Annotated in this window: 100 protein-coding genes, 3 pseudogenes and 1 riboswitch (1 of these 104 only partly in view); of the genes and pseudogenes, 36 read left to right on the top strand and 67 right to left on the bottom strand. The window is 62.7% G+C overall.

Going from position 1 to position 114,615, the window contains the following annotated elements; genetic code table 11:
• Both WF331_RS18380 and WF331_RS18375 read right to left on the bottom strand, forming a co-directional pair.
• Window positions 1-527 carry the 5' portion of an NAD-dependent epimerase/dehydratase family protein gene (locus WF331_RS18380; RefSeq protein WP_284399312.1) on the bottom strand. The gene continues 448 nt to the left of window position 1, outside the view, so 527 of the gene's 975 nt are visible here — the first part of the coding sequence; its start codon is at window positions 525-527; the stop codon falls past the left edge of the window.
• On the bottom strand, window positions 515-1,852 hold the full coding sequence (locus tag WF331_RS18375; RefSeq protein WP_016499949.1) for a UDP-glucose dehydrogenase family protein: 1,338 nt from the start codon (window positions 1,850-1,852) through the stop codon (window positions 515-517). Before WF331_RS18375 ends, WF331_RS18380 begins: the two co-directional genes overlap by 13 nt.
• A 244-nt stretch (window positions 1,853-2,096) precedes the next feature.
• On the opposite strand from WF331_RS18375, the gene WF331_RS18370 reads away from it, so the two are divergent.
• A complete protein-coding gene (locus tag WF331_RS18370) occupies window positions 2,097-3,143 on the top strand; it encodes a class I SAM-dependent methyltransferase (RefSeq protein WP_016499948.1) in 1,047 nt (348 codons plus the stop codon).
• A gap of 156 nt (window positions 3,144-3,299) precedes the next feature.
• On the opposite strand, the gene WF331_RS18365 is transcribed toward WF331_RS18370, so the two are convergent.
• The 6 genes from WF331_RS18365 to yghU form a co-directional block, all read right to left on the bottom strand.
• Window positions 3,300-4,544: a saccharopine dehydrogenase family protein gene (locus tag WF331_RS18365; RefSeq protein WP_340623189.1), complete on the bottom strand. Its 1,245-nt coding sequence runs from the start codon at window positions 4,542-4,544 to the stop codon at window positions 3,300-3,302.
• Window positions 4,545-4,577: 33 nt separating this feature from the next.
• The gene (gene nspC, locus WF331_RS18360) at window positions 4,578-5,675 is read right to left on the bottom strand and encodes a carboxynorspermidine decarboxylase (RefSeq protein ID WP_340623188.1); all 1,098 of its coding nucleotides are present in this window, start codon (window positions 5,673-5,675) and stop codon (window positions 4,578-4,580) included.
• A gap of 187 nt (window positions 5,676-5,862) precedes the next feature.
• A complete protein-coding gene (locus tag WF331_RS18355; protein ID WP_016499946.1) occupies window positions 5,863-6,780 on the bottom strand; it encodes a pyridoxal-phosphate dependent enzyme in 918 nt (305 codons plus the stop codon).
• On the bottom strand, window positions 6,777-7,451 hold the full coding sequence (locus WF331_RS18350) for a helix-turn-helix transcriptional regulator (protein WP_016499945.1): 675 nt from the start codon (window positions 7,449-7,451) through the stop codon (window positions 6,777-6,779). Before WF331_RS18350 ends, WF331_RS18355 begins: the two co-directional genes overlap by 4 nt.
• 185 nt (window positions 7,452-7,636) lie before the next feature.
• Window positions 7,637-9,340 carry an amidase gene (locus WF331_RS18345; protein ID WP_049275129.1) on the bottom strand — a complete coding sequence of 568 codons (1,704 nt, stop codon included), beginning with the start codon at window positions 9,338-9,340 and terminating at the stop codon, window positions 7,637-7,639.
• Between the two features lie 141 nt (window positions 9,341-9,481).
• Window positions 9,482-10,321 carry a glutathione-dependent disulfide-bond oxidoreductase gene (gene yghU, locus WF331_RS18340; RefSeq protein ID WP_016499943.1) on the bottom strand — a complete coding sequence of 280 codons (840 nt, stop codon included), beginning with the start codon at window positions 10,319-10,321 and terminating at the stop codon, window positions 9,482-9,484.
• Between the two features lie 200 nt (window positions 10,322-10,521).
• On the opposite strand from yghU, the gene WF331_RS18335 reads away from it, so the two are divergent.
• On the top strand, window positions 10,522-11,568 hold the full coding sequence (locus tag WF331_RS18335) for an alpha/beta hydrolase family protein (RefSeq protein WP_340623187.1): 1,047 nt from the start codon (window positions 10,522-10,524) through the stop codon (window positions 11,566-11,568).
• On the opposite strand, the gene WF331_RS18330 is transcribed toward WF331_RS18335, so the two are convergent.
• The 4 genes from WF331_RS18330 to WF331_RS18315 all read right to left on the bottom strand — a co-directional run bounded on the left by WF331_RS18330 (window position 11,530) and on the right by WF331_RS18315 (window position 15,710).
• Window positions 11,530-12,723, bottom strand: a complete 1,194-nt coding sequence (locus tag WF331_RS18330; protein WP_340623186.1) for an MFS transporter — start codon at window positions 12,721-12,723, stop codon at window positions 11,530-11,532. The two genes, WF331_RS18335 and WF331_RS18330, sit on opposite strands and share 39 nt — an antisense overlap.
• Before the next feature lie 181 nt (window positions 12,724-12,904).
• The gene (locus WF331_RS18325; RefSeq protein WP_012272468.1) at window positions 12,905-14,491 is read right to left on the bottom strand and encodes an ABC-F family ATPase; all 1,587 of its coding nucleotides are present in this window, start codon (window positions 14,489-14,491) and stop codon (window positions 12,905-12,907) included.
• Window positions 14,492-14,523: 32 nt separating this feature from the next.
• Window positions 14,524-14,874: an integrase gene (locus tag WF331_RS18320; protein ID WP_016499940.1), complete on the bottom strand. Its 351-nt coding sequence runs from the start codon at window positions 14,872-14,874 to the stop codon at window positions 14,524-14,526.
• 272 nt (window positions 14,875-15,146) lie between these two features.
• A complete protein-coding gene (locus WF331_RS18315; RefSeq protein WP_016499939.1) occupies window positions 15,147-15,710 on the bottom strand; it encodes a DUF1003 domain-containing protein in 564 nt (187 codons plus the stop codon).
• Between the two features lie 271 nt (window positions 15,711-15,981).
• On the opposite strand from WF331_RS18315, the gene WF331_RS18310 reads away from it, so the two are divergent.
• Both WF331_RS18310 and WF331_RS18305 read left to right on the top strand, forming a co-directional pair.
• Window positions 15,982-16,410, top strand: a complete 429-nt coding sequence (locus WF331_RS18310) for a LexA family protein (RefSeq protein ID WP_340623185.1) — start codon at window positions 15,982-15,984, stop codon at window positions 16,408-16,410.
• Window positions 16,400-17,674, top strand: coding sequence for a Y-family DNA polymerase (locus tag WF331_RS18305; RefSeq protein WP_284399319.1), 1,275 nt, complete (start codon window positions 16,400-16,402; stop codon window positions 17,672-17,674). Before WF331_RS18310 ends, WF331_RS18305 begins: the two co-directional genes overlap by 11 nt.
• A 50-nt stretch (window positions 17,675-17,724) precedes the next feature.
• Here WF331_RS18305 and WF331_RS18300 read toward each other — a convergent pair whose 3' ends face one another.
• The gene (locus WF331_RS18300; protein ID WP_016499936.1) at window positions 17,725-18,129 is read right to left on the bottom strand and encodes a MerR family transcriptional regulator; all 405 of its coding nucleotides are present in this window, start codon (window positions 18,127-18,129) and stop codon (window positions 17,725-17,727) included.
• A gap of 73 nt (window positions 18,130-18,202) precedes the next feature.
• Between WF331_RS18300 and WF331_RS18295 the strand changes: the two genes are divergently transcribed.
• From WF331_RS18295 to WF331_RS18270, 6 genes are all read left to right on the top strand, one after another.
• Window positions 18,203-19,267 carry an SDR family oxidoreductase gene (locus WF331_RS18295; RefSeq protein WP_340623184.1) on the top strand — a complete coding sequence of 355 codons (1,065 nt, stop codon included), beginning with the start codon at window positions 18,203-18,205 and terminating at the stop codon, window positions 19,265-19,267.
• 239 nt (window positions 19,268-19,506) lie between these two features.
• Window positions 19,507-20,196, top strand: coding sequence for a hypothetical protein (locus tag WF331_RS18290; RefSeq protein WP_041167750.1), 690 nt, complete (start codon window positions 19,507-19,509; stop codon window positions 20,194-20,196).
• A gap of 266 nt (window positions 20,197-20,462) precedes the next feature.
• A complete protein-coding gene (locus WF331_RS18285) occupies window positions 20,463-20,753 on the top strand; it encodes a hypothetical protein (RefSeq protein WP_016499933.1) in 291 nt (96 codons plus the stop codon).
• A 507-nt stretch (window positions 20,754-21,260) separates the two neighbouring features.
• Window positions 21,261-21,629 (top strand): hypothetical protein, encoded by a 369-nt coding sequence (locus WF331_RS18280; protein WP_041167749.1) that lies wholly within the window; start codon window positions 21,261-21,263, stop codon window positions 21,627-21,629.
• A 161-nt stretch (window positions 21,630-21,790) separates the two neighbouring features.
• Complete coding sequence (locus tag WF331_RS18275; RefSeq protein ID WP_229609833.1) at window positions 21,791-22,312, top strand: DapH/DapD/GlmU-related protein; 522 nt, start codon at window positions 21,791-21,793, stop codon at window positions 22,310-22,312.
• 94 nt (window positions 22,313-22,406) lie between these two features.
• Complete coding sequence (locus tag WF331_RS18270; RefSeq protein WP_041167748.1) at window positions 22,407-22,715, top strand: hypothetical protein; 309 nt, start codon at window positions 22,407-22,409, stop codon at window positions 22,713-22,715.
• Between the two features lie 49 nt (window positions 22,716-22,764).
• Here WF331_RS18270 and WF331_RS18265 read toward each other — a convergent pair whose 3' ends face one another.
• From WF331_RS18265 to WF331_RS18255, 3 genes are all read right to left on the bottom strand, one after another.
• The gene (locus tag WF331_RS18265; RefSeq protein WP_016499929.1) at window positions 22,765-22,977 is read right to left on the bottom strand and encodes a hypothetical protein; all 213 of its coding nucleotides are present in this window, start codon (window positions 22,975-22,977) and stop codon (window positions 22,765-22,767) included.
• Between the two features lie 146 nt (window positions 22,978-23,123).
• Complete coding sequence (locus WF331_RS18260) at window positions 23,124-23,324, bottom strand: hypothetical protein (RefSeq protein WP_016499928.1); 201 nt, start codon at window positions 23,322-23,324, stop codon at window positions 23,124-23,126.
• 115 nt (window positions 23,325-23,439) lie between these two features.
• Window positions 23,440-23,754 (bottom strand): hypothetical protein, encoded by a 315-nt coding sequence (locus tag WF331_RS18255; protein ID WP_016499927.1) that lies wholly within the window; start codon window positions 23,752-23,754, stop codon window positions 23,440-23,442.
• A gap of 226 nt (window positions 23,755-23,980) precedes the next feature.
• On the opposite strand from WF331_RS18255, the gene WF331_RS18250 reads away from it, so the two are divergent.
• The gene (locus WF331_RS18250) at window positions 23,981-24,340 is read left to right on the top strand and encodes a hypothetical protein (RefSeq protein WP_016499926.1); all 360 of its coding nucleotides are present in this window, start codon (window positions 23,981-23,983) and stop codon (window positions 24,338-24,340) included.
• 45 nt (window positions 24,341-24,385) lie between these two features.
• On the opposite strand, the gene WF331_RS18245 is transcribed toward WF331_RS18250, so the two are convergent.
• The 3 genes from WF331_RS18245 to WF331_RS18235 all read right to left on the bottom strand — a co-directional run bounded on the left by WF331_RS18245 (window position 24,386) and on the right by WF331_RS18235 (window position 27,828).
• Window positions 24,386-25,567: a hypothetical protein gene (locus WF331_RS18245; protein ID WP_340623183.1), complete on the bottom strand. Its 1,182-nt coding sequence runs from the start codon at window positions 25,565-25,567 to the stop codon at window positions 24,386-24,388.
• Window positions 25,568-25,618: 51 nt separating this feature from the next.
• On the bottom strand, window positions 25,619-26,098 hold the full coding sequence (locus WF331_RS18240; protein WP_016499924.1) for a VOC family protein: 480 nt from the start codon (window positions 26,096-26,098) through the stop codon (window positions 25,619-25,621).
• A gap of 110 nt (window positions 26,099-26,208) precedes the next feature.
• Window positions 26,209-27,828 carry an NADP-dependent glyceraldehyde-3-phosphate dehydrogenase gene (locus WF331_RS18235; protein ID WP_340623182.1) on the bottom strand — a complete coding sequence of 540 codons (1,620 nt, stop codon included), beginning with the start codon at window positions 27,826-27,828 and terminating at the stop codon, window positions 26,209-26,211.
• Between the two features lie 480 nt (window positions 27,829-28,308).
• Here WF331_RS18235 and WF331_RS18230 point away from each other — a divergent pair, with 480 nt between their 5' ends.
• The 3 genes from WF331_RS18230 to WF331_RS18220 all read left to right on the top strand — a co-directional run bounded on the left by WF331_RS18230 (window position 28,309) and on the right by WF331_RS18220 (window position 31,487).
• A complete protein-coding gene (locus tag WF331_RS18230) occupies window positions 28,309-29,463 on the top strand; it encodes a hypothetical protein (protein WP_340623181.1) in 1,155 nt (384 codons plus the stop codon).
• 73 nt (window positions 29,464-29,536) lie between these two features.
• A complete protein-coding gene (locus WF331_RS18225; RefSeq protein WP_016499921.1) occupies window positions 29,537-30,664 on the top strand; it encodes a glycosyltransferase 61 family protein in 1,128 nt (375 codons plus the stop codon).
• Window positions 30,665-30,698: 34 nt separating this feature from the next.
• Entirely contained in the window at window positions 30,699-31,487 is a 789-nt protein-coding gene (locus WF331_RS18220) for a helix-turn-helix transcriptional regulator (protein WP_041168046.1), read from the top strand.
• Here the strand turns inward: WF331_RS18220 and WF331_RS18215 are convergent.
• A complete protein-coding gene (locus WF331_RS18215) occupies window positions 31,480-32,061 on the bottom strand; it encodes a LysE family translocator (RefSeq protein WP_016499919.1) in 582 nt (193 codons plus the stop codon). The two genes, WF331_RS18220 and WF331_RS18215, sit on opposite strands and share 8 nt — an antisense overlap.
• Before the next feature lie 268 nt (window positions 32,062-32,329).
• Between WF331_RS18215 and WF331_RS18210 the strand changes: the two genes are divergently transcribed.
• A complete protein-coding gene (locus WF331_RS18210; RefSeq protein WP_016499918.1) occupies window positions 32,330-33,901 on the top strand; it encodes a TerC family protein in 1,572 nt (523 codons plus the stop codon).
• On the opposite strand, the gene rarD is transcribed toward WF331_RS18210, so the two are convergent.
• Together rarD and WF331_RS18200 are read right to left on the bottom strand one after the other, a co-directional pair.
• Window positions 33,864-34,751 carry an EamA family transporter RarD gene (gene rarD / locus WF331_RS18205; protein WP_024717647.1) on the bottom strand — a complete coding sequence of 296 codons (888 nt, stop codon included), beginning with the start codon at window positions 34,749-34,751 and terminating at the stop codon, window positions 33,864-33,866. The two genes, WF331_RS18210 and rarD, sit on opposite strands and share 38 nt — an antisense overlap.
• 32 nt (window positions 34,752-34,783) lie before the next feature.
• On the bottom strand, window positions 34,784-36,370 hold the full coding sequence (locus tag WF331_RS18200; protein ID WP_016499916.1) for an EAL domain-containing protein: 1,587 nt from the start codon (window positions 36,368-36,370) through the stop codon (window positions 34,784-34,786).
• A 299-nt stretch (window positions 36,371-36,669) separates the two neighbouring features.
• On the opposite strand from WF331_RS18200, the gene hppD reads away from it, so the two are divergent.
• Window positions 36,670-37,746, top strand: a complete 1,077-nt coding sequence (gene hppD / locus WF331_RS18195) for a 4-hydroxyphenylpyruvate dioxygenase (protein WP_016486696.1) — start codon at window positions 36,670-36,672, stop codon at window positions 37,744-37,746.
• A gap of 22 nt (window positions 37,747-37,768) precedes the next feature.
• Here hppD and WF331_RS18190 read toward each other — a convergent pair whose 3' ends face one another.
• Window positions 37,769-38,575 carry a CSS-motif domain-containing protein gene (locus WF331_RS18190; RefSeq protein ID WP_174370729.1) on the bottom strand — a complete coding sequence of 269 codons (807 nt, stop codon included), beginning with the start codon at window positions 38,573-38,575 and terminating at the stop codon, window positions 37,769-37,771.
• 133 nt (window positions 38,576-38,708) lie between these two features.
• Window positions 38,709-39,395, bottom strand: coding sequence for a type 1 glutamine amidotransferase domain-containing protein (locus tag WF331_RS18185; RefSeq protein ID WP_197897781.1), 687 nt, complete (start codon window positions 39,393-39,395; stop codon window positions 38,709-38,711).
• Between the two features lie 406 nt (window positions 39,396-39,801).
• On the opposite strand from WF331_RS18185, the gene WF331_RS18180 reads away from it, so the two are divergent.
• Window positions 39,802-41,649, top strand: a complete 1,848-nt coding sequence (locus tag WF331_RS18180) for a hybrid sensor histidine kinase/response regulator (protein WP_431357525.1) — start codon at window positions 39,802-39,804, stop codon at window positions 41,647-41,649.
• A 3-nt stretch (window positions 41,650-41,652) separates the two neighbouring features.
• On the opposite strand, the gene WF331_RS18175 is transcribed toward WF331_RS18180, so the two are convergent.
• From WF331_RS18175 to WF331_RS18130, 10 genes are all read right to left on the bottom strand, one after another.
• Window positions 41,653-43,266 carry a response regulator gene (locus tag WF331_RS18175; RefSeq protein WP_340623180.1) on the bottom strand — a complete coding sequence of 538 codons (1,614 nt, stop codon included), beginning with the start codon at window positions 43,264-43,266 and terminating at the stop codon, window positions 41,653-41,655.
• 79 nt (window positions 43,267-43,345) lie between these two features.
• Window positions 43,346-44,401: a tetratricopeptide repeat protein gene (locus WF331_RS18170; RefSeq protein ID WP_284360263.1), complete on the bottom strand. Its 1,056-nt coding sequence runs from the start codon at window positions 44,399-44,401 to the stop codon at window positions 43,346-43,348.
• A 276-nt stretch (window positions 44,402-44,677) separates the two neighbouring features.
• Window positions 44,678-46,093, bottom strand: coding sequence for a TolC family protein (locus WF331_RS18165; protein ID WP_340623179.1), 1,416 nt, complete (start codon window positions 46,091-46,093; stop codon window positions 44,678-44,680).
• The gene (locus WF331_RS18160; protein WP_016499908.1) at window positions 46,090-49,269 is read right to left on the bottom strand and encodes an efflux RND transporter permease subunit; all 3,180 of its coding nucleotides are present in this window, start codon (window positions 49,267-49,269) and stop codon (window positions 46,090-46,092) included. Before WF331_RS18160 ends, WF331_RS18165 begins: the two co-directional genes overlap by 4 nt.
• A gap of 12 nt (window positions 49,270-49,281) precedes the next feature.
• The gene (mexE, locus tag WF331_RS18155; RefSeq protein ID WP_016499907.1) at window positions 49,282-50,523 is read right to left on the bottom strand and encodes a multidrug efflux RND transporter periplasmic adaptor subunit MexE; all 1,242 of its coding nucleotides are present in this window, start codon (window positions 50,521-50,523) and stop codon (window positions 49,282-49,284) included.
• Between the two features lie 167 nt (window positions 50,524-50,690).
• The gene (locus WF331_RS18150) at window positions 50,691-53,117 is read right to left on the bottom strand and encodes a TonB-dependent siderophore receptor (RefSeq protein WP_340623178.1); all 2,427 of its coding nucleotides are present in this window, start codon (window positions 53,115-53,117) and stop codon (window positions 50,691-50,693) included.
• An 87-nt stretch (window positions 53,118-53,204) separates the two neighbouring features.
• Entirely contained in the window at window positions 53,205-54,167 is a 963-nt protein-coding gene (locus WF331_RS18145) for a FecR domain-containing protein (protein WP_016499905.1), read from the bottom strand.
• Window positions 54,164-54,694: a sigma-70 family RNA polymerase sigma factor gene (locus WF331_RS18140; RefSeq protein ID WP_016499904.1), complete on the bottom strand. Its 531-nt coding sequence runs from the start codon at window positions 54,692-54,694 to the stop codon at window positions 54,164-54,166. The genes WF331_RS18145 and WF331_RS18140 overlap by 4 nt, the downstream gene beginning before the upstream one ends.
• 158 nt (window positions 54,695-54,852) lie before the next feature.
• A complete protein-coding gene (locus tag WF331_RS18135; RefSeq protein ID WP_016499903.1) occupies window positions 54,853-56,439 on the bottom strand; it encodes a rhodanese-related sulfurtransferase in 1,587 nt (528 codons plus the stop codon).
• Complete coding sequence (locus WF331_RS18130) at window positions 56,436-57,044, bottom strand: cysteine dioxygenase family protein (protein WP_016499902.1); 609 nt, start codon at window positions 57,042-57,044, stop codon at window positions 56,436-56,438. Before WF331_RS18130 ends, WF331_RS18135 begins: the two co-directional genes overlap by 4 nt.
• Window positions 57,045-57,347: 303 nt before the next feature.
• Between WF331_RS18130 and WF331_RS18125 the strand changes: the two genes are divergently transcribed.
• Both WF331_RS18125 and WF331_RS18120 read left to right on the top strand, forming a co-directional pair.
• Window positions 57,348-58,283 (top strand): ABC transporter substrate-binding protein, encoded by a 936-nt coding sequence (locus WF331_RS18125; protein WP_016499901.1) that lies wholly within the window; start codon window positions 57,348-57,350, stop codon window positions 58,281-58,283.
• Window positions 58,284-58,420: 137 nt separating this feature from the next.
• A complete protein-coding gene (locus WF331_RS18120) occupies window positions 58,421-59,728 on the top strand; it encodes an LLM class flavin-dependent oxidoreductase (protein WP_340623177.1) in 1,308 nt (435 codons plus the stop codon).
• Here the strand turns inward: WF331_RS18120 and WF331_RS18115 are convergent.
• Complete coding sequence (locus WF331_RS18115; protein WP_340623176.1) at window positions 59,722-60,912, bottom strand: type II secretion system F family protein; 1,191 nt, start codon at window positions 60,910-60,912, stop codon at window positions 59,722-59,724. The two genes, WF331_RS18120 and WF331_RS18115, sit on opposite strands and share 7 nt — an antisense overlap.
• Window positions 60,913-60,923: 11 nt before the next feature.
• Complete coding sequence (gene gspG, locus WF331_RS18110) at window positions 60,924-61,349, bottom strand: type II secretion system major pseudopilin GspG (protein WP_041168041.1); 426 nt, start codon at window positions 61,347-61,349, stop codon at window positions 60,924-60,926.
• Between the two features lie 185 nt (window positions 61,350-61,534).
• Here gspG and WF331_RS18105 point away from each other — a divergent pair, with 185 nt between their 5' ends.
• From WF331_RS18105 to WF331_RS18090, 4 genes are all read left to right on the top strand, one after another.
• Complete coding sequence (locus tag WF331_RS18105; RefSeq protein ID WP_016499897.1) at window positions 61,535-62,128, top strand: lytic transglycosylase domain-containing protein; 594 nt, start codon at window positions 61,535-61,537, stop codon at window positions 62,126-62,128.
• 118 nt (window positions 62,129-62,246) lie between these two features.
• Window positions 62,247-63,707 carry a sensor histidine kinase gene (locus WF331_RS18100; RefSeq protein ID WP_041167747.1) on the top strand — a complete coding sequence of 487 codons (1,461 nt, stop codon included), beginning with the start codon at window positions 62,247-62,249 and terminating at the stop codon, window positions 63,705-63,707.
• Between the two features lie 298 nt (window positions 63,708-64,005).
• Window positions 64,006-65,499 (top strand): sensor histidine kinase, encoded by a 1,494-nt coding sequence (locus WF331_RS18095; protein ID WP_284399363.1) that lies wholly within the window; start codon window positions 64,006-64,008, stop codon window positions 65,497-65,499.
• Window positions 65,468-66,895, top strand: coding sequence for a sigma-54-dependent transcriptional regulator (locus tag WF331_RS18090; RefSeq protein ID WP_016499894.1), 1,428 nt, complete (start codon window positions 65,468-65,470; stop codon window positions 66,893-66,895). Before WF331_RS18095 ends, WF331_RS18090 begins: the two co-directional genes overlap by 32 nt.
• A gap of 114 nt (window positions 66,896-67,009) precedes the next feature.
• Here WF331_RS18090 and WF331_RS18085 read toward each other — a convergent pair whose 3' ends face one another.
• From WF331_RS18085 to WF331_RS18075, 3 genes are all read right to left on the bottom strand, one after another.
• Window positions 67,010-67,312 (bottom strand): hypothetical protein, encoded by a 303-nt coding sequence (locus WF331_RS18085; protein WP_016499893.1) that lies wholly within the window; start codon window positions 67,310-67,312, stop codon window positions 67,010-67,012.
• 84 nt (window positions 67,313-67,396) lie between these two features.
• Entirely contained in the window at window positions 67,397-68,749 is a 1,353-nt protein-coding gene (locus tag WF331_RS18080) for a GntP family permease (protein ID WP_016499892.1), read from the bottom strand.
• Window positions 68,750-68,860: 111 nt separating this feature from the next.
• Window positions 68,861-69,400, bottom strand: coding sequence for a gluconokinase (locus tag WF331_RS18075; RefSeq protein ID WP_016499891.1), 540 nt, complete (start codon window positions 69,398-69,400; stop codon window positions 68,861-68,863).
• Between the two features lie 207 nt (window positions 69,401-69,607).
• Between WF331_RS18075 and WF331_RS18070 the strand changes: the two genes are divergently transcribed.
• The 3 genes and pseudogenes from WF331_RS18070 to WF331_RS29355 all read left to right on the top strand — a co-directional run bounded on the left by WF331_RS18070 (window position 69,608) and on the right by WF331_RS29355 (window position 72,077).
• Window positions 69,608-70,627, top strand: a complete 1,020-nt coding sequence (locus tag WF331_RS18070) for a LacI family DNA-binding transcriptional regulator (protein ID WP_049274495.1) — start codon at window positions 69,608-69,610, stop codon at window positions 70,625-70,627.
• A 253-nt stretch (window positions 70,628-70,880) separates the two neighbouring features.
• A pseudogene (locus WF331_RS29360) lies at window positions 70,881-71,492 on the top strand (PAS domain-containing protein); the annotation flags it as partial.
• A gap of 90 nt (window positions 71,493-71,582) precedes the next feature.
• A complete protein-coding gene (locus WF331_RS29355; protein WP_445324921.1) occupies window positions 71,583-72,077 on the top strand; it encodes a methyl-accepting chemotaxis protein in 495 nt (164 codons plus the stop codon).
• On the opposite strand, the gene WF331_RS18060 is transcribed toward WF331_RS29355, so the two are convergent.
• From WF331_RS18060 to WF331_RS17965, 20 genes are all read right to left on the bottom strand, one after another.
• Window positions 72,052-75,321, bottom strand: a complete 3,270-nt coding sequence (locus tag WF331_RS18060) for a transporter substrate-binding domain-containing protein (RefSeq protein WP_340623175.1) — start codon at window positions 75,319-75,321, stop codon at window positions 72,052-72,054. The genes WF331_RS29355 and WF331_RS18060 overlap by 26 nt on opposite strands.
• A 13-nt stretch (window positions 75,322-75,334) precedes the next feature.
• On the bottom strand, window positions 75,335-75,949 hold the full coding sequence (locus tag WF331_RS18055) for a response regulator transcription factor (RefSeq protein ID WP_016499887.1): 615 nt from the start codon (window positions 75,947-75,949) through the stop codon (window positions 75,335-75,337).
• A 222-nt stretch (window positions 75,950-76,171) separates the two neighbouring features.
• On the bottom strand, window positions 76,172-76,414 hold the full coding sequence (locus WF331_RS18050) for a DUF1272 domain-containing protein (protein ID WP_063423465.1): 243 nt from the start codon (window positions 76,412-76,414) through the stop codon (window positions 76,172-76,174).
• 66 nt (window positions 76,415-76,480) lie between these two features.
• The gene (cobM, locus tag WF331_RS18045) at window positions 76,481-77,233 is read right to left on the bottom strand and encodes a precorrin-4 C(11)-methyltransferase (protein WP_016499885.1); all 753 of its coding nucleotides are present in this window, start codon (window positions 77,231-77,233) and stop codon (window positions 76,481-76,483) included.
• 33 nt (window positions 77,234-77,266) lie between these two features.
• Window positions 77,267-77,656 (bottom strand): cobalamin biosynthesis protein, encoded by a 390-nt coding sequence (locus tag WF331_RS18040; RefSeq protein WP_284360289.1) that lies wholly within the window; start codon window positions 77,654-77,656, stop codon window positions 77,267-77,269.
• Complete coding sequence (locus tag WF331_RS18035) at window positions 77,656-78,342, bottom strand: CbtA family protein (RefSeq protein WP_016499883.1); 687 nt, start codon at window positions 78,340-78,342, stop codon at window positions 77,656-77,658. The genes WF331_RS18040 and WF331_RS18035 overlap by 1 nt, the downstream gene beginning before the upstream one ends.
• A gap of 9 nt (window positions 78,343-78,351) precedes the next feature.
• Window positions 78,352-78,540, bottom strand: a complete 189-nt coding sequence (locus WF331_RS18030) for a CbtB domain-containing protein (RefSeq protein ID WP_016499882.1) — start codon at window positions 78,538-78,540, stop codon at window positions 78,352-78,354.
• Between the two features lie 94 nt (window positions 78,541-78,634).
• Window positions 78,635-78,858: riboswitch (cobalamin riboswitch) on the bottom strand.
• Window positions 78,859-79,025: 167 nt separating this feature from the next.
• Window positions 79,026-81,500, bottom strand: coding sequence for a TonB-dependent receptor plug domain-containing protein (locus WF331_RS18025; protein WP_340623174.1), 2,475 nt, complete (start codon window positions 81,498-81,500; stop codon window positions 79,026-79,028).
• A gap of 157 nt (window positions 81,501-81,657) precedes the next feature.
• On the bottom strand, window positions 81,658-82,758 hold the full coding sequence (locus WF331_RS18020) for an LLM class flavin-dependent oxidoreductase (RefSeq protein ID WP_174370712.1): 1,101 nt from the start codon (window positions 82,756-82,758) through the stop codon (window positions 81,658-81,660).
• A gap of 27 nt (window positions 82,759-82,785) precedes the next feature.
• Window positions 82,786-84,120 (bottom strand): LLM class flavin-dependent oxidoreductase, encoded by a 1,335-nt coding sequence (locus WF331_RS18015; RefSeq protein WP_241800977.1) that lies wholly within the window; start codon window positions 84,118-84,120, stop codon window positions 82,786-82,788.
• Between the two features lie 333 nt (window positions 84,121-84,453).
• Complete coding sequence (locus WF331_RS18010; protein ID WP_049824894.1) at window positions 84,454-85,386, bottom strand: RHS repeat-associated core domain-containing protein; 933 nt, start codon at window positions 85,384-85,386, stop codon at window positions 84,454-84,456.
• 88 nt (window positions 85,387-85,474) lie between these two features.
• Window positions 85,475-87,097: a dipeptide ABC transporter ATP-binding protein gene (locus tag WF331_RS18005; RefSeq protein WP_016499877.1), complete on the bottom strand. Its 1,623-nt coding sequence runs from the start codon at window positions 87,095-87,097 to the stop codon at window positions 85,475-85,477.
• Complete coding sequence (locus tag WF331_RS18000) at window positions 87,094-87,984, bottom strand: ABC transporter permease (RefSeq protein ID WP_016499876.1); 891 nt, start codon at window positions 87,982-87,984, stop codon at window positions 87,094-87,096. The genes WF331_RS18005 and WF331_RS18000 overlap by 4 nt, the downstream gene beginning before the upstream one ends.
• Before the next feature lie 2 nt (window positions 87,985-87,986).
• Window positions 87,987-88,937 carry an ABC transporter permease gene (locus WF331_RS17995; protein WP_340623173.1) on the bottom strand — a complete coding sequence of 317 codons (951 nt, stop codon included), beginning with the start codon at window positions 88,935-88,937 and terminating at the stop codon, window positions 87,987-87,989.
• Complete coding sequence (locus tag WF331_RS17990; RefSeq protein WP_340623172.1) at window positions 88,934-90,562, bottom strand: ABC transporter substrate-binding protein; 1,629 nt, start codon at window positions 90,560-90,562, stop codon at window positions 88,934-88,936. The genes WF331_RS17995 and WF331_RS17990 overlap by 4 nt, the downstream gene beginning before the upstream one ends.
• A 152-nt stretch (window positions 90,563-90,714) precedes the next feature.
• Window positions 90,715-91,509 carry a class II aldolase/adducin family protein gene (locus tag WF331_RS17985; protein ID WP_016499873.1) on the bottom strand — a complete coding sequence of 265 codons (795 nt, stop codon included), beginning with the start codon at window positions 91,507-91,509 and terminating at the stop codon, window positions 90,715-90,717.
• A 23-nt stretch (window positions 91,510-91,532) separates the two neighbouring features.
• Window positions 91,533-92,477, bottom strand: coding sequence for a D-isomer specific 2-hydroxyacid dehydrogenase family protein (locus tag WF331_RS17980; RefSeq protein ID WP_016499872.1), 945 nt, complete (start codon window positions 92,475-92,477; stop codon window positions 91,533-91,535).
• A complete protein-coding gene (locus WF331_RS17975; RefSeq protein WP_016499871.1) occupies window positions 92,474-93,610 on the bottom strand; it encodes an acyl-CoA dehydrogenase family protein in 1,137 nt (378 codons plus the stop codon). The genes WF331_RS17980 and WF331_RS17975 overlap by 4 nt, the downstream gene beginning before the upstream one ends.
• A 263-nt stretch (window positions 93,611-93,873) precedes the next feature.
• Window positions 93,874-94,764: a LysR family transcriptional regulator gene (locus WF331_RS17970; protein ID WP_016499870.1), complete on the bottom strand. Its 891-nt coding sequence runs from the start codon at window positions 94,762-94,764 to the stop codon at window positions 93,874-93,876.
• Between the two features lie 84 nt (window positions 94,765-94,848).
• Complete coding sequence (locus WF331_RS17965; RefSeq protein WP_016499869.1) at window positions 94,849-95,895, bottom strand: LacI family DNA-binding transcriptional regulator; 1,047 nt, start codon at window positions 95,893-95,895, stop codon at window positions 94,849-94,851.
• A 260-nt stretch (window positions 95,896-96,155) separates the two neighbouring features.
• Here WF331_RS17965 and WF331_RS17960 point away from each other — a divergent pair, with 260 nt between their 5' ends.
• The 4 genes from WF331_RS17960 (at window position 96,156) to WF331_RS17945 (ending at window position 101,832) form a co-directional block, all read left to right on the top strand.
• Window positions 96,156-98,372: a TonB-dependent receptor gene (locus WF331_RS17960; RefSeq protein ID WP_016499868.1), complete on the top strand. Its 2,217-nt coding sequence runs from the start codon at window positions 96,156-96,158 to the stop codon at window positions 98,370-98,372.
• A gap of 152 nt (window positions 98,373-98,524) precedes the next feature.
• The gene (locus WF331_RS17955; protein WP_340623171.1) at window positions 98,525-99,859 is read left to right on the top strand and encodes an LLM class flavin-dependent oxidoreductase; all 1,335 of its coding nucleotides are present in this window, start codon (window positions 98,525-98,527) and stop codon (window positions 99,857-99,859) included.
• Window positions 99,856-100,899 (top strand): L-glyceraldehyde 3-phosphate reductase, encoded by a 1,044-nt coding sequence (gene mgrA / locus WF331_RS17950; protein ID WP_340623170.1) that lies wholly within the window; start codon window positions 99,856-99,858, stop codon window positions 100,897-100,899. Before WF331_RS17955 ends, mgrA begins: the two co-directional genes overlap by 4 nt.
• 3 nt (window positions 100,900-100,902) lie before the next feature.
• Complete coding sequence (locus tag WF331_RS17945; protein WP_340623169.1) at window positions 100,903-101,832, top strand: aliphatic sulfonate ABC transporter substrate-binding protein; 930 nt, start codon at window positions 100,903-100,905, stop codon at window positions 101,830-101,832.
• Between the two features lie 165 nt (window positions 101,833-101,997).
• On the opposite strand, the gene WF331_RS17940 is transcribed toward WF331_RS17945, so the two are convergent.
• Window positions 101,998-102,477: a GNAT family N-acetyltransferase gene (locus WF331_RS17940; protein ID WP_016499864.1), complete on the bottom strand. Its 480-nt coding sequence runs from the start codon at window positions 102,475-102,477 to the stop codon at window positions 101,998-102,000.
• 227 nt (window positions 102,478-102,704) lie between these two features.
• Between WF331_RS17940 and WF331_RS17935 the strand changes: the two are divergent.
• From WF331_RS17935 to WF331_RS17915, 5 genes and pseudogenes are all read left to right on the top strand, one after another.
• Window positions 102,705-103,037: pseudogene (locus tag WF331_RS17935) on the top strand (LysE family translocator); the annotation flags it as partial.
• A gap of 21 nt (window positions 103,038-103,058) precedes the next feature.
• Complete coding sequence (locus tag WF331_RS17930; protein ID WP_016499862.1) at window positions 103,059-103,931, top strand: alpha/beta fold hydrolase; 873 nt, start codon at window positions 103,059-103,061, stop codon at window positions 103,929-103,931.
• A 96-nt stretch (window positions 103,932-104,027) separates the two neighbouring features.
• Window positions 104,028-104,915, top strand: coding sequence for a pirin family protein (locus WF331_RS17925; protein ID WP_284360316.1), 888 nt, complete (start codon window positions 104,028-104,030; stop codon window positions 104,913-104,915).
• Window positions 104,916-105,001: 86 nt separating this feature from the next.
• Complete coding sequence (locus WF331_RS17920; RefSeq protein ID WP_340623168.1) at window positions 105,002-105,928, top strand: DNA-3-methyladenine glycosylase family protein; 927 nt, start codon at window positions 105,002-105,004, stop codon at window positions 105,926-105,928.
• Between the two features lie 186 nt (window positions 105,929-106,114).
• Window positions 106,115-106,375 carry a DUF1652 domain-containing protein gene (locus WF331_RS17915; protein WP_041167745.1) on the top strand — a complete coding sequence of 87 codons (261 nt, stop codon included), beginning with the start codon at window positions 106,115-106,117 and terminating at the stop codon, window positions 106,373-106,375.
• Window positions 106,376-106,395: 20 nt separating this feature from the next.
• Here WF331_RS17915 and WF331_RS17910 read toward each other — a convergent pair whose 3' ends face one another.
• From WF331_RS17910 to WF331_RS17880, 7 genes are all read right to left on the bottom strand, one after another.
• Complete coding sequence (locus WF331_RS17910; protein ID WP_016499858.1) at window positions 106,396-107,010, bottom strand: Yip1 family protein; 615 nt, start codon at window positions 107,008-107,010, stop codon at window positions 106,396-106,398.
• A gap of 86 nt (window positions 107,011-107,096) precedes the next feature.
• A complete protein-coding gene (locus WF331_RS17905; RefSeq protein ID WP_016499857.1) occupies window positions 107,097-107,384 on the bottom strand; it encodes a hypothetical protein in 288 nt (95 codons plus the stop codon).
• Window positions 107,385-107,551: 167 nt separating this feature from the next.
• A complete protein-coding gene (gene alkB / locus WF331_RS17900) occupies window positions 107,552-108,199 on the bottom strand; it encodes a DNA oxidative demethylase AlkB (RefSeq protein ID WP_041168038.1) in 648 nt (215 codons plus the stop codon).
• Window positions 108,200-108,449: 250 nt separating this feature from the next.
• Entirely contained in the window at window positions 108,450-109,895 is a 1,446-nt protein-coding gene (locus tag WF331_RS17895; protein ID WP_016499855.1) for a curlin-associated protein, read from the bottom strand.
• A gap of 16 nt (window positions 109,896-109,911) precedes the next feature.
• Window positions 109,912-110,385 (bottom strand): curlin minor subunit, encoded by a 474-nt coding sequence (locus WF331_RS17890; RefSeq protein ID WP_016499854.1) that lies wholly within the window; start codon window positions 110,383-110,385, stop codon window positions 109,912-109,914.
• A gap of 15 nt (window positions 110,386-110,400) precedes the next feature.
• Window positions 110,401-112,632, bottom strand: a complete 2,232-nt coding sequence (locus WF331_RS17885; RefSeq protein WP_340623167.1) for an Ig-like domain-containing protein — start codon at window positions 112,630-112,632, stop codon at window positions 110,401-110,403.
• Window positions 112,633-112,664: 32 nt separating this feature from the next.
• Window positions 112,665-113,993, bottom strand: coding sequence for a hypothetical protein (locus WF331_RS17880; RefSeq protein ID WP_016499852.1), 1,329 nt, complete (start codon window positions 113,991-113,993; stop codon window positions 112,665-112,667).
• A 268-nt stretch (window positions 113,994-114,261) separates the two neighbouring features.
• Between WF331_RS17880 and WF331_RS17875 the strand changes: the two are divergent.
• A pseudogene (locus WF331_RS17875) lies at window positions 114,262-114,477 on the top strand (LysR family transcriptional regulator); the annotation flags it as partial.
• Window positions 114,478-114,615 lie beyond the last annotated feature (138 nt).

Here is a 114,615-nt window from a genome sequence, read left to right as displayed (position 1 = left end):
CCCGTGGTCGGTAGGCGATACAGGTGCGCATAGCTGTGCGCCATCAGTTCATTGGCGCGCTTGCTGGCGGCATAGAGCGACACCGGCTGCTCGACCGGGTCGTCGACGCTGAACGGCAGCTTGGCGTTGGCGCCGTACACCGAGCTGCTGGAGGCGTAGATCAAGTGGCGCGGCGGATGCTGGCGGCAGGCTTCGAGCATATTGAGGAAACCGACCAGGTTGGCTTGGCCATAGGCCCCGGGGTTGTCCAGCGAATAGCGCACCCCGGCCTGGGCCGCCAGGTGGATCACTTCACTGAACGCCTGCCCGGTGAACAGCTGTTGCAGGTCGGCGCTGTTGGCGATGTCCAGGGGCTGAAAGCGGAAATTGGCGAAGCCGGACAGTTGTTGCAGGCGCGCCCGTTTCAGCTCGACGCTGTAGTAGGCATTGAGGTTGTCGATGCCGAGCACCTCGATGCCAGCCTCGCACAGGCGGCGCGCGACGTGGAAGCCGATAAAGCCGGCCACGCCGGTAATCAGTACGGGCATGCTGGCTGCACCTGGCCGCGGCCGATACCGTAGTAAGTCAGGCCGGCAGCGGCCATGTGCTCGGGTTCGAACAGGTTGCGGCCGTCGAACACCACTCGATCGGCCAACAGATCCGGCACTTTGTCCAGATTCAGCACACGGTAGTCCTGCCACTCTGTGACGATGACCAGCGCATCGGCGCCCTCCAGCGCATCGTCCTTGCACGGCACCAGCTGCAAATCGGTGCGCGGGCCGTAATGCCGCAGGATTTCGTCCATCGCCTGCGGGTCGTGAGCCTGCACTCGCGCGCCAGCAGCCCACAGCGCTTCCAGCAAGATTCGGCTGGAGGCTTCGCGGATATCATTGGTGTTGGGCTTGAACGACAACCCCCACAGGGCGAATACCTTGCCGCGCAGGCCATCGGGATAATGCCGCTGGATCTTGCTGAACAGCCGACCCTTCTGATGTTCGTTGACCGACTCCACCGCACGCAGCAACTGCGGCTCGAAGCCTTCAGCTTCGGCGCTGCGGCGCAGGGCTTGCAGGTCCTTGGGGAAGCATGAGCCGCCAAAGCCGCAGCCGGCGTAGATGAAGTCGTAACCGATGCGCGGGTCGGAGCCGATGCCGCGGCGCACCATTTCGATATCGGCCCCCAGGTGCTCGGCCAGGTTGGCGATTTCGTTGATGAAGGAAATTTTGGTCGCCAGCATGCAGTTGGCCGCGTACTTGGTCAGCTCGGCGCTGCGTGCATCCATGACCATGAGTTTTTCGCGGTTGCGGCTGAACGGCAGGTACAGCTCGCGCAGCAACTCCACTTCGGCCGGTTCGGCGCCGCCGATGATGATGCGGTCCGGCCGCATGCAGTCGTCCACGGCCGAGCCTTCCTTGAGAAACTCCGGGTTGCTGATTACCTGGAAGCGAGCGGGGTCGGCGACGGCCTGGGCTATGCGCGACTTGATGCGGTGCACCGTGCCGACCGGGGCGGTGGACTTGTTGACGATCACCTTGGCGCCGTCAGCATGTTCGAGAATGCTGTCGACCACGGCAAAAACCTGCTTCAGGTCAGCGCTGCCATCGGCTTGCGGCGGTGTGCCGACTGCAATGAACTGCAGCCTGGCGTAATTGGCTGCTGCCCTGGCGTCGGTGGTGAAGCGCAGGCGGCCACAGGCCAGGTTTTTCTCCAGCATCGGCGCAAGGCCGGGCTCGAAGATCGGGCAATGGCCTGCATTAAGGGTGGCAACCCGCTCGGCGTCGACATCCATGCACAACACCGAGTGCCCCACCTGGGCCAGGCACACTGCCTGGGTGAGGCCGACATAGCCGGTACCAAAAACCGTGACTTTCATCTTTCCGCTCCTTGATAAGAAAGCTGAAAAAAAATGTCACAGTCTTGTTTAGGAATTGTTACCTGAAGGAGGAATTCCGCCGCTATTTAGACGGGATCTCGTCGCGTATGTGCAGAAGATCTAGACTTACCGAGTGCTCGCGATAACGCGCTGTAGGGCGAGCACAAACCCTTGAACCGACCACCGCCTCCCCGGATCGGAGTTCCCTCGCTGGCGATGGCCTTCTTGCAGAGGAGGGCAGGTCATGGACGAGGCAAGGCTTCACGATTTCATGGGCAAGCTGGTGGGCGACATGGGTGCAGCGGCGACCCTGGCCAATGTCATCCTGGGCGATGAACTGGGGTTGTATCGAGCGATGGCCGATAGCCAGCCAACTACCCCCGAAGCACTGGCGGAAAAAACCGGCTGCCATCCGCGGCTGGTGCGCGAATGGCTGAACGCCCAGGCCGCTTCGGGTTACATGGCACACGACAAGGGCTCTTTTGTGCTGCCCGAAGAGCAGGCCATGGCCTTGGCGCTGGAGGACTCCCCGGCTTACATGGCCGGTGGGGCCGCAGTGATCGCTGCGCTGTTCCATGACAAGGACAAGCTGGTCGCGGCCATGCGCGGCGATGGCGGGCTGGCCTGGGGGGACCACCACCCGTGCATGTTCAGCGGTACCGAGCGGTTTTTCCGGCCGGGCTACCGTACGTTTCTGGTCGCTGAGTGGTTGCCAGCGCTCGAGGGGGTAGTGGCCAAGCTACAGGCGGGCGCCAAGGTCGCGGATGTAGGCTGCGGGCATGGCGCCTCGACGCTGGTCATGGCCCAGGCGTTTCCAGCGTCTACCTTCGTCGGCTACGACTACCACGGGCCTTCCATCACCACCGCCAACGATCGTGCGCGTGAGGCGGGGCTAGCCGAGCGGGTGAGTTTTCAGCAGGCCAGTGCGAAGGATTACCCGGGGCATGACCATGACCTGGTGTGTTTCTTCGATTGCCTGCACGACATGGGCGACCCGGTGGGGGCGGCCAAGCATGCCTATCGGGCGTTGAAGGCCGACGGCACGGTCATGCTGGTCGAACCTTTTGCCGAGGATTCGCTGGACGGCAACCTGACGCCGGTAGGGCGCTTGTTCTACGCAGCGTCTACCTTCATCTGCACGCCGAATTCGCTGTCGCAGGAGGTGGGCTTGGGGCTGGGCGCGCAAGCCGGGGAGGCGCGGTTGCGGGCGGTGTTCGAGGAGGCGGGGTTCAGCCGGTTCCGGCGTGCGACGCAGACGCCGTTCAACCTCATTCTTGAGGCGCGGAAGTAGGGTGTAGTCCTGCACGGGCCTCTTCGCGGGCTTGCCCCCCCACAGGATAACTTGAGGCCTGAGAAGCACGTTACCTGTGGGAGCGGGCGAGCCCGCGAAGAGGCCAGGCCTGGAAACGCAGAAGGGGCGCCATGTGGCGCCCCTTCTGTTTGTTACTTAGGCTTCAGCGTCCCAAGGACGATCGCCTTTTTCATCCTTGACGCGGGTTGGCAGGCCCATCACGTCCAGCGCCTTGAGGAACGGCTCGGCTGGCAGCTCCTCGACGTTGACCATGCGCTTGGCATCCCATTCGCCACGGGCAACCAGCAGGGCAGCAGCCACTGGCGGTACACCGGCGGTGTAGGAAATGCCCTGGCTGTCGGTCTCGGCGTAGGCTTCTTCGTGGTCAGCCACGTTGTAGATGAACACTTCGCGCGGCTGGCCATCCTTGGTGCCCTTGACCAGGTCACCGATGCAGGTCTTGCCGGTGTAGCCAGGGGCCAGGGAGGCCGGGTCTGGCAGTACGGCCTTGACCACTTTCAGCGGTACCACTTCCAGGCCTTCGGCGGTTTTCACCGGTTGCTCGCTGAGCAGGCCCAGGTTTTTCAGCACGGTGAACACATTGATGTAGTGCTCGCCGAAGCTCATCCAGAAACGCACGTTCGGTACGTTGAGGTTCTTCGAAATCGAGTGAACTTCGTCGTGGCCGGTCAGGTACAGGTTTTGCGAACCTACCACGGGCAGGTCGTCGGTACGCTTGACCTCGAACATGGTGTTGCTGGTCCACTGGCTGTTCTGCCAGCTCCACACTTGCCCGGTGAACTCGCGGAAGTTGATTTCCGGGTCGAAGTTGGTGGCAAAGTACTTGCCATGCGAACCGGCATTGACGTCGAGAATGTCGATCGAATCAATGCTGTCGAAATACTGCTGCTGCGCCAGTTTGGCGTAGCTGTTTACCACACCCGGGTCGAAACCGACGCCGAGAATGGCTGTAATGTTCTTTGCCTGGCACTCTTCGAGGTGTTTCCACTCGTAGTTGCCGTACCACGGCGGGGTCTCGCAAATCTTGCCCGGCTCTTCGTGGATGGCGGTGTCCAGATAGGCGACACCCGTATCGATGCAGGCACGCAGCACCGACATGTTGAGGAAGGCGGAACCTACGTTGATCACGATCTGCGATTCGGTCTCGCGGATCAGCGCCTTGGTTGCCTCGACATCGAGGGCATTGAGCGAGAAGGCCTGGATGTCGGCGGGTATCTTGAGGCTACCCTTGGCCTTGACGCTGTCGATGATGGCCTGGCATTTGGAGATGTTCCGTGACGCGATAGCGATACGACCCAGTTCGTCGTTATGCTGTGCGCACTTGTGGGCCACCACCTTGGCGACACCTCCTGCACCAATGATAAGAACGTTCTTCTTCAATTTACCTTTTGCTCCTTACTTGGAAAGCCGGCCTTACGACAGGCTGGAAACGTAGTCTTCAAAACCGAACTCGCGGACGACTTCGACGCTGCCGTCGAGTTGCTTGACCACGATGGATGGCATTTTCAGACCGTTGAACCAGTTTTTCTTGACCATGGTGTAACCCGCCGTGTCGATGAACGACAGGCGATCGCCAATGGCCAACGGGCGATCGAATTGGTACTCGCCGAAGATGTCACCGGCCAGGCACGACTTGCCGCAGACCATGTAGGTGTGCTCGCCGTCGTTGGGGGCCATCTTGGCGTTGAGGCGGTAGATCAGCAGGTCGAGCAGGTGCGCTTCAATCGAGCTGTCGACCACGGCCAGGTGCTTGCCGTTGTACAGGGTGTCGAGCACGGTCACTTCCAGCGAGGCGCTGTTGGTGATGGCCGCTTCGCCCGGCTCCAGGTACACCTGCACGCCGTACTTCTCCGAGAAGGCTTTGAGGCATGCGCAGAAGGCGTCTACCGCATAGTCTTCACCGGTGAAGTGGATGCCGCCACCGAGGCTGACCCACTCGACCTTGTGCAGCAGGTGACCGAAGCGCTCTTCGATGTGCGTGAGCATCTTGTCGAACAGGCCGAAGTCGCCGTTCTCGCAGTTGTTGTGGAACATGAAGCCGGAGATCTGTTCGATCACCTGCTCGATCTTGGCAGGGTCCCATTCGCCCAGGCGGCTGAACGGACGTGCCGGGTCGGCCAGCAGGTAGTCAGAGCTGCTGACCTGCGGGTTGACGCGCAGGCCGCGCACCTTGCCTTCGGACTGTTCGGCAAAGCGCTGCAGCTGGCCGATCGAGTTGAAGATGATCTTGTCGCAGTTCTCGAGCATTTCCTCGACCTCGTCGTCGGCCCAGGCCACGCTGTAGGCGTGGGTCTCGCCGGCGAACTTCTGGCGGCCGAGCTTGAGCTCGAAGAGGGAGGACGAGGTGGTGCCGTCCATGTACTGCTGCATCAAGTCGAAGACCGACCAGGTGGCGAAGCACTTGAGGGCAAGCAGCGCCTTGGCACCGGAGTGTTCACGCACGTAGGCGATCTTCTCCATGTTGCTGAGCAGCTTGGTTTTATCGATGAGGTAATACGGCGTCTTGATCATTTAAAGGCCCCCGGCCAGGCCGGCCAAAAAAAGGACACGCATTGTGCCTTCACTTGCCGCAGACCGAAAGGGTGCGATACGCATTTCGTCAGGGTTGACGCCGTTGCGAGGGCATTTTTCCGGTTGCGGCGGGCTCAGTAGAACAGGCGCATGTGACTAACGTAATCACCACCGACAGGTGGCAGCCTCAATCGGCTTGCTGCAGCCACGCCCGAATTTGCTCAAGCGTTGCCGTAGCACCACCACAAACCACCACCAGCACATTCTGGTATTGCGCCAAGGCGCCCGGCGCATACGCCAATGCCAGCGCCGCTCCACACGCTGGCTCGACCAGCACGCGATGGTCCAGCAGGAACCGCTCACAGGCTTCCAGCGCTGCACGATCGCTGACCAGGTGGCTGTGCACCGGGTGTTGCTGCGCGCAGGCCAGCGCCTGATCGGCTACCCGCTTTGCCCCCAGCGAGGTCGCCACCGAGGCGATGCGCTCCAGCTCGACCGAATGCCCCGCCTGCATGGCCGCATGCAGCGACGCGGCGCCGTGGGTTTCCACCGCCAGCACCGGGACATCACCCCAGCCATTGCGCTGCAGCCCCTGGACCACGCCGCTGAGCAAGCCGCCACCGCCCACCGACAGCACCACGGCGTCCGGTTTGACGCCTGCTTCGGCGACTTCATCGATCAGGCTGGCATGCCCGGCCCACAGCAGCGGATCGTCAAACGGGTGGATGAACGCATCATCCGGCCCCACCAAGGTCTGCGCCAGGGCGTTGGCCTCTTGCCAGGAGCTGCCATGCACCACCACGTTGGCGTCTTCCAGGCGCAGCAGCTCTTTGGCCCGCTCGGTGGTGGTCTCGGGGACTACCACGGTCACCGGCACACCCAGTTTGCGCCCTGCATAAGCCACCGCCAGGCCGGCGTTGCCGCCCGACGATGAGATGAACTGCCGGGCGCCACGGGCCTGATGCACTTCGCAGGCGTGGCCCACCCCGCGCAGTTTGAATGAGCCGCAAGGTTGCAGGGCATCGAGCTTGAGCCAGACGTTTCGGCCCGCAGCCAACGACAGGGAGCGGGATTCGATCAGGGGGGTATGGATATGCAAGGTCATTGGCTGGTTCCGCGTAATTGTTCAAGGTAGTTGTAAATGGTGTAGCGGGTTACGCCGAGGGCACTGGCCGCCTTTTCCACGCCGCCCTTGACGATGAACAGGCCGCGCTCCTGCATGACCCGCACGGCTTCAACCTTGGCCTGTTTGTTCATCCGCCCTTGGCCGCTGCGTTGCAGGGAAGCCTGGATGATCTCGCTCATCAGCAGTTCCATGTCGGCGGGTTCGTTGACGGCAGGCGTGGCCCCCAGCGGTTGGAACTGCTGGAGAAAGTTCATGGCGGCGTCCAGGCCGGTGACGTCGGTGTTGACGCAGAGGCTGGCGAAGGGGTGGCCGGTGCTGTCGCGAAAGATCGCGGTGGCGCTGCGCAGGGTGCGGCCCTTCAGCGTGGTGGGGTAGTCGGGCAGTACCACCGGCTCGCTGCCGTGCTGGTCCGCTGAGGCCTGCATCAGTGCCTTGAAGCCTTGGTCCTGCTCTGGGGCGGCGAGGATCGGGCTGCCGACGCTGCGGCCGGAGAGGTGACCGTTGACGATCGCCACCACGGAATGCTCCGGGTGATCCAGGTCGTGCAGGAGGATTTCCATGTTGCGTGCGGCAACGCTGCCCAAGGCCTGGATGGCGGCCTTGAGCACCGTGAGTGTGAGGTGGCGTTCTTCGCTGGGGGGGATAGGCATGGCAGATCGCAAAATCAACATTTTGTGTAGTTTTACACATTGAGTTGAATTAAGCGATCTGCGGTGGTTCTGCTGGCCCTATCGCCGGCAAGCCAGCTCCCACAGGTCTGCACAACCCTTGAGGTTTGCAGTACCTGTGGGAGCTGGCTTGTCGGCGATGGGCCGCAAAGCGGCCCTTGTAAAAGTCAGCCCAGAGCCGGGGTGCGCGGCGGGATCATCCGGCGCGAGCCGGTCGCCTCGAAGGCGGCACCAAAGCTCAACAGCGCATTGTCGCTATAGGCACGCCCGGCAAAGGTCAGCCCCACCGGCATGCCGATGTCGGCCATCACGCCCATTGGCACGGTGACGGTCGGTACACCCAGGTGACGGATCGCCAGGTTGCCGTTGGCCACCCAGATACCGTTGCTCCAGGCGATGTCCGCCGATGCCGGGTTGACGTCGGCATCGGCCGGGCCTACATCGGCCACGGTCGGGAACAGCACCGCATCCAGGCCCAGGTTGTCCATCCAGTCTTCCAGGTCCAGTTTGCGGGTGTGCTCCAGGCCGCGCAGGCCATCGGGCACGGTCTCGATCTGGTCCCAGGTCTTCAGCCCGCGCTTGGCCATGTTGACGTACTCGTCCATGCCCGCAGCCAGGTCGTCCTCGCGGTTGGGCAGAGTGCCCGGGTCGTGCGGGAATATCTGTGGGCCATCGACATCGGCCAAGCGGTTGAGCTTGGGGTCGCCGTTGGCTTGCAGGAAGTCGTCGAACGCCCAGCCCGACAGCTCCCACAGCTCGTCATGCAGGAACTCCTTGCTGACGATGCCGCGGTTGTAAACGGTCGGTGCGCCCGGGCGGTCGCCCTCGCAGTTGGACACCAGCGGAAAGTCCACTTCCAGCACTTCGGCACCAGCCGCTTCCAGGGCCTGGCGTGCCTGTTGCCACAAGTCGATTACAGTAGCGCGGGTGTTGATGCGTTGGCCGGTCGGGCCACCGATGCCTGGTTTTTCGGAGGTGCCTGCTTCGGCATCGGCATTGATGTACATGCGCGGTACGCCAAAGCGTTTGCCCTTGAGTGCGCTGGCATCCACTGCCAGGTCCAGGTAAGAGGCAGGGCGCACAGTCGATGCCGCCGGGATCGGCACCCAGGGCTGCAGGCGCCACAGGTCGCCGCGCTTGTCAGCGTCATCGGCGACCACCACGTCGAGGATTTCCAGCAGGTCGGCCATGGTGCGGGCGTAAGGCACCACCACGTCCATGGTCGGGGTCAGCGGCCAGTTGCCGCGCACCGAAATCACGCCGCGCGATGGGGTGTAGGCGCACAAGCCATTGTTGGACGCCGGGCCACGGCCGCTGGACCAGGTTTCCTCGGCCAGGCCGAAGGCGCTGAAACTGGCGGCGGTGGCGGTGCCGGCACCGTTGGACGACCCCGAGGCGAAGGGCGCAGTCAGGAAGTTGGCGTTATACGGGCTTTCGGCGCGGCCATACACGCCGCGCTGCATGCCACCGTTGGCCATGGGCGGCATGTTGGTCTTGCCCAGGCACACGGCACCGGCGGCGCGCAGACGCTCGATGGTGAAGGCGTCGCGTTGGGCTACCAGGTCCTTGAACGCAGGGCTGCCGGAAGCGGCGGTCAGGCCTTTGACCAGGTAGCTGTCCTTGGCGGTGTAGGGGATGCCATCCAGCGGGCTCAGAACCTGGCCTTGGGCGCGGCGGGCGTCGGAGGCCTCGGCTTCTTTGAGCGCCTCCGGGTTGCGTACCACGACAGCATTCAGGGCGGTGGCGGTGTCGGCGCCATCATAGGCGTCGATACGCGCCAGGTAAGCCTTGACCAGCTCGACCGCCGTCGTGCGGCCCGACTCGAGCGCGTCGCGCAGCTCGGCAATGGAAACCTCGGTTACCTCGATCATGCGTTCACCAAAAAATTTGTGCAGGTGGGGGCTAGTGCGAGGAGTGTACAAGAAGGGCTTGGCGGACGCAGGTTTGCGCGGGGGCAAATGGTTTTATGCAAGCGGGCATTGTCGGGGTCGCCCAGCGACCCCGGCCAACCCTCAATCCAGGTCCTGCGCCGTATGCCGCTCGGGCACCTGGCTGGCCTCATCCCCCCACGTCCGGTTTACCCGAGTTCCGCGCTGCACCGCCGGGCGCAGGGCAATTTCCGCGGCCCAGCGCTGTACGTTGGGATACTCATCCACCGCCAGGAATTCTGCCGCGTCATACAGGTTGCCGCGCACCAGCTGGCCATACCACGGCCACACGGCAATATCGGCAATGCTGTACTCATCACCGCCCAGGTAACGGCTCTCGGCCAGGCGGCGGTCAAGCACGTCCAGTTGACGCTTGGCCTCCATGGTGAAGCGGTTGATCGCGTATTCGAATTTTTCCGGGGCGTACACGTAGAAGTGACCGAAGCCACCGCCCAGGTAAGGCGCCGCGCCCATCTGCCAGAACAGCCAATTCAGGCTCTCTGTGCGTGTAGCGGGCGATTTTGGCAGCAGTGCGCCGAACTTGTCTGCCAGGTACAGCAGGATCGAACCCGATTCAAATACGCGCACAGCTGGTTCGACGCTGCGGTCGAGCAGGGCAGGGATCTTGGAATTGGGGTTGACCTGGACGAAGCCGCTGGAAAACTGGTCGCCCTCACCAATGCGGATCAACCAGGCATCGTACTCGGCTGCGGTATGGCCCAAGGCAAGCAGCTCTTCAAGGGCAATGGTGACCTTGACGCCATTGGGTGTTGCCAGGGAATACAGCTGCAGCGGGTGCTTGCCCAGCGGCAGGTCCTTGTCGTGCGTCGGGCCGGCAACCGGGCGGTTGATGCTGGCGAACTGGCCGCCGGAGGCTGCCTCGTTGCGCCAGACCTTGGGGGGTACATAGGCGGGCTTGCTCATGCATGAATCTCCTTCATTGGCGCGAAACGGTCACGTAAAGACGTGGACCTGTATCTATGCCACGGGTTCGACGCCATGCGCAAATGCATAGGGTGCGCGCGCAACTTGCATGACGATGGTTTCATCCAGTTTTCATCCGGCGCCAGCCAGGCCGGCTCTATGCTGGGCTATCTCTTCGCCCTGCAAGGAACCGCTGGCCGATGACTATCCCTCGCTGCCTGTTGGCGCTGGTCCTGCTCGGCGGCCTGCTGGCCCATGCCGAGGCTGCGCCACGGGTTGTCGGCCTGCACCCTATGACCTTGGCCGACCCGGTCGATAGCCGGCCGATGCAAGCACTGGCGTTCTACCCCGCTATTGGTATACCCCGTAGTAGCCGTATAGACGGCTATCCAGTCGAGGTGGCTGAGGAGGCACCCGTCGCCACGGGCCGATTCCCGTTACTGGTCCTGTCCCACGGCAATACCGGCAGCCCATTGGCGCTGCACTACCTGGCAACCGCGTTGGCGCGGCGAGGCTTCGTGGTGGTGGCGGTAGTGCACCCGGGGGACAACGCCCGCGACCACAGTCGTCTGGGCACCCTGAGCAACCTGTATGGTCGGCCGCTGCAAGTCAGCGCCGCAATCACCGCCGCCCGCGATGATGCATTGGTCGGGCCTTATCTGGACGAAGGCAAGGTGGGCGTGATCGGTTATTCGGCTGGTGGCGAAACCGCGTTGATCCTTTCCGGTGCGCGCCCGGACCTGGACCGCCTGCGCCAGTACTGCCTGGAGCGCCCGAACGACGCCGACGCCTGCAAGACCCACGGCATATTGATTGCCGACCGCAGCGAACTGGCGCCGCAGGCCGACCCGCGGGTAGGGGCGGTGATGCTGATGGCGCCGCTGAGCCTGCTGTTCGGGCGCCATGCCTTGGCCGGGGTTCAGGTGCCAGCCCTGATCTATAGCGGCGATAGCGACCAACTGGTGGCGGTGGACCGCAACGCCGAGGCTCTGGCCCGCAAGCTACCGGTCACCCCCGATTACCGCCTGTTGGCCGGCGCCGGCCACTTTGTGTTCATGGCCCACTGCGACGCCGAGCAGTATGCGCGGATGCCGGCGCTGTGCAAAGATGCCGAGGGCGTGGACCGCCGCCATATCCATCATTCGCTAGAGCGTGAAACGGCGGCGTTCTTCAGCCAGGCGCTGGGCACGCCGCAACTGGCCGAGCGGTCAGCTGCGGCGAGCGTGCCGCGACAGCAAGAGCGTTAGGCCCACCCCGGCCAGGGCGAGCAGGGCAGCCACGCAGAAGATCGAGGCATAGCCCAGGTGCACGGCTACTGCGCCCATCACCGGGCCGGCGATAGCCAAGGCCATATCGAAGAACACCGCATAGGCCCCCAGCCCCGCGCCGCGGCTGCTGCTGGGGACCTGCCGGATTGCCTCGACGCCCAGCGCCGGGTACACCAGCGACAGCCCGAACCCGGTAAGCCCTGCGCCAACCAGAGCCCAGGCCGGCGAAGGCGCGAGCCACAGCAGGCTCAGGCCGAGCACTTCAGTGGCCATGCAGGCGACCGCCACGTTGTAACCACCAAACCGGTTGACCGCGTTGACGAACAGCAGCCGCGAAATGATGAAGCACACACCAAACGCACTCAAACACCAGGCTGCGCCACCCCAGCCGCGCTCCAGATAGTACAAGGTGACGAAGGTGGTCAGGGTGCCATAGCCGATCGAGGCCAGGGTCAGGCCAAGGCCGCATGGCGCGACCCGGGCAAACGCCGACCAGAACGGCAGGCGTTCGCCGCGTACCACCACCACGTCGGGACGCTTGCGCAACACCAGCATGGCAAGGGTTGCCAGCACCAGCAAAGCTGGCCCCAGCACGCTGAAATGCAGCCCATCCACGGCCAACACTCCCAGGGGCGCGCCGATCGCAATCGCGCCGTAGGAGGCGATGCCGTTCCATGAGATCACCCGGGCGGTGTGTTCGGGGCCGACCTGGCTGATGCCCCAGCTCAAGGTGGCCACACCGATCAGCCCCTGGGCGATGCCGAGCAGCAAACGGCCCACAAGCAGCAGCGCCAGGCTCAGCAGGGGCAGCGTCAGGGTCCAGGCCGATAACAGGGTCAATACCCCGCAGCCGGCAATTCCCATCAGGCCGAAACGGATGGCTTGCTTGCCCCCGAGGGTATCTGCAACGCGCCCGGCAAACGGGCGGCTGAGCAGGGTGGCCAGGTATTGCAGGCCAATGGTTACCCCGGCGATCACTGCACCAAAGCCCAGTTGGTCGTGCACGTAGCTGGGTAGCACCGCAATCGGCAGGCCGATGCAGAGGAAGGCAATGAAGGTGTAGAAAACGATCGACAGGATCTGCTGAGTGATGTGCAGCGTGTTGCTGGCGGGGGCAGGTTGTTGCGCGGTCATGGGCTCTTTCGCGGGCGGGCGGTTGGGCGTGGTTCCATGATGGCTGTTACATGAAGGAAATGAAAGCAGGCTAACGAATTATTCGTCGGGTTGCGTCAGCTGTAGGGCTGGCGGTGGGATCTTCGCGGGCAAGCCCGCGAAGAGGCCCAGCCATACACAATGGCCAGGCCTTACCCATCAATCAGACCAGTACGCCCTGGCTGCGCAGGTAATCGTCGTAGGTGCCGCTGAAGTCCACCACGCCATCGGGCGACAGCTCGATGATGCGGGTGGCCAGCGACGACACGAACTCGCGGTCGTGGCTGACGAACAGCAGGGTGCCCGGGTAGTTTTCCAGCGCCAGGTTCAGCGCCTCGATCGATTCCATGTCCAGGTGGTTGGTAGGCTCGTCCATCACCAGCACGTTAGGCTTTTGCAGGATCAGCTTGCCGAACAGCATGCGGCCTTGCTCACCACCGGAAATCACCTTCACCGACTTGAGGATCTCGTCGTTGGAGAACAGCATGCGCCCCAGGGTGCCGCGAATCACCTGCTCGCCGGAGGTCCACTGGCCCATCCAGTCGAACAGGCTCAGGTCGTCTTCAAAGTCGTGAGCGTGGTCCTGGGCGTAGTAGCCCACTTCGGCGCTGTCGGTCCATTTCACCGATCCGGCATCCGGGGTCATTTCGCCGACCAAGGTACGCAGCAGGGTAGTCTTGCCAATACCGTTGGGGCCGATGATCGCAACGCGCTCGCCCGCTTCGACGGTAATGTCGAAGTTCTTGAACAGCACCTTGTCGTCGAAGGCTTTCGCCATCTTCTCGACCACTACCGCCTGACGGTGCAGCTTTTTGGTCTGCTCGAAGCGGATGAACGGGCTGACACGGCTGGAAGGCTTGACCTCGGCCAGCTGGATCTTGTCGATCTGCTTGGCGCGCGAAGTCGCCTGCTTGGCCTTGGAGGCGTTGGCCGAGAAGCGGCTGACGAAGGTCTGCAGCTCTGCGATCTGTGCCTTTTTCTTGGCGTTGTCCGACAGCAATTGCTCGCGCGACTGGGTAGCCGCAGTCATGTACTCGTCATAGTTGCCCGGGAACAGGCGCAGCTCGCCGTAGTCCAGGTCGGCCATGTGGGTGCAGACGCTGTTGAGGAAGTGGCGGTCGTGGGAAATGATGATCATGGTGCTGTTACGCGCCGTGAGGATCGTTTCCAGCCAGCGGATGGTGTTGATATCCAGGTGGTTGGTCGGTTCGTCGAGCAGCAGCACGTCCGGGTCCGAGAACAATGCCTGGGCCAGCAGCACACGCAGCTTCCAGCCTGGCGCCACTTCGCTCATCGGGCCGAAGTGTTGCTCCAGGGGGATACCCAGGCCGAGCAGCAGTTCACCGGCGCGGGATTCGGCGGTGTAGCCGTCCATTTCGGCGAATTCGGTTTCCAGCTCGGCGACGGCCATGCCGTCTTCCTCGGTCATTTCCGGCAGCGAGTAGATACGGTCGCGCTCGGCCTTGACTTTCCACAGCTGGCCGTGGCCCATGATCACGGTGTCGATCACGGTGAATTCTTCATAGGCGAACTGGTCCTGGCGCAGCTTGCCCAGGCGGGTGTTCGGCTCAAGCATGACCTGGCCACCGGACGGCTCCAGGTCGCCGCCGAGGATCTTCATGAAGGTCGACTTGCCGCAACCGTTAGCGCCGATCAGGCCGTAACGGTTGCCGTTGTTGAATTTTACGGAAACGTTTTCGAACAGCGGCTTGGAGCCGAACTGCATGGTGATGTTAGCGGTAGAAATCAAGTGCTTGTCCTGCGGGGGTTCCAGAGGTGTATTTAGGCCCTGTCGTCAGTCTTGGGCCAGTTTTGGGCCAATTCGACTCGGGGCGGCAGCTTCTCCAGCTCCCTCCAGTCCGAGGAGGAGCTGATCCATTTCGCGTAGGTAGAGAGCAACATCTCGACGCTGTGGCCAAGCTGGCTCGCGATGAACACGGGGTTCATCCCAGACATCAGGCACATGGTTGCGTAGGTGCGGCGGGTGTCGTACTGACGGCGTTCACGGATGTTCAGCGCCTTCAGCGCCGATTTGAATTGGCGGATTGTAACACTTGGTTCGTTGATCCACAGCCCACCTTTGCTCGGTTGGAACACGAAAGGGCTTTCGGGGTTAGCTGACTTGGAAGCCATGCGTCGAAGATTCGCAATCTGCCGCGGTCACGCTCATACCCACGGGCACCGGGTTCCTCATGGGCGGACTGCTGTCAGACCAGCCGGCATTCATCTAAAGCGGCCTGCGTTTGCCTTGTCATCAGACCTGACGGTGGGATCGGTCACTGTGGCGAAGACGGTCGCTAACCAGCCGCTCCCACTCGCGCACTCTGGCCACTTCTTCCGGCCACCTGGCGGCGCTCTCTCGCCGATCATCAGCGGCAAGAAGACGTCTTCGATGGTCGGGTTGCTTAGTTGCTGGATGTAGACGCTTTCTCTGATGAGGTAAGCAAGTGTGAGTGCATCTGCGAAGTGAGCATCTCGATTCTTTCACTCATTTGCTTTGTTACTTCCGTGAGCTGTGTATTTTGCTCCAATAACTGCAGTATCTGCTGGCTGTGAATCTCTGCGTCCCGCTGCCGTCGTTGATTGGCCATGGCAATTGCCTCTCGATGTCGTGCGTCTGCTTCAGAGGTAGCTTTGTCACGGTCGGCTTGGCGAGTTTGGGCAAGAAGAATTAGAGGGGCCGCATAGGCCGCCTGCAGACTAAACGCTAGGTTCAATAGAATGAAAGGGTAAGGGTCGAACGCTGACAGCCCCGATAAGCTGATACCCATCCAAATAAGAACCACTACTGATTGAGACCCTAAGAACAACGGTGTGCCAAAGAAACGGGCGAAAGCTTCGGCTCTGCGGGCAAATGCATCATTACCAAAGGGATGGTGCATATGCTCATGGGCGCGATGAAACCTGAGATGGTCGGCGTCTTCAGGAGTTTCATGAGGTTTCGACTGATCAGAGGTTAACGGGTCCATTTGCTGGCTCCGTGGTGGTTTCTCATGTCCAGTCTAGACTAGCCCCCCAGCTTTCCCGGTAGGCGCCACCTTCAGCGAGCAGGCTTTATCGTTGAACGGGGAAGCGCTGGCTGACGGCACGGCGCCACGTTATCAGTGCTGTTGCTGAGTGGATGCTGGGAGCGCACATACCTCACCTCTCGTCCGTCAGAATTTTTACCGGTCAGGATTGACCGGGCAGCCGATGCCAGATTTACTGTATATACATACAGTTCGCATCGGACCTGCCACCATGACCATCATATTTTTGGGTACGCCAACCGGCGGAACCGAACTGCTTCCGCTGTATTCGTTTCACGTTCCGGCTGGTTTCCCTTCGCCTGCCGCGGACCATCTGGAAGGCCATATTTCCCTTGATGAGCTATTCGACCTTCGCGCACCTCATGTGTATCTGGTGAAAGTGGAGGGCGACAGCATGCAAGGGGCAGGGATCTACTCGGGTGACATCGTCATCGTCGACCGCGGTCGTGAGGCGGAGCATGGGGACATTGTCATCGCTGCAGTCAACAGCGAGCCCGTTTGCAAGCGTCTGCATCGTCGCGATGGCGTGGTAATCCTGAAATCTGAAAATCCCGCCTACCCGGCACGGTACATCATGGAAGGCGACGAGCTCGTTGTCTGGGGCGTTGTGCGTTACAGCGTTCGCGACCATGCGCAGTGACCAGGTATTCGCGCTGATCGACTGCAACTCGTTCTACGCGAGCTGCGAGCGCGTGTTTCGGCCCGACCTGGCCAAAACCCCGATCGTCGTGTTGAGCAACAACGACGGCTGCGTGATCGCCAGGTCATACGACGCGAAGCCCTTCGTGAAGATGGGCGAGCCGTACTTTCAAGTGAAGGACAAGCTGCGTCGGCACGGCATCAAGGCTTTCAGCAGCAACTATGCGTTGTACGGCGACATGAGCGAGCGGGTCATGACCCTGATCGATTCGATGGTGCCGGCCACTGAGATCTACAGCATCGACGAGTGCTTCGCTGATCTGTCCGGAGTACAGGAAAACCTGACCCAGTTCGGACGCAAGATGCGGTCCAGGATCTTCCAGTGCACCGGTATCCCCGTGGGTGTCGGTATCGCCGGCACAAAGACGCTCGCCAAGCTGGCCAATCATACGGCGAAGTGCCTGCAGGCGCAGACCGGGGGTGTGGTCGACATTACCGATCCGTTCAAGCGCGATTGGGTGCTGCGCAACACCGAAGTTAAAGAGGTATGGGGCATCGGGCGGCGGATGACCGCCCACCTCGAGGCGATGGGCATTCACACGGCAATGGATCTGGCCAAGGCTGATGCCTGGACGCTGCGGCAGAAATTCAGTGTGGTGATGGAGAAGACTGCCCGCGAGCTCGCAGGCACGCCGTGCCTGGAACTGGACGACCCCGACCCCCCGAAGCAGGAAATCTGCTGCAGCCGGATGTTCGGCAAGCGGCTGACAGAGCTGGCGCCCATCAAGCAGGCAGTGGCCACTTACGTCGGCCGAGCAACGGAAAAACTCCGCGCCCAAGGCTCAGTGTGCAAGCGCATGCGTGTGAGCATTCGCACCGGCATGTTCAACCCGGATGAGGCGCACCACGCACAGGGCGCGTTGGTGGAGCTGCCATACCCCACCTGCGACACGCTGCTGATGACCCGACTGGCCACCGATGCGGTCGGGCGAATCTTCAGGCCAGGATTTCGCTACAGCAAGGCAGAAGTCCTGCTGATGGACCTGCGGCAACCAGGTGATTTTTCAGAGGACTTGTTTGCGCTCAAACAGTCAGTGGCATGTGATCGACTGATGCAGGTGATGGATGACATCAACGGGCGCTGGGGGAGGGGGACGATGCGAGCCGCCAGCGTGCCGGCATCCCCGGACTGGGGGATGAGGAGGGAGATGATGAGCCAATCCTATACGACGCGGATCGATCAGCTCTGGACGGTCAAATGTTAAGCCTGCCATCGGCGTGGCTGGACGAGCTGAGCGAATGGCCTTGCCGGAGGTTATGGCGTAGAGGCATGCAGATGGACAGCTAAGCCGGGAGTAACCAGACCGTTGGCAATGGCACTGGCTTCAAGCTTCGCATGCTCTGCGTTCAGAAAGACATACGCGGCTTGAAGCGTGGCGATCTTCGCTTGAATTTCGGTCATCTTGCTGGCGACCAAGGCTGCGCCTTGCGCGCAATCGATCTTGTTACCTCGCTTGGCTGCAAGAATTTCTCCAATCTCAGCGAGGGAAAAACCGCCACTCTGAGCGCTCTGAATAAAGGCCAGGTCAACAACCGTCTGATCGCTGTAACTGCGGTAATTGTTGGCTTGCCGTTGTGCCACGATAAGCCCGAGCTGTTCGTAATAGCGCAATGTATGCCGACCGACGCCACTGCGGCGCTCTAATTCTCCAACGTTCACACTAAAAACCCCTTGACTGTAGAGCGTGCTCTACACCTTAGCCTGCACCCATTATCCAGACAAGGAATCAGGCATGAGTGTGGAATGCTTCGTCACAGGCGGCAGTGGATTTGTGGGGCAACATCTACTGGCCCGTCTTACTGCTGCCGGGTACAAGGCCTGGGTGCTTATGCGCACCCCTGGCAATATTGAGCGTCTCAGAAAACAGGTAGGTCAACTGGGCGGTAATCCTGCGTATATCCATGCCGTTGAGGGCGATATCAGCAGAGAGGGGCTCGGGATCAGCGAAGCGGACAAGCAGTGCGTGTCTTCGGCCTCTGTGATCTTCCACCTCGCCGCGGAGTTTTCCTGGGGGCTGTCAATGGAGCGCGCCCAGGCAGTCAATGTGCTTGGGGCGCTGAGGGTCGCCAAGCTTGCGGCGAGCCAGCGCATCCGATTGCTGATGGTGGGCGGCTTCATGCTGCAGAACCTTGATCACCTTGCCAGTGTCGGTGTTGATAAAGAGTGCCCTGAGAACACAAATTGGCCCACAGTCTACGGCCGGGTAGGTGGCTACGAAGGCAGCAAGATCGAGTCACATTTTGCAGTCATCCGTTATATGCAGGATGCGGGCGCGGACTACACGATCGTTCATCCTGCTACGGTGTGCGGCCACAGCGAGAGCGGTCACATCCTGGAAGGGCAGCCTCTGGTCGCACTCGTTCGAAATCTGGCACAAGGTCGGTTCAAAGCGGTCCCCGGCTCCCCCCGGCACTGGCTGCCATTAGTCAGCGTTGACTACCTGGTGGCGATGATGACCTGTGTGGCGTTCGACCCCTCGATGGCCAACCGCCAGGCGCTGGCGCTCCATGAACACACATCGGGCCTGCAGGGGATGCTTGAGCAGATCGCAAAAACGCTGGAGGTCAAGGCGCCACGCCGGCATGTACCGATAAGGTTGCTCAGGTGGCTTTTGGCGATTCCCGGGCTGGAAGCACGGTTTGCGATCAGTGCCGAGTCATTGGACTTTATCCAGACGCAGCGCTTCGACATGAGTGATAGCGAGCAACTGGAGCGCAAGTATCAGTTAAGACATCCCGATATGGCGCGCACGTTGGACAAGACGGTGCAATACGTCAAGGATCACTTTCTCCACTGAGGCAGGCCAGTGGTAATGGCTTAAGCAATACGTGTGACAGCGAGCTCGCGTTCGACGCGCGTGGCCCCGTATCAGCAAGACGTCGCCATACTCTAAAGACCCCGTGACAAGGAATGTATTAAATAGCGGAATACTGGCGCGATGATGGTATTTTATCCACGCTGGAATGGGTCAGGTTAGAGATTCAGCTCTATTGAGACGCTGCGCAAGCGCCATAGCAGGCGGCCTGCCGCAGTAGTATGCGTAAGGTCCTCTATCGGAAAAGGGTGAGTGTGTTGAAGGGAGTTCAGATGGCATTTAGAGCGTTTGCGGTTGTCGGTCTCTGTTCGGCCATATTCCAGCCAGCCCTTGCGGGCGACGACAAAAACAGGGTGTTCGTCGCCAAACGATGGTACACGGAGTCCTACGTCAGGGAATACACCGAAAAAAATCATCCCTTGATATTCAGAGATATTTTTAGCAAGCAAATGTCCTATAACTTTGCCGCTGACGGGCCCCCGCCTGGTATGGAAGCTTACAACTATTACGCCAAGCCCAAGTCGATTCGAGAGGGAAATTTTTTAAAGTGGAAGGCTGCAGGCAGTGGCAGGAGCCTGGAGGCTGAGCTTGATAGGCTGTGTGTGCTTGAAGTGTCCGGGGCATTGGCAAGGTTGAAGGGGTGGATAAGGAATACTGTGCGGATGCGGGAGGTAAAACCTCAAAAGGGCGATCTGGATCATGTCATAGTCGCCGCCGTTCGGTCGGGCCAGCTCAGTCGCGCGCCCTTGAATCTGGATCAAAGCAACAAAAATTCAATCTCTCCGATTCCTCCTGAAGGCCCCGGGCGGCTTCTCTGCAATCTCTATGCAACGAGAAAAAGCAATGAGGTGATCTACCACGCATCTGTGGCGCTTACTGCAGAGGGTTTCTACTATGGCTCGGGGCGATAGGTGATGATGGGGGAAACACTGGAAAACTTCCGAGCGTGGTTCACACCACGTAAGCGCCTGTGGACAGGAATAGGTCTGTTCGCACTAACTATTGTTGTACCGGCTGTTAGCCCAGGCACGAGCGTCAGTTGGCTTATAGGGCCGGCGGGTGTTTTTTTCGCAGGTGGTTTTATGCCTGCATCGAGCGAAAAGCGCCAAGGCGATGGCGGCCAGCGCTGATCTGGGGTATTGCTTCGATCTCGGTCAATCCATTGGAGATGTGTGAGATGAAACGCTTATTGCTGGGTGCTTTGCTGGTAGCGTCGGGCGCTGCCCAGGCCGGGATTCCATTGTTGAACGCAACGTGCCCCGGCAACATCGAGGTCCATGCCGACAAGGGCGGGCCGATCTATATCAATGGCAAGGAAGGCAAGCTGAAGAAGTTCAACGATAACTACTTCGAAGCCAAAGGCAGCGGGGTGACGGTTTCACTCTCGATCAATCCCGACGGTTCGCCCGATGTCTCGTATACCGGCAAGAACAAAGCCAACGGGGTGTGCCAGGTCAAGGCGTCGTAGAAGGCCGCCACGCATGAGCGCAGTGGTAGCTGTTGGATGCGGTTCGATGCTGGAACGGTAATTGCTGTGACCCTGAGACATTGACCTCGCGGAGAGCGCCGAAATGACTCAGGATGACCGCTATTACATGGTTTTCGTTGTGGCTGCTGTGCTGGTACTGGATCTGGTGGCAACCCTGGTGTTTCTCAAGGCCATTGCCTGACCCCGAAAGTGGGCTCGGTAATACTCGGAGTTGGGGTCATTTGCCGTCGCTTATGCCCGTCCGACTGTGACATGCCCGAACCCCGCCGGAATCCTTGCGGCCAGGCTGGCCGGCCTGATGCTTGCGAGAAAAGCAGCAGGAGAAAAGCCTGGCTATAACTCAAATGAATCCTGAACCCATATAGCAAACAACCCTATGGCACGGTTGTGATTGAGCAGTAACATGGGTTCACGAAAACTAAAAAATGGGCGTACTACTTGGCAACACTTTTCCAGGTTCTCAATGGGGGAGCAGGAGTGTGTCGCGTGAAGCGTTCAACATCGGTAGCAGGCGCATTGCTTGTGTCCACCCTCGCTACAGTGTTCCTGGCAGGTTGCGCACAAAACCCTGACGTGCGTGACGGGCATGATTATACCTCTGGCACCACCGCGAAAAGCCCACCGGCGTATCTGGGGTGCGTGAAGGGCGAACTTCCAGGGAATGTGAAAACCTACGAGGTCGATGGCGATCACTCGGTCAGACTGTTCATCGAAAGCACCGACCCCAGCAAGGCAGAGGGCCTTGTGGAGTTGCGCAGCACAGCAGGCCAGCAGCGGTTCACCGCCTATCAACGCGATGCCTGGTACGACCACGGCAGGTTGCTGGATGCCGCGTTGATGTGTTCAAGAGCATGATCATCCAACACCAGACGCAAAATGCCCGCCGTCGAGAGCGGGCTTTTTGCCTGTGGGCCGGGTAAGCTTGCGTGCTCAAGAAACGGCAGCAGGCGCCGATAGCCTGCCCGCTAATGTCTCGATGACGCCGTCACTGCCCTCACCACCGTCGGACTTCTCGCTTGCTCTTATTCGTCGCAAAACTCAAAAAAACATTATCCCCTCGTCAGTTCATGCGCTTGCTGGATACCCATGACCTGGGCAAGAAGCAGGTGAATCGCCTCTTGGCCAAAACAGGTGCCAGCACCGAAAGCCATGTGGTCATTCGACCGCCGTTCTACTTCGAGCGCGGCAATCTTGAACTGGGGCAGGGCGCTTTTATCAACAGCGGATGCGTGTTTCTCGACGAAGCCACTATCCGGATCGGCCGCATGGCCATGCTCGGCCCACAAGTACGCCTGTGCACGACCAGTCACGATATCAACCCGCAGCGGCGCAAGGACAATGACTACATTGCCCCGATCACCGTGGGCGACAATGCCTGGATTGGTGCGGGCGCCGTGGTCTTGCCCGGTGTCAGTATCGGCCACAACAGTGTGGTCGCGGCGAACAGCGTGGTAACCCAGGATGTTCCGCCCAACGCGCTTTATGCAGGTTCACCGGCAAAGTTCAAGAAGTGGCTGGTAGAACCGGACAGGACTTGAGCAGCGCCTGTTTTGCATTTGCCTGCCTTGCCCGTGATAATTCACGCATTTGAATGGAGGACAGTGGGTGGAAGCAAGAAGCGTTGTCGCCGAAATGTTCATTGGGATCCCGACGCATTTCTGGGTGTTGCCCGTTGCCGGCCTGGTTGCATACTTCGGCCTGAAATGGTCCGCCAGATTCAGCAGCCGTAGCACCCTCCTGCAAGCCTCGACTTACCTGTTGTTGCTGGCCTTGGCGGTGTTACCCAACGGCTTTTATGCCCTGTTTCCACCGGCGCCCGACCCGGATGTGCTGTTGAATCACGCGCCATTGCCCAACTATGCGGGGCGCTTCTACCTGGATGCGTTCTACGTGTTCAGTGGTTGGGCGCTGAGCAAAGTGGCGAAGCTCAAGTTCAGCTGACTGGCTGCCCTGGCACCTGATGCGACCTGGTCACCCGCTTCGCTCATCATCAAGCGCCTTTGATGTCGTCGATTTTCGCAGCCACAGAGCGCAACTCGTCCGCAACCACATCGATGGAGCGGATGTGCGCCGTGACATCGATCTCGCGCTGTGAACCTCGCGCCTCCATGAACCGGGCGTGGCCGCTCATGGCCTGACTGAGTTTTTCCAGATGATCGGCTGTTCTGACCAGATCCGACTTGATGCTGTGAAGCGTCTCCATAGTGCTAAAGGCCTTCCTTGTCTATTGCTTCATCGGTCCCGTGAGCATCGCCTCAGGGCCGGGTGAAACGCAACAGATTTGTGGAAGGCCCATCCTTGACGGAGCTCTGAAAAGCTTGTGCGATCCCTGCTGTGGGGGCGGAGGTTTCAGCTTTTTTCCTGCACCTGCAGTACCGAACCCTTGTCGTCGGTCACCAGCAATCCGCTGGAGTGAGTGCCGTCTGATTGCTGCTCGGCAAGTGGCACGTCCGAGGAGCGAAAGATGCTGCGGCCCTGTTCACCGGTTTTAAGAGTGACCAGCTTGCCGTTCTGATAGAAGAATTGCGTGGTGTTGGCGTTCTTTTGCATGGTGTGTAATCCCTGGCCGAGTCGCGGTGTGATGCCCCATTGGCAGGTTCACTTTCCCAGCGTTCAGCCGGCCATGCTACTGGCAGAAATATCAGGTGCACTGTATGTCACCCGTTCACGCTTCGTCCGGCAACCGCCCTGGGCTGAAGAAAAACGAGGCCACCACCACCGCCGTGATCACGCCTGTAGCATCTGCAAGAAACAGCAGCAAAGCACGGGTATCACCCGGTGTCAGGTGTTTGCCTAGCGCGAAGTCCACACCGTGCGGGCATGCGGCGATCATGAGCAGCATGGCGGCCAGCAGGCCAGAAAGCAGCTTCATGTAGGCCCTGCCGAATGCCAGGCCATAAGCCCAGAACACGAAAATACAGAGCACGGCCAGGCCGGTGGAGGTTGCATATTGGGCGAGTAGGTCCAGCCACCAGAGCATGGGGTTCTCCTGAGCAAAGCCGGCCGTTGATGCCGTGATGTTAATCAGAAGCAGGGCAGAATGAATTCGTTCCTTGGGTCACAACAATTAATTGCTGCTCCCGGGCGCTAGTAAACAAGCTGCTATGTGTGTTTGTTGTTGCTGGCGCGTTGGTACTGTGTCAATTACGCGAAAATTCAGCTGCAAGACCTTGGTTGATTAGGAACTCGGCGCAACCCTCGCTAGAATGCAGCGTATCCCTGACGGCCAATTGCAAATGCCTACTTTTCGTATCTTTCTCGCCTCTGCGTTAGTTGCCACTCTTGTCGGCTGCGCAACGCCCGGCAAACCCACTGCCAGCAAGCTGACCAAAAAATCACCGCAGCAGTATGCTGCCTGTGTCCTGCCCAAATGGCAGGCCTTGGCACCCCAGGCCACACAGAAGTCGATTGCCCACGGTTACCGGCTGACGGCATCCAGTGCGGTGGCAAGTGACGATGTGCTGGACGTGGTCGACGCTCGCGAGGGCAGCCGCGCGACCTTCTACAAGGGCAGCTTCCTGTCTGGCGACAGATTGCGCCAGGCGGCCAAGGAATGCCTGGACTGAATCGGTACCCGCGAGCCTGGGGCGGGGGCATGTACTGTCCGGCGTTCAGCGCTCCCGCATGAAGAAACCGGCGACGAACTTGCGGAAGGTTTCCAGGCTCTTGAAGTCGGCGTAGCGCTTGAAGTTTTCGGTGTCCGGCTCTGGTCCGATGGGCTGTTCCAGCAGCGACACTGACAACACCCTGTCCTGGTCCGAGGTCAGCACCAGCTCATCCATCACCTGGCCGCCGATCACTGGCCGGCGCATCTGCACCTTGACGCCTTTGCTGGCCATCCAGTCGATCAACGACACCAGGGCCTTGAGCGGTTCGCGCTCTTCATCGCGATACACCGGGAACAGATGCGAACGGGACAGCACCGGCACGCTGGCCACGTGGATCAGCTCATAGAAATGGCTCCCGGCGCTGGTCGGCGAGTAGATCATCAGCGCCAGCAACGGCCCGGTGGTACGGCTACCGCCCCAGTACAGGTGGTGCCCCTGGAAGTCGAAGCCGTCTTCACTGCGGTTGTTGAACAGCTTGCGCCCTTTGATCTGGTCGACGCAGTCCAGCATCAGCCCATGGCGGCGATGGTTGCCGAACACGGTGGCTTCGCGCAGACGGGACTTGAGCATCATCATGTGCTTCATGTCCAGCCGGGTTTCCAGGTAGTTGCTGGCAGGTACCCGTTCCAGCAGCGGGTAGCGGCTGGCCACGCTGCGCAATTCGGCAAACTGCGTGGTCAGGTCTTTTTTCAAGTGGGTGGCGTAGAGATTGAGGCCACTGGTTTCGATCCAGGTCAGCAACAGCGACAGCAAGCGCTGCTGTTCGCGCCGCTCGTGACCATCACTGGTGGCACTGGCGTTACCGGCGCGGAAGTCACCAATCAGGCGCAATGGCGCGTCAGGCGGTAGCCAGGCGGCGGGTGGCGCAGGGTCGTCTTCGCGCCCGGAGGCCTCCCGCTCGTCCTTGGTGAACGGGCAGCCAGGCGCGTGCGCGGCGGTGCCTGGGTTGTTCTTGAGGAACAAGGTGCCGGTGCTGCCGTTAAGGGTGACATTGAGCACCGGCAAGGCGTCTTTGCGGCAGTCACAGGCCAGCCACTGGTTGGCGTTGCGCACCTTCATCAGTAGCTGGTTGGCCTGCAGCAGGCGAGGGCCGACGAGGCTGCCGGCAGCAAAGCCGACCAGCAGCTCCTCTTCGGCGGAGGTCAGGCTGCGCACCTGCGCAGCGGTTTTGTCGATGATTCGCATGAAGCAGCTCCAGGCTACGAGCCTCAAGCTTCAAGCAAAGTCGCGCCGCTTTCAACTTGCCGCTGGGTTACCACCGAACATCTTCGCGGCGCGGGCACGAATTTCATCAGGGCTCAGGTCCTCCTTATGGGTGGAGACGAACCAGATATTGCCGAACGGGTCCTTCAGGGTGCCGCTACGGTCGCCGTAGAACTGGTCGGTCAAGGGGTGCAACTGGGTGCCGCCAGCCGCCAGGGCCTGGGCGTATACCTTGTCGCAGTCCTCGACATACAGGTGCAGGCCCACGCCTGCGCCACTGAGCTTCTGGCTGGCGGTAAGGCCGCCCTCCATGTCGCAGGGGTCGCCCAGCATCAGCGACGAGTCACCGATCCTCAATTCGGCATGGCCCACGCGCCCACCAGGGGCATCGAGGCGGAACATCTCGACCGCACCAAAGGCCTCCTTGTAGAACTCGATGGCCTTGGCGGCGTCGTTGATAGCCAGGTAGGGGGTGATGCTGTGCTGGCCTTCCGGGATGGGTTTGACTGCCATGTTCGACTCTCCTTTGCGGTGGGCGCCGGAGGGCGCCCTGTTGCTTAGAGTCGTTTGCGCCGATGGAAAATCGACAATGGCGCTAGATCGATTTTCTATAAGTGCGGCCGTCAGAAGATGTAGTCGGTGGTCAGGAAGCTCGATTGGCGGTTACGGATGATTTCGCTGATCAGTGCCTTGTTGGCCTCCTGGAAGCGGGTGGCGACCAGGGTGCGGATAGAGAAGACACGCAAGGCGTCATGTACCGACAGGGTGCCTTCGGCGCTGTTCTTGCGGCCGTTGAACGGGTAGGTGTCCGGGCCGCGCTGACATTGTGCATTGATGTTGATGCGCCCCACCTGGTTGGCGAAGATGTCGACCAGGCTGCCGATGGTCGCCGGGTCGTTGCCGAACAGGCTCAGCTGCTGGCCGTAGTCGGAGTCCAGCACGTAGTCGATGACGGTTTGCAGGTCGCGATATGGCACTACGGGTACCAGGGGGCCGAACTGCTCCTCGTGGTACACGCGCATTTCGTGGTTCACCGGGTACAACAGGGCCGGGTAGAAGAACGACCCGCGGCTTTGCCCGCCACCTTCGTTCAGCACGCGCGCGCCCTTGGCTGTGGCATCGGCGACAAGGCCGTCGAGGTAGTCGACTTTGCCGGGCTCCGGCAATGGCGTCAGCGCCACGCCCGGTTCCCAGGGCATGCCGGGCTTGAGCGCGGCCAGTTTGCGCTGGAACTTGTCGAGGAAGGCGTCGACCACGTCCTCGTGGACAAACAGGATCTTCAGTGCCGTGCAGCGCTGGCCGTTGAACGACAGCGCGCCGGTAACCGCTTCTTCGACGGCGTTGTCGAGGTCGACCTGCGGCAGCACGATGCCCGGGTTCTTGGCATCCAGGCCCAGTGCGGCGCGCAGGCGGTGGGGGCGTGGGTGCAGCTTTTTAAGGTCGCTGGCAGCCTTGTGTGTACCGATGAAGGCGAACACATCGACGTTGCCGCTGGCCATCAGCGCGCTCACCGTTTCCCGGCCGCGGCCATAGATCACGTTGATCACACCCGGCGGGAAGCTGTCACGGAAGGCTTCGAGCAACGGTCGGATCAGCAGCACACCGAACTTGGCCGGCTTGAACACTACGGTGTTGCCCATGATCAGCGCCGGGATCAGCGTGGTGAAGGTTTCGTTCAGTGGGTAATTGTAGGGCCCCATGCACAATGCCACGCCCAGGGGCGCGCGGCGGATCTGGCCGAGGGTGCCCTGTTCCAGCTCGAAGCGGCTGGAGCGGCGGTCGAGGTCCTTGAGGGCGTTGATGGTGTCGACGATGTAGTCGCAGGTGCGGTCGAATTCCTTTTCCGAATCCTTGAGGTTCTTGCCGATCTCCCACATCAGCAGCTTGACCACCGCCTGGCGCTGCTCGCGCATGCGTGCCAGGAAGGTTTCGACATGCTGGATACGTTCGGCCACTCGCATGTTCGGCCAGGCACCGCGGCCCTTGTCGTAGGCCTGTACGGCGGCGTCGAGGGCGGTGAGGGCGGTGTCGGCATCGAGCAGCGGTGCGCTGCCCAGCACCACCTGGCGTTCATCAGCACCCTCCTTGAGCCATACCGGACTGCGTACCGTGGCCAAGGGGCCGTCCCAGCGCCTGAGCTCGCCGTTCACCAGGTAATCTCGTTGTTCCAGAGGGGCTCCCAGGCGCCAGATTTCAGGGATGTTCTCGGCGCTGGGGAAGAGTGAATCGAGCAGACGGTCCATAGGTACTGCACCTCACATTGCGGGGCTGGTTTCAAGCCGGGTGAATCGCTTCAGCTGCGAGCATGCACCGGCCGCCGGAAAAACACCAGTCTGGCTCAAGCGGACCGTGTGTGCTTGCCAAATGAGCCAGCAGGCACCTTGTAAAGCGTTCAGGCAGTTTGACGTTTCTTTTATGCAAAGAAGATATCAAATGCTAATTATCAATAGCCAAGTGGTAATGAAATGCCAGGTGTGTCGGCACGCTTATAGCAAACTTGCGATTGGCGTGGGTTTCCACGCAGGAAATTTGACGCCATCAAACTTGATCTAAAGTCAGCCAGAAGCCGCTTGCCAAAGCGTTTGCAGGCATCTTAAATTGTTACTGAATGTGATAGGCAAGTTTCACGGCAAACTATAAAAATCAAAGCGTTAAGTGTTTTTGCTGATTTTTTCTCTTTTTCAGATAGACCATAGAGCACTTCAAAGGACGTCGAAGAAGAAATGAAAGAGACCTTGACGGCTGTGGCGCGAAAGCTCCTGTCACCCTCCATGCGCTACGAAATGAGGCTGCTGGCCAGCAAAGTTCGGGAAATGGCGGCGCGTGCCTGTTTCTGGCGTTGGGAAGTAGCCAGGTTTCGGCTACAGCAGGAAAGCCCTTACGAAATTCTTTACATCGGCCGCAAGCAACAGCGGGAAATGGCCAAGCTGCTGATCGGTGGCAAGGGCCAGGGCAGCGCTTCTATCGTGGACAGTGCAAGTGCGACGGCGGCTGCCAACCATGTCGTGGTCATCAGCGAAATGCCCTCGTCGGGAGCGCTGTCGGTGCCCCATTACCTGAGCGCCGTAGTGCCACTGGGCCGCTCGCTGGAGGACATCACGGCGCGCTACGACAGCGAACTGCGGCGCAGTATTCGCAAGAATCGCCCGCTGTACCAGATGCGTCAGGCCCTCTCGGACGACGAGATCGCCATGGCAGACCGTGAGCTGCTGCGCCCCTATGCCACCGCCAGGCAGGGTATCCATGCTGCGCAGTTCCCCACGGAAGAAGTGTTCCGCATTGCCAAAAGCGTCGGCAGGCTCGACCTGATCACGTTGGGTGACGAAGTGATCGGCTGCCATTTGGGTTGCGAAGTGGTACGCGGTGGCAAGCGCTACTGGAGCACGTTGCGTTTCGGCTATTGCGAGGCGGTGTTCAGTGATGCCAAGAGGTTGCGCGAGGTCAATTCGATTACCACTTTCATGGCGCTTGAATGGGCCTTGGAGCAGGGCTTCGATTATTACGACATCGGCCTGTGCCTGGCGCGCCCGGACGACGGCCTGCTGAAATGGAAGCGCCGTCGCGGGGGGGACATCGACTCTTTGGGCAACCATGCCTACCTGTTTGTTCGCCTGCCCAAGACCGGTACGGCGAAGTTCTTGTGGGATACCCCGATGTTTGCAGTGGAGGGCGACAAACTCACGCTGCACCTGGGGTTGCCGGATGGCCCGAGCGATGAGGAGGTTGCCAGCCGTTACCACGAAATGGTGTTTGGCGGCCTGCACAAGATTTATCTCTATGGTGGCAGAAGTGCGGGTGAACCGTTCGTGGAAACCCTGCGCAGCCGTTACGCCAGCCTGCAGTCGCCGCCCACCATGGAAAGAGTCACATGCAACTGAGTGGTTGCCAGGGATGCATTGATCTGGCGCTTTACGCCAGGGTTTAGACTTCGTCATCAGGGGAGGACGCTTCATGGGAAGCGACATCTCGCAGTTCAGTGCATCGCCCGAAACCAAGCAGCACACGTGGACGTTGGCCGCCTACCGCTACATGGCGCGCAAGCGGCTGGGCAAGAACACGGCCCTCGACCTCAAGAGCATCGCCACCAAGAGTTGGGACATTGCCCCGGGTGAAACCACGGTGTCGCCGCCGGCCATTTTCCTGCCTGGCCAGATGGAGCGGGTCACGGGCTGGGAGGGCAAGCGTTTTTACCCCTACGTGCACCCCGCTCGCACCATGGAGGGCGGCATCAGCACGCTACAAGGGCCAACCCGCGGCTACCTGATCAAGAATGTGTGGCTGGTCGATGGCGCGTTGTACAAGGGCAAGGCCAGCCACTGGCTGTCGCTGAAACCGAGCACCTTTCCGACCATCATCGTTGACAACGAAATAGACCGCGGGGCCATTTATTGCACGCAAAACGGCAACTCGTGGTTCGGCACCTGGCTGATGGAAGATTGCCCGACCTATGCGCTGGCCTGTAACGAGGGCATACCGGTGACCACCGCGCCATCGGCCCGGTACCCGCTGTTCACCCAGGCGCCGGCCTACGAAGACTGGCTGGGCATGAAACCGGTGCGCCTGCGCAGTGCTTTTTTCCGTGAGCTGGTGCTGTTCGATGACCAGAGCAACAATCGCAGCCGGCATGCCCGCTACCGGGCCATGGGTGACAAACTGCTGTCGCACGTGCCGCATGCCCCGCATCCTGGCGTATTCCTGCTGCGCGGGGGGGATGGTGACCTGCGCCTGTTGCGCAACGAGCTGGAGCTTGCCGAGCACCTGCGTGTGACCCGTGGTTTTCGCATCGTCAATCCGCTGAAGTCCGACGTGCCGAGTATTGTTGCGGCCTGTGCCGGGGCCAGAGTGGTCATCGGCGTGGAGGGCAGCCAGTTGGTGCACGGGGTGAATGTGCTTCAGCCTGGCGGCTGCCTGCTGACCTTGCAGCCGCCGAACCGCTTTGTCAGCTACTACAAGTACCTGACGGATCGTGACTACCAGCATTTTGGCTTTGTGGTCGGCCTACCGGAGGGTGATGGCTTCGTGATTGATATCGGTGAGGTGGAGCGGACGCTGGACCTGTTTCCACAGGTAAACGTGTAGTATCGGTGCATGTCGGCAGCGAGTGGGCAAGGGGATGATCGAGGTTTCGCGGTTCTGGCGTGACCCTGCATTACCCTTTGTCGAAGCGCGGCGGGTAGGGGACGGGCGGCAGGTGTGCTACGCCGCGCACTCGCATGAGAGCTTTTCGATCGGTGTGATCACCGGCGGGCGAAGCACCTACCTCAACGGTGACCTGCGCATCCAGGTAGGGGCCGGTACCACCGTGCTGATGAACCCGGGCGTTGTGCATACCTGTAATCCCATCGACGGTGAGCCCTGGTCTTACCTGATGCTGTTCGTCGACCTCCCCTGGTTACAGGCGCAAGGCTTTGAATTGCCGACGCACACCTGGAGTGACTCCCCTGCGTTGTACCAACGGTTATTGCAGGGGTTTGCAGACCTGTTCGATGCGGGTGTGCCTGACCGGGAAGGCCGCCTGGCCGCGCTGTTCGGCTCATTGCCGGACTTTCTCGGCGCCAATGCCCGTGTCACTGACGAAGGCCACCCACGGCTGGACGCGGCAGCAGCGTTCATACGCGCTCATCGCAGCGATCCGCTGAGCCTGGCAGATGTCTGCGCAGCGTGCGGCCTGTCGCGCGCCTACCTGATTCGTGCCTTTCGCCAACATTACGGGCTGACACCGCATGGCTATCTGCTCGACCAGCGCGTTCAGCTGGCCAGGGCGCAGTTGCGTCAGGGGCGGGCCATTGCCGAGGTCGCGCAGGAGGCCGGGTTTGCCGACCAGGCGCACTTGCAGCGGGCGTTCAAAAAGCATTTGGCTGCGACGCCGGGTCATTACCGCAATGCCACCGGGGTCAGATAACCAGGTACACAGCGCTGCCCGCCAGCAAAACCGCCAACCCTCGATTGAGCAGGCGCATGTGCCGTGGGTTGCTCAGGTACTGGCGAATCACGCTGCCTGCCCATGCCCAGCTGGCCACCGAAATGAAACAGATCGGCCCGTAGATCCAGGCGAACAACCACAGCAAGTGCTGCTCACCGCCGGTATAAGCGCCGACCCCGGCCACTGCCGCCAGCCAGGCCTTGGGGTTCAGCCATTGCATGGCCGCGCCGTGCCAGGCCGAGGGGGCGGGTGTTGAGTGCGCGCCTGTCAGCTGGCCATCGTCGCGGGCCAGTTTCCATGCCATGTACAGCAGAAACATCACCCCACCCCAGTGCAGCAGCACACTCAGCATGGGCCAGCGCAGCAGCAACTGGTGCAGGCCCAGCCCGACCAGCACCAGCAACAGACAGAAGCCCAGGGTGGCGCCGGCGACATGCGCCAGGCTGGCACGTAAGCCATGGCTGGCGCCGCTGCTCAGGGCAACGATGTTGACCGGGCCGGGGGAGATTGACGCCGCCAGTGCGAAGGCGGCCATGGACAGGGACAGGCTCATGTGAGAGATCCGGTGGTTGCAGGGAACCCTGATTTTCAGCTGTTGGTTGTCTAGAGTATTGAATAAAAGTACCCCCAATGCGGACTCACACGCGTTACAGGTTTTGTAATAGTTTTGCGCTATCAGAGAAAACTGCTGTGCCTGTAGGATTATTTTCCCAATTTTCTATCAAGGTATATATGAGCACCTTCGCGGAGCCCCCCAGTCTCTGGCCTCTCAGGCCGTCCTCCCTCTGTCCTCGTGACGCTTCCTTCGTGAGTACCCGCTAATGGAATGGCTAGCCGATCCCACGGCCTGGCTGGGCCTGTTGACGCTTATCGTCCTTGAGCTGGTGCTGGGTATCGACAACCTGGTGTTCATTGCCATCCTGGCAGACAAGCTGCCACCGCATCAGCGCGATCGCGCGCGGGTGATTGGCCTGAGCCTGGCATTGATCATGCGCCTGGGCCTGTTGGCCAGTATTTCGTGGATGGTCACCCTCACCGCACCGTTGATCGACGTGTTCGGCAAGAGCTTCTCTGGCCGTGACCTGATCATGCTGTTCGGTGGTGTGTTCTTGCTGTTCAAGGCCACCATGGAGTTGCACGAACGCCTGGAAGGCCATGTGACCCAGGCCAGTGGCACGCTGCGCCATGCCGCATTCTGGCCTATCGTCGCCCAGATCGTGGTGCTGGACGCGGTGTTCTCGCTGGATGCGGTGATCACGGCAGTGGGCATGGTCGATGAGCTGTCGGTGATGATGATCGCGGTGATCTTCTCGATCGGTATCATGATCGTTGCCAGCAAGCCGCTGACCCGCTTCGTCAACGCCCACCCCACGGTGATCATGCTGTGCCTGGGCTTCCTGATGATGATTGGCTTCAGCCTCACCGCCGAGGGCCTGGGCTTCCATATCCCGAAAGGCTACCTGTACGCAGCGATTGGTTTCTCGATCCTGATCGAGCTGTTCAACCAGCTGGCTCGTGCCCGCCGCAAGCGCAGCTTGCAGCAGCACCGGCCGCTGCGTGAGCGCACCGCACATGCCGTGCTGCGCCTGCTGGGCGGCCGCCGGGTCGAGGCTGACGAGGTGGGCGAGGAAATAGCCGACCTGGTCGAAGGTGGCGAGGAACAGGTGCTGTTCGATCGCAGGGAGCGGGTAATGATCAGTGGCGTACTGAACCTGGCCGAGCGGCCGATCCGTACGGTGATGACCGCACGTGCCGAGGTTGATGTGATCGACCTTGCGCAACCGGCCGAAGCCATTGCCCAGGCCCTTGCCAACTCGCCGTACTCGCGCCTGCCGTTGATACGTAATGGCCGTGTCGACGAACCACTGGGCTTCGTGCACAAGAAGGAGCTGCTCAAGGAGTTGTTGTCGGGCCACCAGCCGGAGCTGGAAGGCATGGTACGGGCGCCGTTGAACCTGCTGGAGAGCTTCAGCATCCTCAATGCCCTGGAGCAGATGCGTGGGCAGTCGACCCACATCGCCTTTGTGGTCAACGAGTTCGGTGACTTCACCGGCCTGCTGACCATGACCGACATCCTTGAGTCGATTGCCGGTGAACTACCGGACGCGAGCGAGGTTGAAGGCCCCGGTATCGTCCAGGAGGGTGAAGGCTTTGTGGTGAGCGGTGCACTGAACCTGAGCCAGGTACAGGCACGTACCGGCTTCAGTGCCCGTGCCACCGATGATTACCAGACCCTGGCAGGCCTGGTGATGAGCCTGCTCGACCGCCTGCCGATGGTGGGGGATCGCCTGGCCTGGAATGGCTGGACGCTGACCGTGGAGGCGGTTGAAGAGCGGCGGGTGCGCCAGGTTCGGCTCATACCGAACGGCGACGCTGACGCAGCAGGTGCTTGAAGCCTTCGAGCACCAGCACCAGTACCGCGGCCCAGATCGGCAGGTAAGTCAGCCACTGATCCGGGCCGATGGTTTCGCCCAGCAGCAGCGCCACCCCCACCAGCAGCACGGGCTCGACGTAGCTGAGCAGGCCGAACAGGCTGAATGGTAATAAGCGACTGGCCAGCACGTAGGCGATCAAGGCCGAGGCGCTGATCGCCCCAAGGACCGGGATCAGGGCATACAGGCCCGGGTGAGCCTGCAGGTCGCCGGACGAAAGCGGGCCCTGGATCACGAAGTACAGCGCCCACGGCAGCAGCAGGCACATGTCGCACCACAGGCCACCCAGGTGGTCGGTGCGGCAACGCCGGCGCAGTACGAAGTAGATCGGGTAGCCGATCGTCACCAGCAGGGTTTCCCAGGCAAAACTGCCATTCTGGTACAGCTCGTGGCCTACGCCCAGCGCGGCGCAGGCCACGGCTACCTTCTGCAGGCGCGACAGGCGCTCGCCATACACCAGCCGCCCGGTCAGCACCATGGCCAGCGGCAGCAGAAAGTAGCCCATCGACACTTCCAGGCTGCGACCGTGCAGGGGCGCCCAGAGGAACAGCCACAACTGCACGCCCATCAGCCACGACGTACCGACCATGCCCAGCAACAGTACGGGCGTGCGTTTTACCCGGGCCAGCAGCTCGCCTACCCGTTTCCAGTCCTTCGAGACAAGCATGAACAAGGTGAGGCAGGGCAGCGTCAGCAGGGTGCGCCAGCCAAAGATCTCTTCGCCATCGAGTGGCGTGAGCAGCGAGGTATAGAAGTACATCACAGCGAACAGACAGGACGCCATGACCGATGAAACAATGCCTTTTGACACAAATGCCTCGAATGGGGAGTTGAGCGGTTGGATCAGCCGCGCATGATCTCAGGGGGCGCGCCTTGCGGCAACCGTGACGCGCCCGGATGTGAGGCCAGTGCCTCAAGGAACTGCGCCGCAGGCATGGGCCTGGCGAACAGGTAGCCTTGCTGGAAGTCCACGCCATGGCGGGCCAGGTAGTCGCGCTGGGTGTCGGTTTCGACACCCTCGGCAACGATGCCAAGGCCCAACTTGGCAGATAGCTCGATGATGGTTTCGAGGATGTGCACGGACAGCGCATCGGCGCCGATCATGGCAACGAAGCTCTGGTCGATTTTCAGGTAGTCGACCTTGAACTGGCGCAGGTAATTGAGGCTGGATTGCCCGGTGCCGAAGTCGTCGAGTGCAATCATCACCCCCATGGCATGCAGTTTCTCGAACAGTTCCAGGGTGACCGGGGTGGGCTCGATAAGCTTGCGCTCGGTCAGCTCCAGGGTCAGTACCACCCGGCCAGGCGGGAAGTGCTGCAGGAAGGTGCGGCAGTCGTCCAGCAGGCGCAAGTCGCGGCAGTGGTCGGCGGTGATGTTGACCCCGATGTGAAAGCCATCCTCCAGCAGCCCAATGTAGGGCGCGAGGCTCTGGGCAGTGTGCATCATCAGCGCCCGGGTCATGGCGACGATCTGCCCGCTGTGCTCGGCATAGGGGATGAACAGGTCAGGACGAACCAGGCCTTCTCGCGGGTGGTTCCAGCGCATCAGCACTTCAGCACCGGCCCAGCGGTAATCGCCCTTGCGCACCACCGGCTGGAAGTACGGCAAGAATTCGTCAGCCTGCAGGGCCCGATCCAGCTCGGCGCGGGGCGAGGTGGCGCGGCGAATTTGCCAGCGGCAGACCAGCGCGGCCACGGCCCCCAGTACCAGCAGTAGGCTGAGCAGGGCAGGGTAGTGGCTGCGCAGCAACTGGCCTTGCTTGTCGGCGCTGTAGCCGCCCTGCACGCTGAACGGGTAACGCGTCGAGCCCAGCAACACATTGGCACTGGCTGCGGCAGGTGGTGCGCCTATATGTACAACGCCGTCCTTGCCCATCCAGGCGTTGCCCACGCGTATTTGCAGCTCTTCATCCGGGCCGATCAGGCGCAATGCGGTCAACAAATGGTCGCCATCCACCGTGGTGATCGCGCCGTTGTCGCCGTCGCTGGCGCGGTACACCAACAGCGGATGCCCCGGGGTGACCGAGTTGCCGTCCATCAGCCACAGCTTGCCGTCGGTGTAGTCGCTGGCGTTGACCGGCTCGTCGAACTCGCCGAACAGCGAGGTGCAATAAAGGGTGTTGTGCCTGAACAGGTTGGTCGAGCGCACGAAGGCATTGCGGGTCACCTGGGCACGCAGCGTAAGCTGGACCTGGTCGCAAGGGCTGGCAGTCAGGGGGAGTAGCGCATTGGCAGCACGGGACAGGTTGTCGAGGATGCGTTCGACGTGCTCCACCGCCTGGCGGGCGGTGGCCTGGCTGCTGGCCTGCATCTCGCGCTCTACCTGCCAGTTCATCACGGCAAGGCCGCACAATACTGGCAGCACGCCGACGACCCAGGGCAGCAGGTTGCGCCAGCTCAGGCTGGCGCGGCGTTTGACGGTAAGAGGCATGCGGGAATGATCTGTGTGAAGGGTAACGAGAGGATAGCCGCTTGTCGGGACGTGCGGCCAACTAAAACGCGACAAACGTTTTTACGCAATGTAGAATCCATTTACGAATACAACAATAAGGTCCTTTAATACCGAAGGATCAAGCCCGCCGAGAATGGGTCCATATGACATACCATGGGTTCAAGCTGATCATAGGTGACTTCCTCGCCCGCAGCGTGCGAGGCATCCCCTGCGCCCCGCCGTTTCTGTCCCACATCCTACGCAATCAATAATATTTCGCTGCAGATGAGGACACGAACATGGCTGATATCTTCGAAAATCCAATGGGCCTGATGGGCTTCGAATTCATCGAACTGGCTTCGCCGACCCCGGGCGTACTTGAGCCGGTCTTCCAGATTCTGGGCTTCACCAAGGTGGCCAGCCACCGTTCCAAGGATGTGCACCTGTACCGCCAGGGTGGCATCAACCTGATCCTGAACAACGAACCCAAGAGCATCGCCTCGTACTTCGCGGCCGAACACGGCCCGTCGGTGTGCGGCATGGCGTTCCGTGTGCGCAATGCCCATGAGGCCTATGCCCGCGCACTGGAACTGGGCGCCCAGCCGGTTGAAATCGAAACCGGGCCGATGGAGCTGCGTCTGCCGGCAATCAAAGGCATCGGTGGTGCGCCGCTTTACCTGATCGACCGCTTCGACGAAGGCAGCTCGATCTACGACATCGACTTCAACTTCATCGAAGGTGTGGACCGCAACCCGGTGGGTGCCGGCCTGAAAATCATCGACCACCTCACCCACAACGTTTATCGCGGGCGCATGGCCTACTGGGCTGGCTTCTACGAGAAGCTGTTCAACTTCCGCGAAATCCGCTACTTCGATATCAAGGGTGAGTACACCGGCCTGACGTCCAAGGCCATGACTGCTCCCGATGGCATGATCCGCATTCCGCTCAACGAAGAGTCGTCCAAGGGTGCAGGCCAGATCGAAGAATTCCTGATGCAGTTCAACGGGGAAGGTATCCAGCACGTGGCCTTCCTGACCGACGACCTGCTCAAGACCTGGGATGCCCTGAAGGGCTTTGGCATGCGCTTCATGACTGCTCCGCCGCAAACCTACTACGAAATGCTCGAGGAGCGGCTGCCTGGTCACGGCGAGCCGGTCGATCAGTTGCAAGCACGCGGCATCCTCCTCGATGGTGCCTCGCAGCCCGAAGACAAACGCCTGTTGTTGCAGATTTTCTCGGAAACCCTGCTCGGCCCGGTGTTCTTCGAGTTCATCCAGCGCAAAGGTGACGATGGCTTTGGTGAAGGCAACTTCAAGGCGTTGTTCGAATCCATCGAACGTGACCAGGTACGCCGCGGTGTGCTGAGCACCGACTGATGCCCTCTGGGTAGCGCCGCCTTCATGTAGCATTGGCGGCTCTATCTCGGCTGCTGGAGCGTGCCCTGAACAGGCCCAGATAGACGATCAGGCCGGTCACGGTCCCCACCAGCACCAACGAGGGCAGGATCTGCAGCATGGACTGGCGGATTTCCTGGGCGGTGTAACCCTGTGCGTAGCCGCCTTTTACCCTGTACCCATATTTGGCCGACAACGCGGTGGCGAAAAACTCGGACTGCGAAGGGCGCTGTGCGTCACGGCTATCGCCTTCGCTCCAGATCCAGCGGTTGCCAAACTCCACCAGCAGCGTCAGTCCGTCCTGAAAGGCATCCAGTTCATTGCGCAGCTGTGAGGCATAAGCGGTCACGATTACGCCGCTTTCGTTGCCTTGCAGGTAAAAGTTGACCAGCAGTTTGCGGCGCCTGTCAGGTTGGCCATAGGACAGTTCGACCTGTTGGCCAGATGAGGCGAAGGCAGATAAGTGGTCAAGTGAGTCTGAAGCGCTGCTGCAGTAGGCTTCATTGCCCTTTACCAGGGTCAACGACCTGAGCATGGAACGGCTCACGACCTGCTCCTGTAAAGCACTGTTAACGCTTTGGCAGGGCTTGCCTGCCAGCGGCAGGGTGCGCTGGGCAGCCTCTTGCAGTCGATTCAGTGCCTGGTCAATGCTGAAAACCGCTTCCTGAACGGAAATGGCCGCGTTTTCCTCAAGCTTCATTTCCAGCTGTACAATCATCACCAGCAAACCGGAAATCACAGGCACCAAGCCTACAGTGGTGAGCAGCAGGAGCTCCCGCAGGCGGCGCCCGGCGTGCATGATTTTCAACATGGTGCATTAGTTCTCCGGGCAGAAGCTGTTCGTGGTGTACAGCTGAGCCCAGAGCCTATGCATTCGATGACCTGCCGGCTGTAGTCCGCGTGCAGTCTGCGCCACAGGAAAACCAGAAGGCTGATGTAAGGCTTTACTTGGCGTTGAGTTTCTCCAGTACTTTCTCTGCGAGCAGCGCAGTGGAATCTGGGTTCTGACCGGTGATCAGCAGACCATCCTCGACGACGTATGGCTTCCACGGGTCATCATGTTTGCTGTACTCGCCGCCCCGGCCACCTAGCTCTTTTTCCGTCGAGAAAGGCACCACCTTGTCCAGCTCGACCAGTTGTTCCTCAATATCGGAAAAGCCGGTCACTTTGCGACCTTTCAGCAGAAGGCTGTTGTCGCTGAGCTTGATGTTAAGCAGGCCGGCCACGCCATGGCAGACCGCTGCAACAATGCCGCCTTTTTCGTAGACCTTGCGCGCCAGCTCCTGCAGCGGCTTGTTCTCGGCAAAGTCGTACATCACCCCATGCCCACCGGTGTAATAGATGACGCTGTATTCCTCGGCTTTTACCTGGCCAGGGCTCAAGCTGGTGCCCAGGCGGGTCATGAAGCGCTTGTCGTCATACCATTGCCAGTCCAGGTCGGGGGCCATCTGCAGGCTGTGTGGGTCGACAGGGACATAGCCCCCCTCTGGGCTGACATAATCGACCATGTAGCCGGCCTTTTCGACTTTCTCGACAAAGTGCACCGCTTCACCCAGCCACAGCCCCGTCGCACGTTTCAAGGTCGGATACTTGGCTGTGTTGGTCAGCACTACCAGCATTTTCTTGCTCATGACCACGCTCCTGTCGGCAACCTGGATGGGCCGTTGCTCCCTGGCCCGGAGAAAACCTAATCAGCATAGCTGCCGGGCGCACGTACGCCATAGTGCGCAGCTTATGCTGTGCTAATTTGAACGAAACCCTCGGGGGAAGCCTTCGGCACTCGGGGTGAATCCTTGCATTGCTGGAGTAACGCTATTGGCCGTACACGGTACGCCGCGCAAACCTGCGCGGCAGCTCACCTTGACAACGCCCGTATCGCCATCGCTCGACCTGATGAGCGATAGAATTGCGCAATTTGACTGGGGGCGTACAACCCTTGGGCCGTTGCCGCGATGGCCGGCATCGTTGCGCATTGCCGTCGACATGATGCATTTGTCACCGTTTCCCTGCGCAGTGGTTTGGGGGACGGACCTCTGCGTGGTTCACAACGATGGCTATCGGGCGCTGCGGACCGCCCGACCGGATGCACTGGGCAACGGGTTCGATGCGCTGTGGAGTGATCTCTGGCCGGCAATGGGCCCCTGGGTGTTCAAGGCGCTTGAAGGGCGTTCGAACTTTGTCGAGGACCCGCCCCAGCGTATCGTCTGCGGCGAAGGCAGCGAGCCGCTGTGGTGCGCGTTCGGTTATGCACCACTGCACGATGAACTTGGCAACGTGGCGGGTTTTCTGCACACGGTGATCGAGACCACGGCCAGCGTTGAAGCGCATCATCATTGGCGTGAGCAGGCGCAAGGCTTTGAACGGCAGATAGAGCGGCATGTGGCCGAGCGCGAGCAGATCTGGCAGTTGTCGCGTGATGCAATGATGACGATAACCCCTGAGCTTAGGGTGCATGCCGCCAACCCGGCCTGGTACCGCATTCTGGGCTGGACCCAAGAGCAGGTTCATGATCTGCCGTTACTGGAGCTGGTGCATCCGGCGGATCGCACCGAGGTCCAGGTGGCGGTCTCCGGGCTCCTGCAGTACCACGATGCCGAGCAGGTGCAGACTCGCTTGCGCCACCGCGATGGCCATTATCACTGGTTTAGCTGGAGTGCCCGGTTCGACGGCAGCCTGCTGACGGCAGTCGGTCGGGATATCACCGAAGACCGCGAAGAGGCCGCGCGTCAGTCTGAAGCGCTGATGCGCAACAGTGAACGCATGGAGGTTGTGGGGCAGTTGGCCGGGGGCATGGGCCACGAAATGAACAACCTGCTGTCTGGTATCGGTGGTAGCCTCGAACTGTTGCAGCGGCGCTTGCAGGAGGGGCGCATGGAGCGGATTGAAACCTATGTGGAGGTCGCTCGCGACTCCGTGCTGCGCGCCATGGAGCTGACTCATCGCCTGCTGGCATTCTCTCGGCATCACCCACTTGCACCCAAGACCCTGGACTTCAATCGGCAGTTACGGCAAAGCGAGCCGTTGCTGCTCAAGGCGCTGGGCGCAGAGATGCGCTTGCACTGGCAACTGGATGTCGCGCCGTGGGCGGTACGCCTGGACATTCCCCAACTTGAAAATGCCTTGGTCAACTTATGCGCCAATGCCCGGGAGGCTTGCCTGGAGCGTGGCAATGTCACTGTTCGCAGCGTCAACGAGCGGTTGACGGCCAGTTTTCCCGATGAGGGTGGCCTGCCGCCAGGCGACTATGTGGCCTTGCATGTCGAGGATGACGGCCATGGCATGTCGGCAGAGGAAATTTCCAGGGCCTTTGAGCCATTTTTCACCACCAAGGCCATCGGACGTGGTTCCGGTCTAGGGCTATCGATGGTGTATGGCTTTGTCGGCCAATCGGGGGGGTATGCGTGGATCGAATCGGCCCCGACCCAAGGCACCAAGGTTTCCATGCTGTTCCCAAGATGCCATGAGCCGGTACCCGAAGAGCCCAAACCCCGGCTGCGCTCCCAACGTATGGCCCAGGGCGAGCGTTTACTGCTGGTGGATGACGAGCTCAACTTGCGTACCGTGATGCGCGAGTACCTGACCGAACGCGGTTTTGTGGTCACTGATGCGAGTGATGCCAATACTGCGCTGGAGCGCTTTCGCCTGGATGATCCCTTTGACCTGGTGATTACCGACATCGGTTTACCGGGCGGCTTCAGTGGCCGGCAAGTGGCCAAGGCCATGCGCATGCAGGTGCCTGCTCAGAAAATCCTGTTCATCACCGGCTATGCTGACCATTCTGTTGAAGCGCAGTTGATCGATCAACCGGGAACGGCATTGATGAACAAGCCGTTTTTGCTGGCAGACCTTGCCGATCAGGCGCTAACCATGCTCGACCAACAATAGGTTTCAGGACTCGGCAAGAATCCGCGTCACCTGCGCCTTTATTTCTTTCAGTTCAAACGGTTTGCAGATCAGGTGCATGCCCGCGTCAAGAAACCCTTCGCGGGCCATGGCCGTTTCCGCGTAGCCGGTGATGAACAGCACCGGCAAATGCGGATGCAGGCTGCGGGCAATTTCGGCCAGTTGCCGGCCATTCATGCCGGGCAAGCCGATATCGCTGACCAGTAGATCGACGGGTTGTGCCGAGCGCAGGACTTTAAGGCCTTGGGTGGCGTCGGACGCGCTGTGGCAGGGAAAGCCGCTCTCGCGCAGCGCCTGACACAACAATTGACGTACATGGGGGTCGTCCTCGACGACCAGCACATGACGGCCTCGGGGAACTTGCACAGGTATGGGCTTGCTCGGTTCCCGGGCCTGGCCGATATGGCGCGGCAGGTACAGGTCTACCTGGGTGCCTTGGCCGATCTGGCTGTGCAGCGTGACATGCCCGCGGGACTGCTTGCTGAAGCCGTACACCATCGACAGGCCCAGGCCGATGCCCTGGCCGATCGCCTTGGTGCTGAAAAACGGCTCGAAAGCGTGCTCCATCGTACTTTGCGCCATGCCCTGGCCGTCATCTTTGATGCTCAGGCGCAGATAGTCACCGGCGCACAGGGTTGCGCCGGTGAATTGTGTGCTCTCGATGTGCTGGTTGCTCGCCTCAATTCGTAACTGGCCGCCATTGGGCATGGCTTCGCTGGCATTGAGCAGCAGGTTGTCCAGGGCTTCCTGCAACTGCTTGTTATCAGCTTCTACGGGCCACAGCCCTTTGGCGATGTGCACGTGCAGGGTTACGGCAGGGTTCAGGCAGGCCTTCAGTCGTTCCACCTCAAGCAGGCTGTGCAGGTCGACGCGCTGGCTGTGCAGCGATTGGCGGGAGGAAAACGCCAGCAAGCGGTGGGTGAGGCGGGCAGCGCGTGCAACTGCCTCACGGCCCATGCGCAGCACGCTGTCCAGGCCATCGCAGCGGCCTTGATGCAGTCGCCGTTCAATCAGCTCGAAGCTGCCGCCAATACTGGTGAGCAGGTTGTTGAAGTCATGAGCAACCCCTCCGGCCAATTGGCCAATGGCTTCCATCTTGCGTGCCTGGTAGTGGGCGAACTCGTTGCGTTCCTGCTCCTGGTCTGACGATGCGACCGGGGTGTTCAGACGCTGCTGCAGGTCCTGCAACTGGTCGCGTGTCAGGTATTGCCGGCGCCGGTTGCGCAGGGCGGATCGGGTCATGTGCAGCAGTTGGGCATTGTCGAACGGGGCGACCATCAGCAGAAGATTGCCTACCGGGTGGTTACTCGCGCCCGTGGCCGACCAGGCACCCTGGATCAGCAGCACGATGGGCAGGTCCGACCAGCTTTGTTGCTGGTCGAGGAATGCTTGCAGCATCGCGCTTGGGCCCTGGCTGAACACTTGCTCGGCAATGATTGCCAGGCCTGCGCCTTCAGCCAGGCAGCTGTGCAGGTTGGCCAGGTCGACAGTGCACAGGCTATCGATGCCGGCGGAGGCGAGCAGGCGCGAGGTATCCGCCGCTAATGGCGGAGGTGCCAGAATCAAGGCACGTTCATCCAGCGCCAGTGAATGGGCCAAAACGACTCTCCTGTAGGGTGGCCTGATACCCACTGGACCCTGGGCACACACTCAGGGTTCAACAATATTCAGGTGTTGCCTACAGGCCCTGTTGTAATACGGGGTCGTCCGGGTTCTGACGCTCCAGCTCGGCCAGCAGCACTTGTACGTTCTGCAGTTGCCCGGTCTCTTTCGAGTACTGGATCAGCAGCACCCGCGCCCGGCGGTTGGCCGGTTGCCGGCTGAGCACGGTTTCCAGCTGCTTTTGCGCGGCGTCGAGTTGTTCCAGCTCGTGCAGCGTGACTGCCAGCGTATAACGGTAGTCGGCGTTGTCCGGGTCCAGTTCGACGGCGCGGGACAAAGCCAGCAAGGCGTACTCGCGCTGCTCGTGGCGGTTCAGCCAGAGCCCCAGCTCGTACTGCAGGAAGGCTGAGTCGGGGCTTAGCGCCAAGGCTTTGCCCAAGACCTGGCGCGAGGCATCGTGGTGGCCCTGACGCTCCAGCAGGCGCACCTGGGTGGCCAGGGCGTCGAGGTTGCCGGGTGCAACCTCTAGCGCCCGCTGCAAGGCCGTGGCTGCCTGGGTGTAGTCGTTTTCGTGCAGGTACAGGCGCGCCAGGTGTACCTGGGCGTCGGCATCCTCGGGTTGTTGCTCGAGCGCCTGCTGGTATTGTTCCAGGGCTGCCTGCAACGGGCCGAAATACAGGCCGATGGCATCGGGATCGAGGCCCAGTAGGGCATCCACGGCAGCAAAGCGCACGCTTTGTTCGTCGTCGTCCAGCAATGGGCCGAGCACCAGGCTGCGCTGGGCCGCCGGCAGCAGGCGGCGGATACCGGCAATGGCCGCACGGCGCACCAGCGGGTCGGCATGCTCCAGGTCCTGGCGGGCGAGTTTCAATGCCTGGGGGGAGGGGTAGTTGGGTAACTCGGCATACAGTGCAGCGCGGCGGACAGGGGACAGGTCGTCGCGTTGCAATTGCTGGTACAGCACGCGCGCAGCGCCGGGTTGGCCGTCATGGGCCTGGCGCAGCGCCTTGGCATAGCTGTGTGCGGGCAAGGTCGGCGGGGCTGGCTGCTCATCGCGCCACAGGTAACCGAACAGGGCCGATACCAGGATCAACAGCAGCAGGGCGATCAGGTAGCGGTTGCGTCTGTGCATCGGACGGTCCGTGGCGGCGGGAAGGGCAGAGCTTGGGCCAGCCGGGGGGTAAATGCAACCGAGTGCAGGCGCCAAGGCGGTCGCGCGCGTATCTCGCAGGTTCGATTGGCCCGAAACAAGCGTAGGAGCGAGCGCAGCTCGCGATGCGCCGCGCGGGCGGCGCTCGTTCTCGCAGGCGCTGAAGATTAAACGACATAAAAAAGCCCCGCGGACCAAGGCCAGCGGGGCAAACGGTTGGGGGAGGAGCCAACCAAAGGAGTCGTTGAAACGGGTGTGTCAGCGTGTGCTGGCTACGGTCTCCGGTTGCCAGCCGCCGCCCAGGGCCTTGTAGATGGAAACGATACCGCGGTACAGATCGACCTCACCCTGGGCCTGCGCATCCTCGGCGCTCAGCCGCTCGCGCTCGGCGTCGAGCAGTACCAGGTAGTCCACCGTACCTTCGCGATATCGAATCGAGGCCAGCTCCGCTGCCTTGCGGCTGGCGTCGCTCTGGCGCATCAGCGACAGCAGCCGCTGCTGGGTCTTGTCGTAATCGCTGAAGGCATTGGCCGATTCTTCCAGGGCCAGCAATACCTGCTGCTCGTAGTTGGCCAGCGCCCCTTCGGCATCGGCCTTGGCGCCACGCAGGCGGGCCCGCACGCTGCCCAGGTCGAAGGCTGCCCAGGTAATGCTTGGGCCCAGCGCCCAGGCATTGGCTGCCGAGGAGCCGATCTGCGAGCCGCGTGCGGCAGTAAAGCCAAGGAAGCCGCTGAGGCTGACACGGGGGAACAGGTCTGCCGTGGCCACGCCGACGTTGGCGGTGGCGGCAGCCAGCTGGCGCTCGGCACTGCGGATGTCCGGGCGACGGCGCAGCAGTTCACCCGGGTCACCCACCGGCAACGCCTTGGCGATGGCCGGCAGGTCCTTGGGTGACAGGTCTACGCTGAGCGCGTCCGGGCGCTGGCCGAGCAGGGTGGCGATGCGGTGCCGCGCCCGTGCCTGTTCGGCCTGCAGTTGCGGCACGGTGGCTTCGACCCCGGCCAGGCGTGCATCGGCACGTACCACGTCGAGGTCGTTGCCCACGCCGGCATCGCGCAGGGTTTCGGTAATGGTCCGCGATTCCTGCTGGGTCTTGAGGTTGGCCAAGGCGATCTTCTCGCGCAATTGCGCACCGCGCAGTTGCCCATAGGCATCGACCAGTTCGGCGATCAGGCTGACCTGCAACTGTTGCAGGTCGGCGGCGGCTACCGCTTCCTGGGCTTCGCTGGCCTCGATCTGGCGCTGGATGCGCCCGAACAGGTCAAGCTCCCAGGCCATGTCCAGGCCCAGGTCATAGCGCTCGCTGTTCACCCGCTGCGTGGTCTGGCCGGGGATCTGGCCCTTGCCGATGTCGCTGCTGGCGCGGCTGGTGACAACCGGGAACTGGTCGTTCTCGGCGTCTTCGCGGATCGAACGGGCGGATTTCAGGCGGGCGAAGGCCACGCGCAAGTCACGGTTGCCGTCCAGCGAAGCCTGCACCAGCTGGTTCAGGACCGGGTCGTCGAACTGCTTCCACCACAGGCTTTCGAAGCGGCTACGGTCGTAGGCCTTGGCCTGCACATCGCTGCTCATTTGTGCAGGTTCGGTTGCCGGGGCCTGGTAGTCCGGGCCTACCGCACAGGCTGCCAGGGCCAGTGCCAGCAGGCTTGGGGTCAGGGGTTTGAGCAGCTTCATGCATGGTTCTCCAGCACTTGAACGCGCTCGGCCTTGCGGGCCTGGCGACGCTCGACGAAACGGCGAATCAGGAAGAAGAACACCGGGGTCAGGAACAGGCCGAACACGGTCACGCCGATCATCCCCGAGAACACCGCCACACCCATGGCATGGCGCATTTCCGAACCTGCACCCGAGCTGAACACCAGCGGAACCACACCCATGATGAAGGCAATCGAAGTCATCAGGATCGGCCGCAGGCGCAGGCGGCAGGCTTCCAGCACCGCAGCCAGCGGATCCAGGCCCTTGGCCTGTTCATCCTTGGCGAACTCGACGATCAGGATCGCGTTCTTGCACGCCAGGCCCACCAGTACGATCAGGCCGATCTGGGTGAAGATGTTGTTGTCGCCACCCGACACGATCACACCGGTGATGGCCGACAGCAGGGTCATCGGTACAATCAGGATCACCGCCAGCGGCAGGCTCCAGCTTTCGTACTGGGCAGCCAGCACCAGGAACGCCAGCAGTACGCACAGCGGGAAGACCAGCAGTGCGGTATTGCCCGAGAGGATCTGCTGGTAGGTCAGGTCGGTCCACTCGAAGGTCATGCCGTTGGGCAGTTCCTCTTTAAGCAGCTTCTCGATGGCAGCTTCGGCCTGGCCAGAGCTGTAGCCCGGGGCTGCGGCACCGTTGATTTCTGCGGTGATGAAACCGTTGTAGTGCATGACGCGGTCCGGCCCGGAGGTGTCGCTGACCTTGAGGAAGGTCGCCAGCGGGATCATCTCGCCGAGGTTGTTGCGCACCTTCAACTGGCCGATCTGTTCGGCATCGAGGCGGAACTGCTGCTCAGCCTGGACGTTGACCTGGTAGGTGCGGCCAAAGCGGTTGAAGTCGTTGGTGTACAGCGAGCCCAGGTAAACCTGCAGGGTGTCGAAGATGTCGGTGATCGCCACGCCGTGGGTCTTGGCCTTTTCCCGGTCGATGGCGGCATCGACCTGCGGCACGTTGACCTGGTAGCTGGTGAACAGGCCTGCCAGCTCCGGCACGTTGTGGCTCTTGGTGATGATGTTCTGGGTTTCCTTGTACAGCGCTTCGTAACCCAGGTTGCCACGGTCTTCGATTTGCAGGCGGAAACCGCCGATCGTGCCCAGGCCCTGTACAGGCGGCGGCGGGAAGATGGCGATGTAGGCGTCCTGGATATCGGCGAACTGGGCATTCAGTGCAGCCGCGATGGCCGCCGCCGACTGGCTCGGGTCCTTGCGCTCATCGAACGGCTTGAGCGGAGTGAACACGATGCCGCTGTTCGGGCTGTTGGTGAAACCGTTGATCGACAGGCCAGGGAAGGCCACCGAATCGGCCACGCCAGGCTGCTTCAGGGCGATTTCGCTCATGCGCTTGATCACCGCTTCGGTGCGGTCGAGGCTGGCGGCGTCCGGCAGCTGGGCGAAGGCCACCAGGTACTGCTTGTCCTGGGCCGGCACGAAACCGGTCGGCGTGGACGAGAAGCCGAGGTAGGTCAGGCCCATCAGGCCGGCATAGACGAACAGGGCGATGCCGCTGGAGCGGATGACCCGGCGCACGCCACCCACGTAGCGGTGGCTGGCGCGGTCGAAGAAACGGTTGAACGGCGAGAACAGCCAGCTGCCCAGCAGTTTGTCGAGGAACCGCGAGAAACGGTCCTTGGGCGCATGGTGGTCCTTCAGCAGCACGGCAGCCAAGGCCGGCGACAGGGTCAGCGAGTTGAACGCCGAGATCACGGTGGAAATGGCGATGGTCAGGGCGAACTGCTTGTAGAACTGCCCGGTAAGGCCGGAAATGAACGCAGCCGGTACGAACACGGCGCACAGCACCAGGGCGGTGGCAATGATCGGCCCGGTCACTTCGCTCATCGCCTTTTGCGTGGCTTCCAGCGGTTTCAGGCCCAGCCCGATGTTACGTTCGACGTTCTCCACCACGACGATGGCGTCGTCCACCACGATGCCGATGGCCAGCACCAAGCCGAATAGCGACAAGGCGTTAAGCGAGAAACCGAACAGGTGCATCACTGCAAATGTACCGATCAACGATACCGGCACGGCCAGCAGCGGGATGATCGAGGCACGCCAGGTCTGCAGGAACAGGATGACCACCAGCACGACCAGCACCAGGGCTTCGAACAGGGTGTGCACCACTGCTTCGATGGAGCCGCGCACGAAGATGGTCGGGTCATAGACGATGCTGTAGTCCATCCCTTCAGGGAAGTCCTTCTTCAGCTCGGCCATTTTCGCCCGCACTTCGTCGGAGATCTCGATGGCGTTGGAGCCTGGGCGCTGGAAGATCGGGATGGCCACCGCCGGCTGGTTGTTCAGCAGCGAGCGCAAGGCGTACTGGCTGGAGCCGAGTTCGACCCGGGCGATGTCCTTCAGGCGGGTGATTTCGCCATCGGCACCGGCACGGATGATGATGTTTTCGAACTCTTCCTCGTTGACCAGACGGCCCTGGGTGTTGATCGACAGCTGGAAGCTGGTGGAGCCCGGGGCGGGCGGGGCGCCCAGCTGGCCGGCAGCCACCTGGCGGTTCTGCTCGCGGATTGCCGCTACCACATCACTGGCGGTGAGGTTGCGCGAAGCGGTCTTGTTCGGATCGAGCCACACGCGCAGCGAGTAGTCGCCCATGCCGAACAGTTGCACGTCGCCTACGCCGCCCAGACGCGCCAGCTCGTCCTTGATGTTGAGGATGGCGTAGTTGGACAGGTAGAGCATGTCGTAGCGGTTGTCCGGCGACGTCAGGTGCACGACCATGGTCAGGTCGGGCGAGGCCTTGTCGACGGTGATACCGATACGCGTCACTTCCTCGGGCAGCTTGGGCTGGGTACGGGTGACGCGGTTCTGCACCTGCACCTGGGCGTTGTCCAGGTCGGTGCCCAGGGCGAACGTGATGGTCAGCGTCAGCTTGCCGTCAGCGGTGGACTGGGAAGACATGTACAGCATGTTTTCCACACCGGTAATTGCCTGCTCCAGCGGCGCGGCGACGGTTTCGCCGATGACCTTGGGGTTGGCGCCGGGGAAGTTGGCACGTACCACCACGGTGGGCGGCACCACTTCGGGATATTCGCTGATCGGCAGCTGGAACAGCGAGATCGACCCCGCAATCAGCAGCACCAGCGACAGCACCGCGGCGAAAATCGGCCGGGTAATGAAGAATTTCGAGAAGTTCATCGGTATGTTCCCTTAACCGCGTGGCGCCTGGGCGCTGGCGACTTTCACGTTGTTGCCCGCCACTTTCGGCGCCGGGTTGCTGGCCTCCAGTGCCTGGCGCTGCTGGGCGAGGGCGGCGAGGGTCTGTTCGCTGGCCATTGGGGTTTCTTCCGGGGTGACCGGCGAGCCTGGGCGCACGCGCTGCAGGCCCTTGACCACGATGCGGTCATCCTTGGCCAGGCCGCTACGCACGATGCGCAGGCCTTCCAGCTTCGGCCCCAGTTCCACGGCGCGGTAGGTGGCCTTGTTGTCCTTGTCCATGACCAGCACGAACTTCTTGCCAAGGTCGGTGCCCACGGCTTCGTCGTTGATCAGCATGGCGTCGTACTGGGCGCTGCCGACCAGCTTCAGGCGTGCGTACAGGCCCGGGGTGAACTGGCCGTCGCGGTTGTCAAACACCGCACGACCACGGATGGTGCCGGTGCGCGGGTTGACCTGGTTGTCGACGAAGTTCATCTGGCCCTGGTGCGGGTTGCCGGTTTCATTGGTGAGGCCCAGGTACACCGGGGTGCTCTGGCCACGCTGGCCTTCGCGTGCCAGCTGGGTGTACTTGAGGTACACGCGCTCGTCGGCGTCGAAGTAGGCGTAGACCTTGTCGGTGGACACCACGCTGGTCAGCGGGGTGACATCGGCCGTGACGATGTTGCCGGCAGTGAACTGGGCACGGCTGACGCGGCCACTGATGGGCGCGGTGACGCGGGTGAAGCTGAGGTTCAGGCGCGCCAGGTCGAGCTGTGCCTGGATCGCGTCGACCCCGGCGCGGGCTTCGGCGGCAGCGCTGCTACGCGATTCTGCAAGTTCGGCGGAGATGGCGTTGCTGTCGCGCAGGCGTTCGCCACGGCGCGCTTCGTTGGCGCTGCGAATGGCGGTGGCCTTGGCCTGTTGCAGTTGGGCTTCGAGGCGGCGGACTTCAGCCTGGAACGGGCGTGGGTCGATCTGGAACAGCAGGTCGCCTTTTTTCACCTGGGCGCCTTCGGTGAAGGCGACCTGGTCGATCTGGCCGGCTACCCGCGGGCGAACTTCAACAGTTTCCGGGGCTTCAAGGCGGCCGGTGAATTCGTCCCATTCGTTGATCGGTTGCTCGATCACCTTGGCCACAGTGACCTTCGGCGCGGCGGGAGCCTGCACGGCGTCTGGGGTTCGACCGCAAGCGCTGATCACCACCACTGCCAAGGCAGCGAGGGGAAAGCGCAAGGGTTTGAGAGATTGTTCCATGGAGAACTCCGCCAATGTATTAGTAGTGGGCGGAGTGTGAGTGTGTTGCGCGTGAGGCACGAATCGAACGGGACGAAGGTTAATATCACGCTGAATGATATGTGTGGATCATTCATCGATGGCGGGCATGATGGGGCTGCCTGGCAGCCCCGTTCGCGTGCATTCCCTCAGAACCGCCAGCGGGCATTCGCCACCAGGTTGCGTGGCTCACCATAAGAGCCGGAGCTGAACGTGCCCAGGCCGTCATAGTACTTCTTGTCGAACAGGTTGTTCAGGTTCAGCCCTACGCTCAGGTGTTCATCGAAGGCATAGTTGGCCAGCAGCCCGACCACGCCATAGTCACGCTGGTGCGCCTTGGTGCCCAGATCTGAATTGACCGCGTAGATGTCGCTTTGCCAAGTCATGTTGCCGCCCACGGTCAGCTTGTTCCAGTCACCGGGCAGGCGATAAGTTGTGGCCAGCTTGAACAGGTTCATGGGCTGGTTGGTTTCGACGCGGTTGCCCTCCTTGTCGTGGGACTCGCGGTAGGTGTAGCCGCCAAATACATTCCAGCCTGGCAGTACTTCGCCGGAAATTTCCGTCTCGATGCCGCGGGTGGTAGTGCCGGCAATGGCCCGGTAGATTTCCTGGGGGCCACTGTCATCCACCAGTTGCGGCGTGTTCTTCTGTTTGACTTCGAACAGTGCGGCGCTGGCGTTCAAAGCGCCGTCGTAGAACTCGCCCTTGATGCCAAGTTCGTAGTTGTCGCCTTCGAGCGGGTCCAGCGAGGTATTGCTGGCGGTCTTGTAATAGGTCTGGGGCAGGAAAATCTGCGTCCAGCTGGCGTACACCGAATACGTGTCGTTCAGGTCCAGCACCACACCGGCGTAGGGCGTGACCACGCCGGATTTCTTCGTGCGGTCGCGGCCAGTGACCTCGCCGGTCAAATCATCGCTGCTGTCGTCCTTCTGGTTCCACCAGCTCACCCGGCTGCCGAGAATAATCGACAGCGGATCATACGGCTTGAGGCGCACGGCGGCGTAGACACCGGACTGGCTCAGGCGTGACAGGCTCTCTTCGGTCTTGGCCAGGTGCGGTTTGCCATGGGGGTCGCCATCCCATGCATAGATGTTGTCGACCGCAGGGAAGCCGCGTTCGTAGGTGGGGTAGTTGAGGTGGGTGTAGGCCAGGTTGCTGCCCAACACCAGCTCATGTTCGCGGCCGCCCAGCTGGAAGGGGCCGGTGGCGTACAGGTCGAAATTGTCCTGTGTCTGGTAGCTGTCGAGGCGGTTGATATACATCGATACGCCGCTGCCGGTAAGGGGGTCGGGCGTACCGGCGCTGGCGGAGCCGGTGACGCCACGGCGGTACGCGTACTGGTGGCTGTAGGCGGCCTTGGCGACCCAGTCGTTGGCCAGCTTGTGCTCCAGCAGGCCGGTGAAGTTGTACTGGGTATTGTTCAGGTAGCTCCAGCGCGCGGCGGGGTTGAACGACCGCGAGAAGTTTGTTGCGCTGCCATCGCTGTTGAACAAAGGGATGTGCCCGAAGCTGACGCCATCGGCATTGTTGTTCTGGTAGTCGAGGCTCAGGCGCAGCAGGGTGTCTTCGCTCAGGTCGATGTCCAGGGCACCGTACATCACGCGCTTGTCGGTCTTGTACCAGTCAACGAACGAGTTGGCGGTTTCGTACACCCCGACCAGGCGGCCGCGGATGTTGCCGGCTTCGGTGAGCGGCCCGGAGACATCGGCTTCGGTGCGGTAGCGGTCCCATGAACCGACTTCGCCAGCCACCGTCGCCTGTGCATCCTCCGTAGGCCGCTTGCGCACCAGGTTGAGCGTGGCCGACGGCGTGCCTGCACCACTGAGCAGGCCGGTGGCACCTCGGACCACTTCGACCCGGTCATAGATCGCCATGTCGGCCAAGGTACTGGTGAATTGTTGCGACTCGTTGGCGATTTGCGCCGGGATACCGTCGTACTGGAAGTTCTGGATCTGGAAGCCCCGGGCATAGAAGGTATAGCGTTCGCTGTCACGATGGTTGCTGGACAGCCCCGGGGTGAATTTCACCACATCGTCGATCGAGGCCAGGTGGTGATCGTTCATCACCTGGCGAGTGACCACGCTGACCGACTGCGGCGTTTCGCGCAGTGACAGGCCCAGTTTGGTTGCGGTACGGGTACGCCCGGTGGTGTAGGCCCCCGTGTTCTCGGTGGTTTCGGCCAGGCCATCGCCCACCACGCTGGTCGCGCCCAGTTGCACAGCATTGCCGGACTCGGTCGGGTACAGCACATAGGCGCCTTGCTCGGCGGGCGCAGCGCCCAGGCCGGTGCCAGCCAGGAGTGCGGCGAAGCCCTGTTCGACACTGTAGGTGCCCTGCAGGCCGGCACTTTGCTTGCCAGCAGTGAGCTGGCTGTCGAACGACAGCACAACCCCGGCTGCGTTGGCGAAGCGGCCGAGCACCGTGCTCAGCGGGCCGCCGCTGATGGTGTAGGTCTTCTGCGCGTTGGCTGCCTGGGCCATGGCTGCACCGGGCAGCAGCGGCGGGAGCAGGGCGAGCGAGGCGCCGAGCAAGGCAAACGTGAGTGCTTGGCGGGGTGGTGAGATAAGGCGGCGCATGCGGGCTTCCTGGGCGTAGTGTTTTCGGTGTTATTGCCAGGGAGGCGAATGGGCGAGGGCAAATCGACAATGCCCTGTGCATTTTTTTCAGGCATTGCCGCTCAATGGCTCCACGCGTGTCCAGAAGCGGGTATGGCGCACCAGCTTTACCGGCAGCGAGCGGGCAACGGTGGCCAGGGTCAGGTCAAGATCGGTGAGCGAATAGGCGCCGGAAACCCGCAAGTGGCCGACGGCCGTGTCGCAGCCCAGGTAGCCAGTGCGGTACCGCTGTAATTCTTCGAGCAGGTGATCCAGGCGCCAATCGTCTACCACCAGTTGGCCTTCGGTCCAGGCCGCGTCGGTACTGGCCAGTGGCATGCGATGCAGGATGCGGGTGTTGTCGAACAACAGGCCATGGCCACTGTCCAGGCGGGTTTGCTCGCCACCCGCGTTGATCGGGTTCACGACGACGGCGTGCTGGTAAACGCATACGCGGGTCTGGTGGTCCTGTTGTCTGACGCTGAACCGGGTGCCCAGCGCCCTGATGTACCCTTCGCCAGTACTGACCATGAACGGGCGGTGATCGGCGGCAGTTTCGACAAAGATCTCCCCGGCACGCAGCCGTAGCTGGCGGGTGTCGTTGCTGAAGGCAATGTCTACCGCACTGCCGGTGTTAAGGATAAGGCGGCTGCCGTCACTCAGCGTCAACCTGCGCTGTTCGCCGATGGCAGTGCGCACATCGGCCAGCCACGCCGGCGCATCCCGATAACCGCGCCAGCCCAAGGCGCCGAGCGCCGAGCCCAGCAACAGCCCCTTGAGCAGCATGCGCCGCTGCAGCGCCGGGCCCTGCTGGCCGACACGCTCCAGCACGTCATGGCCTAGTGCGCCTTGTGCCTGGTTCAGTTGTGCCTGCAACATGGCCACCCGCTGCCACGCCCACTGGTGCTGCGGGTCGGCTGCATGCCAGGCCTGCCAGCGTTGCTGCAGGTCCGGGTCTGCAGGGGCCTCGCCCAGCCGGGCAAACCACTGCGCGGCGGCACTCAGTGCCTGTCGTTGGGGCAGCGGGCTCACTGGCCGTGTTCCAGGGCAAACAGCAAGCAGTGCTCGGTGGCGCGGGCAATGTACTTGGTGACCGAACTGACCGATACGTCCATCTGGGCGGCGATGTCCTTGTAGCCCAGGCCACGCAACTGCGATAACAGAAACGCCTGCTTTACCTTCTTGCCCAGGCCTTCAAGCATCGCATCCAGTGCTTGCAGGGTTTCGACCAGCATCCAGCGTTCCTCGGGGGAAATCGCATACTGTTCGGGCTGTTCGGCCAACAGTTGCAGGTAGGCCTGCTCCAGTGCCCGGCGGCGGAAGCTGTCGATCATCACGCGCCTGGCCATGGTCACCAGAAAGTGGCGCGGCTCGCGCAGTTCACTGAGCAAAGGCTGGCTGCGGTCGGCCAGCAGTACACGCACGAACGTGTCCTGGGCCAGGTCGGCGGCCTGCTGCGAACACTGCAGCCGGCCGCGCAGCCAGTTCACCAGCCAGCCATGGTGGTTGGCGTACAGGCCGGCCAGGCTGTGTCCGGTCGAGGGGAGGGAGTCAGGCATGGTGCTGTTGCGCGCTAATGAGAATTAGTCGCAATTTATTTCAATTGCGCACATTCAGCAATGGCCCAGCTAAAAAGGTGAGGGGGAAGAGAAGCTGCCCGGAACAAGCAGGGCGCAGTGATGTGTTGCGAAAAGGGGCGCAACGCGCCCCGGCAATCTCAGCTCAATACGTTGAACCCGTGGGTGCCATCCCGCTCCAGCTGGGCAATCAGCCCGAACTCCCAGTCCAGGTACCCCTGCATGGCCTCACGCGGGTTATCAGTGCCTTCATAAGGCCGGCGATAACGGTCGGTACGCGCCACCGCCAGGTGCTTTTCGCCACTTTCCAGCGGCTTGCCTGCCGCAATCCACTGCGCCGTGCCGCCGTCCAGTACGTACACCGGGGTTTGCGTAAGCGCCTGCAAGTCTACCGCCGCAAAGCGTGCCAGCAGGCTGCTGCCGCAGGTCAGTACATAGCGCTCGGCTACTGGCAGCTGTTCCAGCACCTGCGGCAACTGCGCGCGAATTGCCCAGTGGGCGCCTGGAATATGGCGTTTAACGTAGTTGGCACTGGTGGTGAAGTCCAGCACCACGGTGCCTGGCGTTTGCAGCCAGTCGTCCAACTGCTCGACGCCGATTTCGGTGACTGCGGGCAGTGGCGGTTGGGGAGCCTGCCAATCACCGGTCTCGCTGAAATCTTGCGCCGACACGCCATCGAGCACGGCGACCTGCCAGCCCATTTGCGCCAGCCAGGAAGCGCTCATGTTGGCCCGCACGCCGTCGTCATCCACCAGCACGATTCGCGCCCCCCGCACGCTGGCGACGTGGTCGGTTTCCTGCACCAGTTGCCCGCCCGGTACACTGCGGCTGGCCGGCAGGTGGCCGTGGGCATATTCCTCGGGGGTGCGCACATCGAACAGGTAGGTGGTGCGCCGGGTATCGGCCTGCCAAACGGCCAGGGCTTCGCGCTCCAGGCGCAGCACACCGGCGCGGTCGGCCACATTGCGGGCGCGTTGGGCGGCGTTTGCGCGGGTGTTGTCGCTCACCTCGGCGAAGCGGCGCTCCTGGCCGTGTGCCAGCGTTTGCCCGGCCAGGGTCCAGCCGATGGTGCCGTTGCGCAGGGCAGCCACGGGGTTGGGGATGCCGGCGTTGACCAGCGACTGGGTGCCGATGATGCTGCGGGTGCGCCCTGCGCAGTTGACGATGACCTGCGTGGCGGGGCTGGGCGCCAGTTCGGCAACCCGCAGTACCAGTTCGGCACCCGGCACACTGATGCCCCCCGGGATGCTCATGGTCTGGTATTCGTCGAAGCGGCGGGCGTCGAGCACCACCACATCGGCCTTGTCGTCCAGCAGCGCCTGCACCTGTTCGGCCGCCAGCGACGGGGTATGGCGCACGCTTTCGACCAGCTCGCCAAAGGCCTTGCTCGGTACGTTCACGTCACGGAACAGCTCGCCACCGGCGGCGCGCCAGCCGGCCAGGCCGCCTTCGAGCAATGCGACATCGCTGTACCCTAACGCCACCAGGCGTTCGGCGGCCTGATGTGCCAGGCCTTCACCGTCGTCATACACCGTAATGCGGGTGTCGCGCCGTGGCACGCGGGCGAAAATCTCCAGTTCCAGCTTGGACAAGGGGATATTGGCAGTGAACAGGGGGTGTTCCTGGGCGAACGGGTCTTCCTCGCGCACATCGATCAGCGCCAGTTCTTCGTGGGCCAGCAAGGCCTGGCGAATGTCTTGGTAGGAACGGGGGGCAACGGTACTCATGGGGCAGGGTTCTCTTTGGACAGGTCCCAGATGTTGGGCAGAAGGCTGTTGGAATAGCCGGAAATGAACGGTTTTTCGCTGCCGTCGGGCGAGTACACCGCGCGGCTGACGGCACCGATGTTGGCGCCATACACGTGGATGCTGATAGAAACCCGGTCGTCGAACGCGTTGCTGACTTGATGAACATCGCCAATACGCGGCGAAACGGCCTCTACATGGCCGGGATCAAGGCGTACAGGCTCACCCGCTGGCAAAAATGCGCCGTGTTCGCTACGGGCGAAGCCTTGCGAATATTCCGCGCCGCGCAGCATGCCGATCAGGCCCCAGACCCGGTGGTCGTGGATCGGTGTCTGCTGGCCTGGCCCCCAGACGAAGCTGACGATGGAAAAGCGTTGGCGCGAATCGCAATGCAGCAAATATTGCTGGTAACGGGTCGGGTCTGGCTGCGCCAGTGCTTCGGGCAACCAGTCGTCGTGGGCGACCAGGCTGCGCAGCAGGCTCTGGCCGTGGTCGAGGAGGGTGGCTTCGTCGTTTTCTTGGTCCACCAGTTGCGCAAGCGCGTCGATGAAGTGGCGCAGGCGCTCAAGGCGCAGGGGTTGGCTCATGGTTCAGGCTCGGCTGACGGTTTGGGTTAACCCTAGCAAACGCACTGAATATTCTCAAAAGTAAAAATACGAATAAGCTAATATGCAAATAACGCATTTACAGATGGGTGAATCTGTTTTGAAATGGGCGCATGGGCAAAGCATTAGGTTATGCCCAAAACGAATTTCACGGCGCTGCGCTTAATCGATAACTTATAAGCATTGCTCTGGTTATATTCAAAGTGAATATATCAGCCCCATGCCCCCCACGAGACCGCACGCGCGGATCGGCCTGAAGTACCCCTACGGTACCTGGAGACGAACGTGCGATACCTCAAGCAATTGGCTGCCGGTGTGCTGGCCAGCTCCCTCAGCCTGGCCGCTGCCGCGCAAACCTTGGTGGTCGGTGACCAGAGCTTCAATGCCCGAGCGGTCATGGAAGCGGCCGGCGTGCTCGACGACCTGCCGTATACATTGGAGTGGAAGCAGTTTACGGCCGGCTCGCCGGTAGCCGAGGCGCTGAACGTGGGCAGCCTGGACATCGGCCTGCTGGGCGATGCGCCGCCGTTGTTCCTTGGTGCCCTGGGCGCCCCGATCAAGGTGATTGCGGTCAGCCGGCAGAACCTGGATGGCGTGGCGATCCTGGCGAGTAAGGACTCGAACATTCACAGCCTCGAAGACCTGCGCGGCAAACGTGCGGCGATCTGGAAGGGCTCCTGGAGCCAGCAGTTGCTATTCAGCGCGCTGGACAAGGCCGCCGTGCCGCGTGATGCCCTGGAGCTGCGCTACCTCAGCGCCCTGGACGCCTCGCATGCCCTGGATGGCGGTTCAGTGGATGTGATCGCGACCTGGGAGCCCTATGTCACCCAGCAGGAGCGCCAAGGGGCGCGGGTGCTGGCCACGGCCGAAGGATTGATCCCGGCGCAGAGCTTCGTGGTGGCCAATGCCAAGGCGGTGGAGGCCAAGCGGGCACAGATCAGTGATTTTCTGCAGCGCCTGAAAAAGGCCCGTGACTGGACCCTGAGCGACCCGGCCCATACCGAGGCTTATGCCGATGCCTGGGCCAAACGCACCCGTGCCGACCGCGACATTGCCCGCATCTGGTTTGCCCGCGCCCGTACCGATGTCGCGCCGCTGAACCCGCAGGTGATCGTGGATGCGCAGAAGACCGTGGACTTCTTTGCCGGGCTGGGGCTGATCAAGAACTACCCGGCGTCGAGCCTGTTCGATACCTCGTTCGCGGCAGCGCTCGACCACTAAGCACTCCTGTAATGGCCCTATCGCCGGCAAGCCAGCTCCCACAGGTACACCGTTAGGCTTCGGCCTTAGGGGCTCCTGTGGGAGCTGGCTTGCCGGCGATAGGGCCGGTACAGGCAGAACCTTTTTGAGGAATGACCATGACTACTCGCAAAATCAAGCTTGGTGCCCTGACCATGGGCTGCGGCGGCCCAGGCCGGCACAACCTGTGGCTGGACCCGGAGCTGCCCGCCGACGCCAGCGTCAATATCGACTGGTACATCGACATCGCCCGCCAGGCCGAAGCGGCGCTGTTCGACCTCATCTTCATCGTCGACAGCCAGTACATCACCCCCGGCTCGCCGTCGCACTATCTCAACCGTCTGGAGCCGCTGACCCTGCTCTCGGCACTGGCAGTGACTACCCGCAACATCGGCCTGGTCGGTACCCTGACCACCTCCTACAACGAACCTTTCAACGTCGCCCGTCGCTTGGCCTCGCTGGACCTGATCAGCAAGGGCCGCGCTGGCTGGAACGTGGTCACCAGTGGTGACGCCGGTACCGCTTGCAACTATGGCCGTGACGAGCACTACGACTACGACACCCGGTATGCCCGTGCCCTGGAACATGTGGCTGTGGTGCAGGGGCTGTGGCACTCCTATGAAGACGGCGCGTTCCCGCGCAACCGCGCGACCGGGCAATTCCTCGACCCAAGCCGAATGCATGCCCTGAACCACAAGGGCGAGCACTTCTCGGTCGTAGGGCCGTTGAATATCCAGCGTTCCCCCCAGGGCCAGCCGGTGATCTTCCAGGCGGGCGACTCGCAGCAAGGGCGCGAGCTTGGGGCGGCCACGGCAGACGTCATTTTCACTCATGCCGCCAGCATCGAGCAGGGCCAGGCGTTCTACCGCGATGTGAAAGATCGCGCTGCGCGGCTGGGGCGCGACCCCGAGCAACTGCTGGTGTTGCCTGGTGCCGAGATTTACGTGGGCGATACAGACGAACACGCCCGCGAGATCGAACGCCATTACCACCAGCAGGACCATAGCTTCGAGCTGGCCCTCAAGGAATTCGGGCGCAATTTCGGCTGGCACGACTTCAGCCAGTACGACCTTGATGCGCCGTTCCCCCAGGAAAGCCTGGAGCACGCACGCAGCAGCTTCTTCACCAACGCCAAGCGCATCGCCGATCAGGCACGGGAGCAGGGGTTCAGCTTGCGCCAGGCGGTGGAATTCGGGCGCAAGCTGCGCCCAGGGGCGTTCGTTGGCTCGGCCGAAACGGTAGCGGCAAAAATGACCGAGTGGTTCGAGGCGCGGGCGCTGGATGGCTTTAACATCTACATCGGCCACCCCGGGCAGTTCCGCCGGTTTACCCAGCAGGTGGTGCCGCTGCTGCAAGAGCGCGGGGTGTACCGTACGGCATACGAAGGCAGCACTCTGCGCGAGAGCCTGGGCCTGGCCATTCAGTGAATGCTTGAGGCCAGTTCGAAGATCGGCATGTACATCAGGATCACGATCAGGCCGATCAGCAGGCCGATGAACGTCATCAGCAGCGGTTCGAAGAGTTTCACGAACCATTCCACCCAGCGGCCGATTTCCTGGTCATGGAAGTCGGCGCAGCGTTCCAGCATCTCGCCCAGGTTGCCGGATTGCTCGCCGGCCCGCAGCAGGCGCAGCGACACGGGTGTAACCAGGCGCCCGGCCTCCAGCGCATCGGACAATGGCAGCCCTTCGCCCACCCGTTGGCTGGCCTGGCCCAAGCCCTGGGCTGCTGCGCTGCCGAGCAGGCCGCGGGCCATGCCCATGGCGGTGAGGATGGGAATGCCGCCTTGCAGCAGGATGCCCAACGAGCGATAGAAGCGCGCCAGCTCGTACATCATCAAGCGTTGATGCAGCGCCGGCAGGCGGCGCAACTGGCAGGATGCCCAGCGCCGTACCCGTGGGTGGCGGCGTAGCAGCCACAACGCCGTGCCCCCAACGACCGTGCCCAGCGCCAGCGGCAGTTGCTGGGCATGCAAAAATAGCCCGATCTGCATCAACACCCGTGACAGCCAAGGCAATTCGGTACCCATGCCCTCGAACACCTGGCTGAAACGCGGCACCACATAGCCAAGCAGGAACAGCACTACGCCGCCACCCACCAGCAACAGCAGCAACGGGTAGACCGAGGCCCCCACCAGCTTCTGCCGTACCAGGTCCAGGCGCTGGCGATAACTGATGTAGCGCGTGAGGGCGTCGCCCAGCGCACCGGTGCGTTCGCTGGACTGCACCAGCGCCACGTACAGCGGCGGAAATATCCGCGGTTGCTGGCCCAGGGCCTGGGACAGCGAACGGCCTTCGTACAGCTGGCGTACCAACTCGGCCAGCACCTTGCGTGTGGCGGATGCAGGGGCCTTTTCTGCCAGGCTCTCCAGTGCGTCGATCAGCGGCAGGCCGGCATTGAGCAGGGTCGACAGTTCCTGGCTGAACAGAACCAGGTCGAATGCCGCTTCGCGTCGCCAGGCCATACCGCGCAAGGCGCCGCCGTTGCTGCGCAGGCTGAGCACGCGCAAGCCTTGGTCCTCGGCCTGGCGGCGGGCCTGGTCGGCGTCCTCAGCGTCGATCTGCAACTGCACCACGCCCTGTCTGCCCAGGGCCTTGAGGCTGTAGCGCATGGCCACTCTCCTTACTGCCAGCTGGTAATTTCGGCGTTTTCCCCGTCACCGCCGGGCTGGCCGTCCTTGCCCATCGACAGCAGGTCGTATTCACCACCGTTTTCGCCAGGTTGCCGGTAGATGTAAGGGCGGCCCCATGGGTCCTGGGGCACGGCCTTCTGCAGGTACGGGCCGGTCCAGCGCGCTTCGCCACTGGGGGCGATTACCAGGGCCTGCAGGCCTTGCTCGCTGTTGGGGTAGTGGCCGACCTCCAGGCGATACAAATCCAGCGCCTTGCCCAGCCCTTCTATCTGCGCCCGCGCCACCTTGGCTTCGGAGCGACCGAGCTGGCTGAAGTACTTGGGCGCGACGATGCCGGCCAACAGGCCGAGCACCACCAGCACCACCAGGAGTTCGAGCAGGGTGAAGCCACGTTGCGGTTTGGTTCTGCACTGCATGGTGAAGCCCTCCACTGCATGGGGACACGGGTTGCCAAGCACCATGCAACAGCCGTGCACGTCTGCCTCGGGGCCTTGCGCCATGCGGTACAGGAAGCGGCACAGTGCTTGCGTCGTGGTCATCGACCTCGGGTTTTCCGGGGCATTTCCCCCACTTCGGGGGCCACGACGAAGAGGCAACCGTCATGCGTGGACTCATCCTCGGTTTGATCTGGCTGGCGGCAGGTGCCGCCCAGGCCGATGTGTACATCTCCATCGATGCCAAGGGCGGCTACGTACTGACCAACGTCCATCGACCCGGGCGCCACTATGAAAAGGTGATCAGCGAACAGGCGGCCCAGGCTGGCCCGGCCAATGCGCAGATGATCACTGGCCGGCCTTACGCCGAGGTGGTCGCCACGGCAGCGCGCATCCACAACGTGCCACCGGCCCTGCTGCATGCGCTGATCAAGGCCGAGTCCGGCTACAACCCGAAGGCCCGGTCGCGGGCGGGGGCAGTAGGGTTGATGCAACTGATGCCGGATACTGCCCGCGAAATGGGCGTGGAAGACCGCCTGGACCCTGAGGACAACGTGCAGGGCGGGGCACGATACCTCAAGCAGATGCTTACCCTCTTCGACAACGACATCACCCTGGCCGTGGCAGCTTATAACGCTGGGCCGGACGCCGTGATGCGGCGCGGCGCCGTGCCGCCGTTTGCCGAAACCCGGCGCTATGTGCCCACGGTGCTGCGCGAATACCGCAGGCTGCAGGGGTTGGCGAATGATTCGCCACTGTAATTGCGTGTCAGAGGTTACGCGGTCCCTGTACCCTTCGGCGGTTGCCATCAATTTAGCACTACGGTTTCCCCAGGTCTGGGCTATAACCTTCTGAAGGTGCCCAGCTGTGGAGCCCGCCATGGACATCGCCCCCCGTTCCGACGCCATCGAAGTGCCTGCCGGTAACGAGCTGACAGCCCCACGCAAGCCGTTCAACCTGTTGCGCTGGTATGCCTGGGTCAGCCTCGCCATCATCCTTTCGGTGGCTGTCGGCCTGGGGCTGATTTCCAGCCGATTCATCATCGATGAGAGCGTTGAGCGTGATGCCTTGCTCACGGCACAATTCATCACCTCCATCGCCGACGCCGAAGTGCGCCATGTGTCGATCCCCAACGTGCGCACAATGGGCGAGCTGCTGGACCCGCGCACCGACCGCAGCAACCTGCCGGACGTCGACCCGGATGCCCGGCGCAAGGCCCGCGGCGAGTTTCTTGACCATATCGCCCACCTGCCAGACATGCTGCTGGCCAATATCTATGCCCCCGACCGTATGGTGATCTGGTCCACCAACCCGGCGCTGATTGGCAAGCTGATTGACAGCGACGACGACCTGGAGCGGGCTTTCGAGTACAAGATGCGAGTCTCGGCCAGCTACCACAACTTCGAAGAGGCCCGCGCCGAGCAGAAGTTTGTCACCCCGCCCGAGCAGCTGTTCATCGAAAACTACATTCCGCTGTTCGCTGCTGATGGCGAGCATGTCACGGCCATGGTCGAGATCTATAAAGAGCCCCATGACCTGATCGTGCGTATCGAGCATGGCCTGATACTGATCTGGCTGGCGATCACCGTCGGCGCCGCACTGGTCTACGTTGGCCTGTACGGCATCATGCACCGCGCTGCGCGGTTGCTGGCAGTGCAGCAGAAGCGGCTGATCAACAACGAAACCTATGTGGCACTCGGCGAGGTGTCCTCGGCGGTGGCCCACAGCCTGCGCAACCCGCTGGCCAGTATCCGCTCCAGTGCCGAGCTGGCCCAGGCGTTCGACGAAGGGCCGGCACAGCGCAATATCAACGACATCATCAGCCAGGTTGACCGCATGTCGCAGTGGATCCGCCAGATGCTGCAGTCGCTGCGCCCACTGAACGATGAGGCGGTCGCGGTGGACTTGTCGCTGGCCTTGCAGGAGAGCCTGCAGAGCTACGCCGTGCAGTTGGCGCGTGAAGGGGTGAGCCTGGACCTGCAACCGTTACCGGCGGTACAGGTGTTGGGGCATCCGGCGTTACTGCGGCAGATTTTCAGCAGCCTGATCGCCAATGCGCTGGAATCGATGGAGCAGGGCGGACGGCTGCGTATCGAGGTGGTGCGCCATGACCGGCGCAGCCTGACCCTGCGCCTGTCCGACAACGGCAAGGGTATGAACGAACAGCAGCAGCGCATGGCCTTCCGGCCGTTCTTTACCACCAAACAGGGTGGGTTGGGGGTGGGGCTGGTGCTGGTGAAACGCATCATGGAACGCTTCGGCGGCTCGGTCAGGCTCAGCAGCAGTGAAGGCCATGGTACGCGAGTGTCGTTGAATTTCCGCTTGGCGACGAATTGTTAAATGGCTTTAAAAATCCATCACAAGATATTGATTTAAATGAATTAATTGTTTTTGGGTCATTAGTACCCAAATGTGGGGCCTGATCTTTATGTAGTTTTTAAAAAGACCTCCTAAGATACTGAAAGATATGGTTTTTAGATTTGTACTGTGCGCTGGCCGAGTTCTTGCAGCGTGATAGACGAAGCGCGACACGCGACACATGGCAGCTTATGGCTGCCCAGGCGGGGTGCTATCAACTGGCTGCTGTTGGTTGGCCTTGATGCATTTCTGAACGGACGCCTTGTGCGGGAACCACGCGATGCAGATGCTGGAAAACGACGTTCGCGACAAGGCCAGTGCGACTGCCAGCGGTCTGGCCGTGCCATTGCGTGAGTTCAACCTGTTGCGCTGGTTTTCGGTCATCAGCCTGTTGATCATCACGGCGGTGGCGGGCGGGCTGGGTTATGTGTCCACGCGCTTTGTGGTCCGCGATAGCGTGCAGCGTGATGCGATGCTGACCGCGCAGTTCATTCAGGCCATGGCCCAGGCCGAGGTACGCCATTCGCAGTTGCCACCGGGCACCACGATGGGTGAACTGCTCGACCCGCGCCTGGACCAGCAGCACTTGCAGTTCACCCCGGCGCTCGCCGAATCGACCCGCGTCGAATTTCTCGACCATGTCGAGCATCTGCCTGATACCTTGCTGGCCAATGTCTACGCCCGCGACCGCACCATCGTCTGGTCCACCAACGTCGAGCTGATCGGCAAGCGGATAGAAGCCGATAGCGATCTGGATCGCGCCTTCCGCTCGCGCAAGGCGGTGTCGGCCAGCTACCACAAGGCCGAGGATGACCGCGAAGAGCAGAAGTTTTTGCGTCAACCGCGCTACCTGTTCATCGAGAACTACATTCCGCTGTTCGACAGCCAGGGCGAACAGGTAATGGCCATGGTGGAGATCTACAAGGAGCCGCAAGACCTGATACGACGCATCCAGCGCGGCTACGTGCTGATCTGGGCTTCGACCCTGGTAGGCGGGGCGTTGATCTACTTCGGGCTGTTCTGGATCGTGCGCCGGGCGGCGCAGATGCTGAACCTGCAACAGGACCGGCTGGTGGCCAGTGAAACCTACGTGGCACTGGGCGAGATGTCGTCTGCAGTGGCGCACAGCCTGCGCAACCCACTGGCCAATATCCGTTCCAGCGCCGAACTGGCCCAGGAAATCGCCAACCCCGCAGCGCAGAAGAACATTGCCGACATCATCAGCCAGGTGGACCGCATGTCGCGGTGGGTACGCGACCTGCTGGTGTCGTTGCGCCCGCTCAGCGACGAGGCCGAGGCGGTGGACCTGGTGGCGGCCATCGAGGACACCCACCTGGCGTTCGTCCAGCAGATCGAGCGCAACGGGGTGCGCTTTCATTTCGAAGGGCCTGATGAGCAGTGGGTGGCCAGTCAGCCGCTGCAGCTCACGCAGATTCTCAACAGCTTGTTCTCCAATGCCCTGGAGGCCATGCCGGCAGGCGGCATGCTGACCGCCCAGGTCAATGTCAAGGACGGCCAGCGTGCCGAGTTCGTGCTCACCGACACCGGCAAAGGCATGAGCCAACAGCAGGAGCGGATGGTGTTCAAGCCGTTCTTCACGACCAAGCAGGGCGGCCTCGGTGTAGGCCTGGCTCTGGTCAAGCGCATCATGGAACGTTTTGGCGGCTCGGTCAGCCTGAGCAGCCGCGAAGAGGAAGGAACCCGCGTCAGCCTTACATTCAATATCGCAGCGGGAGGGGACCATGGAGCACAGCATCCTGGTAGTCGAGGATGATGAAATCCTCGCTGACAACATTCGCACCTACCTCAGCCTCAAGGGCTTCGAGGTCACCGTGTGCCACAGCGCCGAGCTTGCGCTGGAGCAGGTCAAGCGGGCCCAGCCCGACGCGGTGCTGACCGACAACTCATTGCCAGGCATGAGCGGGCACGACCTGCTGCGCAGCCTGGTGGTGCAGGTGCCGGGCCTGAAAGTGATCATGATGACCGGCTACGGTAATGTCGAAGATGCCGTGCAGGCGATGAAGGAGGGCGCCTTCCATTATCTGACCAAGCCGGTAGTGCTTGCCGAGCTCAAATTGACCCTGGACAAGGCACTGGCTGCCGAGCGCATGGAGCGCACGCTGTCGTTCTACCAGGAGCGCGAGGCGCAGAAGTCCGGGTTGCAGGCGTTGATCGGCGAATCGTCGGTGATGCTCACCCTCAAGCACACCCTGCGCCAGGTGCTGGATGCCGAGCGGCGTATGGCCAGCGACGATTTGCCACCGGTGCTGGTCGAAGGTGAGACCGGGACGGGTAAGGAGCTGGTGGCGCGCGCCCTGCATTTTGATGGTTCTCGCGCCAAAGGCCCATTCATCGAGTTCAACTGCGCCTCAATCCCTGCCAACCTGCTGGAAGCCGAACTGTTCGGCCACGAGAAGGGCGCATTCACCGATGCCAAGGAGCGACGGCTGGGCTTGGTAGAGGCCGCCGACGGCGGTACCTTGTTCCTCGACGAAATCGGCGAAATGGACCTGGTGCTGCAGGCCAAACTGCTCAAGCTGCTGGAGGATCGCAGTATCCGCCGGATTGGTGCGGTGAAGGAGCGCAAGGTAGACCTGCGGGTGATCAGTGCCACCAACTGCAACCTGGAGCAGATGGTGCAGCAGGGCAAGTTCCGCCGCGACCTGTTCTTCCGCCTGCGCATAATCGCCATAAAGGTGCCGCGCCTGTATGCCCGTGGCCAGGACATCCTGTTACTGGCAAGGCATTTCCTGGCCCACCATGGCCGGCGTTACGGCAAGCCGAATCTGCGGTTTTCCGCCGAGGCCGAGAGCCTGATGCTGGGCTATAGCTGGCCTGGAAACGTGCGCGAACTGCGCAACATGCTGGAGCAGACCGTGCTGCTGGCGCCGAACGAGGTGGTGCAGGCGCACCAGTTGAACCTGTGCATGACCTTGATTGACGAGCCATTGGTTCAGCAACCGGCGCCAGCGATGTTCGAGATGCCACGGCACGACCCGGAGCCAGGCACCAGCCTGCCGGACATGGAACGCGACCTGGTGTGCAAGACCCTGGACCGTACGGACTGGAATGTGACCAAATCGGCGCGGATGCTAGGGTTGTCGCGGGACATGTTGCGTTACAGGATCGAGAAGCTGGGGCTGACACGCCCAGACAAACGCCAGTGGTAATTGATCAATCTTTACTGCCCATGTCGGCCTTTTCGCGGGCATGCCCGCGAAAAGGCCAGTACAGGCATACACCAACCCCTGCGATTTTTTAAGGTGGACCACTGGTTAGCGTAGTCAGGGGTTGCCTGTACTGGTACCGCTGTTTCCCTGATATCCGCTACCCTCCGAGCCACTGCCATCCATCCCCGGCAGATCGCGGTTGTCATTCTGCTTGGCCGGTGGGCTTTCCGGGTCGTTACCTTGGATGCGCGTGTCAGTATCCCGCGGCATGGGCTTTTCGATCGGGTTGAGGGTGCTGTCCACGCCCGGCCGTGGCGCCGGGTTGTGTGGGTCGTCAGGGTAGGTGGGGCCAGTGCCGGCGGCCAGGGCCATTGGCGAGGCGAGCAGGGCAATCAGCAGAATGCTTGAGCGGGGCATGGCAGGCTCCTTTGCTTCGGATAGGTCTCATGATTTCCTTTGGCCCTACCCAAAGCATCAAGGTGCCATTACCCCGATAAACGGTTACACCACCTGCGCCAACAACATGATGAAGATGATGCCAACCACCGAGAGGATGGTTTCCATCATGCTCCACGTCTTGAAGGTTTCCGCTACGGTCATGTTGAAATACTGCTTCACCAGCCAGAAGCCGGCGTCGTTCACGTGCGACAGGATCAACGAGCCAGCACCGGTGGCCAGCACCAGCAACTCACGGTTCACACCCGGGACCAGTTCGATTACCGGTGCGACAATACCTGCACCGGTAATGGTAGCGACCGTGGCAGAGCCGGTCGCGATGCGGATTACCGCTGCCACCAGCCAGGCCAGCATGATGGGCGAAATCTCTGCCTGCACGGCCATCTGCCCGATCACGTTGCCCACGCCGGTGTCCACCAGCATCTGCTTGAAGCCGCCGCCAGCACCCACGATCAGCACGATGGCGGCCGTGGGGGCCAGGCTCTGGTCAAGCATCTTCATGATCTGCTGGCGGTTGAAGCCGCGGGCCGAACCAAAGGTGTAGAAGGCCAGCAGCAGGGCCGCGAGCAGGGCGGTAATGGGGTGGCCGATCAGGTCCATCCACTGGCGCACGATGTGCTCGGCCGGCAGTACCACGTCGGCGAAGGTTTTCAGCAACATCAACGCTACGGGTAGCAGCACGGTAATCAGAGTGATGCTGAAGCTTGGCAGGTTGCCCTGGTCGGACTCCTTGGCGATCTGGTCCATCAGCTCCTGGGACGGGTTGCCCGGGATGTAGCGGGAAATGAAATTGCCGAACAGCGGCCCGGCGATGATCGCGGTGGGCAGTGCGACGATCAGGCCGTAGAAGATGGTCTTGCCGATATCAGCGTGGAAAATACCGATCGCCAGCAATGGGCCCGGGTGTGGCGGCACCAGGCCGTGCACCACCGACAGGCCGGCCAGCAGCGGGATGCCGATCTTGACCAGCGATACGCCGGAGCGCCGCGCCACGATGAACACCAGCGGAATCAGCAGCACAAAGCCGATTTCAAAGAACAGCGGAATGCCCACCAGGAAGGCGGCAAACATCATCGCCCAATGCACGTTCTTCTTGCCGAAGGCCCGGATAAGGGTTTGTGCAATCTGGTCGGCACCCCCAGAGTCGGCCATCAGTTTGCCCAGCATGGTGCCCAGGGCGAGCACGATGCCGACGAAGCCGAGCACACCGCCAAAACCATCCTGGAACGACTTCATTACCTTGGCCACCGGCATGCCGGAGGTAAGGCCAAGGAAGCCGGCCGCAAGGGTGAGGGCGACGAAGGGGTGCACTTTGAAGTGGGTGATCAGCAGGATCAGCCCGACGATGGTAACCAGCGCATCGAGCAGCAGGAAGGTGTCAGTAGCCAGTCCGAACATGGTTTGAAGGCCTCGATCTTATCGTTGTTTTTGGCGTAGCGTTTTGGAACTTTGCCCGCACTCACGGGGCAAGGTAGCGCTGTCTTTGGTGAGCCGGGAAAGCCGCCGGAGTCAGGCGGTTTGCGCTAGCCCCTGCTCACCACAGCGCTTTAGCCAGCGGTCCACCGCTTCGGCGAGTGCTTCTATGGGCTGGGTAGCGTCCAGCGCCAGCGTCAGTGGCTCGCCGCGTGGCGATTCCAGAGCGGCAAACTGGCTGTCGATCAGGCTAGCCGGCATGAAGTGGCCGGGCCGGGCCAGTACGCGTTTTTCCGCCTCGGCGGGCGACAGTTCGAGGAACACGAACACCAGCCCCGGCATGGCATCGCGCAGGGTGTCGCGGTAGCGGCGCTTGAGTGCCGAGCAGGTCAGGATCGGGCGCTCCCCAGCCTGGGTGGTGGCCTGCAACTCCTGGCCAAGGCGCACCAGCCAGCCGGCGCGGTCACTGTCGTCCAGCGGGATGCCATCGCTCATCTTGCGGATGTTTTCGGCAGGGTGGAAAGCGTCGCCTTCGATCAGGCGGCCGCCGCTTCGGGCAGCAATGGCAGCGCCGATGCAGCTTTTGCCGCAACCGGCCACGCCCATCACCACGATGGCGGACAGGGGAGAATTCATCAGTACCTCCTGCGGGGTGAGATAGCGCTGTCTCGTCGCCGACGAACAGCCACCTCCCCGGTGTTATTGGTCTTGTCCTTACGCAGTATGGACGCCTGGTAGCGAGCGCGTGCGGGCTGCTGCCAAAGATTACATTGCCTGCGTCCTGAGACAGCGCTACCTTAGTGGCCGTTCCCTATCCTTGCAAGTAGTAAAATTACAACATCCATGTCCCGCACCGGCTCCCGTACTACAGGTCGTCCCACCCTGGCCGAAGTTGCCAGGCTTTCCGGGGTTTCCCCGATTACCGCCTCGCGCGCCCTGCGCGGGGTCAGCACGGTTGCGCCTGAACTGGTCGAAAAGGTCGTCGCTGCAGCGGCGAGCCTGGGCTACGTGGCCAACCCGGCGGCCCGCGCCCTGGCCTCGGCCCGCAGCCAGTCGGTGGTGGTGTTGATCCCGTCGTTGTCCAACCAATTGTTCATCGACACGTTGGAAGCCATTCACGAGGTCATGCGCCCGCGTGGCCTCGAAGTGCTGATTGGCAACTATCACTACGACCTTGCCGAAGAAGAGAATCTGATCCGCAATTACCTGGCCTACCAGCCCTGCGGCATGCTGTTGACCGGTTTCGAGCGCAGCGACGCGGCGCGGCAGATGCTGGCCGCCAGCGGTGTGCCGTGTGTGCACATGATGGAGCTCAATGGCGAGCCAGGGGCATTGTCGGTGGGTTTTTCGCAGCAGCAGGCCGGGCGCGCTGCGGCCAGGCATTTGATCGAGCGTGGGCGCAAACGCCTGGCGTTCATTGCCGCGCAGCTCGATCCACGGGTAATGCAGCGGGCCGAAGGTTTCCGCCAGGCGTTGGCCGAGGCCGGTTTGCAGGCGGCCGAGCTGGAGGTACTGGCGCCGGAGCCTTCGTCGATTGCCTTGGGCAGTGTGCTGTTCAGCCAGTTGCTGCAACAGTCGCCGGATGTCGACGGTATCTTCTTCTGCAACGACGACCTGGCCCAAGGGGCGGTGCTGCAGGCACTGCGCCAAGGGGTGGAAGTGCCACGTCAGGTGGCCATGGTGGGGTTCAACGACTTGCCCGCTTCGGCACACATGGTGCCGCGCCTGACCTCGATTCGCACGCCCCGGGCCGCAGTCGGGCGTGGCGCGGCGCAGGCGCTGCTGGCGTTGCTCGATGGCAAGCGGGTGGCGGATACGCAACAGGATCTGGGCTTTGAGCTGATGGTGCGCGAGAGTTCGTAGCGAGAACTCGTGGCTGTGCAGGCGCGTCCTGTCATATCAATGTAGTAATCCTAAAGTGATAGCACTGTGCTTGCACGGCGCCAACGGCGATCTATGCTCAGGACACCGCGCATAAAGGAGCCCGGCGTCATGTTCGATTTCCATCGCAAATCCGATTTGGTTGAGATCCAGCGCACTCACCAGGCCTTGAGCGGCACGCAAGCCAAATTGGCGGCGATCAGCCGTTCGATGGCGATGATCGAGTTCGCCCCTGATGGCACCATCCTCGATGCCCAACGAGCGTTTTTGCCAGGCCATGGGCTACAGCGCAGACGAGCTGCGGGGCAAACACCATCGGTTATTCTGCGAACCGGGCTATGCGCAAACTGCCGAGTACCAGCAGCTGTGGCGTGAACTGGGCCAGGGCAAGGCGATCAGCGGTACGTTCGAACGCCTCGACAAGGCCGGCCGCGAGGTTTGGCTGGAGGCCAGCTACATGCCGGTGCTGGACGAACAGCGCCAGGTAACCAGCGTGATCAAGGTGGCAGCCGACATCAGTCAGCGGGTCGTGCAGGAGCACGAGAGCGAGAGCCTGCTCAAGGCCATCGGTCGCTCCATGGCAGTGATCGAGTTCACCCCGCAAGGCCGTGTGATCAAGGCCAACCAGAACTTCCTCGACACCATGGGCTATCGCCTGGACGAGGTAGTTGGCCGCCATCACGGGTTGTTTTGCCTGCCGCAGGAGCGCGAATCGGCCGAGTACCGTGAGTTCTGGGCATCGCTCAACCGCGGCGAGTACCATTCGCACCGCTTCGAACGCATCAACAAGCAGGGCCAGATGGTCTATCTGGAGGCCTCCTACAACCCGATATTCGACAGCAAGGGCCGCTTGTACAAAGTGGTGAAGTTCGCCAGTGACATCACCCGTCAGGTCAGTACCCAGCAAACCGCCGCCGACGCCGCCCATGCCAGTTCCATGCAGACCGATGCCTGTGCGCGCAAGGGCACCGAGGTGGTGCAGCAGACGGTGCAGGTGATCGAGCAGATTTCCCATGAGCTGAACGAGGCTGCACGCAGCATCGATGCCGTGAGCAAGCAGTCAGATGTGATCGGCCAGATCGTGCTGACCATACGGGGCATTGCCGACCAGACCAACCTGCTGGCCCTGAACGCGGCCATCGAGGCGGCCCGCGCCGGGGATCACGGGCGCGGTTTTGCCGTGGTGGCCGACGAGGTGCGCAACCTGGCGGCGCGGACCAGCAAGGCCACCCTGGAAATCGTCGATGTCGTGCGGCAGAACCACGACCTGTCACTGCTGGCCGTGGCCAGCATGCAGTCGAGTTTGACCCGCACCGGTCATGGGGTTGCACTGGTCAATGAGGCCGGTACGGTGATCATGGAAATCCAGCAGGGTTCGCGGCACGTGGTGGATGCCATCAGCCAGATCAGCTCGACGCTTCAACTGCATTGAGTGCGTCGCTCAGCTCGTTCAGCAGGGCTTGCAGGCTGATTTGCAGTTGTTCACGCTGATCAACCGTTGGCAGGCCCCGCGCATGAGCGTTCTCGATGGCTTCGCAATCCTTGACCACGCCGCGCACCCTTATCATCTTCGCGCCGCCCTTGATGCGGTGAGCCAGGGTGCGAACGGCCTCATCGGAGGCCTCGGGTGCCAACGCGCGCAAAGAGGCGAGATCTTCGCCGACACTTATTGAAAGCTGTTCCAGCAGATGCCGCGTCAGTTGCCTGTCGTCCTGGGTCAGGTGGCGCAGTTCAGCCAGGTTGAAGCCGCTACTGCGCAGTGGCGGTTCTGGGGCGCTGCGGGCTTGGGGCAGGTGAGCCTTGAGGGTGCTCAGGCCGATCGGTTTGAACAGGCATTCGTTCATGCCGCTGGCCAGGCATCGGTCACGTTCTTCGGCCTGGGCATTGGCAGTCACGCCGAGGATCTGGCACGCCGGCAGGCCGCGTTCGGCTTCAAGGCTGCGAATGCGGCGGGTGAGTTCGTGGCCGTCCATCACCGGCATGCTGCAGTCGGTGATCACCAGGTCGAAATGCCCTGCCTGCCAGCGCTCCAGCGCGACCTGGCCATTTTCTGCCTGGGTCACGTGATGGCCCAGGGTGTGCAGTTGTCGCTCCAGCAACAGCAGGTTGGCAGGGTAGTCGTCGATTACCAGGATATCCAGCGGGCCACTGCTGCTTTCGGCTGCCGGGGTGTGCTGCTCAACAGGTTGCGGTGCCGGGCAGGCTGGCAATTGCAGGCTGACTTGCACCTTGGTGCCGACACCTTCGACGCTTTGCAGGCTCAAGTTGCCGCCCATGAGTTCGGCGAAGGTGCGGCTGATCACCAGCCCCAAGCCCGCCCCTTGGCGTGCTCGCGGTCCATCAGCCTGCACGAAGGTGTTGAACAGCCGGGCCTGATCAACGGGGCTGATGCCGATGCCGGTGTCACGCACAGACAGGTCGATAGACTGGCTACTGTCCCCCCCATTTGAAGGTATCAGCAAACTGGCCTGTACCTCGCCGCGGTCGGTGAACTTGATGGCGTTGCTGATCAGGTTGGACAGGATCTGCTTGAGCCGCAGCGGGTCTGCCAGCACCCAGACCGGCTCGGCAGGCAGTGCTGCGTGCAGATACAAGCCTTTGGCCCGAGCGTTGCCTTCGAACACCCGTACTGTAGCGCGTACCAGCTCGACCAGGTTTGTGGGTACCGGTTGCAGGGTAATGTGCCCAGATTCGATGCGGGAAATGTCGAGAATATCGCCAATCAGCTCAAGCAGGCCGATGGCCGAGTCATGGGCAGTCTGAAGGGTCTGGGCGTCGCAACGCCCCTTGCGGCTGTCTTCCAGGGCCAGCTCCAGCAGGCCGATCACGGCATTCATCGGGGTACGGATTTCATGGCTCATGGTGGCCAGGAAGGTGCTTTTGGTCTGGCTGGCCTGTTCGGCGTCGTCCTTGGTCTGGCGCAGCTGTTCGAGCAGGCCGCGGCTCAAGGCCAGCTGCGCCTGCAGCGCGTGCTGGGCCTCGGTGCGCTGGTTGATCAGCTTGCGCAGGTAGCTGTTCCAGAACACCACGCCCGCCAGCAGCAGGGCCGACAAAACCAGTACCTGCAAGGCCAGGGTGCGGTAGTCGCGCCAAGGGCTATCGCTGACCAAGGTGCTGGTGCGCCAGCGGTTGGCCAGCTGGTCGAGCTCTTCGGGTGGAATGCTCAGCAGTGCCTTGTCGAGGATGGCCTGTAGCTGCGGCTGGTCCGCGGCCACGGCGAATGCGGCAATGGCCGGGTCGTCGTCCAGCACGCTGGCGATGCGCAAGCGGCCCTTGAAAACATGGCTGATGTAGTAGGCGGCGTTGATATGGCTGCTAAGGGCAACGTCGGCAGCCCCCCCGGCCACGGCCTCCATGAGACCGAGCGGGTTGTCCACTTCCACCAGCCGGGCCTGCGGGTAGCGTTGTTGCAGCAGCGCCCGCTGCGGCGAGCCGCGTACCACGGCGATGCGCTGACCATCCAGCGCCTTGGCCTGTGCCGGGAAAGTACTGTCGCTAAGGGTAACCAGAACGCGTGGGCTGACCAGGTAGGGGCGGGTAAAGCGCAGTTGTTTCGCGCGATCCGCGCCATAGCCCAATGCGCCAATCATTTGTGCATCGCCACGGGCCAGACGCTCGACCATTGCCTGCGCCGAATCGCTTTCGACCGCGCTGAAGTGCAGCCCTGTGCGCAGCGAAATCTGTTTCAGCAGGTCCAGGGTGATGCCGGTTGGGCGGTGTTCGGCGTCGTTGAACGTCAGTGGCGCCAACGAGGTGTTGACCAAGACATTGATGTTGGGGTGGGCCGCGATCCAGGCTTCCTCTTCCTTGCTCAAGGCGGTGAGGTGACGCTGCAGCAGCAGGCTGGTGTGGCCACTGCTCCAGCGGCGCAGGATATTCAGCCGCTCGCTGTCGGTGATGCGGGCTAGCGCCATGTCGACCAACCGACGCAAGCGAGGGTTGTCGCTGGCCAGGGCAAAGGCAAATGCCCCCGCAGGGACCTGGCAGAAGTGGTCGATTCTGAGCGTGCCCTGGTAACTCTTGCCAATCGTGAAATCGGTACTGATGGCATCGCCCAGGTAGGCATCGGCCTCGCCCAGATCGACAGCGGCCAGCCCGGCCAGGGTCGAGCGGTACAGGCTTAACTGCGCCTTGGGGTACAGATTGCGTACGGTGCTGGCCGGCAGGTAGTGATCGACCATCGCTAGGCGCAGGCCGGCGAGGTCGGGTTTGTTCTTCAGGCTGGTTCCTTCGCGGGTGACGATGACGGGCATGTCGTCGGCATACGGGGTGCTCAGGTCAAGCTGGGCATCTGCCGCCTCGAAGGCATTGGAGCTGCCCAGCAGGTCGATACTGCCCTCACGCAACGCAGCGATGGCCTCGTGGCGGTTGTCGAACCGCCGTACTTCGACGTTTATGCCCAGCTGCTCGGCGATGATGCCGGCGTAGTCTGCGCTAATGCCTTCGTAGTCCTGCTGGCTGGCGTTGAGTTCGAAGGGCGGATAGTCGGGACGCGAACTGCCCAGCACCAGGTATTGGCGTTGCTTCAGCCACTCCCGGTCTTCCCTGGACAGTTGCAACGGCGCTGCGGCACTGACCGAGCGCGCCAGCAGTTGGCGAGGTTCGCTGTCGGCCAGCAGCGCGGCGGGGCCGGACAGGCCGATGGCCAGGAGCATGCACGCCAGCAGGCGCTTCATGGCGGCCGAGCGCTCAGTAGACGCTGTTGCGTTTGGCCAGGTCGACCATTTCAACCAGCGATTCGGTCTTGAGCTTTTCCATGATACGGCCCCGGTAGGTGCTGATGGTCTTGGCACTCAGGTTCATGCAGGTGCCGATATTTTTGTTGTTTTCGCCGCGCGCCAGGCGCCGCAGCACTTCCATTTCACGGTTCGACAGGCTGGCCAGGCGTACCGGTTCGCTCTCCAGCGAGTTGCTGTTGACCGACATTTGCGGGAAGGTCGAATAGCCCTTGACCAGGGCCTTGAGGGCAAACAGCAGCGCTTCGTGGTCTTCTTCCTTGGTGACGAAAGCGCCGATGCCGGCATCCAGACAGCGCCGCACGTACAGGTCGGTGGCCTGGCCGGTCAGCACCATGATCTTGGGCACTGGCTCCAGGCACTGCAGGCGTTTGATCACTTCCATGCCGTCCAGGCCGGGCAGGCCGATGTCGAGCACTACCACGTCCGGGCGCAGGTCGCGGGCTACCTGCGCCACTTCGCTGCCGTTACCCACCTCGCCAACGACATGAAAACGTTCACGCTCCAGTAGTAGGCGCAAAGACAGTCGGACAATGGGGTGGTCGTCGACGATCAGCACGGTTGTCATGTGGAAAACTCCTGTCAAGATGTGGTCCGCTTCCTGGAACACTCAGGAATACGTCTGCAAGTGGGTTAATCGGAAGCGCTGCAAGATACGACCAATCCCGAGGTTTGGTAATGCCGAGTATAGAAGTGTTGATAATCCGCGCGCTTGTTGTTGAAAAGTCCTACAAGCAACGGGAAAGGCATCACCCTATCAAAGCGGCAATGCCTGGTTTGAGGTGTGGAGTCAGGCGCAAGCAGCGTGTGCTTTGTTCACGCGTTGGGTGGCAGCGGGGTTATTGACCAGCGCCTGGCCGACCCGCGTCGGGCGGGCCACCAGCTGGCCGGCACAGTTGGGGCAGCGGCCCTTGAAGCGGGTATCGGCGCAGGCGCGGCAGAAGGTGCATTCGAAGGAGCAGATCAGCACATCGGGGCTGTCGCCCGGCAGGTCGGTATCGCAGCACTCGCAGTTGGGGCGTAATTCCAGCATGGGTGTGACTCCTGTTCGCAGGCGGGAACCCGGAGTCTGCTACGCCCGTGGCAATGCTGGCAATGCTCAGTCGCCAGGGCGGTACAGGTGCGCGTGCCCGGCACGGTACAAGGCCGACTCGGCGAATGGAGTGTCCCCGAGCACATGGCCTACCAGGATCAGCGCCGTGCGGCGAAAATCCTTGGCTGCGACGCGCTCGACGATATCGCCAAGGGTGCCGCGCACCCAGTCTTGGTCAGGCCATGTGGCACGATGGACCACCGCCACCGGGCAGTGCGCGCCATAGTGCGGTAGCAGTTGTTCGACGATTCGCGACAGGTGCTTGACCCCCAGGTGAATCGCCAGGGTGCTGCCATGGCGCGCAAGGTCGCCCAGTTGTTCGCCGGGTGGCATTGGCGAACTGTCGCCATAGCGGGTGAGGATCACCGTCTGCGCGACCTGTGGCAGGGTCAGCTCGCAGCCAAGCAGAGCGGCGCTGGCCGCCGTGGCCGTGACCCCGGGTATGATCTGGTAATCGATGCCCAGCGCCTGCAGGTGGCGGATCTGCTCACCGATGGCGCCGTACAGGCTGGGGTCGCCGCTGTGCACCCGGGCCACGTCCTGGCCTTGTTCGTGCGCGCTGCGCATGGCGGCGATGATCTGCTCCAGGTGCAACTCGGCACTGTTGATCACGGTCTCGGCCTGGTGGCCGTCGAGCACGGCAGCAGGTACCAGTGAGCCGGCATAGATGATCACCGGGCACTGGCGGATCAGCCGTTGGCCCTTGACCGTGATCAGTTCCGGGTCGCCGGGGCCGGCACCGATGAAATACACCGTCATGGAAAGTCCTTGCAAGAAAGAGGAGCGAATTGTTCAGCAGGCCAGGGCGAGGGTCGCCGGGCCCAGTACCTGGCGGGTCAGCAGCAACCGGGCTGTGCTCCCGGGCTGCTCGCTGGCGAGGGCCAGCGCCGCGCTTTCGGCTACGCCCCAGCAGCCGCTGTGGGCATGGGCTGTGGCAGAGCGGTGGCTGAGCAGCGGCTCAAAGGCTTGCAGTTGCGCGCTATGGTACAGCACCAAAGGCAAGCCAAGGCGTTCGGCCAGTTGCTGCAAGCCGGCTTCGTCGGCCTTGAGGCTGATACTGGCAATGCCGCGCAGGTCGGCAAGCGCCAGGCCCTGGCTAGCCAGGGCTTGGTGCAGCAGGGTTTGCAGGGTGTCCACCGGGCAGCCCCGGCGGCAGCCGAAGCCGGCGTAGAACGCCGACATCAGGCCTGGCTGGAGCGGCGGAACAGCCACGCACTGAGCAGGCCCAAGGCTACCCAGAAGGCAGCGTTGGTCAGCCAGGAGGCCATCTTGAACTGGGTCTCCAGTGCTTCGGGGGCCAGGCTTTCATGTACTTCGGGCTGCGGAGCGCCGATTACATGGGGGATTACCAGCAGCACGGCGCCCAGCGCCTTCAGTAGCCAGTGGCGGGCGAACACCAGCAAGGCCAGGCCAAGGGCCGTGGCGCTGGCCGTGCCAATCCACCAGGCCTGGCGTTGCCCCAGGTCGGCGGCAGCAGTGCCGGGCAGCTCCGGTGGCAGCCCCAACGTCGGGGCCAGGCAGAACACGGCAAAACCGGCCAGGCCCCACAGCGCACCGGTGCCGGCACGCTGCGGTTCGCGCAGGCTGTAAAGGGCGGCGAGAATAAGGGCGAAGCCGACTGCGACCACCAGGTTGCCCCCGGTGGTGGACAGCACCCGCTGCCAACCGTCTTCCGGCGACCAGGCTTCGGCGCTGTGCTCATGGGCGGCCACTTCGCCACCATGTTCGTGCTGTGCGGCCGGGGCCGAGGATTCGTAGGTTTCCGCCTCAAGAATCAGCGGGGCGACCCAGAAGCTTTGCAGCAGGGTCAGCAGCAGGGCCGCAAGCAGCCCGCTGAAGCCCGCGGTACGGGCAATGCGCGTGATCATCAGGCGTACTCAGTGGCAGGGGAAGGCGGCGCTGTGGCGGGTGTCGTGGGCGGCGTTGTGCACGGCCTCGATGTGCGAAAAGCCGGCGAAGTACACCAGGCACAGGCCCAGCAGGCTGGCGCCGACGGCGATGACGACGCGCTGGCTGAGGGTGACGGGTGTGGCAAGGCTGTGCTGCTTGGTGCTGGTGACGGGCATGACGCGTTCCTCTGCTTTTTGTTGGCAACGGGCAAGCGCGGCATCCCCGATGCGTGGCCGCCCAGGGGAATGCAACAGCGCCCGCCCACCGCGGGGTGTTCATGAACGCCAGGCCGGTCTCCGGGCTTGCGAGGAGGAGCAGGGCTCCTGGAAAGCGTCACCTTCCCATGCCGGACTACATGGCACAGTGGTACAGACGCTTCACTCGCTTACCGTTGCGGGGGCAGCACCGGCCTTGTCCGGCCCTGATGGAGGGCCTGGGACGCACCGGTTTCCCGTTTCACCCCCTGTGGGGGCACCTGAACGTGAGGCATAAGGAGAGCATGGGGGCGGGGTTTGCGTCAATTGCCAAGTACCGAAGGTGCAAGGTACACCTGTGGGAGTGGGGTTACCCGCGAACACCGGCTTTGCCGGTGCCATGCACCGGGTTGGATGCTTCGCGGGTGAACCCGCTCCCACAGGCCAGGAGCAAATGTGCAGATGCTTCAGAAGTCATAGGCCAGCTTGGTGTACCAATAGCCGCCACCTGGGTGGAACGGTGGGTTGCCGTACGCCGCCTGGTTGCCGTTGGCGTTGTACACGCCGTTCTTGTCGGGTCGCACATTGAAGATGTTGGTGCCACCCACACTGACGGTCAGGCTGTCGAACAGCAGGTAGGACAGGTCCAGGTCGGTGATCCACTTGGCGCCGAAGGTGCGGTCCTGGGCCTGGTTCTGCTGCCAGGTTTCGACCTTGCCGTAGCGGGTGGTCTGCAAGGTGCCGGTGAAGCTGCCCAGCAACCACTGGCTGCCCAGTACCCATTTGGTTCTCGGCGAGGCTGCCACCAGGTCGCCCTCGCGGCCATGGCCGACCACGTCGATACCGGCGGCGGCCAGCGCTGCGGGCGTACCCCGGGTGCCGCGTACGGTCGTCTTGTTCCAGTTGAAGCCCAAGGTCCAGCGCACATCGCCCCAGGCACCGAACTCGCTGGTGTGGTCGCCCACCAGGTCGAGGCCGCGGGTGCGGGTGTCGAAGGCGTTGGTGTAGTAGTTGATCCAGGTTGTGCGTGCCAGGCCCAGCGATTCGAGGATGTCGCCAATGGCACCGGCACCGTTCTGCCGGTCGTAGAGGTTTTCGGTGAGCAGGATGCGGTCGTCAATGTCGATCAGGTAAGTGTCCAGGGTAACGCTGGTGCGGCGCGCCGGTTGCCAGGTCAGGCCAAGGCCGGCGTTGCGCGATTTCTCCGGGTCGAGCTTGTCGCCGCCGAATGCCAGCGCGGCGGCACTGCCGGGCGCCACGGTGCGGCGCAAGGCCGGCACTACATTGCCGTCGGCGTCCAGCGCGGTGCGGTTGTCGCTGACGGTGTAGCCGCTCTGGGTCAGCGACGGGGCGCGGAAGCCGCTGCCCAGGGTGCCGCGTACCGCCACGGTTTCGCTCAGTTCATAGCGTGAATTGAGCTTGAAGCTGGCGGTGTTGCCCGAGTCGTCGTCGTAGTGCTCGACGCGCGCGGCGGCGCCCAGGTACCAGCGCGGCGTCAGGTCCAGGCCGAGGTCGATGTAGGCGGCATAGTTGTTGCGCTTCACATCGGCCTCGTCTTCCGGGCGAATGGTCAGCGCAGCCTGGGCGCCCACGGCGGTCTGGCCGTTGGCCAGCGCATAGAGCGGGTTGGGGCGCCCGTCTGCCAGGGTAGCCGGGTAGGTGTAGGGCCCGACGCTGTAGGCGATTGGGTCGCCGGCGAAGGTCCGGAAGCGCTCCCAGCGGTGCTCCAGGCCGGCCGAGACGCGGGTCGGTACCGCCAGGCCGAACAGGCCATCGAAGGCGCGGGTGATGTCCAGGTTGTTCACCCACTGGTCGAACTGCAACGTCGCCAGGTCATCGAACGAGGTTGGTGAGGCCGGGCCGTAGGTGGGGTTGATGGTCAGGTCGCTGGACTGCTGGTTCTTGTTGCGCCCGTAGGTGGTGGACAGGTCCCAGTCCCAGGCACCGGCGGCGCCACGTGCGCCGAGCAGCCACTGGTAGTCGGTGTCCTTGATGTTGTTGAGCGGGAAATACCCGTCGGGGAACAACTCCGGGATCGAGGCGTTGCTGTTGGGCAGGCGGTAGTTGTTGAAAGCCTCCAGCTTGCGCTCGGCATAAGTGGCGAATGAATACAGCTTCAAATCGTCGCTGATGGGCAACTCGGCGTTGTAACCGAGGTTGAAGGCGCGCAGGTCAGGGTCGCCGTTCTTCACCGCCCGGTGGTCCCAGGCGGCCTGGCGGTCGTCTTCGAAGTAGGCGCGGTAATCGGGGGCGGCCTTGTCGATCCAGTTGGCGGTGCCGCGCTTGCGTGCCTCGCCCGACAGGTGCAGGAAACCGCCGTCACCCAGGCTGAAGCCCTGGTCGCCCGCCAGCTTGATGGTTTCGCCCTGGCCGCTGTACAGCTGGCCGTAACTGCTTTCGTAGTGGCCGCCGCTGCTGGCGCTCTTGAGGATGATGTTGATCACTCCGGCCACCGCATCCGAGCCGTACTGGGCGGCGGCGCTGTCTTTCAGAACCTCGATGTGCGACACCGCGCTGACCGGGATCATGTCGATATCAACGGCGTTGGCACCGCTGTTGTCGGTCGAGCCGCTGGCCGGCACGGCGCTGTTGTGGCGGCGCTTTCCATTGACCAGCACCAGGGTGTAGGCCGGGCCCAGGCTGCGGTTGCTCAGTGGCCGCACGCCGGACTGGAAGCCGGCAATGTTGGTGCCGAAGTTGAACGAGGGCAGTAGTTTGGAGATGGCCTCGGACAACTCGGCGCGGCCGGTACGCAATAGCTGCTCGCTGCTGATCACGTCGATGGGGGCCGGGCTGTCGGCGACGGTGCGCTGGTTGCCTCGCAGGCCGGTGGAGATCACCGTGACGGTGTCCAGGCGCGGGTCTTCGGTAGTTGGGGCGGCATTGGCGAAGGGGGTGAGCAGGCAGGCCAGGGGCAGGGCGAAAAGCGGTGTTCTAGACATCATGTCCTCGGAGTACGGTGGAGCACGCAGGCGAATAGGCGCCAGGTCCTGATAAGGCTGGCGTAAGGTGTGGGGAAGTGTTTGCCTGCACCGGCCTCTTCGCGGGCATGTCGAGGCGTCGAACCGCCGCGAAGAGGCTGGTGAAGCGAATGGAGATCTAGGCTGTGCGGGTGCTGCGTCCAGCCTCATGCTGTTCTACCAACGCCCGAATACGGGGAATGAGGTCCTGCCCGTATTCCACCGCATCGCGCAGCTGGTCAAAGCCGCGGAACAGGAAGGTGGTCACCCCCAGTTCGTAGTAGGCCAATGCGGCCTCGGCCACCTGGTCTGCGGTGCCTACCAGCGAGGTGGAGTTACCGGCACCGCCGCCCAACGCAGCAATCTCGGTCCACAGCCGGGTGTCATGCACCTTGCGCTGGCTGGCCAGTTGCACCAGGCGTTCGGAGCCGGTGTTGCTCTTGCCGAAGTTTTTCTCGCGGCGGTTGCCCTGACGGATGCCGATGCGTTCCTGGGCATCGGCCAGAATACGCTCGGCGCGGGCCCAGGCTTCGGCCTCGGTGCCGCCCAGGATCGGTCGCAACGACAAGCTGAAGCGGATGTGCTTCTCGCGCCCGTAGCGGGCGGCAGCCTTGCGCACCTTGGCGATGCGCTCGCGTACCTGCTCCAGCGGTTCGCCCCACATCATGTAGACGTCGGCGTGCTTGGCGGCCACTTCAACCGCGGCGTCTGACGCACCGGAGAAGTAGATGGGCAAATGCTGCACCGGTTTGACCAGGGTCAGGTTGTCTTCAACGCGGTAGTGAGTGCCCAGGTGGTCGAACGGCTCCTGGCGGGTCCAGGTGTTGCGCAGTACCTGCAGGTACTCATCGGTGCGGGCATAACGGGCATCCTTGTCGAGGAAGTCGCCATCGCGCTGCAGGTCGCCGCTATCGCCGCCGGTGATGACGTTGATCGAGGCCCGGCCCCCGCTCAGCTGGTCAAGGGTGGCGAACTGGCGGGCAGCGAAAGTTGGCGCCTGGAAGCCCGGGCGGTGGGCGACCAGCAGGCCGATACGCTCGGTAAGCGCTGCCACGTAGCTGGCCAGGATCATCGAATCCGGCGCACTGGTGTTGACTGCCAGCAATGCCTTGTCGAAGCCGCCATATTCCTGGGCCTGGGAGAAGGCCTTGATGAACTCAAGATCAACCAGCGGGCCACGTGGCGCCTGGGATTCGCTGCTTTCCTGCGGGCCGATGAGGCCGATGAATTCGAGGCTCATGGAACAAAACTCCTTGTCTGGGTAGGCTCAGGCAACCGCTGCCTGGCTGCGGCGCAGGGTGTTGCGGTTTTCCGGCACGCTGAGGCCGAAATTGTCGCGCAGGGTTTTACCGGTGTACTCACTGCGCACCAGGGCACGGGCTTGCAGCAGCGGTACCACGTGTTCGGTGAAGTACTGCAGGCCGTCGGGTAGCAACGAGTTGATGATGAAACCGTCGGCAGCGTCGTTTTCGAACCAGTGCTGCAAGGCATCGGCAACCTGCTCCGGGGTGCCGACGAAGTCTCTGCGTGGGCGCGAGAAGCGCAGTGCCAGTTCGCGCAGGCTCAGGCCTTCATCACGGGCCAGTTGCTTGAGCTGGTCCGAGGTGCCCTTGTGGCTGTCGTTGCCCAGGGTGCCCAGGTCGGGGAAGGGCGCGTCCAGGTCATGCTGGCTGAAGTCGTAGTCGTTGAAGGGGCGACCCAGGGCTACCAGGGCATCCTCGATGCTCACCAGGTTGACGGCCTGCTGGTAGCGCTGCTCGACCTCCTCGGCGTTGCGGCCGACGATGGGGCGGATGCCGGGCAGGATGAACAGTGCGTCGGGGTCGCGGCCATGGCGCGTGGCACGCTGCTTGAGGTCCTGGTAATAGGCGTGAGCGTCGTCGAACGATTCCGGGCTGACAAAAATGGCGTCGGCGTTTTGCGCCGCGAAGTTGCGACCGTCTTCCGACACGCCAGCCTGGAAGATCAGGGGCTGCCCTTGGGGCGAACGCTGGATGTTCAGTGGGCCCTTGACCTTGAAGTACTCGCCCTGGTGGCCGAGGGTGTGCAGTTTGGCCGGGTCGAAGAACTGCCCACTTTGCTTGTCGCGGGTAAAAGCGTCGTCTTCCCACGAGTCCCACAGCCCCTTGACCACATCCACATGCTCACGGGCAATCCGGTAACGCACGGCATGCGGCGGGTGTTCAGCCTTGCCGAAGTTGTCGGCGGTGCCGGAAAGCCAGGAGGTCACCACGTTCCAGCCAGCACGCCCGCCGCTGATCAGGTCCAGCGAGGCGAATTGGCGTGCTACCTGGAACGGCTCGGTGTAGCTGACCGTGACCGTGGCTACCAGGCCGATGTGCTCGGTAACCGCAGCCAGCGCCGAAAGGATCGTCAGCGGCTCGAAACGGTTGAGGTAGTGGGGGCTGGAACGGGCGTGGATGTGCAGGCTGTCGGCGATGAAGGCGAAGTCGAACTTTGCCGCCTCGGCCAGCTTGGCCTGCTGTTTGTAGAAGCCGAAATTGACACTGGCATCGGCCAACGCCTCTGGGTGGCGCCATTCGCCCCAGCCGTGGCCGACGCCATGGATCATGGCGCCCAGGCGGATCTGTCGTTTGCTCATCGGAGTACCTGTGGGTTGTGTTGCAAAGGGAATGGGGACAGCCATGCGTCACCTGGCCCGTGGGCGAAGATGAAGCAGGGGTGCGGGTGAGAGAGGTGGCATGCGTGCAAGGCTCCTGGGGTGGTCGTGGTGGACGGCCTCCGCCAGGAAAGGGGTCGGTCTGGAGTGACCTTAGCGGGTGTGGGGCGGGGTTGTGAAAGGCTTTGTGGTTCTATGCTAATATTATTTAATGGTATTAAAATCAATGCGATGATGCATAATATGCATTTTAGGTTGCGTCAAATGCTATGGAATAACCCCGTTCATTGGGGGCGTTCTTAATGCTCTCTTCAATCATGCGCTTCGAAATTTTTTAGCGTCTTGTGGTGTGAATTCTACGAATGAGTAAGCCCGTGGGCGTTGTGGTGTTGTCTCCGCAATGCCTTCATAAGGTTCGGATAAAAGCCCGAAACTGAAGGTGCCAGGTTCTACGCCGTTTACCATCGTTGCGTCGCCGATGCCGGGAATAGCGCTGACCTTGACATTGTTCTGATTTGAGAATTTTTGCCCAAACGATTCGCCGTAGCCTCCTAGGCAAGTGGCAAAAATGACTTTCCTGTATTTCTGAAGATTTATATTTTTGCTCGTTAGCCATGTGGCGAATTCAAATGGGCCCATGGCGACGTCGTCGATTAGTATTTTATTCTCGTTGCCATGAGTGTATATCAATAGCTTGGGCTTTTTAAAAAGACCAGGTTTGGATTCATAGACCCCAAAATTTTCATCGAATGCTTGAATTTTTCTGAAACCGTATTGGAACCGACGCATCTTGGTTCCATGGAGTATCGGAGCCGACGGCGCGTGACCGTCTAGATCGAGCAGATTAACCGGGTCGTTGCGAACATAGGTGTAGGCATTGATGCCCCCTTTAGCAAAAGGGCTGAGGTTGTCAGGGCTCGAAAAACGCATACATTTTGTTGAAAGCCAACGGTATCCTGCGCCCAAACCGTACATGCCTGTCACAGCGTCGCAGTGCTCGCCGTTAAAGCCTACAGGCAGTTCCCCGGTCGCTTGGTTGAAGCCAAAAGGGGTGTAAGACAGTGAGTGCAGGACGTGGCCGCGAGCCTCCACGACGGAGGATTGCATTTTGTCTGAGGCAATTATACTAATAGAGGAGTGTGATCTGTATTGGATGGCGAGCGCCTGTCGGCTTTGATTGAATATTCGAGTAGTTCTGGAAGATTGAACCAAGGCAGTGGGTTTGCCAGACTGATAAAATATAAACATGAATAGAGCCTCCTGATTTCAATCTAGCTTGATGGGATGCCCACAGCCTTGCAACTGGCAAAAATATCAGGCTGTGGGGCGCTAGAACTCAAGCCGCAGCAGAGGCTGGGCGCCCAGGAATGGCAGCAATCAACTCCCGCGTATACTCGCTCGCCGGCCGCTCGAAAACCTGCTCCACCGCCCCGTGTTCCACCACTTGACCCTTGCGCAATACCAGCACCTGGTCGGCCATGCTCGCTACCACCGCCAGGTCATGCGATACCAGCACATAAGCCATGCCCAACTCTCGTTGCAGCTCATCCAGCAGTGCCAGAATCTGCGCCTGCACCGACACATCCAGGGCACTGACCGGCTCGTCGAGCAGCAACAGTTCTGGCTGTAGCGCCAGCGCCCGGGCAATCGCCACGCGCTGGCGCTGGCCGCCGGACAGTTCGCGGGGCAGGCGGTCCAGGTAATGCAGAGGCAGGTGCACGCGCTCGATCAGTTGACGCGCGCGTTGCTCCAGGGCCGCACCTTTGAGCAGGCCAAACGACACCAGCGGCTCGACGATGCTGTCGAACACCGTGAAACGCGGGTCGAGGGCAGCGAAGGGGTTTTGCTGCACCAGTTGCATGCGTCGGCGCAAGGGGCGGAACTGGCGCCAGCCGTGGCCCGTGACATCCTGCTGGTCGAACAGCACGTGGCCTTGGCTGGGCGTTTCCAGGCCCAGGGCAATGCGCAGGGCGGTGCTCTTGCCCGAACCGGATTCACCGACGATGGCCAGCGTTTGCCCCGGGTGAACCTGCAAGTCCAGGCCCTGCAGCGCGACAAAGCTTTTGTCCTGCCCTTTGACCTTGGGCAATTCGAACGTTTTGCCAACACCCTGCAGGCTCAGGATCGGCTTTGAGCCCGGCGCCAGTTGGCGGGGCTGGCGACGAGCGCTGAATGCCGGTGCGGCATTGAGCAGGGCGCGGGTGTACGGGTGCTGCGGTGCCTGCACGATCTGCGCGGGTGGGCCTTGCTCCACCAGTTCGCCCTGTTTCATCACCAGCAGGCGGTCGGCGCGGTCGGTGGCCATGCCCAGGTCGTGGGTGATGATCAGCAACGAGATGCCACGCTCGGCCACCAGCCGCTGCAAGTGATCGAGGATCTTGCGTTGCACGGTCACGTCCAGCGCGCTGGTGGGTTCGTCGGCGATGATCAGCCGTGGGTTACCGGCCAGGGCGATGGCGATCAGCACCCGCTGGCGCATACCGCCAGAGAGTTCGTGCGGGTACTGGCGGGCGCGCACCGCCGGGTTGTCGAGGCCAACCTGGGCTAGTAACTCCAGCACATCGGCATCGACGCTGCGCGAGCGGCCGCCTTGGGCCAGCACTAGCGCCTCGCCGATCTGCTGGCCAATGCGCAGGGTGGGGTTGAGGCTGACCATCGGGTCTTGCGGCACCAGGCCGACGGTACGCCCACGCAGCTGGCGTTTCTGCCGTTCGCTGGCGCGCACTACATCCAGCCCGTCGACCCACAGTTGGCCACTGTCGATGCGCGCCGTGCCCGGTAGCAGGCCGAGCAGGGCGTTGGCCAAGGTCGACTTCCCCGAGCCTGACTCGCCGACAATGGCCACGGTCTCGCCCTGGGCCAGGCTGAAGGCAAGGTGCTTGACGGCCTGCGTAGCCTGGCCGGAGGCCTGATAGCTGATGCTGAGGTCGCGTACCACAAGCAATGGCTGGTCGTTCATCGTGGGTGCTCCTCGAAGGTGCGGGCAAGGTGGTTGAGGCTGAATACCACGGCGACCACGAACAGGCCGGGCAGCAGCGACACCCAGGGAGCGGTGATCAGGAAGTGCCGGCCGTTGGCAATCAAGGTGCCCCATTCGGCCGCTGGCGGTGCTGCGCCAAAACCGAGGAAACTCAGGCCGGCCGTAGCCAGGATGGCGGCGCCGAAGTCCAGCGTGGCCAGCACGGCCACCGGCGCCCAGGCATTGGGCAGCACATGCCGCAGCAAGGTGCGGCGCCAGCTGGCGCCACCCAGGCGTGCGGCCTCGACATAGGGCAAGGTCTTGACCCGCAGCACTTCGCCGCGGGTGGTGCGGGCAAAGCCGGGGATGATGCCGACGCCCACGGCGATCGCCACCGGCACCGTGCCAAAACCGATGGCGGTGACAATGGCCAGGGCCAGCAGCAGGCCGGGCAGGGCCAGCAGCACATCGACCAGGCGCATGAGGGCGGCATCCAGGCGCCCGCCGGCGAACCCGGCGAGTACGCCCAGGCTCAACCCGCCTGCCAGGGCAATGCCAACCGCCAGCAGTGCGGCCTGCACCGACAGGCTGGCGCCATAGACCACGCGGGTGTACAGGTCGCGGCCAAGCTCGTCGGTGCCGAACCAGTGGACGGCGCCAGGGGCGCGCAGCTTGTCGACGGGGGACGTGGAGTAAGGGTCGAAGCTGGTCAGCCAGTGCGGCGCGAGAGCCGCCAGCAGGGCGAACAGCACCACCAGCAGCGCCAGGCTGAAGCCCGGGCGCGCCAGCAAAGGGACGAGTGCCTGGCCCAGGCGCTGCAGGCGTGTGCGGCGCTTCCAGGTGGCTGGGGGGGCGGCGGCACGCAGGGGGTGAGTATCGGCGGTCATGGTCAGGTCACCTTCGTGGCGTGGGCGATGCGGGGGTCAAGGTACGGGTACAGCAGGTCGACGATCAGGTTCACCAGCACGAAGGCCGCTGCTGACACCGCGACAATCGCCAGCACTACCGGGATGTCCTGGCGCAGCACGGCTTCCTGGGCCAACCGGCCGACGCCATTGCGCGAAAATATGGTCTCGACCAGTACTGCCCCGGACACCGTGTTACCCACCTGTAACCCGACCAGGGTAAGGATCGGCAGGGCCGCATTGCGCAGGCCGTGCCGCGCCTGTACCTGCGCACGGCTCAGTCCCTTGGCGAATGCGGTGGCGATGTACGGCTCCTGCCATACGCTTTGGAAGCCGCGCTGCAATACCTGGGCGTACACCGCAGCACTGGGGATGGCCAGGGTCACGGCCGGCAGCACCAGGCTGGCAAAGCCCTGGTTGCCGGTGGCCGGGAACCAGCCCAGGCCGAAGGCGAACACCTGGATCAGCAGCAGCCCCATCCAGAACACCGGTACGGAAAAGCCCAGTGACGCCAAGCGTGACAGCGCCACTTTCAGCGGCTGCCATTGCAGGTAGGCGGTGAGGTAGGCCAGGCCGATGCCGCCAAGCACCGACAGCGCGATGGCAAAGCCGGCCAGGGCCAGGGTTTGCGGCAGGCGCTCGGCCAGCAGCGCGGTCACCGGCCGGTTCAGCGACAACGACTGGCCCAGGTCGCCGTGCAGGGCCCGCCACAGCAGGTCGAAGTACTGCTCGAAGATACCCTTGTCCAGCCCGTAGTAGGCACGGGCTTTGGCCAGGTCCTCGGCCGACAGGCCATCGGCTTCCATGCCCGATGCACTGAGCATGATCGCCAGGGTGTCACCGGGCAGCAGATAGAGGATGAAGTAGGTGATGGTGTAGGCGCCCCACAACACCAGCAGCGCCTGGCCGATGCGGCCGATCAGGTAGCGGTTCATGGCTGCGCGACCTGGATGTCGCTGAGGAAGGCAAAGCCTTCGGCTGTCCAGCGGAAGTCCTTGACCCGTGGTGCGGTGGCGGCTTGCCACACGCGCTCGTACAGCGGGAACGCCGAGGCTTCGTCAACCAGCAGGTCTTGCAGCTGGCCATAGGCCTGGGCGCGTTGATCGTCGCGGGTGGCGGTAATGCCGCTGTCGAACAAGGTTTGCGCCTGCGCCAGGGTGTGTGGCTCGTAAGTGTTTGTGGCCAAGGTGGCACTGCTGGCGGCGCGCGGGTCGAGGATGGTCTGCAGGATGATCGGGTCGGCGCGGGTCATGTAGGTGGAGGTGAGATCGTAGTTGCCTGAGGCGTTGCCGGCCACCCATTCGGCACGGGTCAGCACTTTCAGCTTGAGGTCGATGCCGACCTTGCGCAGTTGGTCTTGCACCAGCACATCGCCGGCACTTTCGGCGGGGGTGAGGTTGTAACGCAGGGTCAGGCGTTTACCGTCCTTGTGCCGGTAGCCGTCGTCACCCTTGCTCCAGCCGGCGGCGTCCAGCAGGCGCTCGGCGCCCTGCGGGTCGTAGGCCAGCTTGTCGGCCTGGGGCTTGAAGTACGGCGTGGTCACGTCATACACCCCGGTCACCACCGGGAACTCGGCGTTGTATACGGTGTGGGCGTAGCTTGTGCGGTCGATGGCCTTCTGCAGGGCCAGGCGCACCTGGCGATCGCCCAGCAGGCGGTTGTTGCGGGTGTTGGGGTAGAGGTTGAGCGCCGGGCCTGGCAACGATCGGCTCTGGATGGTCGCGCCTTTTGCCTGGAACAGCTTCAGGTCAACTTCGGAAAACGGGTTGCGTGGCCAGAGGATGTCGGCCTTGCCTTGCAGGAACAGGCCGTTGCGCACGCTTTCTTCGGGGATGTAGCTGATGTCCACGCGGTCCAGGTGGGCGGCGCCGGGGTTTTTGACGTTGGCGGAGGCCCAGGCATAATCCGCCCGCTTGACCAGGCGTGCACCTACTTCCGGGGTGTAGTGTTCGAGGATGAACGGGCCGGTGCCGATGATCTTGCCCAGCGAACGCTCCTGGGCAGTGAGCGCGTAGGAGGCCGGAGCGAGGATTGCCAGGTTGGTGGTGGACGTGGCCTGCAGGAAGCCGGCGTTGGGCCGTGAAAGCACCAGGCGGACGGTGAACGGATCGACCACTTCGGCATGGTCAAAACCGGCCAGGTAGGTGGCGCCGAACGTGGCAGGCAGTTGCGCCGCGAAAGCCTTGTTGCTGTCGAAGGCGGTTTTCACGGCTTGGGCGTCGAAGCGCTCGCCATTGCTGAAGGAGACGTCCTGGCGCAGGTGGAAGGTGTACTGAAGCGCGTCGTCGCTGACCTCCCAGCTGCTGGCCAGCCAAGGGATGATGCGGCCTGTGGCCGGGTCCTGGTCGGTGAGCGATTCGGCGACGTTGCGCAGTAGTACGCGGTGCTCCAGCCAGTAGACCTGGAACGGGTCGACGCTGACCAGCGTGGTGTTGTCGCCCCAGAAGGCGATGTTCAGGGTTTTGCTGGTGGCATCTTCGCCGGAGGGGGAGCAGGCGGCGAGCGTGAAGGCCAGGGTGGCGCAGGCCAGCAGGCTTCTGGCCATGTGAAGTGGAGGCATTGGGCGTTCCTTCAAGGGGATATGAGGTGTTTGTTCGGGCCCTATCGCCGGCCAGCCAGCTCCCACAGGACCAGCACAGGCCTGAATCCGATGGAATTCCTGTGGGAGCTGGCTGGCCGGCTATAGGGCCGGTACAGGCCACAGCAAACCTGTCAGTCCTGGTAATCCAGCCCCTCCCGGTCCAGCTGCCGGATCAGCGCATCCCAGTGCCGCTGGATCCCTTCACCCAACCCGTCGGAAAACCGCTTGGACTGCTCATGCACCTTGGCGATCGCCGCCGGCGCAGCATGCAGCAACTGGTCGTTGCCCCCGGCCTGCGCCGCTACCTGGATGTTGCAGGCACGTTCCAGCCCGTGCAATTCACGGAAGGCATGCTCCACGCTGACCCCCCCGGCGAGCAGCCCATGGTTGCGCAGAATGAGGATGTTGCTGTCGCCCAGGTTGGCCACCAGCCGCTGCTGCTCGTCCAGGTCCAGGGCGACGCCTTCGTAGTCGTGGTACGCCACCCGGCTGTAGTACGCCAGGGCGTGCTGCGAGATCGGCAGCAGGCCGTCGCGCTGCGCCGACACCGCCGCGCCATCTCGGGTGTGGGTGTGCAGCACGGCCTTGAGGTCATGCCGGGCGCGGTGGATCGCGCTGTGAATCACATAGCCTGCCTGGTTGATGCCCAGGCCCAGCGGGTCGTCGATGATGGTGCCATCCACGTCCACCTTCACCAGATTGGACGCGGTGATCTCGTCGAACAGCAAGCCAAAGGCATTGATCAGAAAGTGCTCGTCAGGCCCCGGCACGCGTGCCGAGAAGTGCGTGTAGATGTGGTCGGTCCAGCGGAACAGCGCGGCCAGGCGGTAGGCGGCGGCCAGCTTGACACGCACCTCCCATTCTTCGGCGCTGACCCGCTGGCGTACGGTGTTTTCCTGGGCGATGACGACAGACAGTGCAGTCATGGTGTTCTCCAATAGGTGTGGGTTCAGTAGCCGCGCTGGGTGTCGACCAGGTTGTGCAGCGGTGCTTGTTCGCGGTAACGGGCGAAATTGTCGAGAAACGCGTCGAGCAGGGCCGGGTAGCCGTCCTCGGAAATGGCCGAGGTGTGCGGTGACAGGAACACCCGAGGGTGCTGGTAGAGCGGGTGGCCCGCTGGTAGCGGCTCCGGGTCGGTGACATCGAGGCTGGCGCGACCGATCAGCCCGTTGTCCAGGGCTTCGAGCAGGGCGCCCTGGTCGAGCAGCCCGCCACGGGCGATGTTTATCAGGTGCAGCCCGGGTTTGGCCTGGGCCAGCACCTGGCGGTCGATCAGGCCACGGGTGGCGGGGGTGAGCGGGGCGGCGATGACCAGGTGATCGCTGCCGGCAAACAGCTGCTGCAGGCTGTCGACGCGCTGCACGCCCGGCACCTCGGCAATGGGTTGGCCTGGGCGGTTCAGCGCCAGTACCGGCATGCCCAGGGCGTTTGCCTTGCGTGCCAGGCTCTGGCCGATGCTGCCGAAACCGAAGATGCCCAAGGTGCGGCCACGCACGGGGGCCAGCGGGGTCAGGCGCCAGTCGGCGTCCTTGACCCACAGGCCCGGCAGCTGTTTGGCTGCGGCAAACACCAGGGCCAGGGCGAATTCGGCCACCTGCTCGGCATTGGCGCCGCGGCCACTGGTGACCGGCGGGCCCTGAAACACCCAGTCGGGGTAGAAGTCGATGCCCGAGGACACTACCTGCACCCAGCGCAACGCCCACGGCCAGCCCGCTGGCGGGTTGTCCACGCGGTTACCGCGTACATTGATGGGGCGCACGATGAACACATCGGCGGAGACGTCCAGCTGCAACTGGCCCGGGGCGATATCGATCACCTCATGGTCGGGCAATCGATCACGCAGGTATTGGTTGGCCGGTGCGTCCAGCTGGCTGGCGATGATCGAGTGGCTCATGCCGCCACCTCCGCCAGGGCGGCACGGCCGACATGGCCGAGCACCACGTCGTCCTGAGGCGTGTGGATGCGGCTGCACAGCACATCACGGTAGTGCCGCTCCAGCGGGTTGCGCCGCGACAGGCCTGGGTTGCCGGCAGCCTCGATGGCCAGTTCCACGGCCTGGATGGCGTTGCGGCTGACCAGGTGCTTGAGCTGCCCGGCGTGGCGCGGATCGACCTGCCCGGTCACGGCCGCGTTCAACAGGCTCTGGTTGGCGAACAGCAACGTGTCGATACGCCCGACCACGTCCTGGAAACGTGGCAGGCTGGCCAGCGGTGCACCGAGGTTGGACGGCGCGCGCTGGTTCAGGAACTGCACCAGCCAGTCGCGTGCGGCCTGGGCCACCCCGTCGTACAGCGCAGGCAGCAACACTGCCATCCACAGAAGGCCCGTGCTGTCGAGCTCGGCGCGGGGTGCGCTGGCCGGGCTGACGCTGACGGCATGATCGAGCGGGATCAGCACCTCGTCGAACTGCACTTCATGGCTGCAGGTGGCGCGCATGCCCAGGTGGTCCCAGTCTTCGATGATACGGATGCCCGGGGTGTCCTTGTGCACCAGGAAACCGCCCACCAGTGGGTCCTGGTCGTCGCTGCGTGCCCATACCAGGTACCAGGTCAGGCCATGGCTGCCGGTGGAGTAGATCTTGCGCCCGGACAACCGCCAGCCTTCGGCGGTACGCCGGGCAAGGGTGGCCGGCAGGCCGCCGCGGGCGGGTGTGCCCAGTTCGGGTTCGACGCGAAACGCGTTGATCAGTGCGCCGTCGGCCACCGCGTCGCGGGCCACTTGCAGGCGCAGGTGCTCGGGCCAGCGCTCTTCGTCCTGCAGGCGAAAGTGCTGCAGGTACTGCATGACGAGGATCAGCGCGGTGGACGGGCAACCTTTGCCGACCGCAGCAATGACCTGGCGCGCACTGGCCAGGTCGGCGCCACCGCCGGCCAATGCGCGGGGCACGGTGAAACCCAGCAGGCCGTGGCGGTGCAACAGGTCGAAGTTGTCGGCGGGGAACTGGCCGCTGCGGTCGTAGCGTTCGGCGTTGGCGGCCAGGGCCTGGGTGAGTTCGGCGAGCGCGCTGGCGGAAGGGGGGTGACTCATGGGTATTCATCCCTGGAACACGGTGGGTTTCTAAGACCGTATTCGTATGGATGATCGCTGTAAAAGTCTTTTTAGTTCTATGCTAATTATTAACTGTAAGAATTACGTTGATATTTAGTTATGCGAGTTGGTTATTTTATTTCGGTGGAATGCCAGGGCTGCTGCGCAGCCCAATCGCGACGAAAGGTCGCTCCCACGGTGATCGCGCGAACTTTTGGATTTTGAACAAGGCAGTTGTTCTCACAAGGGATTGCGCTTTCAGCTCACCCGCACAGTTGCTGCCCGGCCACCCGGCCAAACAGCTCGACCGGCTCCTGCAGGTTGCCCAGGTAGCGTGGGTGGAACAGCCACAAATCCACCTGCGGCTTGAAGTCCGTCACACTGACCACGTCCAGCGCATCCCGGTGGCGGCTGTTATGCAACAAGGGCTCGGGCACCAGCCCAAGCCCCTGCCCATTGGCCACCAGCCCCAGTTGCAACTCGGTGCCAAAGGTCTCCAGGTTGATCGACAGCCTCAGCCCCTGTTCGCTGAGGGCGCGCTGCAACCCCGCGCGAAAGCCGCAACCATCAGGGTTGAGCACCCAGCCACGGGTGTAGCAGTCCTTGAGCTTGAGGCTGCGCTTGCCGGTACTGCCCTTGGCCGCTACCACCCGCAGCGGCATGCGGGCGATCGACTGGCTGGCGATGCCCTCGGGGAAGATCTTGCCGGGCGGGAACAGTGCCGCAGCGGCATCCAGCTCGCCGTTTTCCATGCGTGCGATCAGGCTGCTGCCCCAGCCACTGGTGACCTGGGTGCGCAGGTCGGGGTAGGTTTCCCGAATCTGTGCCAACGCATCGAGCAGCACCACATCGCCAAGGGTTTGCGGCACGCCCAGGCGCAGGGTACCGGACGGGGCCCCGTCGTTGGCCACCAGCTCGCGCAGCGAGTCGATCTCACGCAAGATCGCCTTGCACTGCTCGTAAACCCGCAGGCCCATGGGGGTGGGCTTGAGTGGCTTGGTGTTGCGGTCGAGCAGGGTGGCGCCCAGGTCTTCCTCGAAGTTCTGCACGCGGCGGGTGATGGCCGGCTGGGTCAGTTGCAGGGCCTCGGCGGCAAGGTTGGTCGACTGGCAACGGATGACCGCCACGAAGGCGTCCATGTCATCGATTTTCATATTCGGCGCTCACATATTGGGGCGGTGGGACATACCGGAGGAGAATAATCCTCAATGGCCGGATTGTCACAGCACCTGTGCACCTCACGCGCTTTCGCGGGCAATCAACTCACACGCCAGCAGGTTCAGCCGCTGCACTTCACCCTCACACGCCACCACACCCAGGTGCTGCAACACCCGCAACGCCGCCACTTCGCCTATTTCCCGCGAGGGCGGGCGCAGGGTGGTGAGGCTGGGCAGCAGCATGTTGGCGAAGGGATAGTCGCCAAAGCCGACGATGGCCATGTCTTCCGGCAGGCGCAAACCGGCGCGTTGCCCGGCCAGCACAGCGCCGGCCGCCAGGTTGTCATTGGCGAAGATGATCGCCTCGGGCCGTGGGGTGCGGCGGATCAACGCTTCCATGGCCTGCTTGCCCGCCTCGAACGGCGCGCAGTCGGCCGAGGGCACGAATACCCAAGGCTCAAGCCCGGCTACCCGCAACGCCTCGATATAGCCATCGCGCCGCTCCAGCGCACTCAGGTCGCCGGCCGCGCTGTTCTGCACGAAAGCGATGCGCCGGTGGCCCTTGTCCAGCAGATAGCGGCAGGCCTGTACGCCCACCTGGTGATGAAGGAAGCCCACTTGCAAGGGCGACCGCTCAGGGCGGTAGTCCCATATTTCCACGACGGGCACGTCTGCGTCGGCCAGCATCTTTTCTGTGGCCGGGCTGTGGAAATGGCTGGTCACCACCAACGCTGCCGGCGACCAGCCGAGAAACGCCCGCACCGCGCTTTCTTCCTGCGCTTCGCTGAAGTAACTGGACGCCAGCAACAACTGGTAGCCATGGCGGCTGAGGGTGTCGCTGAACGCCTGGATCGTCTGGGCGAAGATCGGCCCGGAGATATTGGGGATCACCATGCCGACGATGCGCCCACGGGCCGACGCCAGCCCCCCGGCGACCAGGTTAGGCACATAGCCCAATGCCTGCACGGCAGCTTCGATACGCTCGCGCAAAGGTGGCGACACCTGGTCTGGCTGGTTGAAGTAGCGCGACACGCTGATGGCCGAAACCTCAGCGGCTCGTGCTACCTCGGCAAGGGTGACACGGCCTGCGCCGCGGCGCTTGCGGGGGGGATCCTTGGCCTGGCTCACCGGGCTGCCTCCTGGGGAAATGGCGCGATGGTAGCGCTAACGGGAAGGCGGTTGGCAAATAGCTTTATTGCATATCAATCTGACTTTTAAGTATTTGACGTGCTAAGCGAAGGCCTCTGATACTTGCTCATGTTAGCGCTAACAAGCGCAGCTGTTGGCAAGCGCCTGCCACTCGCACGAGCGAGACCAGACAACCACAGCAACTTCGTGTCGGCCCCGCCTGAAGGGGCCTGGTCTGGTTTCCCGAGGCAGTGAGCACCATGCAGAAAAGCCGTACACCATTCCCCGCTACGCAACGTCGGCCGCTGGCCGCAGCCATCCTGTTGGCCGCTTTTGGCCAAGGTGCCCAGGCAGCCGAGCCGGCCGAAGCAGCGGCTCCGCAGGCCACTGCATTGGGCGCCGTCACTGTGACCGCCACGCGCCGAGAAGCCACGCTGCAGGAAGTGCCGGTGGCAGTGTCGGTGATCGATGGCGAACAGTTGGAGCGAGACAACCGCAACAACGTTGCCAGCATCGTCCAGCAAGTGCCTACCCTCAATTACCGCGCCGGCGCCTCGAACAAGGACACTTCGTTGTTCATCCGCGGCGTGGGCACCATTTCGACCTCGCCCGGCGTCGAGCCAACCGTGGCGACGGTGGTCGACGGCGTGGTGTTCGGCCGCCCGGGCCAGTCGACCCTCGACCTGCTCGACCTTGAACGCATCGAGGTACTGCGCGGGCCGCAGGGCACCCTGTTTGGCAAGAACGCCTCGGCGGGTGTACTCAACGTGGTCAGCAAGGCCATCCCCGAGCAGACCCAAGGCTATGTGGACTATTCGCACTTTGGCGGTGGCGACGAGAACCGCCTGCGCTTTGGTATTGGCGGGCGCCTGAGCGAGCAGCTCAAGGGCTCTTTGAGCACCTTGTGGGGCGATTACGATGGCAATGTCGAAAACGTTGCCAGTGGCCACGACGTCAATGGCTACGAACGCAAAGGCGCCCGCGGCAAGCTGGAGTTCGAGCCCAACCAAGACTTGCGCCTCACCCTGATTGCCGACTACATGAAGGGCGAGGACACCTTGCCCAGCGGCGTGATCACCAGCGCCAGCGCCGCATTCGCCAGCCAGTTGCGCCCGGTGACGCCAAGCGCCCACAACCGCGACATCAACAGCGACTTCAAGACCCACGTCGAAGACCAGAACCAAGGGCTCTCGGCCCAGCTGGACTGGCAGCTGGGCGACTACACCCTGACGTCGATCAGCGCCTGGCGGGGTTGGGACAATACCCAGTACCAGGACGGCGACCGCCGCGCCTTGCTGCCGGTGACGGCGTCCCATGACAAGGGCACGGTGGACTATGACCAGTACAGCCAGGAGTTTCGCCTGACGTCGCCCAAAGGGCAGTTCAACGAATACGTGCTGGGCGCCTTCTACATGCATGGCACGTCCAGCGAGACCTACCAGCGCCTGTCGGTCAATGGCGGCGTGGCCAACACTGGCCGCGCCGACTATTCCACCACCAACGACAGTGTCGCGCTGTTCGGTGAGAACACCTTCAACTTCACCGATGACTTGCGCGCCATTTTCGGCCTGCGCTGGACCCACGACGACCTTGAGTACGACCACCGCCGGGTCTCTACCTCCGCCACCGCAGTGACTGGTATCCAGCCCTCTACTGCAAGTTCCGGCTCGGTGGACGAGGACGGCTGGAGCGGGCGCACCGGCTTGCAATACGACTTCAACGACAACCTGACGGGCTACGTCACTTACTCGCGCGGCTATAAAGGGCCGGCCTACAACGTGTTCTTCAACATGCAGCCGCGCGACACCGGGGCACTCAAACCCGAAACCTCGGATGCCTACGAAATCGGCTTGAAAAGCACGGCGCTGGACAATCGCCTGACCGCCAACCTGGCTGTGTTCCACACCGACTACGACAACTACCAGGCCAACTTCTTCGACACCGTGGCCAACCAGGTGGTAACCCGCCTGGTGAATGCCGGCAAGGTCAAGACCCAGGGTGTGGAGCTGGATGCCAGCTTCCAGGCCACCTCGCGGCTGAAGCTGTCGACAGCCGTGGCCTACACCAAGGCCCGTGTCGATCACTTCAACTGCCCGGCCGGTGCGGCGGCCAACTGCAACATCGATGGCGGCCGCCTGCCGTTCACGCCGGACTGGAAGACCTACCTGCGCGCCGATTACGTGATCCCGCTGGACAACGGCCTGGATGTGGAACTGAGCAGCGACTACAGCTGGCAGGACGCCGTGCAGTTCAGCCTCGACCAGAACCCGGACACCGTGCAGGGCGCCTATGGCATCTGGAACGCCAGCATTGCCCTGGCCGACTACAACGATGGCTGGCGCGTAGCCCTGCTGGGCAAGAACCTGGGCGACAAATCGTATGCGCAGATGCTGGCCAGTGGCGGCGACTACATCTACCGCTCAGTACCGCGGGATGACGGACGCTACTTCGGCGTACAACTGCGCAAGGATTTCTGAGTGGCGACCGGTGGCCTGTACCGGCCTCATCGCCGGCAAGCCAGCTCCAACAGGTACAGCGCAGCCTGAATGAATTGCGCGCTCCCTGTAGGAGCCGGCTTGCCGGCGATGCGCCGCAAAGCGGCCCCAATCAAGATTTCAAGGAGAACAACATGCCCCGCCAAATGAATCTGGGCGCTTTCCTCATGGCTACCGGTCACCACGTGGCCGCCTGGCGCCACCCGGAGGTACCGGACGACCCGCTGGACTTCGCCACCTACAAGCGCACCGCACAAATTGCCGAAGCCGCGTGCTTCGATGCCTTGTTCGTCGCCGACAGCGTCGCCGCCCCCAGCGACCCCCTGGCAAGCCACAGTGCCCGCTCGGTGTACTTCGAACCACTGACCCTGTTGTCGGCGCTGAGTGCAGTCACCGAACGCATCGGCCTGATCGCCACCGCCACCACCAGTTACAACGAGCCGTACCATGTGGCACGCAAGTTCGCCTCGCTGGATCACCTGTCCGCAGGCCGTGCCGGCTGGAACCTGGTCACCTCCGATGCTGCCGCCGAGGCCGGCAACTTTGGCCGCCAGGCGCATATCCCGCATGCCGAGCGTTACGCCCGCGCCTGTGAATTCCAGCAGGTGGTGCAAGGGCTTTGGGACAGCTGGGCCGATGACGCGTTCTTGCGCGACAAGGCCAGTGGCCTGTTCCACCACCCGCAGGCCGTGCGTGCCCTCGACCATGTGGGCGAGCACTTTCGCGTCAAAGGCCCGCTCAATGTCGCCCGCTCGCCACAGGGGCGACCGGTGCTGGTGCAGGCTGGCTCGTCCGAGACCGGCCGCGAGCTGGCCGCACAAAGTGCCGAGGTGGTGTTTACCGCCCAGCCGAGTCTGGCCCGCGCACAGGCTTTTTACGCCGACCTCAAGGGCCGCCTGGCTCGCCATGGGCGAGATGAGCATTCGCTGAAGATCATGCCCGGCGTGTTCGTGGTGGTGGGGCAAAGCCAGGCACAGGCCGAGGACAAGTACGAACAGTTCCAGGCGCTGGTCGACCCGCGTGTCGGCGTTGGCTTGCTCGGGCGCATGCTCGGCAACTTCGACCTTTCCGGCTACCCGCTGGATGGGCCGCTACCAGAGTTGCCGCCCACCGAGGATGGCCAGCGCAGCCGCCAGCAACTGCTGACCGAACTGGCCGGCACCGAACAGCTGACCCTGGCCCAGCTCGGCCGGCGCATCGCCGGTGGGCGAGGGCACCACAGCCTGGTCGGTACCCCGACGCAGATCGCCGATGAGCTGCAAGCCTGGTTCGAAGGCGGCGCCGCCGATGGCTTCAACGTGCTGGTGCCGCACCTGCCCCTGGGCCTGGAAGACTTCGCTGTGCACGTGGTGCCCGAGCTGCAGCGTCGCGGCCTGTTCCGCCGTCAGTACCAGGGCCACACCCTGCGCGAGCATCTGGGCCTGCAACGCCCAGCCAACCCACACTTTGCCGAACGAGGCCAACCATGAGCTACACCGCCAACCCCGAGCGCTATGCGCGCATGCCTTACCGTCGTGTCGGTCGCAGCGGCCTGGTGCTGCCGGCCCTGTCCCTAGGCCTGTGGCACAACTTTGGCGATGCCACGCCTATCAGCACCCAGCGCGCCTTGCTGCACACGGCGTTCGATGCCGGTATCAACCATTTTGACCTGGCCAACAACTACGGCCCGCCCTATGGCAGTGCCGAGACCAACTTCGGCCGACTGCTGCGCGAGGACCTGCACAGCTACCGCGACGAGCTGATCATTTCCAGCAAGGCCGGCTGGGACATGTGGCCGGGACCGTACGGGCAGGGGGGCAGCTCGCGCAAGTACCTGATCGCCAGCCTGGACCAGAGCCTGGCCCGGCTGGGCCTGGATTATGTCGACATCTTCTATTCGCACCGCTTCGATGCCGACACCCCCTTGGAAGAAACGGCCATCGCACTGGCCGACATCGTGCGCCAGGGAAAGGCGCTGTACATCGGCATCTCGTCCTATTCGGCTGGCAAGACTGCTGAAATTGCGGCGTTGCTGGGGGCAATGAATGTACCGCTGCTGATCCACCAGCCGTCGTACAACCTGTTCAACCGTTGGATCGAACGGGACCTGCTCGACACCACCGATGCCTTGGGCGCCGGGGTGATCGTGTTCACTGCGCTGGCCCAGGGCCTGCTCAGCGATAAATACCTCAATGGCATCCCGGCTGATGCCCGTGTGAACCGTGCGGGAGGTGGCTCGCTGCTACCCCAGCATTTGTCGCAAGCCAACATCGCCCGCGCACGCGCCCTGAATGAGATTGCCCGTCAGCGTGGCCAGAGCCTGGCCCAACTGGCGCTGGCCTGGACCCTGCGCGACCCACGGGTGAGCTCTGCGCTAATCGGCGCCAGCCGGCCCGAGCAGATCACCGAGAACGTGGCCGCGCTCGACAACCTGGCCTTTACCGCCGAAGAGTTGGCCGCCATCGACCGGTACGCCGTGGAAGGCGGGATCAACCTGTGGGAAAAACCCTCGACCGACTGGAAGGAGTGACCCATGCGCATGCTACGCCTTGCCATGCTGCTGTTGCTGGCCTTGGCCAGCGCGGCCCAGGCCGCAGACCCGGCTACCTTGCGTATTGGCTACCAGAAGGGCTCGATCAGCCTGGTGCTGGCCAAGCAGCATCGGCTGCTCGAGCAACGCTTTGCCAACACCCGCGTGCAATGGATCGAGTTCCCCGCCGGCCCGCAGATGCTTGAAGCGTTGAACATCGGCAGCCTCGATATCGGCTCGACCGGTGATATTCCGCCGATCTTCGCCCAGGCCGCAGGCGCTGACCTGTTGTACATCGGTGCCGAGCCGCCCAAGCCCCAGGCTGAAGTGATCCTGGTGCCGAAAGACAGCCCGATCAGCGCTGTGGGTGAACTCAAGGACAAGCGCATTGCCCTGCAGAAGGGGTCGAGCGCGCACAACCTGCTGTTGCGTGCCTTGGCCAAGGCCGGGCTGAGCATTGGCGATGTTCAGCCGGTGTACCTGGCACCTGCCGATGCCCGGGCAGCGTTTGAGCGGGGCAGCGTGGACGCCTGGGCAATCTGGGACCCGTTCTACTCGGCCATCGACCTGGAGGGTAAGGCGCGGCTGCTCGCCGACGGCCAAGGGTTGGGGCTGATTGGGCCGTTCATGCTGGGTTCACGCACCTACGTCGAAGCCCATGGTGCCTTTGTCGGGCAATTGCTGGACGAAATTAGCCGAGCCGAAGCGCTTACCCGCAGCGACGAGGCCGGCAGCATCCGCTTGCTGGCACAGTTCATGGGCTTGCCGGAAAAAGTGGTGCAGCGCAGTTTCAGCCACCGGCCAGCGTCACCAGTGCTGCCTGTGAGTGATGAGATCGTGGCGGCGCATCAGCGTACGGCGCAGTTGTTCTTCGACAACAAGGTACTGCCCAAGCGGGTCGACATTGCCGGGGCAGTGTGGCGGCGGCAGTAACTTTACCTTCGGGCTCACATCGGTCCCTGTAGGAGCGGCCTTGTGCCGCGATCGGGCTGCATAGCAGCCCCGGCAATGTGTGCATATGCGCAGAAACCTGGGGCCGCTTCGCAGCCCGTTCGCGGCACAAGGCCGCTCCTACAAATGACCGCGTAAACCCGGCGGTCACCCGCGGGCGAATGCCGCCAGCTTCTCGCCATCCAGCCGGTAGCGCACCCACTCGTCCTGCGCCTCGGCCCCCAGCTTCTGATAGAAGCCGATCGCTGGCTCGTTCCAGTCCAGCACGCTCCATTCCAGGCGCCCGCAGTTGTTCGCCACAGCCTCGCGGGCAATGTGCCGCAGCAATTGCCGGCCAGCGCCGTCGCCACGTTGTTCAGGCGTGACGTACAGGTCTTCCAGGTAAATACCGTTGCGCCCGAGCCAGGTCGAGTAGCTGTAGAAGTACACGGCAAAACCGACTGCCCGGCCATCGCGTTCGCACATCAGGCTACGCACTGTGCTGCCCTCGTCGAACAGGCTGTGCTCGATGTCGGCCAAGGTGGCGACCACCTCGTGGCGGGCACGTTCGTACTCGGCCAGCTCGGTGATGAAGGCCAGGATCTGCGCGGCATCGGTGCGAACGGCTGGGCGAATGGTGAGGCTCATGGTGACGGCTTCCTTGATCCGGGTTAACGGTACAGTGATGTGTATCTGAATAATTTAATATAACTGTATCGGTCGCTGGAGTGGGCGACTCCGTTAGTGTGACAGCACCTATAACGAAAGTGGAATGCCCGCCATGCTTGCCTCTGCCGACCTGCCGACCTGCCGACCTGCCGACCTGCTGACTGCTTTCGTGCTGTTTGCCTTCGTATCCTCCATCACCCCCGGCCCCGGTTGGCACGGCCTCGTCCAGCGCCCGTAAACCGCTGGGTTTCTGGGGGGCGGCGGCGTTCCAGTGGGTCAACCCCAAGGCCTGGGTGATGGCGGTGGGTGCGATTACCACCTACACACCGGCGCAAGGCTATGTAACCAACGTGATCGTCATCGCCGCCTTGTTCGCCCTGGTCAACCTGCCCAGCGTCGGTGTGTGGGTCATGTTTGGGAGCGCCCTGCGCAACGTATTGCAAAACCCGCGCTGGCTGATGCTGTTCAATGTCCTGATGGCCTTGTTGCTGGTGATTTCCCTCTACCCGCTGCTGTTTGTAGAATCGGCGTTTTCCTAGCCCCGCGAGTACAGCAAGCCGATGCAGTTGATCCCCTGGTCCCATGAATGCGCCGAAGGTTTTACCCTGCGGGGTTGGCGAACCCCGGCCAGTGGCAAGCCGTTGCTGCATTTTTTGCACGGCAATGGCTTCTGTTGCCTGGCCTACCAACCGCTGCTGATGCGCCTGGGCGAACATTTCGACCTGTGGCTGTGCGACGTTCAGGGGCATGGCGACACTGACCATGGTGGGGTGTTTCGGGGGTGGAACCGCACGGCCGAGCTGGCAGTGGAAGCCTTTCAGGCCGGGCGTGGCGAGTACGGCGATGTGCCGCGGTTTGCCGTGGGGCACAGCTTTGGCGGCGTGCTTACGGGCCTGATCCTGGCCGCTGAACCTGCGCTGTTCGCGCGTGCGGTGTTGCTTGACCCGGTGTTGTTCAGCCGTCGCATGCTGGGTGTGATGGGCGCGGCAGCACTGGTTGGCCTGCACCAGCGTCATGCTCTGGCGCGCAAGGCCGCCAGCCGCCGCAGCCACTGGCCTGATCGCGAGGCAGCGCTGGCCTCGCTGCAAGGGCGGGGCATCTTCAAGGGCTGGACCGATGCGGCGCTGCAGGCTTATATCGAACACGCCATCGGCGATTGTGGCGATGCAGTGGTGCTCAAGTGCCGGCCCAGCCGGGAAGTGGAAATCTTCAGTTCATTCCCCAAACGCATGTGGGCGCGCCTTGCAGCGATCAGCACGCCGACACGGATTCTGTATGGCGAACAGACTTATCCCTTCGTGCCTCATTCGGTGAACCGCCTGGCCACGCTCAACCGGCATGTAACCGCCCGACAAGTCGGCGGTGGGCACTGTTTCATGCAGGAAGACCCGGCCATGGCGGCCGAGCAGGTGCTCGCGTTCTTGCAGGGTTGACTGTTCCATAGGTGGAACGATGCATGCCGAATAACCCGTCTACCGCCTGATTGGTATCATTGATAAGGTTATCCCAGCCAAGAGAGGAGCCTTTTCATGAAAAACATTCTGGGTTTCCACCGCAGCCCACACGCCCATTGGGTAGGTGATGGCTTTCCCGTTCGCAGCCTGTTCACTTACGACAACCTGGCCAGCCGGATCAGCCCGTTCCTGCTGCTGGACTACGCTGGCCCCCATGACTTCACCCCGACCACTGCGCGGCGCGGCGTTGGCCAGCACCCGCACCGCGGTTTCGAGACCGTGACCATCGTCTACCAGGGTGAGCTGGAGCACCGTGACTCCACGGGCGCTGGCGGCCTGATCGGGCCAGGTGATGTGCAGTGGATGACCGCCGCCAACGGCATCATCCATGAAGAGTTTCATTCCCCGGCCTTTGCCCGCAGTGGCGGTACGCTGGAAATGGTCCAGCTGTGGGTCAATTTGCCAGCGCGTGACAAGCGAGCAGCCGCCGGTTATCAGACGCTGCTGGGCAGCGACATCCCGGTGGTGGCGCTGGACGGAGACGCCGGAAGCTTGCGGGTGATTGCCGGTGACTACCGTGGGCACCAGGGGCCTGCCCGGACCTTTACCGCCATGGATGTGTGGGACCTGCGGCTGAATGCCGGGGCGTCCTTGCAGCTGCCAGTTGCTGCCGGTCGAAACGCCGCGCTGGTCGTGCTGCGCGGTAACGTGCGAATCAACGGCGAGCGTGAAGCTGGCCCGTCCAGCCTGGTCCTGCTGGACCGTCAGGGTGAGGATGTCACCGTCGAGGCGTTGGAAGGTGCCAGTGTGCTGCTGCTCAGTGGCGAGCCGATCGATGAGCCGATTGTCGGCTATGGCCCGTTCGTGATGAACAGCCAGGCGGAGATTGCCGAGTCGTTCGACGATTTCCATGCCGGGCGGTTCGGACAGATGCAGGATGAGCGCGAAGGTGTTCAGCACTGAGTCTTGGTTGAAAAGCTGGGGGTTGCGAAGCGCCCCCGGCTTTCTTGAGCATGGATTGAACCCCAGGGCTTTGGCATGATCAGCCCATGCCCAAGCCCACACTCCAGCACGCCGTCCGCCGATCATTGCCCACCCCCGGCCAACACACCTTGTGGCTGCGCTACCGTGCCCCGTATCACTGGCCCTCGACCCTGGGTTTCCTGACTGCCCGCTGCATCCCCGGTATTGAGACCTGCATCGACGGCACCTATCGCCGCACCCTGGCTATTGCCGGCCACCACGCTGTCTTGCACGCCACCCCCTTGCGCAACCAGTTGCGCGTGCACCTCGAAGGCGTTCCCTCAACTGCATTGCCTGGCCTGATCGCCAGACTGAGGCGCTTCTTCGACCTCGACGCCGACCCTGTGCGCATCGCGGCCGAATTGTCCCGCGACCCCTTGATGGCCCGTTTGGCCCGCGAGCGCCCAGGCTTGCGTGTGCCCCAAGGCTGGGATGCCTGCGAACAAGCCATGCGTACTGTGCTGGGCCAGCAAATCAGCGTGGCCGGCGCCATGACCCTGGCAGGCCGGCTGGTACAACGTCACGGCACAGCGCTGCGTTCGCCGGTCGCGGGGCTGAGCCATCTGTTCCCGGCTTTGCCGGCATTGGCCAATGCGCAATTCGAAGACATGGGCATGCCGCGAGCGCGCGCCATCACCCTCGGCACCTTGGCAAATGCACTACTGGCTGAACCCGGGTTGCTGCGTCGCGGGCAAGCGCTGGATGAGCTGCTGCGCAACCTGTGCCGGCTAAAAGGCATTGGGCCGTGGAGTGCGCACTACCTGGCGCTGCGCCACGCCGGCGCTGCTGATGCCTTGCCGTTGGGTGATGTGGCGTTGATCAAGGCATTGCGCCTGCTTGAGGGTGATGACGCGAAGCTGGCCGAACGGGCGCTGGCCTGGCGACCGTGGCGGGCCTACGCGGCGCAGCACCTGTGGGCATCGCTGGGGTCGGCAGGGACCGCTCGTCGTTAAGTCGGCCAATGCATTCGAACACTCGGCTCACGCCTGCAATCTTCCACTAAGGTGCTAGAGGATTCCCCGCATGATCATTGCCCCCGCGCATGGACGGCTGCCCGGGCATGTGCAATATCAATTGGCGCCCCGCCCGATAAAGGCGTACTCACTCACAACAGGCCATCGCACAGAGAGGGTCGTACCATGTCGTTGATAGGAGTTTCGATGCTGGAAATGCGGCAGATGATCGAGCAGGCCTGCTTGCCTGATCGCTGTGAAGTCAGCTGCCTGGATGGCGCCAACCTGACCATCCGCCTGGGTCAGGGTCAGAGTCTGGACGAGGGCGTGACCCTGAACGGGGTCCCGCTGCAAAGCCTTAACAGCTGCCGTGATCTGGTCCACCTGGTGGGGCAGCTGCACGCGCTGCGTGACAGCCGCCCGGCGCGAATCAGGTCGATTGCCTGAGCGCGCCCGTCGTGCCCCGGTCAGCCCAGGCTGGCCGGGCGTACGTATTCCGGCATCAGGCCGTTGAACCAGAACAGGATCATTGCCACCAGCATGGTCACCAAGAGTAGAAGCCCCACACCCCAGACGCACGTCGCAAACAGCATCGCCTGTTCCTTCTTCAGCCGCAGGAATGTCTGCAACCCGCCATACAGCAATACGCTGGCGTAAGCCGAGGCGGCGAGCAGTGCGGCGAAGGCCAGCCAGCGGATGGGCACCAGGCCGACCACGCCGGCAAAGAACCACGGCGTGGCACAGTAGGCGGCAAAACCAATGCACTGGTTGAGGCTGGGCTGCGCATCGAACCCTCGCGACATCCAACGTATCATCACCCCCATCAGCATCACGCCCACGACGGTAGTGGCATACAGCAGCCCTGCCAGTTGCGCGGCGCTGCCCATGCTCAGGCGCACCCGCTCCTCGGCTGCGAGGCTCCAGCCGAAGGTGGTAGTACCGACAAACAGGCACACAGCGGGTATCAATGCCAGGGCCAGGAGGCGCGGCAGGTATTGCTGGGGGTGGTCCTCTTCGGCTCGGCGGATATCCAGCCAGGCGTCGGCGGGGTGGGTGAAGAGTTTGAGCAATGGACTGTTCATGGCGTTCTCCGGCAGGCACGGGCCCTTTTGCTATGGAGATACGCCGCACCGGGCCGGTTCAGCCGGTTTGGCCGCCGTTGATCGGCTTATTGCAGTTCCAGAAGCAAGTTCAGGCCGCCATCGCCGCACTTGCCCTTGTCCCGGACTACGCCATGGTAACTGCGCCCATCCCAGATAAAGGCCACGCTGTGAGCACGGTCGACCTTGTCAGGCAGTGGCGGGCAGATGTGCAGGCGCAGCCCCGGTCGGCCCTGCAGGTTGAGGGCGGCAAGCTGGCACTGGCATTCCACGCTTTGCGCCACCGGCCCGAACAGGGTGTCGCGTACGTAATCGAGCTGCAGCGAGGCATTCGGTGCGCGGCCAGGCATCTTCATCGGTAGGTGGCTCCATCGCAACGGCTTGATGGGCAGGGCGGGTTCGGCATGGCAGGCTCCAGGCAAAAGAAGGCGGCTTAATATTTGAAGCTTGCCTGGCCAAGATGTTCAACGTGTTTCATGTGCATTCATCTTGTTTGCGCCGGGTGGCAGACCACAGGTCCTGTTCAGGCACCCGCCTTGCGCAAGGTCAGGTTGATCCGCCGTTCGCCCATGCGTGGATGCACGCCAGGTTTTATAGGCAGCACGCCGTGAAAGCGCAAGCGGTCCTCACCGCCCCAGACCAGTACATCACCGTGGCTCAGCGGGATGCGACGGGCCTTGTCGGCGCGCTGCAGGCCGCCGAACAGGAACACCGCCGGGAGGCCCAGCGATACCGACACGATCGGCTGGCCGAAGTCTTGCTCGTCGCGGTCCTGGTGCAGGCTCAGGCGTGTGCCTGGCAGGTAATGGTTGACCAGGCAGGCATCCGGCACGAAACCCTCGAAGCCGGCCAGGCCCGCAGCGCGGGCGGCGAGGGCGAGCAGCACCGGGGGCAGCGCGGGCCAGGGCTTGCCGCTGAGCGGGTCGCTGGGGCTGTAGCGGTAGCCGTGTTCGTCACTCACCCAACCCAGCGTACCGCAGTTGGTCAGGCCTACTGCCATGCGCAGGCCACCCGGCGTGTACATGTGCCGGAAGGGCGCTGCGCGCAGCACCGGGCGCAGGGCATCGAGCAGCGCCTCGGTTTCGGCCAGGGCGAAGCCGGGCAGCAGCAGGGTGTGGCTGGCCAGGCGTTGCGGCTGGGGGCCGAACAGGTCTAGGTCGGACTGGATCATGGCATCGCACAGGTTCGAGGGATTGGACATTGTATCCCTGCAATCGCAATCCCTGTAGGAGCAGCCTTGTGCTGCGAAGAGGCCGGTATGCCTCCCAAAGATGTGCCGGTGCTGCAGGCCCTTTCGCAGCACAAGGCTGCTCCTACCGGGAATGCACATATCCGGCAGAACGAGAAGTTGCGTAGGGTGTGAGCGAAAAAGGAACCGCGGCACCAGGGAGAGGAGTGCCGCGATTCAAGGGGGGAGAGGTTTACTTCTGGGTCACAGTGGCCAGGTTCGCGCTGCCCAGCTGGGTGATGGTGGCGGTTTGGGCGATACCGCTCTGGTCGACGAACGCCTTGTTGCCCTGGCCTCCCTGGGTCACGTAGGCGACGTTGATGCTGTCAGTCTGTTTGATGGTGGCTTCGTTGCCGCTACCGTACAGCTGGTTGGTATAGCTCTGGTTGCTGTAGCCGGACTGGTCCAGGGTGATGGAGTTACCGGTGCCCTGACTGTTGCCGTAGGCATAGTTGTCGGTACCGCGCTGGTCGGCGATCAGGATGTTGTCGGTGCCGTTCTGCTCGAAATACAGCTCGTTGTTGACGTCGTCCTGCTTGGTCGACATCTGGTTGCCTTTACCGGTCTGGTTTAGCGTGGCCACTTGGTCGGCGCCTTTCTGGGTCAGGTTGACGCCGTTGCCATTGCCGTTCTGGTTGATGGTGGCGTTCTGGTTGGTACCGAACTGGCCGCCCATCTTGGCGCCTTTCCAGTTGCTGGCGGTTATGCTGTTGCCATTGCCCTTGGTGTTGATGGTCAGGTTGAGGTTTTCACCATTCTGGTAGGTGAAAAACAGATTGTTGTTGCCGGTCTGGGTAATGGTGGCGGTCGCGTTATTGGTCTCGAACTGGTCCGACCAGCTGGCGTTGGCATTGCCTTGCTGCGACAGGCTGACCTTGTTGGCGGTGCCGAAGCTCTGGTCGATATAGCCTTCGTTCGTCTGGCCGGTCTGGACCACGGAGGCCTGGCTACCGACCTGGGTGTCCTGCCACACTTCCACCGAGTTGCCGCCACCGTACTGGCCAATGCCAATGGTGCCACCGGTGCCTTCGCGCTGGTCGCCGTAGGCCCAGTTGTCGTGGCCATCCTGGTACACCTGGATGTCGCCATCGACGTGGTTCAAGTGCTCGGCGGCGGCGTAGTTGTCCTGGCCGGTCTGGTTGACGGTACTGCGGTTGTTGGTGCCACCGAAGGTCTGCTCGATGAAGGCTTCGTTGCGCTGGCCGGATTGCCAGGTGGTGGCTTTGCTGCCTTCCTGGGTGTCCTGCCACACGGTGGATTTGTTGCCGACACCTTGCTGGGTTTGCAGCGATTCATTGTTCAGCCCTACCGACTGGCTGGCGAAGGCATCGTTGTAGCTGCCCCCGGCACGCTGGGTGATCTTGCTGCCGTTCTCGAACAGTTGCTCGGCGTAGCCGGCGTTGTACTGGCCGGTGGCGCTCTGCTGGATATCGCTGGTGCTCTCGGTCTGCACCGCCATATGGTTGTGGCCCTTGCCCGTCTGGTTCTGGGTGGCCGAGGCGAAGGATGCTTGGGTCTGCGAGACTTCGGCGATGTTTTCCTTGCCGTCCTGGGTCTGGGACGAGGTGCTGTCAGCAGCCATGGCCTGACCTGCGAGGGCCAGGACGATAGCGGCACTTAAAGGGGCGAGCTTGTACATGGTGGTGCCTCCAGGTCTATCGATATTGGGTGATCTGAACATGCTGGCCATTGCCGGTCTGGGTCACGGAGCTGTTGAGGCCCGAGCCGGACTGCACGATGCTGGCGCTGTTGTCGTTCCCGATCTGCTCGATGGCTGCGCTGTTGCTGCTGCCGCTCTGGCGGATCGACGCGCTGTTGCCGTTTCCCTGTTGGCTGATGCTGGCCATCAGGTCACTGCCTTCCTGCAAGATGTAAGCTTCCTGCGTACCGCCAGACTGGACGATACGGCCCAGCAGGGCCTGACCGTTCTGGTCGAGGGCGGCGCGGTTGCCTGAGCCCTGCTGCTCGATCACCGCAGCCTGGCCGGCACCGACCGGCAGCAGGCGGATGATCACCGGTTCACCGAGGTCGTTGCCGGGCGCGAGGTCGGCATTGTCCATCAGGTCGTCGGCCCAGCTGGCCTGGCCCGCCAGGGCCAGGCTGAACAGCAGTGGATACAAGCGTTTCATGGCGTTTCCCCGCCTTTACTGCACAACCACGTTGACGGTGCGGGTGGTACCCGGGCTGGTGGTGATGGTTGCCGTCGGTGCGGCAGTCGGGATTACCGTGGTGCTGTTGCTGACTGCCAGGCGCCAGCGGCCGTTAACCGGTACGGTGGCGGTGCCCAGTGTCTGCACCCCGGTGGTGGTGGTGACCCGGACGGTTACAACGTTGCCCGTGGTTACCGACGAAGTACCGCTGATGTCCCAGTTGTAACGGTTGTTGGAGCGCGCCGTGACGGTGGCTGCCGTGACCGCGAAGGTTTCGGCGGCGGGCCGTGGCGACACGTTGACGGTGACCGTACCCGGGGTGGACAACGCCCCCAGCGAGTCACGTGCCTGGTAGGTGAAGGTGGTGGTGAAGGCCGCCGTAACCGTGGCCGGCGGGGTATAGGTCACGGTGGCGCCGTCGGTGCTGACCGTACCGCGGCCGGCAGCCGGTTGGGTGACGGCAGCAACAGCCAGCGGTACATTGCCTTCCGGATCGGTGTCGTTGGCCAGCACGTTGATGGTCAATGGCACACCCAGGGTGGCGACGGTTTCCGGGTTGGCGACCGGTGGCCGGTTAGGCGCCACATTGATGGTGACCGTGGCCGGTTCCGATTTCAGGCCCTTGGCATCCACCGCCCGGTAGCTGAAGGTGGCCACCAATGGTTGCGTAGCGCCGACTGGCGGGGTGTAAGTGACCGAGGTGGTACCGTTGAGCACCACACCGCCCAGGCCGGTACCCGGCTGGGTGAGGTCACTGAGGGTCAGCGGCACATTGCCGTCCGGGTCGCTGTCGTTTTGCAGCAGGTTGAGGGTGATCGGCACACCAACGCTGGTGCTGCCGACATCTGTCTGGGCCAGCGGTGGCTGGTTGGCCGCCTCGACGGGTGCGTTGCCGACCACGATCACGGGTTCCACGTCAGTCCCACCATGGGCAGACTTGACCGTGACGGTAGCTGGCGGTTGTGCCACGTCGTTGACCGTGATGCTTTGCAGCGTGCCGGATTTCGACAGGCGGCCGTAGCCCTGGGCGAGCATGTCGGGGATAGCGACTTCGTCACTGGACCTGGCCTCGATCAGCAGGCGCTTGTTGGCCCAGTCGTAGCGCGCGGTGCTGACCTTGACCACGTCGGTGAGCTTGCTCGACAGTGCGGTTGGCTGGGTGCCGCCGGCACTGTTGCTGGCCGTGACCACCACCACCGCGGGTGGTGCTGTCTGGGCGAGCTGTTGGTGGAAGAACAGGCCGTTGTTGTCTGCCGTCAGGTTGAACTGGCAAGGCGAAGGAGGCGTGCCGATCAGTGCCAGGCCGTTGCGCATGCACAGGCTGGCCTCTTTCGGCGCCTTGGCGAACACTTCCACGCGGGTCCCGCTGCCGTTGCGCGAGTAGGTGGCGCGCTCCAGGGCGACCGGGGTTTGTGCACGTTGGTCCAGCACCTTGCCCGAAACCGTGAACAGCGCGGTTTCGATGCGCCCGGGCGGGCCGTCGATGCGGATGAAGTTGGTGTTGAACGGGCTGCCGACCACGGCTTCCGGGCGATTTGGGTCACCGATGAAGGTTTCGGTGGCGCCAGTGTCCGGGTTGACCTCGGTGTAAGGCCCGCCAACCCCGCGCAGCCATGGCCCGAGTGCGCCGTTGAGAGCCCCCGTGAAGTTACCCGGCGCTCCGATGCCTATGTCGCGGGTGATGTTGATCGCCCGCCGGCCGGGCGTTGTGACATTGACCGTCTCGACGCCGAAGGGGTGGGTGATGGTGTATACCCCCGCACGCGGGACCGACACGCGAAGCCGGATGCGGGCGAAGCTTTGCTGGTCGCCGTCTACCGGATTTTCGGCGGCAAAGGCCGCTTCCAGGCCTGCGACGTAGGCATCCAGCTCATAGCCGCTGTTACCGACGGCAGGGATGGTGGCTTCGGCCAGGAACCAGAACATTTCTGGCGGCCAGTTATCGGGGAACACCAGCGGCAAGGCGTCGTCGTAGATGCCGGGCTCCGGCAGCAGGGTGCACATGTATGACGGTGCGGCCGGAGTGCCGGGTACCCGGGTACTGGTCGCACGTGACTGGCACAGTTCCAGCGACTGGTTGAGGCTGTCCTTGTACCACATCGGGTAGCCACCAGTGGCGAAGGTGTAGGGCCCCGGGTCTACATCAGACAACGCGGCAAAGGCGGCGCTGGTAACGGTGAGGGAAAAACCGGCGGCGAACAGCGCACGGCGCGACCAAGTGTTCATGCGGCCTCCTTGAAGGCTGAGCCTTTGTCTGTTCATGGCACCAACACCACGTCTTCGGTGTCGCTACCGCCATTGGCACTGGTGACCTGCACCTTGGCCGGCGGGATGGGCGAGAGGGACATGCTCAACGTCTTCACGGCGCCGGTGCCGCCCAGATTGCCGATCAAGGTACCGTTGCCGGTATGGGCAGTGAGCACGGGCGGGGTGGTTTCGTCGCTGGTGCTGGCCACCAGGGTCAGCTCGCCGGTGGACAGGCGGTACTGGGCCTGGGTGATAGTGACCAGGTCAGTCAGTGGCACATTGCGGGTGGTCAGGCTGCTGGTCGGGATGGCCACGCTGTTGTCGGCGGTCAGGGTCACGATGGTACCGGCCGCCGGGTTGAGGGCCGACTGGGCGTACCAGGCGCCAGTGGCGTTGGCCTCGGTCAGGCTCAGGTTGGGCGTCTGGCTGGTCAGGGTGACGCTGGCCGGTGGCGGCGGGGCCATCACGAAGATGTCTTGCTGGGCACGCAGGTCGCCGTTCTCGGTGTGCCGTGAGTAGGTGCTGCGCTGGGGCATCAGCGGGGTAGGCAGGGCAACGGTCGAGAGCTTGCCCGATATTGCGAACAGCTCGGTGCGCAGGTCGATGCCGCCCGGGCCTTCGATGCGCACGAAGTTGGTGTTGAACGGGCTGCCGGTCACCCGTTCTTCAAGGTTCGGGTCACCGATGAAGCGCTCGTTGCCTTCGGTGTAGGGGCCGTTGACACTGCGCAGGAACGGCCCGACATCGCCCTTCAACGCACCGGTGAAATCGCCTGCCCCGGCAATGCCGATGTCGCGGGTCATGTTGATCGCCCTACGCCCTGCGGCGGGGACATCGAACACTTCCACGCCATAGGGGTGGGTGACCACGTAGGTGCCAGCGGTGGGAACGTCGACCCGGATACGCACCCGGGCGAAGCTGACCTGGTCACCCTCGACCGGCTCTTCGGCGGCGAATGCCGCTTCGATCGCGGTGCCGTAGCTGAGGTCGATGCCACGCGCGGCGTCGACGATGGCAGCGTCGGCAGTGAACCAGAACGCTTCGTCAGGGAAATTGGTGGGGAAGACGATGGGTTGGGTATCGTCGAACACGCCGGGCGTGGGCAGCAGCGTGCACATGTAAGACGGTGCGCCGGGTGCGCCGGCAACCCTGGAGCTCACCGCCTTGGTCAGGCACAGGTCGAGGGTACGACCGTGACTGTCCTGGTACCAGGCGGGGAAGCCGCCGTTGGCGGGCACGTAGGCGCCTGGATCGACAGCATTCAAGGCAGCCTGCGCCGGGAGCTGGAGCATGCCGGCGAAAATCGCCACTGCCAGCGGGTGAGGTATCGGTCGGTGCATGAGTCAATTCCTCCTGCAAACGGGCCCATGGACTTGGGGCGTCTGGGAGGAGATCGGCAAGAGCTGTGCCACAATCTGAAAATTGTGTCGCAGGCCTTGCGGGAAAAAGGGTCGAGCTTCTCAGCGGCATATGTTGCGAGCGGCTGGCGGTGGGCTACGTTCCCCCAAGGTTGGGGATTGGGGGCAGGTAATTCACACCCGGTTTTCGAAGCAAATGCGGTTTTTGCTACATTGCATCGGCGGTCCCATTCCCCTGCCGAGCCAAGCCATGCAACCCCTCGACCACCTTTCCCTGAACCTGTTCATCGTTGTCTGTGAAGAAGGCACCATCGCCCGCGCTGGCGAGCGCGCGTTCATGGCGCCTTCCGCCGTCAGCAAACGTATTTCAGACATCGAGGCGCGCTTTGGCACCGCCTTGCTCAAGCGCAGCAAGCGTGGCGTGGAGCCCACCCCAGCGGGCTTGGCGCTGCTGCGTCATGCCCGGGGCAATCACTCGATGGGGGCGGCCGGTTTCTCATGCGATCGCGACTTTGATCTGCGCGGTTTGCGTGGTTTTTTCTCAGGCCGTTTGCCGGGTTTGAGCTGCCAGCGGTAGGCATTGGCGAGCAGGCGCTCCTGGATT

Origin of the sequence: Pseudomonas sp. YNh (assembly GCF_037993085.1) — a bacterium.
In the GTDB taxonomy this organism is placed as follows: Bacteria; Pseudomonadota; Gammaproteobacteria; order Pseudomonadales; family Pseudomonadaceae; genus Aquipseudomonas; species Aquipseudomonas putida.
The sequence above is the reverse complement of the archived record's forward strand: the minus strand, read 5'-3'. Positions and strand labels throughout refer to the sequence as shown.

Coding starts and splice junctions, on each gene's coding strand:
- WF331_RS18055 (WP_016499887.1), bottom strand. CDS start 75,949: ATGACAACCGTGCTGATCGTCGACGACCACCCCATTGTCCGACTGTCT.
- WF331_RS18010 (WP_049824894.1), bottom strand. CDS start 85,386: ATGTTTATATTTTATCAGTCTGGCAAACCCACTGCCTTGGTTCAATCT.
- WF331_RS17910 (WP_016499858.1), bottom strand. CDS start 107,010: ATGAACAGTCCATTGCTCAAACTCTTCACCCACCCCGCCGACGCCTGG.
- WF331_RS18305 (WP_284399319.1), top strand. CDS start 16,400: ATGCGCAGTGACCAGGTATTCGCGCTGATCGACTGCAACTCGTTCTAC.
- WF331_RS18320 (WP_016499940.1), bottom strand. CDS start 14,874: ATGGCTTCCAAGTCAGCTAACCCCGAAAGCCCTTTCGTGTTCCAACCG.
- WF331_RS17985 (WP_016499873.1), bottom strand. CDS start 91,509: ATGACTGCACTGTCTGTCGTCATCGCCCAGGAAAACACCGTACGCCAG.
- WF331_RS18130 (WP_016499902.1), bottom strand. CDS start 57,044: ATGAGCCAACCCCTGCGCCTTGAGCGCCTGCGCCACTTCATCGACGCG.
- WF331_RS17880 (WP_016499852.1), bottom strand. CDS start 113,993: ATGCACCGACCGATACCTCACCCGCTGGCAGTGGCGATTTTCGCCGGC.
- mexE (WP_016499907.1), bottom strand. CDS start 50,523: ATGGAACAATCTCTCAAACCCTTGCGCTTTCCCCTCGCTGCCTTGGCA.
- WF331_RS18105 (WP_016499897.1), top strand. CDS start 61,535: ATGCGTGGACTCATCCTCGGTTTGATCTGGCTGGCGGCAGGTGCCGCC.
- WF331_RS18240 (WP_016499924.1), bottom strand. CDS start 26,098: ATGGCAGTCAAACCCATCCCGGAAGGCCAGCACAGCATCACCCCCTAC.
- WF331_RS18200 (WP_016499916.1), bottom strand. CDS start 36,370: ATGCCTCTTACCGTCAAACGCCGCGCCAGCCTGAGCTGGCGCAACCTG.
- WF331_RS18370 (WP_016499948.1), top strand. CDS start 2,097: ATGGACGAGGCAAGGCTTCACGATTTCATGGGCAAGCTGGTGGGCGAC.
- WF331_RS17890 (WP_016499854.1), bottom strand. CDS start 110,385: ATGAAACGCTTGTATCCACTGCTGTTCAGCCTGGCCCTGGCGGGCCAG.
- WF331_RS18310 (WP_340623185.1), top strand. CDS start 15,982: ATGACCATCATATTTTTGGGTACGCCAACCGGCGGAACCGAACTGCTT.
- WF331_RS18080 (WP_016499892.1), bottom strand. CDS start 68,749: ATGTTCGGACTGGCTACTGACACCTTCCTGCTGCTCGATGCGCTGGTT.
- WF331_RS17885 (WP_340623167.1), bottom strand. CDS start 112,632: ATGAACACTTGGTCGCGCCGTGCGCTGTTCGCCGCCGGTTTTTCCCTC.
- WF331_RS18225 (WP_016499921.1), top strand. CDS start 29,537: ATGGGAAGCGACATCTCGCAGTTCAGTGCATCGCCCGAAACCAAGCAG.
- WF331_RS18040 (WP_284360289.1), bottom strand. CDS start 77,656: ATGTCGGCGTTCTACGCCGGCTTCGGCTGCCGCCGGGGCTGCCCGGTG.
- cobM (WP_016499885.1), bottom strand. CDS start 77,233: ATGACGGTGTATTTCATCGGTGCCGGCCCCGGCGACCCGGAACTGATC.
- WF331_RS18295 (WP_340623184.1), top strand. CDS start 18,203: ATGAGTGTGGAATGCTTCGTCACAGGCGGCAGTGGATTTGTGGGGCAA.
- WF331_RS18330 (WP_340623186.1), bottom strand. CDS start 12,723: ATGACCGCGCAACAACCTGCCCCCGCCAGCAACACGCTGCACATCACT.
- WF331_RS18220 (WP_041168046.1), top strand. CDS start 30,699: ATGATCGAGGTTTCGCGGTTCTGGCGTGACCCTGCATTACCCTTTGTC.
- WF331_RS17995 (WP_340623173.1), bottom strand. CDS start 88,937: ATGAACCGCTACCTGATCGGCCGCATCGGCCAGGCGCTGCTGGTGTTG.
- WF331_RS18350 (WP_016499945.1), bottom strand. CDS start 7,451: ATGCCTATCCCCCCCAGCGAAGAACGCCACCTCACACTCACGGTGCTC.
- WF331_RS18030 (WP_016499882.1), bottom strand. CDS start 78,540: ATGCCCGTCACCAGCACCAAGCAGCACAGCCTTGCCACACCCGTCACC.
- WF331_RS18135 (WP_016499903.1), bottom strand. CDS start 56,439: ATGAGTACCGTTGCCCCCCGTTCCTACCAAGACATTCGCCAGGCCTTG.
- WF331_RS18260 (WP_016499928.1), bottom strand. CDS start 23,324: ATGCAAAAGAACGCCAACACCACGCAATTCTTCTATCAGAACGGCAAG.
- WF331_RS18165 (WP_340623179.1), bottom strand. CDS start 46,093: ATGAAGCTGCTCAAACCCCTGACCCCAAGCCTGCTGGCACTGGCCCTG.
- alkB (WP_041168038.1), bottom strand. CDS start 108,199: ATGATCCAGTCCGACCTAGACCTGTTCGGCCCCCAGCCGCAACGCCTG.
- WF331_RS18015 (WP_241800977.1), bottom strand. CDS start 84,120: ATGAGCAAACGACAGATCCGCCTGGGCGCCATGATCCATGGCGTCGGC.
- WF331_RS17925 (WP_284360316.1), top strand. CDS start 104,028: ATGAAAAACATTCTGGGTTTCCACCGCAGCCCACACGCCCATTGGGTA.
- WF331_RS17970 (WP_016499870.1), bottom strand. CDS start 94,764: ATGAAAATCGATGACATGGACGCCTTCGTGGCGGTCATCCGTTGCCAG.
- WF331_RS18115 (WP_340623176.1), bottom strand. CDS start 60,912: ATGCGCTACAGCCTCAAGGCCCTGGGCAGACAGGGCGTGGTGCAGTTG.
- WF331_RS18290 (WP_041167750.1), top strand. CDS start 19,507: ATGCGTAAGGTCCTCTATCGGAAAAGGGTGAGTGTGTTGAAGGGAGTT.
- WF331_RS17945 (WP_340623169.1), top strand. CDS start 100,903: ATGCGCATGCTACGCCTTGCCATGCTGCTGTTGCTGGCCTTGGCCAGC.
- WF331_RS18120 (WP_340623177.1), top strand. CDS start 58,421: ATGACTACTCGCAAAATCAAGCTTGGTGCCCTGACCATGGGCTGCGGC.
- WF331_RS17920 (WP_340623168.1), top strand. CDS start 105,002: ATGCCCAAGCCCACACTCCAGCACGCCGTCCGCCGATCATTGCCCACC.
- WF331_RS18140 (WP_016499904.1), bottom strand. CDS start 54,694: ATGCCTGACTCCCTCCCCTCGACCGGACACAGCCTGGCCGGCCTGTAC.
- WF331_RS18035 (WP_016499883.1), bottom strand. CDS start 78,342: ATGATCACGCGCATTGCCCGTACCGCGGGCTTCAGCGGGCTGCTTGCG.
- nspC (WP_340623188.1), bottom strand. CDS start 5,675: ATGATCAAGACGCCGTATTACCTCATCGATAAAACCAAGCTGCTCAGC.
- WF331_RS18355 (WP_016499946.1), bottom strand. CDS start 6,780: ATGACCTTGCATATCCATACCCCCCTGATCGAATCCCGCTCCCTGTCG.
- WF331_RS18270 (WP_041167748.1), top strand. CDS start 22,407: ATGTTCATTGGGATCCCGACGCATTTCTGGGTGTTGCCCGTTGCCGGC.
- WF331_RS18000 (WP_016499876.1), bottom strand. CDS start 87,984: ATGACCGCCGATACTCACCCCCTGCGTGCCGCCGCCCCCCCAGCCACC.
- WF331_RS18215 (WP_016499919.1), bottom strand. CDS start 32,061: ATGAGCCTGTCCCTGTCCATGGCCGCCTTCGCACTGGCGGCGTCAATC.
- WF331_RS17905 (WP_016499857.1), bottom strand. CDS start 107,384: ATGAAGATGCCTGGCCGCGCACCGAATGCCTCGCTGCAGCTCGATTAC.
- gspG (WP_041168041.1), bottom strand. CDS start 61,349: ATGCAGTGCAGAACCAAACCGCAACGTGGCTTCACCCTGCTCGAACTC.
- WF331_RS17895 (WP_016499855.1), bottom strand. CDS start 109,895: ATGTACAAGCTCGCCCCTTTAAGTGCCGCTATCGTCCTGGCCCTCGCA.
- WF331_RS17915 (WP_041167745.1), top strand. CDS start 106,115: ATGTCGTTGATAGGAGTTTCGATGCTGGAAATGCGGCAGATGATCGAG.
- WF331_RS18315 (WP_016499939.1), bottom strand. CDS start 15,710: ATGGACCCGTTAACCTCTGATCAGTCGAAACCTCATGAAACTCCTGAA.
- WF331_RS17975 (WP_016499871.1), bottom strand. CDS start 93,610: ATGAGTCACCCCCCTTCCGCCAGCGCGCTCGCCGAACTCACCCAGGCC.
- hppD (WP_016486696.1), top strand. CDS start 36,670: ATGGCTGATATCTTCGAAAATCCAATGGGCCTGATGGGCTTCGAATTC.
- WF331_RS18060 (WP_340623175.1), bottom strand. CDS start 75,321: ATGAAGCGCCTGCTGGCGTGCATGCTCCTGGCCATCGGCCTGTCCGGC.
- WF331_RS18100 (WP_041167747.1), top strand. CDS start 62,247: ATGGACATCGCCCCCCGTTCCGACGCCATCGAAGTGCCTGCCGGTAAC.
- mgrA (WP_340623170.1), top strand. CDS start 99,856: ATGAGCTACACCGCCAACCCCGAGCGCTATGCGCGCATGCCTTACCGT.
- WF331_RS17990 (WP_340623172.1), bottom strand. CDS start 90,562: ATGCCTCCACTTCACATGGCCAGAAGCCTGCTGGCCTGCGCCACCCTG.
- WF331_RS18025 (WP_340623174.1), bottom strand. CDS start 81,500: ATGTCTAGAACACCGCTTTTCGCCCTGCCCCTGGCCTGCCTGCTCACC.
- WF331_RS18085 (WP_016499893.1), bottom strand. CDS start 67,312: ATGCCCCGCTCAAGCATTCTGCTGATTGCCCTGCTCGCCTCGCCAATG.
- WF331_RS17955 (WP_340623171.1), top strand. CDS start 98,525: ATGCCCCGCCAAATGAATCTGGGCGCTTTCCTCATGGCTACCGGTCAC.
- WF331_RS18235 (WP_340623182.1), bottom strand. CDS start 27,828: ATGGACCGTCTGCTCGATTCACTCTTCCCCAGCGCCGAGAACATCCCT.
- WF331_RS18230 (WP_340623181.1), top strand. CDS start 28,309: ATGAAAGAGACCTTGACGGCTGTGGCGCGAAAGCTCCTGTCACCCTCC.
- WF331_RS29355 (WP_445324921.1), top strand. CDS start 71,583: ATGCAGACCGATGCCTGTGCGCGCAAGGGCACCGAGGTGGTGCAGCAG.
- WF331_RS18190 (WP_174370729.1), bottom strand. CDS start 38,575: ATGTTGAAAATCATGCACGCCGGGCGCCGCCTGCGGGAGCTCCTGCTG.
- WF331_RS18285 (WP_016499933.1), top strand. CDS start 20,463: ATGAAACGCTTATTGCTGGGTGCTTTGCTGGTAGCGTCGGGCGCTGCC.
- WF331_RS18185 (WP_197897781.1), bottom strand. CDS start 39,395: ATGAGCAAGAAAATGCTGGTAGTGCTGACCAACACAGCCAAGTATCCG.
- WF331_RS18150 (WP_340623178.1), bottom strand. CDS start 53,117: ATGCGCCGCCTTATCTCACCACCCCGCCAAGCACTCACGTTTGCCTTG.
- WF331_RS18075 (WP_016499891.1), bottom strand. CDS start 69,400: ATGAATTCTCCCCTGTCCGCCATCGTGGTGATGGGCGTGGCCGGTTGC.
- WF331_RS18095 (WP_284399363.1), top strand. CDS start 64,006: ATGCAGATGCTGGAAAACGACGTTCGCGACAAGGCCAGTGCGACTGCC.
- WF331_RS18020 (WP_174370712.1), bottom strand. CDS start 82,758: ATGAGCCTCGAATTCATCGGCCTCATCGGCCCGCAGGAAAGCAGCGAA.
- WF331_RS18255 (WP_016499927.1), bottom strand. CDS start 23,754: ATGCTCTGGTGGCTGGACCTACTCGCCCAATATGCAACCTCCACCGGC.
- WF331_RS18050 (WP_063423465.1), bottom strand. CDS start 76,414: ATGCTGGAATTACGCCCCAACTGCGAGTGCTGCGATACCGACCTGCCG.
- WF331_RS18005 (WP_016499877.1), bottom strand. CDS start 87,097: ATGAACGACCAGCCATTGCTTGTGGTACGCGACCTCAGCATCAGCTAT.
- WF331_RS17980 (WP_016499872.1), bottom strand. CDS start 92,477: ATGAGCCACTCGATCATCGCCAGCCAGCTGGACGCACCGGCCAACCAA.
- WF331_RS18265 (WP_016499929.1), bottom strand. CDS start 22,977: ATGGAGACGCTTCACAGCATCAAGTCGGATCTGGTCAGAACAGCCGAT.
- WF331_RS18250 (WP_016499926.1), top strand. CDS start 23,981: ATGCAGCGTATCCCTGACGGCCAATTGCAAATGCCTACTTTTCGTATC.
- WF331_RS18245 (WP_340623183.1), bottom strand. CDS start 25,567: ATGCGAATCATCGACAAAACCGCTGCGCAGGTGCGCAGCCTGACCTCC.
- WF331_RS18090 (WP_016499894.1), top strand. CDS start 65,468: ATGGAGCACAGCATCCTGGTAGTCGAGGATGATGAAATCCTCGCTGAC.
- WF331_RS17960 (WP_016499868.1), top strand. CDS start 96,156: ATGCAGAAAAGCCGTACACCATTCCCCGCTACGCAACGTCGGCCGCTG.
- WF331_RS18160 (WP_016499908.1), bottom strand. CDS start 49,269: ATGAACTTCTCGAAATTCTTCATTACCCGGCCGATTTTCGCCGCGGTG.
- WF331_RS18210 (WP_016499918.1), top strand. CDS start 32,330: ATGGAATGGCTAGCCGATCCCACGGCCTGGCTGGGCCTGTTGACGCTT.
- WF331_RS18375 (WP_016499949.1), bottom strand. CDS start 1,852: ATGAAAGTCACGGTTTTTGGTACCGGCTATGTCGGCCTCACCCAGGCA.
- yghU (WP_016499943.1), bottom strand. CDS start 10,321: ATGAGCAAGCCCGCCTATGTACCCCCCAAGGTCTGGCGCAACGAGGCA.
- WF331_RS18345 (WP_049275129.1), bottom strand. CDS start 9,340: ATGATCGAGGTAACCGAGGTTTCCATTGCCGAGCTGCGCGACGCGCTC.
- WF331_RS18335 (WP_340623187.1), top strand. CDS start 10,522: ATGACTATCCCTCGCTGCCTGTTGGCGCTGGTCCTGCTCGGCGGCCTG.
- WF331_RS17940 (WP_016499864.1), bottom strand. CDS start 102,477: ATGAGCCTCACCATTCGCCCAGCCGTTCGCACCGATGCCGCGCAGATC.
- WF331_RS18070 (WP_049274495.1), top strand. CDS start 69,608: ATGTCCCGCACCGGCTCCCGTACTACAGGTCGTCCCACCCTGGCCGAA.
- WF331_RS18170 (WP_284360263.1), bottom strand. CDS start 44,401: ATGCACAGACGCAACCGCTACCTGATCGCCCTGCTGCTGTTGATCCTG.
- WF331_RS17930 (WP_016499862.1), top strand. CDS start 103,059: ATGCAGTTGATCCCCTGGTCCCATGAATGCGCCGAAGGTTTTACCCTG.